Source organism: Sphingobacterium sp. JUb20 (assembly GCF_004342035.1).
GTDB classification, from domain to species: Bacteria; Bacteroidota; Bacteroidia; order Sphingobacteriales; family Sphingobacteriaceae; genus Sphingobacterium; species Sphingobacterium anhuiense.
This window is the reverse complement of sequence record NZ_SLYV01000003.1, coordinates 288,358-403,700: the sequence shown is the minus strand read 5'-3', so window position 1 is coordinate 403,700 and position 115,343 is coordinate 288,358. Positions and strand designations below refer to the sequence as shown.

Annotated in this window: 99 protein-coding genes and 1 tRNA gene (2 of these 100 only partly in view); 50 read left to right on the top strand and 50 right to left on the bottom strand. The window is 35.3% G+C overall.

The features are described from left to right. Together EDF66_RS07680 and EDF66_RS07675 are read right to left on the bottom strand one after the other, a co-directional pair. Positions 1-66 carry the 5' end (the start) of a helix-turn-helix domain-containing protein gene (locus EDF66_RS07680; RefSeq protein ID WP_132841730.1) on the bottom strand. It extends 807 nt beyond the left edge of the window, so the window shows 66 of its 873 coding nt (coding positions 1-66); it begins with the start codon at positions 64-66; its stop codon lies off the left edge, out of view. Between the two features lie 305 nt (positions 67-371). Then, positions 372-1,319 (bottom strand): hypothetical protein, encoded by a 948-nt coding sequence (locus tag EDF66_RS07675; RefSeq protein ID WP_132841728.1) that lies wholly within the window; start codon positions 1,317-1,319, stop codon positions 372-374. A gap of 441 nt (positions 1,320-1,760) precedes the next feature. Here EDF66_RS07675 and EDF66_RS07670 point away from each other — a divergent pair, with 441 nt between their 5' ends. Both EDF66_RS07670 and EDF66_RS07665 read left to right on the top strand, forming a co-directional pair. Next, on the top strand, positions 1,761-2,474 hold the full coding sequence (locus tag EDF66_RS07670; protein ID WP_132841726.1) for a hypothetical protein: 714 nt from the start codon (positions 1,761-1,763) through the stop codon (positions 2,472-2,474). A 239-nt stretch (positions 2,475-2,713) separates the two neighbouring features. Next, a complete protein-coding gene (locus tag EDF66_RS07665; RefSeq protein ID WP_132841724.1) occupies positions 2,714-3,610 on the top strand; it encodes an alpha/beta hydrolase family protein in 897 nt (298 codons plus the stop codon). Between the two features lie 335 nt (positions 3,611-3,945). Here the strand turns inward: EDF66_RS07665 and EDF66_RS07660 are convergent, their stop codons facing one another. The 12 genes from EDF66_RS07660 to EDF66_RS07605 form a co-directional block, all read right to left on the bottom strand. After that, positions 3,946-4,611 carry an ATP-binding cassette domain-containing protein gene (locus EDF66_RS07660; protein WP_132841722.1) on the bottom strand — a complete coding sequence of 222 codons (666 nt, stop codon included), beginning with the start codon at positions 4,609-4,611 and terminating at the stop codon, positions 3,946-3,948. Between the two features lie 673 nt (positions 4,612-5,284). After that, positions 5,285-5,989: an NUDIX hydrolase gene (locus EDF66_RS07655; RefSeq protein ID WP_132841720.1), complete on the bottom strand. Its 705-nt coding sequence runs from the start codon at positions 5,987-5,989 to the stop codon at positions 5,285-5,287. A 2-nt stretch (positions 5,990-5,991) separates the two neighbouring features. Beyond that, on the bottom strand, positions 5,992-6,906 hold the full coding sequence (locus tag EDF66_RS07650) for a hypothetical protein (protein WP_132841718.1): 915 nt from the start codon (positions 6,904-6,906) through the stop codon (positions 5,992-5,994). A 12-nt stretch (positions 6,907-6,918) separates the two neighbouring features. Then, positions 6,919-7,701: an NAD(+) synthase gene (gene nadE / locus EDF66_RS07645; RefSeq protein WP_132841716.1), complete on the bottom strand. Its 783-nt coding sequence runs from the start codon at positions 7,699-7,701 to the stop codon at positions 6,919-6,921. Continuing rightward, positions 7,691-9,199, bottom strand: a complete 1,509-nt coding sequence (locus EDF66_RS07640; RefSeq protein ID WP_132841715.1) for a nicotinate phosphoribosyltransferase — start codon at positions 9,197-9,199, stop codon at positions 7,691-7,693. The genes nadE and EDF66_RS07640 overlap by 11 nt, the downstream gene beginning before the upstream one ends. After that, positions 9,192-10,001 carry a ribose-phosphate pyrophosphokinase gene (locus EDF66_RS07635; protein ID WP_132841713.1) on the bottom strand — a complete coding sequence of 270 codons (810 nt, stop codon included), beginning with the start codon at positions 9,999-10,001 and terminating at the stop codon, positions 9,192-9,194. Before EDF66_RS07635 ends, EDF66_RS07640 begins: the two co-directional genes overlap by 8 nt. Positions 10,002-10,571: 570 nt before the next feature. Next, positions 10,572-12,221: a serine hydrolase domain-containing protein gene (locus tag EDF66_RS07630; protein ID WP_132841711.1), complete on the bottom strand. Its 1,650-nt coding sequence runs from the start codon at positions 12,219-12,221 to the stop codon at positions 10,572-10,574. 99 nt (positions 12,222-12,320) lie between these two features. After that, entirely contained in the window at positions 12,321-13,361 is a 1,041-nt protein-coding gene (locus EDF66_RS07625; protein WP_132841709.1) for a helix-turn-helix domain-containing protein, read from the bottom strand. 294 nt (positions 13,362-13,655) lie between these two features. Continuing rightward, complete coding sequence (locus EDF66_RS07620) at positions 13,656-15,221, bottom strand: ABC transporter permease/substrate-binding protein (RefSeq protein WP_132841708.1); 1,566 nt, start codon at positions 15,219-15,221, stop codon at positions 13,656-13,658. Further along, positions 15,218-16,138: an ABC transporter ATP-binding protein gene (locus EDF66_RS07615; RefSeq protein ID WP_132841706.1), complete on the bottom strand. Its 921-nt coding sequence runs from the start codon at positions 16,136-16,138 to the stop codon at positions 15,218-15,220. Before EDF66_RS07615 ends, EDF66_RS07620 begins: the two co-directional genes overlap by 4 nt. A 949-nt stretch (positions 16,139-17,087) precedes the next feature. Further along, complete coding sequence (locus EDF66_RS07610) at positions 17,088-17,267, bottom strand: hypothetical protein (RefSeq protein ID WP_132841704.1); 180 nt, start codon at positions 17,265-17,267, stop codon at positions 17,088-17,090. A 7-nt stretch (positions 17,268-17,274) separates the two neighbouring features. Then, positions 17,275-18,483, bottom strand: a complete 1,209-nt coding sequence (locus EDF66_RS07605; protein ID WP_165902397.1) for a TlpA family protein disulfide reductase — start codon at positions 18,481-18,483, stop codon at positions 17,275-17,277. Positions 18,484-18,949: 466 nt separating this feature from the next. Between EDF66_RS07605 and EDF66_RS07600 the strand changes: the two genes are divergently transcribed. The 9 genes from EDF66_RS07600 to EDF66_RS07560 all read left to right on the top strand — a co-directional run bounded on the left by EDF66_RS07600 (position 18,950) and on the right by EDF66_RS07560 (position 30,454). Continuing rightward, a complete protein-coding gene (locus tag EDF66_RS07600) occupies positions 18,950-19,522 on the top strand; it encodes an RNA polymerase sigma-70 factor (protein ID WP_243655449.1) in 573 nt (190 codons plus the stop codon). A 21-nt stretch (positions 19,523-19,543) separates the two neighbouring features. After that, on the top strand, positions 19,544-20,146 hold the full coding sequence (locus EDF66_RS07595) for a hypothetical protein (RefSeq protein ID WP_132841701.1): 603 nt from the start codon (positions 19,544-19,546) through the stop codon (positions 20,144-20,146). A 9-nt stretch (positions 20,147-20,155) separates the two neighbouring features. Further along, complete coding sequence (locus EDF66_RS07590) at positions 20,156-21,355, top strand: hypothetical protein (protein WP_132841699.1); 1,200 nt, start codon at positions 20,156-20,158, stop codon at positions 21,353-21,355. Positions 21,356-21,488: 133 nt separating this feature from the next. Next, the gene (locus tag EDF66_RS07585; protein WP_132841698.1) at positions 21,489-23,912 is read left to right on the top strand and encodes a TonB-dependent receptor; all 2,424 of its coding nucleotides are present in this window, start codon (positions 21,489-21,491) and stop codon (positions 23,910-23,912) included. Between the two features lie 22 nt (positions 23,913-23,934). Next, positions 23,935-25,158 (top strand): hypothetical protein, encoded by a 1,224-nt coding sequence (locus EDF66_RS07580; RefSeq protein ID WP_132841696.1) that lies wholly within the window; start codon positions 23,935-23,937, stop codon positions 25,156-25,158. Between the two features lie 85 nt (positions 25,159-25,243). Further along, positions 25,244-25,942, top strand: coding sequence for a DUF4198 domain-containing protein (locus EDF66_RS07575; protein ID WP_132841694.1), 699 nt, complete (start codon positions 25,244-25,246; stop codon positions 25,940-25,942). Between the two features lie 7 nt (positions 25,943-25,949). After that, positions 25,950-27,290 carry a PepSY-associated TM helix domain-containing protein gene (locus EDF66_RS07570; protein ID WP_132841692.1) on the top strand — a complete coding sequence of 447 codons (1,341 nt, stop codon included), beginning with the start codon at positions 25,950-25,952 and terminating at the stop codon, positions 27,288-27,290. A gap of 72 nt (positions 27,291-27,362) precedes the next feature. Next, positions 27,363-29,720: a TonB-dependent receptor domain-containing protein gene (locus EDF66_RS07565; protein WP_132841690.1), complete on the top strand. Its 2,358-nt coding sequence runs from the start codon at positions 27,363-27,365 to the stop codon at positions 29,718-29,720. Between the two features lie 344 nt (positions 29,721-30,064). Then, on the top strand, positions 30,065-30,454 hold the full coding sequence (locus EDF66_RS07560) for a hypothetical protein (protein ID WP_132841688.1): 390 nt from the start codon (positions 30,065-30,067) through the stop codon (positions 30,452-30,454). A 378-nt stretch (positions 30,455-30,832) separates the two neighbouring features. Here the strand turns inward: EDF66_RS07560 and EDF66_RS07555 are convergent, their stop codons facing one another. Further along, positions 30,833-31,042, bottom strand: coding sequence for a PepSY-like domain-containing protein (locus EDF66_RS07555; protein ID WP_132771418.1), 210 nt, complete (start codon positions 31,040-31,042; stop codon positions 30,833-30,835). A gap of 688 nt (positions 31,043-31,730) precedes the next feature. On the opposite strand from EDF66_RS07555, the gene EDF66_RS07550 reads away from it, so the two are divergent. The 5 genes from EDF66_RS07550 (at position 31,731) to EDF66_RS07530 (ending at position 36,057) form a co-directional block, all read left to right on the top strand. After that, a complete protein-coding gene (locus tag EDF66_RS07550) occupies positions 31,731-32,870 on the top strand; it encodes a serine hydrolase domain-containing protein (protein ID WP_207898521.1) in 1,140 nt (379 codons plus the stop codon). Positions 32,871-32,963: 93 nt separating this feature from the next. Further along, entirely contained in the window at positions 32,964-33,485 is a 522-nt protein-coding gene (locus EDF66_RS07545) for a DUF4269 domain-containing protein (RefSeq protein ID WP_132841687.1), read from the top strand. Positions 33,486-33,836: 351 nt separating this feature from the next. Beyond that, a complete protein-coding gene (locus EDF66_RS07540; protein ID WP_132841685.1) occupies positions 33,837-34,508 on the top strand; it encodes a hypothetical protein in 672 nt (223 codons plus the stop codon). A 133-nt stretch (positions 34,509-34,641) separates the two neighbouring features. Beyond that, complete coding sequence (locus EDF66_RS07535) at positions 34,642-35,331, top strand: toxin-antitoxin system YwqK family antitoxin (protein ID WP_132841683.1); 690 nt, start codon at positions 34,642-34,644, stop codon at positions 35,329-35,331. Positions 35,332-35,835: 504 nt separating this feature from the next. Then, positions 35,836-36,057, top strand: a complete 222-nt coding sequence (locus EDF66_RS07530; RefSeq protein WP_021191941.1) for a hypothetical protein — start codon at positions 35,836-35,838, stop codon at positions 36,055-36,057. 195 nt (positions 36,058-36,252) lie between these two features. Here the strand turns inward: EDF66_RS07530 and EDF66_RS07525 are convergent, their stop codons facing one another. Beyond that, a complete protein-coding gene (locus EDF66_RS07525; protein ID WP_132841681.1) occupies positions 36,253-36,525 on the bottom strand; it encodes a hypothetical protein in 273 nt (90 codons plus the stop codon). Between the two features lie 700 nt (positions 36,526-37,225). On the opposite strand from EDF66_RS07525, the gene EDF66_RS07520 reads away from it, so the two are divergent. Together EDF66_RS07520 and EDF66_RS26575 are read left to right on the top strand one after the other, a co-directional pair. Next, a complete protein-coding gene (locus tag EDF66_RS07520) occupies positions 37,226-38,761 on the top strand; it encodes a glycosyltransferase family 39 protein (RefSeq protein WP_132841680.1) in 1,536 nt (511 codons plus the stop codon). 834 nt (positions 38,762-39,595) lie between these two features. Further along, the gene (locus EDF66_RS26575; RefSeq protein WP_132841805.1) at positions 39,596-39,688 is read left to right on the top strand and encodes an IS3 family transposase; all 93 of its coding nucleotides are present in this window, start codon (positions 39,596-39,598) and stop codon (positions 39,686-39,688) included. Positions 39,689-39,731: 43 nt separating this feature from the next. On the opposite strand, the gene EDF66_RS07510 is transcribed toward EDF66_RS26575, so the two are convergent. The 3 genes from EDF66_RS07510 to EDF66_RS07500 all read right to left on the bottom strand — a co-directional run bounded on the left by EDF66_RS07510 (position 39,732) and on the right by EDF66_RS07500 (position 45,594). Then, the gene (locus EDF66_RS07510; RefSeq protein WP_132841678.1) at positions 39,732-40,823 is read right to left on the bottom strand and encodes an efflux RND transporter periplasmic adaptor subunit; all 1,092 of its coding nucleotides are present in this window, start codon (positions 40,821-40,823) and stop codon (positions 39,732-39,734) included. 81 nt (positions 40,824-40,904) lie between these two features. Beyond that, on the bottom strand, positions 40,905-44,195 hold the full coding sequence (locus EDF66_RS07505; protein WP_132841677.1) for an efflux RND transporter permease subunit: 3,291 nt from the start codon (positions 44,193-44,195) through the stop codon (positions 40,905-40,907). A gap of 10 nt (positions 44,196-44,205) precedes the next feature. Further along, positions 44,206-45,594 carry a TolC family protein gene (locus EDF66_RS07500; RefSeq protein WP_132841675.1) on the bottom strand — a complete coding sequence of 463 codons (1,389 nt, stop codon included), beginning with the start codon at positions 45,592-45,594 and terminating at the stop codon, positions 44,206-44,208. A 172-nt stretch (positions 45,595-45,766) separates the two neighbouring features. Between EDF66_RS07500 and EDF66_RS07495 the strand changes: the two genes are divergently transcribed. After that, on the top strand, positions 45,767-46,777 hold the full coding sequence (locus EDF66_RS07495; protein WP_132841674.1) for a sensor histidine kinase: 1,011 nt from the start codon (positions 45,767-45,769) through the stop codon (positions 46,775-46,777). Positions 46,778-46,779: 2 nt separating this feature from the next. Further along, positions 46,780-47,475 (top strand): LytR/AlgR family response regulator transcription factor, encoded by a 696-nt coding sequence (locus EDF66_RS07490; RefSeq protein WP_132841673.1) that lies wholly within the window; start codon positions 46,780-46,782, stop codon positions 47,473-47,475. A gap of 347 nt (positions 47,476-47,822) precedes the next feature. Here the strand turns inward: EDF66_RS07490 and EDF66_RS07485 are convergent, their stop codons facing one another. Continuing rightward, positions 47,823-48,281, bottom strand: coding sequence for a DoxX family membrane protein (locus EDF66_RS07485; RefSeq protein ID WP_132841672.1), 459 nt, complete (start codon positions 48,279-48,281; stop codon positions 47,823-47,825). Positions 48,282-48,847: 566 nt separating this feature from the next. Here EDF66_RS07485 and EDF66_RS07480 point away from each other — a divergent pair. After that, positions 48,848-50,104: a hypothetical protein gene (locus EDF66_RS07480; RefSeq protein WP_132841670.1), complete on the top strand. Its 1,257-nt coding sequence runs from the start codon at positions 48,848-48,850 to the stop codon at positions 50,102-50,104. A gap of 345 nt (positions 50,105-50,449) precedes the next feature. Here EDF66_RS07480 and EDF66_RS07475 read toward each other — a convergent pair whose 3' ends face one another. Then, positions 50,450-51,256, bottom strand: a complete 807-nt coding sequence (locus EDF66_RS07475) for a helix-turn-helix domain-containing protein (RefSeq protein ID WP_132771406.1) — start codon at positions 51,254-51,256, stop codon at positions 50,450-50,452. A gap of 326 nt (positions 51,257-51,582) precedes the next feature. After that, positions 51,583-51,705: a hypothetical protein gene (locus EDF66_RS26450; protein ID WP_259194585.1), complete on the bottom strand. Its 123-nt coding sequence runs from the start codon at positions 51,703-51,705 to the stop codon at positions 51,583-51,585. On the opposite strand from EDF66_RS26450, the gene EDF66_RS07470 reads away from it, so the two are divergent. Next, positions 51,704-52,141 carry a hypothetical protein gene (locus tag EDF66_RS07470; protein ID WP_132841668.1) on the top strand — a complete coding sequence of 146 codons (438 nt, stop codon included), beginning with the start codon at positions 51,704-51,706 and terminating at the stop codon, positions 52,139-52,141. The genes EDF66_RS26450 and EDF66_RS07470 overlap by 2 nt on opposite strands. A 213-nt stretch (positions 52,142-52,354) precedes the next feature. Here EDF66_RS07470 and EDF66_RS07465 read toward each other — a convergent pair whose 3' ends face one another. The 9 genes from EDF66_RS07465 to EDF66_RS07425 all read right to left on the bottom strand — a co-directional run bounded on the left by EDF66_RS07465 (position 52,355) and on the right by EDF66_RS07425 (position 59,920). Beyond that, a complete protein-coding gene (locus tag EDF66_RS07465; RefSeq protein WP_132841667.1) occupies positions 52,355-52,858 on the bottom strand; it encodes a hypothetical protein in 504 nt (167 codons plus the stop codon). Next, complete coding sequence (locus EDF66_RS07460; protein WP_132841665.1) at positions 52,812-53,192, bottom strand: hypothetical protein; 381 nt, start codon at positions 53,190-53,192, stop codon at positions 52,812-52,814. The genes EDF66_RS07465 and EDF66_RS07460 overlap by 47 nt, the downstream gene beginning before the upstream one ends. Before the next feature lie 5 nt (positions 53,193-53,197). Beyond that, positions 53,198-53,647 carry a lysozyme gene (locus tag EDF66_RS07455; RefSeq protein WP_132841663.1) on the bottom strand — a complete coding sequence of 150 codons (450 nt, stop codon included), beginning with the start codon at positions 53,645-53,647 and terminating at the stop codon, positions 53,198-53,200. Between the two features lie 140 nt (positions 53,648-53,787). Then, entirely contained in the window at positions 53,788-53,976 is a 189-nt protein-coding gene (locus tag EDF66_RS07450; protein WP_132841662.1) for a hypothetical protein, read from the bottom strand. Positions 53,977-54,315: 339 nt separating this feature from the next. After that, positions 54,316-55,239: a Dyp-type peroxidase gene (locus tag EDF66_RS07445; protein ID WP_132841660.1), complete on the bottom strand. Its 924-nt coding sequence runs from the start codon at positions 55,237-55,239 to the stop codon at positions 54,316-54,318. Positions 55,240-55,578: 339 nt separating this feature from the next. Continuing rightward, positions 55,579-56,736 carry a TlpA disulfide reductase family protein gene (locus tag EDF66_RS07440; protein ID WP_132841658.1) on the bottom strand — a complete coding sequence of 386 codons (1,158 nt, stop codon included), beginning with the start codon at positions 56,734-56,736 and terminating at the stop codon, positions 55,579-55,581. 565 nt (positions 56,737-57,301) lie between these two features. Then, positions 57,302-57,523: a hypothetical protein gene (locus tag EDF66_RS07435; protein WP_132771399.1), complete on the bottom strand. Its 222-nt coding sequence runs from the start codon at positions 57,521-57,523 to the stop codon at positions 57,302-57,304. 3 nt (positions 57,524-57,526) lie between these two features. After that, a complete protein-coding gene (locus EDF66_RS07430; RefSeq protein WP_132841656.1) occupies positions 57,527-58,531 on the bottom strand; it encodes an SPFH domain-containing protein in 1,005 nt (334 codons plus the stop codon). A gap of 3 nt (positions 58,532-58,534) precedes the next feature. Then, positions 58,535-59,920: a TFIIB-type zinc ribbon-containing protein gene (locus EDF66_RS07425; protein WP_132841655.1), complete on the bottom strand. Its 1,386-nt coding sequence runs from the start codon at positions 59,918-59,920 to the stop codon at positions 58,535-58,537. Between the two features lie 913 nt (positions 59,921-60,833). Here EDF66_RS07425 and EDF66_RS07420 point away from each other — a divergent pair. Further along, positions 60,834-61,898 carry a S41 family peptidase gene (locus EDF66_RS07420; RefSeq protein WP_132841653.1) on the top strand — a complete coding sequence of 355 codons (1,065 nt, stop codon included), beginning with the start codon at positions 60,834-60,836 and terminating at the stop codon, positions 61,896-61,898. A gap of 306 nt (positions 61,899-62,204) precedes the next feature. Here EDF66_RS07420 and EDF66_RS07415 read toward each other — a convergent pair whose 3' ends face one another. Then, positions 62,205-63,944 carry an alpha-L-rhamnosidase C-terminal domain-containing protein gene (locus EDF66_RS07415; RefSeq protein ID WP_243655448.1) on the bottom strand — a complete coding sequence of 580 codons (1,740 nt, stop codon included), beginning with the start codon at positions 63,942-63,944 and terminating at the stop codon, positions 62,205-62,207. A gap of 530 nt (positions 63,945-64,474) precedes the next feature. On the opposite strand from EDF66_RS07415, the gene EDF66_RS07410 reads away from it, so the two are divergent. The 4 genes from EDF66_RS07410 (at position 64,475) to EDF66_RS07395 (ending at position 67,252) form a co-directional block, all read left to right on the top strand. Then, entirely contained in the window at positions 64,475-65,251 is a 777-nt protein-coding gene (locus tag EDF66_RS07410) for an NIPSNAP family protein (RefSeq protein ID WP_132841651.1), read from the top strand. Between the two features lie 191 nt (positions 65,252-65,442). Then, positions 65,443-66,069, top strand: coding sequence for a YIP1 family protein (locus EDF66_RS07405; RefSeq protein ID WP_021188918.1), 627 nt, complete (start codon positions 65,443-65,445; stop codon positions 66,067-66,069). A 332-nt stretch (positions 66,070-66,401) separates the two neighbouring features. Further along, entirely contained in the window at positions 66,402-66,887 is a 486-nt protein-coding gene (locus tag EDF66_RS07400) for a hypothetical protein (protein WP_132841649.1), read from the top strand. A gap of 291 nt (positions 66,888-67,178) precedes the next feature. Then, positions 67,179-67,252: transfer RNA gene (locus tag EDF66_RS07395), tRNA-Ile, on the top strand. Between the two features lie 211 nt (positions 67,253-67,463). Here EDF66_RS07395 and EDF66_RS07390 read toward each other — a convergent pair. Continuing rightward, entirely contained in the window at positions 67,464-68,876 is a 1,413-nt protein-coding gene (locus tag EDF66_RS07390) for an MFS transporter (RefSeq protein WP_132771393.1), read from the bottom strand. 143 nt (positions 68,877-69,019) lie between these two features. On the opposite strand from EDF66_RS07390, the gene EDF66_RS07385 reads away from it, so the two are divergent. Next, a complete protein-coding gene (locus EDF66_RS07385; RefSeq protein ID WP_132841647.1) occupies positions 69,020-69,493 on the top strand; it encodes an Lrp/AsnC family transcriptional regulator in 474 nt (157 codons plus the stop codon). A gap of 92 nt (positions 69,494-69,585) precedes the next feature. On the opposite strand, the gene EDF66_RS07380 is transcribed toward EDF66_RS07385, so the two are convergent. After that, on the bottom strand, positions 69,586-70,335 hold the full coding sequence (locus EDF66_RS07380) for a DeoR/GlpR family DNA-binding transcription regulator (RefSeq protein ID WP_132771392.1): 750 nt from the start codon (positions 70,333-70,335) through the stop codon (positions 69,586-69,588). A 97-nt stretch (positions 70,336-70,432) separates the two neighbouring features. Between EDF66_RS07380 and EDF66_RS07375 the strand changes: the two genes are divergently transcribed. Next, entirely contained in the window at positions 70,433-70,984 is a 552-nt protein-coding gene (locus EDF66_RS07375) for a 5' nucleotidase, NT5C type (protein ID WP_132841645.1), read from the top strand. Between the two features lie 23 nt (positions 70,985-71,007). Here EDF66_RS07375 and EDF66_RS07370 read toward each other — a convergent pair whose 3' ends face one another. From EDF66_RS07370 to EDF66_RS07360, 3 genes are all read right to left on the bottom strand, one after another. Continuing rightward, the gene (locus EDF66_RS07370; protein ID WP_132841643.1) at positions 71,008-71,730 is read right to left on the bottom strand and encodes a phytanoyl-CoA dioxygenase family protein; all 723 of its coding nucleotides are present in this window, start codon (positions 71,728-71,730) and stop codon (positions 71,008-71,010) included. Positions 71,731-72,225: 495 nt separating this feature from the next. Then, positions 72,226-72,714, bottom strand: a complete 489-nt coding sequence (locus EDF66_RS07365) for a GNAT family N-acetyltransferase (RefSeq protein WP_132771390.1) — start codon at positions 72,712-72,714, stop codon at positions 72,226-72,228. 486 nt (positions 72,715-73,200) lie between these two features. Beyond that, complete coding sequence (locus EDF66_RS07360) at positions 73,201-73,620, bottom strand: MarR family winged helix-turn-helix transcriptional regulator (protein ID WP_132771389.1); 420 nt, start codon at positions 73,618-73,620, stop codon at positions 73,201-73,203. A gap of 50 nt (positions 73,621-73,670) precedes the next feature. Here EDF66_RS07360 and EDF66_RS07355 point away from each other — a divergent pair, with 50 nt between their 5' ends. Continuing rightward, the gene (locus EDF66_RS07355; protein ID WP_132841641.1) at positions 73,671-75,926 is read left to right on the top strand and encodes an ATP-binding cassette domain-containing protein; all 2,256 of its coding nucleotides are present in this window, start codon (positions 73,671-73,673) and stop codon (positions 75,924-75,926) included. A gap of 117 nt (positions 75,927-76,043) precedes the next feature. Here the strand turns inward: EDF66_RS07355 and pepF are convergent, their stop codons facing one another. Further along, positions 76,044-77,918, bottom strand: a complete 1,875-nt coding sequence (gene pepF / locus EDF66_RS07350; protein WP_207898519.1) for an oligoendopeptidase F — start codon at positions 77,916-77,918, stop codon at positions 76,044-76,046. A gap of 278 nt (positions 77,919-78,196) precedes the next feature. Next, positions 78,197-78,595 carry a response regulator gene (locus tag EDF66_RS07345; protein ID WP_132841637.1) on the bottom strand — a complete coding sequence of 133 codons (399 nt, stop codon included), beginning with the start codon at positions 78,593-78,595 and terminating at the stop codon, positions 78,197-78,199. 408 nt (positions 78,596-79,003) lie between these two features. Between EDF66_RS07345 and EDF66_RS07340 the strand changes: the two genes are divergently transcribed. Continuing rightward, complete coding sequence (locus EDF66_RS07340) at positions 79,004-79,666, top strand: ankyrin repeat domain-containing protein (RefSeq protein WP_132841636.1); 663 nt, start codon at positions 79,004-79,006, stop codon at positions 79,664-79,666. Positions 79,667-79,774: 108 nt separating this feature from the next. Here EDF66_RS07340 and acnA read toward each other — a convergent pair whose 3' ends face one another. Continuing rightward, positions 79,775-82,549: an aconitate hydratase AcnA gene (gene acnA / locus EDF66_RS07335; protein ID WP_132841634.1), complete on the bottom strand. Its 2,775-nt coding sequence runs from the start codon at positions 82,547-82,549 to the stop codon at positions 79,775-79,777. Positions 82,550-83,011: 462 nt separating this feature from the next. Between acnA and gltS the strand changes: the two genes are divergently transcribed. The 4 genes from gltS (at position 83,012) to mazG (ending at position 87,304) form a co-directional block, all read left to right on the top strand. Continuing rightward, complete coding sequence (gltS, locus tag EDF66_RS07330) at positions 83,012-84,211, top strand: sodium/glutamate symporter (RefSeq protein ID WP_132841632.1); 1,200 nt, start codon at positions 83,012-83,014, stop codon at positions 84,209-84,211. A 68-nt stretch (positions 84,212-84,279) separates the two neighbouring features. Beyond that, positions 84,280-84,903 (top strand): hypothetical protein, encoded by a 624-nt coding sequence (locus EDF66_RS07325; protein ID WP_132841630.1) that lies wholly within the window; start codon positions 84,280-84,282, stop codon positions 84,901-84,903. A 53-nt stretch (positions 84,904-84,956) separates the two neighbouring features. Next, a complete protein-coding gene (locus EDF66_RS07320; protein ID WP_132841628.1) occupies positions 84,957-86,444 on the top strand; it encodes a PLP-dependent aminotransferase family protein in 1,488 nt (495 codons plus the stop codon). A gap of 53 nt (positions 86,445-86,497) precedes the next feature. Then, positions 86,498-87,304 carry a nucleoside triphosphate pyrophosphohydrolase gene (mazG, locus tag EDF66_RS07315; protein WP_132841626.1) on the top strand — a complete coding sequence of 269 codons (807 nt, stop codon included), beginning with the start codon at positions 86,498-86,500 and terminating at the stop codon, positions 87,302-87,304. A 130-nt stretch (positions 87,305-87,434) separates the two neighbouring features. Here mazG and metA read toward each other — a convergent pair whose 3' ends face one another. Then, on the bottom strand, positions 87,435-88,379 hold the full coding sequence (metA, locus tag EDF66_RS07310) for a homoserine O-succinyltransferase (protein ID WP_132841624.1): 945 nt from the start codon (positions 88,377-88,379) through the stop codon (positions 87,435-87,437). Positions 88,380-88,768: 389 nt separating this feature from the next. On the opposite strand from metA, the gene EDF66_RS07305 reads away from it, so the two are divergent. Next, positions 88,769-90,313, top strand: coding sequence for a SulP family inorganic anion transporter (locus EDF66_RS07305; RefSeq protein ID WP_132841622.1), 1,545 nt, complete (start codon positions 88,769-88,771; stop codon positions 90,311-90,313). Between the two features lie 70 nt (positions 90,314-90,383). Here EDF66_RS07305 and EDF66_RS07300 read toward each other — a convergent pair whose 3' ends face one another. Next, a complete protein-coding gene (locus EDF66_RS07300; RefSeq protein WP_132841621.1) occupies positions 90,384-91,292 on the bottom strand; it encodes a LysR family transcriptional regulator in 909 nt (302 codons plus the stop codon). A gap of 283 nt (positions 91,293-91,575) precedes the next feature. Here EDF66_RS07300 and hutH point away from each other — a divergent pair, with 283 nt between their 5' ends. From hutH to kdsB, 7 genes are all read left to right on the top strand, one after another. Beyond that, positions 91,576-93,156, top strand: coding sequence for a histidine ammonia-lyase (hutH, locus tag EDF66_RS07295; protein ID WP_132841619.1), 1,581 nt, complete (start codon positions 91,576-91,578; stop codon positions 93,154-93,156). 3 nt (positions 93,157-93,159) lie between these two features. Further along, complete coding sequence (gene hutI, locus EDF66_RS07290; RefSeq protein ID WP_132841617.1) at positions 93,160-94,413, top strand: imidazolonepropionase; 1,254 nt, start codon at positions 93,160-93,162, stop codon at positions 94,411-94,413. Continuing rightward, positions 94,410-96,425: a urocanate hydratase gene (locus EDF66_RS07285; RefSeq protein WP_132841615.1), complete on the top strand. Its 2,016-nt coding sequence runs from the start codon at positions 94,410-94,412 to the stop codon at positions 96,423-96,425. Before hutI ends, EDF66_RS07285 begins: the two co-directional genes overlap by 4 nt. Continuing rightward, the gene (gene hutG / locus EDF66_RS07280) at positions 96,415-97,374 is read left to right on the top strand and encodes a formimidoylglutamase (RefSeq protein WP_021188748.1); all 960 of its coding nucleotides are present in this window, start codon (positions 96,415-96,417) and stop codon (positions 97,372-97,374) included. The genes EDF66_RS07285 and hutG overlap by 11 nt, the downstream gene beginning before the upstream one ends. Positions 97,375-97,487: 113 nt before the next feature. Then, positions 97,488-98,486, top strand: a complete 999-nt coding sequence (gene trpS / locus EDF66_RS07275) for a tryptophan--tRNA ligase (RefSeq protein WP_132771374.1) — start codon at positions 97,488-97,490, stop codon at positions 98,484-98,486. An 18-nt stretch (positions 98,487-98,504) separates the two neighbouring features. Next, positions 98,505-99,119 (top strand): deoxynucleoside kinase, encoded by a 615-nt coding sequence (locus EDF66_RS07270; RefSeq protein WP_021188747.1) that lies wholly within the window; start codon positions 98,505-98,507, stop codon positions 99,117-99,119. 68 nt (positions 99,120-99,187) lie between these two features. Further along, positions 99,188-99,931: a 3-deoxy-manno-octulosonate cytidylyltransferase gene (gene kdsB, locus EDF66_RS07265; RefSeq protein ID WP_132841614.1), complete on the top strand. Its 744-nt coding sequence runs from the start codon at positions 99,188-99,190 to the stop codon at positions 99,929-99,931. A gap of 1 nt (position 99,932) precedes the next feature. Here the strand turns inward: kdsB and EDF66_RS07260 are convergent, their stop codons facing one another. The 3 genes from EDF66_RS07260 to EDF66_RS07250 are packed head-to-tail and all read right to left on the bottom strand — an operon-like array spanning position 99,933 to position 102,528. Further along, positions 99,933-100,838 carry an aldo/keto reductase gene (locus tag EDF66_RS07260; RefSeq protein ID WP_021188745.1) on the bottom strand — a complete coding sequence of 302 codons (906 nt, stop codon included), beginning with the start codon at positions 100,836-100,838 and terminating at the stop codon, positions 99,933-99,935. After that, positions 100,828-101,535 (bottom strand): FKBP-type peptidyl-prolyl cis-trans isomerase, encoded by a 708-nt coding sequence (locus EDF66_RS07255; RefSeq protein WP_132771371.1) that lies wholly within the window; start codon positions 101,533-101,535, stop codon positions 100,828-100,830. Before EDF66_RS07255 ends, EDF66_RS07260 begins: the two co-directional genes overlap by 11 nt. Before the next feature lie 6 nt (positions 101,536-101,541). Next, positions 101,542-102,528, bottom strand: coding sequence for a glycosyltransferase family protein (locus tag EDF66_RS07250; RefSeq protein ID WP_021188742.1), 987 nt, complete (start codon positions 102,526-102,528; stop codon positions 101,542-101,544). A 148-nt stretch (positions 102,529-102,676) separates the two neighbouring features. Here EDF66_RS07250 and EDF66_RS07245 point away from each other — a divergent pair, with 148 nt between their 5' ends. Both EDF66_RS07245 and EDF66_RS07240 read left to right on the top strand, forming a co-directional pair. After that, positions 102,677-103,615 carry a zinc dependent phospholipase C family protein gene (locus EDF66_RS07245; protein WP_132841612.1) on the top strand — a complete coding sequence of 313 codons (939 nt, stop codon included), beginning with the start codon at positions 102,677-102,679 and terminating at the stop codon, positions 103,613-103,615. 92 nt (positions 103,616-103,707) lie between these two features. Then, positions 103,708-105,606 carry a TonB-dependent receptor plug domain-containing protein gene (locus EDF66_RS07240; protein ID WP_132841610.1) on the top strand — a complete coding sequence of 633 codons (1,899 nt, stop codon included), beginning with the start codon at positions 103,708-103,710 and terminating at the stop codon, positions 105,604-105,606. Between the two features lie 35 nt (positions 105,607-105,641). Here the strand turns inward: EDF66_RS07240 and EDF66_RS07235 are convergent, their stop codons facing one another. From EDF66_RS07235 to EDF66_RS07225, 3 genes are read right to left on the bottom strand one after another with little or no spacing between them, the layout of a single operon-like run. Beyond that, complete coding sequence (locus EDF66_RS07235) at positions 105,642-106,364, bottom strand: ThuA domain-containing protein (RefSeq protein ID WP_132841609.1); 723 nt, start codon at positions 106,362-106,364, stop codon at positions 105,642-105,644. A gap of 10 nt (positions 106,365-106,374) precedes the next feature. Further along, positions 106,375-107,439 carry a 3-dehydroquinate synthase gene (gene aroB / locus EDF66_RS07230; RefSeq protein WP_132841607.1) on the bottom strand — a complete coding sequence of 355 codons (1,065 nt, stop codon included), beginning with the start codon at positions 107,437-107,439 and terminating at the stop codon, positions 106,375-106,377. 48 nt (positions 107,440-107,487) lie between these two features. Beyond that, positions 107,488-107,694: an RNA-binding S4 domain-containing protein gene (locus EDF66_RS07225; RefSeq protein ID WP_132771366.1), complete on the bottom strand. Its 207-nt coding sequence runs from the start codon at positions 107,692-107,694 to the stop codon at positions 107,488-107,490. Between the two features lie 93 nt (positions 107,695-107,787). On the opposite strand from EDF66_RS07225, the gene EDF66_RS07220 reads away from it, so the two are divergent. Then, positions 107,788-108,981: a proline dehydrogenase family protein gene (locus EDF66_RS07220; RefSeq protein WP_132771365.1), complete on the top strand. Its 1,194-nt coding sequence runs from the start codon at positions 107,788-107,790 to the stop codon at positions 108,979-108,981. A gap of 41 nt (positions 108,982-109,022) precedes the next feature. Further along, entirely contained in the window at positions 109,023-109,634 is a 612-nt protein-coding gene (locus EDF66_RS07215; RefSeq protein WP_132841606.1) for an HAD family hydrolase, read from the top strand. Here the strand turns inward: EDF66_RS07215 and EDF66_RS07210 are convergent. Next, on the bottom strand, positions 109,631-110,977 hold the full coding sequence (locus EDF66_RS07210; RefSeq protein ID WP_132841604.1) for a hypothetical protein: 1,347 nt from the start codon (positions 110,975-110,977) through the stop codon (positions 109,631-109,633). The genes EDF66_RS07215 and EDF66_RS07210 overlap by 4 nt on opposite strands. 18 nt (positions 110,978-110,995) lie before the next feature. Next, positions 110,996-111,601, bottom strand: a complete 606-nt coding sequence (locus tag EDF66_RS07205) for an RNA polymerase sigma factor (protein ID WP_021191668.1) — start codon at positions 111,599-111,601, stop codon at positions 110,996-110,998. A 233-nt stretch (positions 111,602-111,834) separates the two neighbouring features. Between EDF66_RS07205 and lysS the strand changes: the two genes are divergently transcribed. From lysS to EDF66_RS07190, 3 genes are all read left to right on the top strand, one after another. Beyond that, positions 111,835-113,553, top strand: coding sequence for a lysine--tRNA ligase (gene lysS / locus EDF66_RS07200; protein ID WP_132841602.1), 1,719 nt, complete (start codon positions 111,835-111,837; stop codon positions 113,551-113,553). A 187-nt stretch (positions 113,554-113,740) separates the two neighbouring features. After that, positions 113,741-114,796: a patatin-like phospholipase family protein gene (locus EDF66_RS07195; protein WP_132771361.1), complete on the top strand. Its 1,056-nt coding sequence runs from the start codon at positions 113,741-113,743 to the stop codon at positions 114,794-114,796. Between the two features lie 31 nt (positions 114,797-114,827). After that, positions 114,828-115,343 carry the 5' end (the start) of a nucleoside recognition domain-containing protein gene (locus EDF66_RS07190; RefSeq protein WP_132771360.1) on the top strand. The gene runs 717 nt beyond the window's last position, so 516 of the gene's 1,233 nt are visible here — the first part of the coding sequence; the start codon lies at positions 114,828-114,830; its stop codon lies beyond the right edge, outside the window.

Below are 115,343 nucleotides of genomic sequence, written 5' to 3'. Positions count from 1 at the left end.
CGTCTTTTCAGCAGGATCAAGATTATATAATTTATAGACATTATCCAAAGTTATAAATAGAGCCATGTTCAAATGTCGGAAAAAAAACACACCTATAGCAAGTGGCGTCCAGGTAGTACCTTACAAATTGTATGTAAACACAATAAAATTGCAAAATTATAGATGAAATGATTTCAATAATTGATAAATTTGAGAATTACAATATTGACTTTCCACTTGATACTGCGATCAGAGGTTTTTATAGATCTCTTGATCAATATTATTCGATAATTCGAAAAATGCTTTTACATCGTCTTTTTTCACGAACCCGCTTCCTACTTTCCAACTTGATAAAACCTCAAAATTGAAGAAAGTTAACGCCGTAGGCGTGTTTATTTCTTTCCGTATTTAGTTATTGCATAACCGTCAAACCGTATTAGTTCTAATTCATCCTTTCCTTTTGGTATATTGTAATAAAAATTATAAAATTGAACAACTCTACCTTTGGGATAATTTTCTTTAGTAAAGTTAGAGGTTATGGCAGATTGCTTGATTATTTCTAGATTCTTTTGAACTAGCGTTGCCCTAGTTCCGTTTCCATAAATTTTGACTTCACAACTATCTTTTGGCAACAATGTAAAAGTATTTGATAATAATGCTTTTCTTTCGGTTAACATCCATTCTTTTTTCATTCCTCGTAATTGTGCTACTTCAAATTCAGCGCTTTGGATAATTTCCAAAACATTATTGCTATCTCTATCATTTATGCCTTTTGTTAGTTTAGCAACAGCATTATAGAGTTTATCAAGTAATTCCTTCGAATTTGTCAACTGAACTGATTTATTTAAGGTAGATAGTTCGATAGGAACTTTAGCTTTAAACTTTATGGTTTTCAAAAAGTAACCATTCTTAATGTTTTCTTGGGTTATATCATCATCAGATAATTGATAATTTACTAAAATATTTTCTTCAGGAAAATCGGATTTATTTGAAATGATCGATACCCCTTTAGCTGACTTGACCAATAGAATTTCTAAAATCGGTTTTCCTTGCTTTTTGTACTTTGTCAAATCAATCAACACTTTTAATTCTTGCTCTCCATTTTTGTCAATCGCTATGTCAATAAAATTCGGAATGGTATTTCCAAAGAATTCAAACCCTCGAAATACAGGATAATCATTTATTGAAATTTCAGTAGGATAATAAAAAGTCGATTGAATTCCATAGTTATTGTGTTCCAAACTGGATTTTAAGTTATCTAAAAGTTCTGGCTTTCTACCTTGCCCGTTGGAATATGTTACCGCAAGTAATGCGATGATAAATAAACAATATTTTTTCACAATTCTATATTTTTATATGTGTCAGTCTAACCTTTTAAGCTAAAGAATTTGGTATTTATGAAGGAGGAAAAATAGATATATTCCGATAATACTGCCCCCATTCCTATGATACTTCACTTCCCTGATTTTGGTTATCTAATGATTTTTATCAGTAACTTGACAATATTACCTTTTTTTTATTAGACATTACCTTTAAATTCAATAGGATGTGAAGTATGCACTATCATATGCAGCACGGCATCTGCAATTGTGACTTCTCCGATCACATAGGAGATCTAACTAACAATTTTAAATTATCCTTAACTTATGTCAATTTGAAAAACTTGGTCAATGAAGGAAAGGGAGAGATGAATCTATGGGCTTTGATTGTTTTTTATTACATTAGAAAAAGATATCGACCTCGCATAAATAATGAAGACGAATTGGTAAAAATTAGATTATATGAAACCAAACTATTTAAGTGCTAGTTATTCATTCATTATTATTTTAATCAGTTGTGGATTACTTTATAAATTCTATATAAATAATGTAAATAATACTTTTATATGGGGAATTGTATTTATAGTGATAGCTGTTTTTATTTTTGTATTTATTTCATCTTTTAAAGGTATTGGAATATTTAAAACTGAAAAAGAGGCTAATAAGTATAAAGGAAAATTATCATATAATAACGATGCATATACGGTCATTACCTATTCTAAGGACATTGTAGTATCCTGGAATTCTGTAGAGGCTATATTTTATATTAATTCCCCCCCGCTTGATGGCGAATATCATAATAAGGAATATAGAATTTTTTTAAATAATGACCCTGTAATCATAAATAAAAGACCTTTAAAATGGTATGATACCATACTGCCATCGCCTAAAAAAGAAGAATATCCAATGATTAAAATTGATGATTATTATAACATTGATTTTAATACATTTTTACCTTCCATAGAAAGGTTTCTTATGATTAAAAATGTACCACCAGGCCTTTTAAATGGCAAATTTGGAAACCAAGTAGACTATGTGAAAAAAGAAAACACAGTCATTGGAGTTCCCCGTAATAAATTGTTAATGACGACAGGATTTTACGTATTATATGATAAAGGAAGTCATAGTGACTTTGAATTAAAAGAATATAGAAAAAATGCAACAGTCCTTCGTTAGCGTCGTACAATTTGCTCTAAGGACTCAACTACGCTCTTACAGTTTGTTTTCATGATTACCAAGAGCACTTGAAAGCAATTATGTAAGGTTTGTCATACGAAGTCTTACATAATTATTTCAAAATTTTACGTTAACCTAAGAAATTCCACCTTTCACCGAATAATCTCAAACTACTAACCGAAAATACGTTGATAGATAACGTTTATTAAGTGATCATTGCATAAATTTAAAATCTAAATATGACAATCATCAACACGGCCAATTCTGTTGCTTTTAGCAAAGCATGTCTGATCTTTTCATTTCTACTAGTATCACTGACATTATATGCTCAATCCACAACTATAAATCCGATAAATTTTAGGAGCAAAAAGATAAAATTGTCAGGCGCAATTTATGCGGCTAAAGACCCGAAAGCTGGTGTAGTTATCGTTCATGGATCTGGCCAAGAATTGAGGTCTATCGAATTAGCCTCATTTTTAGCTAATAATGGCATTTCTGTCCTTACATATGACAAACGAGGAGTTGGCGAATCAGGAGGCGAATATGCTGGCCCCGAAGTCGGCACCAATAACATTGACCCCAATAATCTCGATCTGCTCGCGACAGATGTACAGGAAGCACTAAAAACGCTAAAAGAATTTATCCAAGATAAGAACGTCCCAGTGGGTCTTTTTGGAGGCAGTCAAGCAGGCTGGATAATACCCATAGCTGCAGATAAATGTAAAAAAACTGATTTTATCGTATTGTTAAGCGGTCCTGTAATACCCACACTGGAACAACTTCGTTTTCAATTTTTCACAAACGGTAATCGCAACTTTTGGGATACACATTCTGAATTGGAGGTACGACAACATATCAGCAATGCACCAGACAAATTTCAATTTGTAAATACTGACCCTGTGAAATCTCTTAAAAGATTAAAAATACCCGGACTCTGGCTATTTGGAGACAAAGATATCCAAGTGCCAATAAGATTATCAATTGAAAAGTTAGAAAATCTTAAATCTGAGGGAAAAGATTTTGACTACAAAATATTCCCCAACTTCGGACATAACCTTTCCATCTCAGCAAGTATGGAACCCACTAAATTTGCTATAGGTTGGATCAAAAGTTTAGCAGAACGAATCAACAACTAAGTTTCCAATATATTCTTTATCAAAGCTGAAAGAAGTTTACTAAACTTAAAAAAGGCAAAAAAAGGCCATTTAAATAAAAACCATCAGAAGAACAATTAAACTGGAGTTGTTAACCTAGTCGGTATTTTATGAAATAGTTTTATGGATGGCAAAATTCCATTGGAAATAATAAAAGGAACGTCAAAACTAACATATAAATTCTATTCACGTTTGGGTGCAACCTCTAATTAAAAATGAAGGGAAATCGGAAGAATGGTGCTAAACAAAGCACGCTATTCTTGACAGAATGGCTTGCTTTGTTTTTTTATATGATCTATGGAAATCAATATATTTTTTCATGGACTTATATACTGATTTCTTACTAAATCAGGAATATCTTGTACAACTAGAAGCTGTTGATTCTTTATCAGATAATTCCGATCTGTAAGATTTAGAACATCATGATAATAATGATCTGAAATTATAATGCCTTTTGTTTTTTTTACCTCTAATAAGAATTCATGGATAACATCCCGGTAGAGAGGCTCTATCATGGAAAAGGGCTCATCTAAAATCAAGAAAGAGTGATCTAAATTTCCGATCAATAAAAGTTCGAGGTATTTCAATTCTCCTTCAGAAAGTGTTCCAATTTTTTTATTCTCTAATAACGATATTCTTTTTGAAGAAAAAATTTTATTCTGGCCATCATCTGAAGGAAAGAATAAAGTAATGATATTTTTAACTAAGTGGCCCTTGGGCAAAAAATGTTGCTGTGGCAAGAGACCTATATGCTTTTTAGGAATAATATGGTCTCTTGAAATAAAGGTATTGTTGATTTTAATATCTAAACTTCCTTTTTTCTCAATGCCAAAGATCATTCTAAATAAAGTAGACTTTCCTGTTCCATTTCTGCCAAAAATTCCTATGATTTCATGCATATCACAATAAAAATGTGCGTTTAATAGTAGCTCAGATTGTTTAGGGAATTGAATAGAAATATTGTCAACAATTAATTTTTTCATTTAATAACAAAATAATAAAGCAGCAGTAATAAAAGAGAGATAAAAGTATTCAACACAAGTATCTTGGCTATGAGCTGTCGTTTTGAATAACCTAAATTATAATATATATAATACTGATTAGAATAAATGTAGTTATAAGCTTTTAATCCAACCCAAACCCCTATAGTAGAGAAGATGATTAATGAAAAGAAAATCCCTGTTGCTAAACCAATTATAATACTAAAACCCAAATTAAACATGGTGACATCTCGATAGTATGTTAACACAGGACTCATGATGAATTGATTTAAAAAATGATTTTTCTTTACTGAAGATAGTCTATAATATTATCCCAAACATATTAAAAATTTAACTTTCCAGATGTTAAAAAAATATAAATAACAATAGCCATATCACACAATATTGCCTTGACTAACCATATGATTAAACAATAAATTACTTATACGAGTTTATCGATTGAGATACTTTCCACCTACCGCTATTATAGACTAATGTAACAAGGTCGGGTTTGATAAAGCCCAAACTGCATCGATAAATATAGAAAGCCACTCTCGACAGAATGGCCTTCTATATTTTATAGGATCTATTTGATTTTCCTAAGCTTTTAGCTCCCTATTACTTCATCTGTATTAGTTCAAATAATCAACATTTGTCATAAAAAAATTGGGATGTTTTAAAGCTCAAAATAGAATCCCGATTCTTTCAGAGATTCGTATTTGTCTCTATCGAAGCTGTAAATCTTGGCCGCACGAGAATGGCGATCTGGCTGCTTTTCGCTGTGATCAACTAGCAATCCCATACTCAAAATCTTTTTACGGAAATTGCCTCGATCAATCGCTCTCTGCAGAATGGTTTCATATAGCTTGTGTAGTTCTGGCAATTTGAATTGCTCGGGCAATAATTCAAACCCTACTGGCTGGTAGCGTATCTTTCCTTTCAGACGCTCAATGGCAACGGATAAAATCTGATCGTGATCAAAAGCTAATGCCATGGCTTCGCCCAAACTGAACCACTTTACTTCTTCAATGTCAAGACCTGCCTCAATAAGATAATCGGTGGACTTGACCAAGGCATAGTAAGCAATGCTGATAACTCGAAAACGGGGATCTCGATCGACATTTGAAAAAGTATACAGCTGCTCCAAATAGATATCTTCTAGTCCAGCTTCTTCCGCCAGCTTCCGACGAGCACATTCATCAGCAGTCTCTTGTTCTAAAATAAATCCCCCAGGGAATGCCCATTGGCCTAAAAAAGGTTCGATACCACGCTTCGTAAGCAACACTTTGAGTTCTCCGTTACCAAATCCGAAGATGACACAGTCTACTGTGACTGCTGGTCTTGGGTATTCATATGTGAAAGTTTTTTTTGTGCTGGTCATAACTATAAATTAATATCAGTTGATTTACAAATATGAATACCGTATTGCTTCCGAAGTGCTTCGAACTGTTGTTTTGTACTGTCTTCAAATCCGGTAATTGGCGACATACAGTCTTCTAATATTGTGATACGCGACGTGATCTCCCTATTGTCTGCAAAATATTCCAAAATCTGATTGACAGAGGCTAATACACAGTGACTGGAGGCCTGACCGGCAATGTAAATGGAGTCATACTGGCTTACAGCATTTAGCACTTCAAAATTGATATAATGCTCAGGGTCGTACTCGGCTTTTATGATGCCATACATTTCAGAATAGGGATTTTGCCCTTTGTAAATTAACCGCGGGGCTGTGCTGCGAGCCGCCGCATGAAAGTAGAGCATTTTGGTGAACTGGCTTTCGAGCTTTTCTCCTACCGTCCCTTCTAAACAATGATATGGCCATATACACAAGTTTTTTTTGTTTTCAATTTCCAAATTATGGAGATAATCCATAGAGTGATCATGTTCACCATTGGCCGCTGTCCAGATGCCTTGAACAACATCCTCGTAAGTAATAATGGTAAATGGTGACGGATGGTTGCCTTCGCGATCTATCCACCAAACTGGGTGAAAAACCTGCATCAGGGAATGACAATCTAAGCTACATATAATCTGAGTCAGTGAAGCTATATTATGATACATCCATTTTGTGAGTCGCTGCACATCTTCTTTAGACCCCGGCACAGCGAGACTACCGATACTTTCCATAAAGTCGTTTTGCACATCGATAGCTAATAATAGATTCCGTTTCTGATCCTGCGAAGCAGGATTAATATTTTCAGATCGTCCAAGGGCCAGTATATCGGGTATATGTTCTACACTTTTGTAAGAAGCGATATGGTTGACGTCGATAATTTGCTGATACGTGGTATTCATGATACTTAAAAGTTAATCATTAAAAATTGGAACTGCGGCAAACTTATGCGCTGATAAGGCTATACGCTGATCAATTAGCTTATCGATATTTTCATCCCCTGAAGTTCCTGCTAATATAAATGCATCTATTTGACCATATGTCATACCCAGTTCATCCTCATCGGTCTGCCCTTCCCAAAGCCCTGCTGATGGTTTCTTGTCAATAATGGAATCGGGTACTCCGAGGTATCTAGCTAATGTATATACTTCTTGCTTAGTAAGCATACCCAATGGATTAAGGTCTGCTGCGCCATCGCCCCATTTGGTAAAGTAACCCACTGTACGCTCGGCCATATTACCTGTACCGATCACAAATCGGCTTCCAAGCTGCGCTAACTGATAAAGGTAAGTCATGCGAATGCGCGGACGTATATTGGCTTGACTTAAGGCTCGATTGACAGTTGCTGCCTGTCCTAAGAAAGTCACATTGGTGATAGTCAAGGCATCTACGGCTGGTTGGATATCAAAAGTATGGTGTGCGAAATTGAACTTCTGAATCAGTTCCAATGCATGCTGTGAACTGCGGGTATTGGTCATATCATTGCCATAGGGCATCATAACCAAATGCGTATCGATTTTGCCCAGATGGCACAGGCAAGCGACAACACTACAATCTATCCCTCCGCTCATACCTAGAACTACTCCTTTACGGTTGGCAGCAGTAACCTGTTGTGCGATCCATGTTGCTATTTTAGTTGCATAGTGTGCGACATTGTCATCATTGATAACAAATGGCTTTTGTAATTTAGTTTCCATATACGCGATTTGATTCTAGTTTTAATAAATTTCTGATCTCGACAAATGTATTGGTGAAAAGGAATTCACCATCGATATAAAAATCTTTCAAAAGATCTCGATCCTTTAATGCTGTTACTGTCTCTGGATTAAGATCATCGATCAAACGATAATCATGGTCTTCAAATATCACTGCCACCATACCTTTTTGCGATTTTTTGAAGTTTCCGGTATCGGTCGCAGGTCGTTTTTGAATGGCTTTAAATTGTCCATCTACTTCTTCTGCTGTTCCTTTCAATGCGAAACCGAAAGTATCACGAGTTACATACTGATAAGTGTACGAACCTATTCCTAAAGCCGTATTAGTCGAAGCAAAACCTTTTTTCATCAATCCGTTGCAGATCTTTTCAGCACGGTCGACCGTAATAGAATCTCCATAAACAACACCGATATGGGGGTCTAATTCTTTGTATCCTTTTGAATTGACAGTACCACCAAAGATTTCAAACAGGCGTTCAACAATTCCTTTACGAATGGTTTCACGATCGGAATCCTCATCGCCACAGATAATATGGATCGGATCTCCGCTATCGGGACGAATCACAACTTTTCCATCTCTGGCAAGGATCAGTTCTTTTAACTGCGGTATAACTTGGTCTACTACGTTCCAAAGGTCGTAGGTATCAGAAACTATTGAAATATTACCACTTGGATAAACTTCAGTGATGAGATGGCGAAATGCTTCAACTTCCCTTTCCCCATATGAACACATAACACTATGTTCTGTTGAGGGTGTATACATCAGAACATCATTGTTTGCGGCGTAGTAAGATTTAAGATAGTTTCTTACAGATAATGTAGCTGATACTGTAAAACTCAAGAGATGCCCTCCTGCTGTCCGGTATGCAGTCTCCGGAGAGCCCATGCCACGCATAGAGAAATCTCCTGCCTGGCTGTGTACTTTTTGAACATCTCCGGTTTTCTCGGCATAAGTGGTCAATAGTCTTTTATACCGGTCTGCTATGGTAGCTGCTGTCATGGGGGACCAAATATAAGCTGAAAGTTGAGTTTCTAAGTACCCCGGTAACCAGAAAAAATCAGGATGGGTATTTTCGATCGTGAACATAGGTACACCTATAGGAACTAAACTTCCCTCCCTCATTGCTTTGACTTTAATAGGCAGATAACCTAGTTGATGTAAAGCACTGATGTGGGCTGAGCTGTGAGTAGCTGCAAAATTAGCATTGGTATTTGCAAAAACATGCTGGATAGCTTCTTCATATTCGGCCACTACTGTTTCTAACGGTTGCTTGAAAAAATACTGATCAAAGGCATGAGTCATTTCTGCCAGTGCTCCCTGCAATCCGAAAAATACGACATGGCTAATACCGTCTATCCGTGACATACGGGGTGTCCAGGTTTCATATACCCAATTGGTTTTGGCCGGATATTGATCTTTGTGGCATAACTTGTAACCGTCTGTCCAAAGGATGGGATTTTTGCTAATCGGATTAAACATAGTTTTCGAGATTAATGGTGATGTATTCTATTTTGGGATGCGTCTCATGCATCATTGATGTGCTGGTAAAGACTTTGTCAATAGGCGAATCTTGATCGAGCAATTTACCGGATAATGCACGGGGTTCACAATGTGTGACAAGAAGATAAACTTCACTGGCTCCCATTTGTTTCAAAATCTGCCCTGCCCAAAGGAAAGTTCCACCTGCGGAACAAAGATCATCCACGATGATGCACTTTGCCCCTTGTGGTATATCGCCCTGTTTAAGAATCATATTTTCAATACGTCCGGTCTGCGGATTACGGGTCTTGTCAAAGACGCAACTATTAGCATACCCTGCATTTTCATACCGTGAAGCTGCCCCTTTGTCTGGAAAAACGATACGGTCGCTATCTGTAAACTGAAGCTTATTTATGATGGACGGCAACCAATCTAATGCTGGATAAATGGCTTCACAATGATGCAACATTTCAGTAGTCTTGGTAGAGTGCGGTTCGACTACATAAACCTTTTCAAAGTTAAGGTCATTGATAAACTCGCAGATATATTGAAGGGTGAAAAGATCACCGTCAATCTTACGGTCCATACGGCTGTAAGGCATGTAATTGATCACTAACTTACAGTTTACCTGTTCCTGTTCAAGCCTTTTCTTAACAAATAAAAGTTTGATGAGGTCGCCATCCTCTTGATATGTGAACTGAAGGAAGTTATCTTTTAAGATATACGAATCAAAATCTTTCACTTTGGTTTCTTTATTAGGAAACTGTTCTGTGATTATTGTGTGGGTGTTTAATACGATCATAACTCTCTTTTTAATGTTGAGTATATTTTACTCAACAAATATGAGTATTAATTTTTATTTACACAATTTTTCTGAGTATTTTTTACTCAGAAAAAAATATCCTAAATATAAAGAGCTGATAAACAAGGCAAATAATTTTTGATTATAATAGCTTTGTAAACAAAAAAGCCACATCTCTTGATGTAGCTTTAAAATAAACATATGCATTCAAACCTGATTTACTTGTACGCGTTTATCGATTGAGATACTTTCCATCTACCTCCGTCATTAACAATGTTACGATGTCTCCCCGGCTAAAGCCATCTCTCTTCATAGTTACTTTAGCGACCATATTGTCACTTACTTACTGTACAATAGTGGTGCTTGGTTTACAGCTTAGCTAGTCTCCTTTTTGTTTTTCCAGGAATAAAAGAACTCCAGAATGCTGTTGATTTTAACTCTATCATCAATCTCACAATAACTGATTCTAAATTTTAAAATACGACATCAGTTTTTCAGAAAATGATGTAACCCTAGAGCAGGTCATTTCAAAGTTGATTTGTTAAAAGTTACAATCTGCGTCTTAGGTAGTTATTTCAACTTAATAAAGTTGACATTGATTGCCCCAAAATTAGTAATACTCAATCCCGTTATTTCATTTTTTTTGTTTCTGTGAAAATTGATTTCCACGGCAAAAGTAATGACTCCTGTAAATTTATCTTTTTCGACTTCTGTTAGCACAGCATCACTCAATCTGTTATGTGACATTGTTAACTTTCCATTGATGACTTTCAATGTGAAAAGTGATGCCAAATCAGAGTTCTGAAATTGACCTTCAAAAACCTTTAAATTCGTTGCGGCAATATATACCGGGCCTTCTTCAACTCTAATTTGAGACTCAATTATCGGCGATCTCTCTTTAAATTTGTCCGATAAATAAAATTCTGCGATGTCCATTCCTGCCTTATATGAAACAAAACTTTCATCATTACTCAAAAGAATGATGGATAATTTATTCTCCTGAAAACGACCTAAATAAGATTTAAAACCAGCATCGCTTCCTGTATGATTATAGACATTAAGACCTTTGTAGTTTCGGATAAACTGACCTTTGGCATGGTAAATATTTTCTCCATCTCTTACTGCTAAAATAGCAGGTTTGCCATTATCTAACAGTGATTTTTCATTGAAAAGATTAATAAAATCAACATCCCCGACTTTAGGATTTTCAAAGTTAGCAGTCCACTTAACTAGATCTTCAACAGTTGTATAAACATTTGTCGGTCCTACGGAAGAACTGTTAAGGTTTCTTTTACTGTATAATCCGTTTGCATTTCCATAAGAATAAGCTCTATTTTTAACTATTTTTTCGTTATCATCATATATTAAGGTATTTTCCATACCTAGTGGATTGAAAATATTTTCTTTCGCAAACCGACTGAAACTTTTTCCCGAAACCCTTTTTACAATTTCAGTAAGCAATGTAAATCCTGTATTACTATACTTAAATTGACTTCCGGGTAAAAAATTCAGTTCTTTTTGTTTCGTTATTATTTTCATTACTTGTTCGGTAGTAATGACATCATCCATTCTCCAACCTGCCAATGTTAACAATGCCCATTGATCTTTTAATCCACTTGTGTGAGAGCATAAATGCTTAATTGTTATTATTTTTTCATAAATCGGCAATTCGGGAATGTATTTCCTTATATCATCATCCAACGAGATTTTACCTTGTTTCTCTAATAAATAAATTGAAAAAGTAGTAAATTGTTTAGAAACAGAACCTATATTAAAAATCGTTTTTGAAGTAATCGGAATATCATATTCAAGGTTAGCGGTCCCATAGCCTTTTTCGAAAATAAGTTTTCCGTCTTGTACAATACCTACTGCAACACCGGCAGTTTTTGAATTGTATTGAGAAAATAAGGAATCAATTTTCTTTTCTGTAGCTGAATTTGTTTGTGCTGAAAAATTGCTTGATATACAATATTTGCCATTATTCCCATTTTGAAACCAGTTGACATATTCTGAAATTGGAGCTATACACAAAGGTTTTTCTTTGTGGCTTAAAAAAAGATTGGCTTCTGCATAAAAAGCCTTGCCAATATTTTCAGGTTTATTATAAGATGTACCATTAATATAGTTCTGAATACAATTTTCAATGAGAGACTGTTCTGATTGTGCAAAAGATCCATTTGATAGGATTACAAATAAAATTGCGAAAAAGATTTTTCTCATAAGCTTTGGATTTTAATGATTTAAAAATGTTCCTCAAAAATATATTGCTTAAGTTTCAAATCAGTCCAAGTTTATCATAATGAAGTACGGATGTATATTTTAGGAGTAAAAATTATGTTTTTGATAATTTGAAGGCGTAGTTCCTGTGATTTTTCTAAATGAACTATAAAATGTACTGCTCGAATTAAAGCCAGATTCAAAACCCACAGCATCTATTTTCAACTGAGGGCTTTCAATTAATAATCGTTTTGCTTCATCAATTCGATATTCATTAATAAATTGACTAAAACTTTTATTCAAATTATCATTAATTAATTGTGATAGTAATTGAGGTCGAATATTTAATTCTTTTGCTAAAATTGATAAAGTGAGATCAGGGTTAGTATAGATTTTTCTTGTTTCAAAAAGTATATTAATTTTTTCTTGAATTTCCTTTACCAGCTTTTCATCTATTTTGTTGATGTATTTTTCTTTATTAATGACAGGATTTAACGTTTTGTTTTTTGCATAATAAATCAGCATAAACGAAATGTAAAAGCTAAAGGAAAAGGTCAAAGCACCAGAAATATACGACGTATATCTAGATAAAGAATAGGAAAGCCAAATTGCAAAAACACCACAAATAATTGATAATATCCAAGTTTCTTCATAACTAATCTGGTGGCGACTGGTCACTAACTTCATGAAAATTTGTTTAGCCTCATAAATGGATAATACAATAAAAATAAACCACTGAAAATTTATAGCATAATAAATTATTCCTCTCCATACCTCAGAATTATCCTTGTATGGGAAAAGGAATCCAAAAACAGCTACAGCTATTACTATAAAAATGAGACTATATTTTGCAAAAGAATAATTAAGCTTTTGCAATATTGATTTAACAAAAAAGTACAATAAAGGACCAATTAAAACACATGCCGACAAACCTATTTGTAAATACGTTTTTGATAACTGTGGATTAAAATTGTAAATTATAGATTTTCCGATTCGTGTACTTAGCGATAATAATAGAAGCCCTAAAAATAAATCGGATACAACTTTGTTTCTTTTTAAAAATAAGAAATAAAAGCCCAAAACAAGACTATTAAAAACACCTAAAGCACTTAGAAAAAATAATAGTTGATTGTGAATATTCATTAATTTAAAAATATGCTTTCTTTTGGAATTGTTTACAATTGGCCTCAATTTACGCGCTAAAAACGTTCGAGTAATTTTCTTACAATACTACATAAAAATATCAGTACAGTAATTAAATTTTTCTTAAGATAGAGTAAGGCAGTTTTTCCTTTTTTATTGCGGTAGAAAGCAAAAAAGGAACATTCAATAGAGCGCCGTCCTTTTGAGGGTTTTCCATCTGATGATCAGACAGATCATTATTGGGATCATAGAGGTGAAAATAAAAAATGGATCTTTTAAATTGATTTATTCATATTATTCTTTATCAAAATATTTTTTAAGATCGGATATGCTCTTTATCTGGAGTTCAACAGCATGTTTCCTGCGCATCATTAATGCATAAGAATTGTTAAATCCTAAGGGCCTCAGCCATTGAATTCCATACTGTTTCTGAAATTCAGAATTCACATATTGATAGGTTTCTTCTGGACTTTTTGTAACCTTTTTCAGATCTCCATCTGAGGGCTTTAACAATACCAACAACCCGGTTCCCGTGTATTCAGGATAAAAATCTATTGCATCGTTCATCAATGCATCAAAACAAATCTTAGTTCCTCCCAGTCCCGTTTTGGTCTGCACCTTATAATTCGTATAGCCTTCTATCAGCATTTTATACATTTCGGCAAGAACATACTGCTCGCCAAATATCTTCGAGCCAATGCGCACTGTTCCTGCATTTCCAAGGTTTGATTTTTTATATAACTTATTTTTAATTAAAAAATCTTTCGCAATTTTTTCAGGGGTTTGGTTCAGATAGTCGGATTTGTAATTCAGATCCGTCATAATAGAATCATTAAATTTTCCGGCCAAGAGATTAAGTGTTTCTTCAAGTTCCGGAAACTTTTCCAATGTTTTTGATTTAATAATTGGAGCTGCATAATAAGGCGGAAATATCTTTTTGTTATCTTCCAGAACATATAGATCGAAAGCCTTAATTCTTCCGTCAGTAGAATACCCACTAATCAGATCGAGTTCTTCTTCATAAGCTGCTTTATACATAATGGCATCACTTACAACGACAGGATTTACATTAAGTTCGTAAACAGAACGCAAACCAAGATCTCCATCCTGTCTTCCCATAAATTCCGGCGTAAAACCAGCTGTAATTTTTTGATGGGAAATAGAAGTAACTCCATAGACCACTCCCACCATGATAAGTGATGCAGGAATGATATATTTTAACTTATGAAAGATTCTATATCCGAATTTTTGTACAACAGCAATTGCCTGATCTAGTATAACCGCCATTAGGGCTGCAGGAATTGCACCAGATAAGATCATATTGGTATTATTAAGCGATATTCCGCCAAAGATAAATTCACCAAGACCTCCTGCGGCAACAAATGAAGCCAGAGTGGCAACTCCGACATTAATAACCGCAGCAGTTCTTATTCCTGCAATGATTACAGGCATTGCCAGCGGAAATTCGACCTTAAAAAGAAGCTGACTTTTATTCATCCCCAAAGCTTTTGCAGCTTCAACAACAATCGGACTTACCGTTGTGATTCCTGTATATGTATTACGGATAATGGGCAAAAGCGCGTAAATAAGTAAGGCAATAATAGCTGGTTTTGCACCGATTCCAAAAATAGGAATCATGAAGCCCAATAAGGCAATACTTGGAATTGTCTGTAAAACTCCCGCTAATCCGAGAACAGGAGTTGATAATTTCCTTTTGCGGGCGATTAATATTCCTAAAGGCACACCAATAACAATAGCCAGAAGCAATGAAAGAAAAGTAAGCCCAAGATGCTGTATAATCTGAGTTTGCAGTTTTTCATGCTGCTCCATAATAAACTGCCAGAGACTTTGCTGCATCATACGATCTGTAATTTTCTATAATCATTAAACCCCTTGATCAGATTTTCATAATGTCCGGTGTTTTTATAATCTGAACTTAATTTTTGTAGGGCATTCCAGACGGTTGTCGTTTCTTTGAAATCGAACTCTTCTAATCTATTTTCAGGTTCCATATAGCCTAAAACATCTTTTAAAGTGGCTATTTTGTATTCCAATAAAAGATGGTTTTCAGCAAAAAAATCATGAACAAAGTCATTTCTTGAATGATACAGCATTTCTTTTGGGGTTCCTGTCTGAATAATTTTCCCTTTATCCATCAGACATATTCGATGTCCTAATTCAAATGCTTCCTGTACATCATGCGTGACTAGAATAATAGTTTTATTCTTAAGTTCTTCTAGGGATTTAAATGCTGCATGAATATCGGCTTTTGTAATATTATCTAATGCTCCGAAAGGTTCATCCATAAGCAAAACAGGAGTATTTGCGATGAGTGCTCGGGCAATTCCTACTCTTTGCTGCTGTCCACCACTCAGTTCGCCGGGAAACCGTGAAAGCATGTCTTCGGAAAGATGAAGTTTATATAAAAGCTCCGCCATTCGATTTTGGATCTTTCTTTTATCCCATTTTAATAATTTGGGGACAATAGCAATATTCTGTTGAACGGTATAATGAGGAAAGAGCCCGGAATGCTGCATAACAAAACCTATTCTCATCCTTAGATCTTCAATTTTCCGATCACGGATATTCTGACCATTAATTAAGATATCTCCCGAATCGGCCTCTATAAGGCGGTTGATCATTTTTAGCGTTGTTGTTTTTCCGCAACCACTCGTTCCTAGAAGCACCAGAATCTCATGATCATAAGCCTGAAAAGAAATTTGATCAACGGCAGGCTTTCCGTTAAAGCTCTTTGAAACCGATTCTACTGTAATCATAGGTACATTACTGAATTAGTTGTATGTCTGTGAACTGTCATTTCAGAGTGGTTTGGAAAAACTTTCAATTTATTATTACTGCTGTTTCCTCGTGATGTGGTTTCAGAAGTTCATCTTATTAATGATTTATTTAGCGCAGATTCAAAATCTTTTCTAAATGCCGAAAAATCTCGACTATATACCGATGATAAAGCATTAATTAATAAAATAAGGATTACAAATTTTAACTTCATTATTAAAACAGTTAGGATCAAATAATCTATTATATAACAATTTACATATATTTTATCACTTTTACTATGATAATTTCATAATGTTTTTATATAACATAAAAGCCACATCTCAACATATTGTCTTACCTAAACATATGAATTCAAAATTTATTTACTTATAAGAATTAACAGTAAGATACTCTCCTGTTATCGCTATTATTGACTAAAGTCGCATGGTCGATCTTGGTAAAGTCATCAAAACAGCATGATTAGTGTGGCTGCCATATAATCAGCTGATTGCTGAACAATGATGATATTTATTTTACAGTTCAACTGCTCACCTTTTTATTTTTTCAAAAACAAGATGGCCTCTGAACTGTTATTAATTTTAATTTCCGATGTCTGTACTTTTTGGGGGAAGTGGGATGTAAACAACAACTATTCTACTGCTGTAACCGCACCATAATGATCAAGGGTTAGATACTACAATTCATCAACAAAGCAATAATAATGTTTCATAATGTCTTTATTTTATAATTTATTAATTTGGCGTAGGTGTGCACTACTGCTACACAACTTTTAAGGAAAATAGCTGATTGGGGTATGTCATTCCAGTTCAAGGGCATCTTTTTTGGGAGTCGATGTTGAAGACGATATTCAGTATTGCTAAATAGGTATAGACTATCTCATGACTTATTGGAAATCTTATAGGCATAGTTAATGGTAAATGCATTGTTCTACTCTTGTCCAAGGGTAGAGGCAAAACCTGTACACAACTTATCCAGTTGGTTCCACTCATCATTTCCATCGACGAAGCCATCGCCAGCAGAATTGATAGGTATAGTAGAGGCTAAACTATTGGCGTAATTCAAGTAGGGATGACTGAATGTATTGACATTGAATAAATTCCTGTACAATAAAATGTTAATTGAGTACTATTTCTTTTAAACGTGATAATCCTTCAGATGAGTCTCTAAAGACAATCCTTCCCTTTCTATCAATAATAATATAAGTTGGAAAAGTAGACACATGCATTTCAGAAATAATGGAACCTTCTTGTTGACTCATGTCAATATAAATTTGGGGCCAATGAATCTTATTATTATTTAAAATTTCTTTAGCCAGATCAAATTTATCAGCTTTATCAAAGCAAACTCCCACAAAGGAGGATACCTCCTTAACATCTTCAAAAATCACCTTCATTTTGGGCATAGATGCTACACAGGGAGCGCACCATGTTCCCCAAAAATCGATGATCAAATATTTAGAAGATTTACTAAAATACTTTGACAATTCTTTTTGTAGATCGACTGATATATATTGTACTGATGTAGTATCATTTATCTTAGTCAAATAAACCATTGAAAAATTAGTATCCACGCTATCAATTCGCATAAACTTGTTATCAATAAAAATAGTATCATGAACTGAATACTTTTCTTTATATCTTATGTTATTGGCAACTTTATCCTCGTGAGGATAATTTCCCTCCTTGTATATCCTAAATTCAGGTTTATTAAACGACATCCTTTTAGAAACATATACTATGTCCTCACCATAGTGTCCAACTTTATTAAATCCAATTCGAACTGATAAGGGCATTTCATTTAAACGGGCATCGTTGTAGGTCATACCTATAGAAAAAGGGATAAAATAGGCTTCCCATGGTAAGATATAATAATCATCATTAATTTCATTAAAAAAATTAAAATTGAACTTGACCTTTCTCATAATGTAATCAGGAACTGTTTTCAAATTCCATTTCTTTAAAGAATCAGCATGAAATCGATATACGATATCTTTATCAATAAAAATATTATTTTTTCTAGAAATCTCGAGACTGATACTATCGTTGTGCAGGTTGCGGGTAACAATATATAACTTTTGTTTAATGGAATTTTCATTTCTTATCTTTGCAGGAAGATCAAGGTCTACAGTCCATGAAATAGAATCTATTTTTCCTTCATTCATCCAAACATCCTTTGCACCTAGAATATCAACAGAATTACCTTTACTTTCCCTGTAGCTTTTCGCCTCTAATAATGGTATTTTAATGCTTTTCTCTTGACTGAAAATATTTCCGATTCTGATCAAACAGAATAACGTAACCAGATATAATTTGATAGTATTCATTTTAAAATAATATTTAGATTTCTCTGGAAATTTCAAAAAAACTATACAACAGTAGCTAGGAAAAACATTTTTCAACTCCCAATGACAAATCATTTTGATGAATACATTACTACCTTGATAGTTTCTTTTTGAATTTTTATTCGGTTAATTAGTTTCAGTACATTAAATATAAAAAAAACTTAATATAATTACAAATTAACAAACGTTGATTGTCCTTTATAAGCTTTGATTGTCGGCTAGAATCCAAAGGCTATCCAATATCACACTAACCCGATACTGATATTACGACAAAAATCAAAAAAAGCTGCTCTTGGAGCCCACATGAATTGGGTAATCGACACTTCCTACTTAAAGATTATTATTGAGTAAGTTAAAACTTATAGTACTTGCCAATATAAGAAAGGCCCAACGAGTATTTACATATATTCAAACTTCTATTTGTAATAAGTCTAAATAGAACGTATATTTGAACGCTTTGAATACCTCAGTACATAAAATAGAGATTAACAAAAGACGTTTTGAAGAGTTGTTCCAATTGTATTGGAAGAGGATGTATTCATTTGCCCTCAAAAGCCTTGGAGACGAGGATGATGCCAAGGAGATCGTTCAGGAGGTTTTTAAATCACTGTGGGAAAGAAGGCAGCATCTTCAATTGCAAGATGCCGAACGCTATCTATTGCGTTCAGTAAAATTAAAATCGCTGGAATTTCTAAGAAATAAAGGGAATAAGGAGCGGCATCATGACTTGATTTCAAACAGTAAAAGTGAATTGTACGAGGATAATAATCTGTATTACAAAGAACTTAAAAATCATTTAGATAATGCGGTGGACTCATTGCCAACGCAATGCAAAAATGTTTATAAACTGAGTCGCGACGAAGGATTGACCAATAAAGAAATAGCAAATAACTTATTAATTTCAGAACGGGCGGTCGAATATCATATCAGCAGGGCATTAGCTGTTATTAAGATCAGACTTAAAAAATATTGCAATATCAACATTGCTCGATTTCTATTAATTTCTTTTTTGTACTTTTGAATGTATTCGGATTATCAAAAAATGGAAATCAACCAAGAAATACTAAAAAAATATGCTTCTGGGCAATGTTCAGAGGCGGACAAGCATTTAGTCGAAAAATGGTTGAATAATGATTCCTGGGATAGCATCTCGGAAAGCAATCATGCAAATGAAGAAGTTGGATCTGCGATATGGGATAAAATCATTACAGATGCTACTTTAAACAGGAAAATAAAGTGGGGAAAAATTGCAGCAGCGGCGGCGGTCGTTTTTGCGTTGGGTTGTTCTATTTTTTATCTTACCCACCCTTCTTTGGATAATCATACTTTTACAAATACATCTGTTGAAAATAGTAAGTTCTTTATCGAAGACCATTACGATGTGCAGTTAAGTAAGAATAGTACCGCTAATATTAATCTCGTCAATAGAACACTGACTTTTTCGGGAGACTTTATCTTAAAACCTAAAAGAGATTTCGAACTACTGGACAGTAATCATAATATGTTAGTATTTAAAGCTGGAAGAGAATATTTTGTGTCTGATTCTCCAGATTTTGGTAAAATCGTGGCGTTTCAAAAAAGTGATCTGGCTTTTTTACCATCAAATATGCAAATTAAAATCAGAGAACAATTTCAAAGCATTTAATACACAAGCATGAAGCGATTACTAGTGTTGTTTTTCCTTGTAACTTTCATTTTTTCTTGTAAACAAACTCCTGAAAAAAATATAGATCCCAATTTTGTCTTTTGCCTGTTCAACAAAGATGAAAGTCCAACAAGCTTTTTGTTTTCTGAAAATTTAGATGATACAGATAGCCCAACTCTTCAAATCCAACTTTCTACCGCCCGTATACAAGAGCGAGAATATATTTATAAAAACGGCTTCTTTTATCGATTATCAAGTAGAACAAGTGTTTTTACTAAATATCAATTGCAGGGTTCATCCTTAGTTATTATAGACAGCCTACCATTAAAGAACAGTGATTTTGAAACCATAACATGGAAAGATAATAATAATCTAATTGCAGTTTGCAGAGAAGATCTTGCGGAAAAAAAATCTCAAGCCCACGTCTATCAGATCGATGTTGCCGCTATGAAAATCATAAAAGAAGATACACTTGTCTTACCTTTTGCGACAGAAGAATACAAGTCACTACATCTCGGTCTTGTCGATGTTGAAAATGAAGATCTTTGGTTAGCCTACTCCTTTTTTAAAGCTACTGGAAAATACGGACATACAACCTCCGATACAACCTATTACGCAACCATAAAATACGACAGCTTTAAACTTGTAAATATTCAGAAAGAAACCCGTTCAACTTATCCTGGAGGCTTCAATATCATACAATCCTATAGTTTTAAAGATGAACAGGGTGATTACTATTTTATGACTAACCCGGGTATAGCCCTAGGTAATAACCCCAATTTACCAACAGCTATCTTCAGAAAAAATAAAGGGCAGCAGCTAGTCGATCAAGACTATATGATCAATATTTCGAAGATAATCGGAAATCACGCTTACGGGATATGGTACGTTGGCAATGGAAGGGCTATTATCCGTAATGAGCAAAAGAAACTGTATACAGATTTCTCTAATTTTCATGCTGTCTATCAGTTTGAATATCGATTAGTGGATTTAAAATCCGGTTCCATTGAGAAAATCGACCTTCCATTGGATAAAGGTACGCAGAAAGAAAATGTCTGGACTGACAAAAAATTCGTATATATAGCCATAGATGATTCAAATGACGAACATCGCGTTTGGAAATATAACCTGGAGACAAAAGAAATTTCGAAAGGTATCAAACTTCCAAATACGACGAACTTTACCGTCCGTATGAATTATTTGAAGTAATAATACATTTCCGTATTAAAAAAATAAACCTCATAATCAACCACTTGTATATTTTTTAAAAAAATAACGAATATCAACATTCGGTAATTGATAAGTATAGGCAACCCTCTTATATATACTTAATCTAAATAAAATGTTGAAGTCAACATCTACTTTTGTACTGTTATTCATTTTTACTGTATTTACTCAGGCACAAACCTCCAAAAAGAATGCTATTTCAGGTTTTGTCAAAGATAACTTTGGAAAACCGATTGTAGGAGCCACCATACTTCTTAAAGATCAACCCATGGGTACCTCGTCAGATGTAGACGGATATTATAAATTACAGACAACAGTATCTAATGAAGCCATTATACGCGTGACCGCAGTTGGATATAGACCTCAAGAAAGAACCTTAGACAATAAATTAATACAGGATTTTCAGCTTAAAGAAGATCACAATTATATCGATGAAGTTACTATATCCGCACGTGGAAAAACTGAAAATGAGCATCAAGTAGCATCGATAAAGCGTTCAGGATTCAATGTGAGCGTCATTGATATGAACAAGCATGCCAATGAAGCGGCAAATTTAACCCAAGTTTTGAAAAGAGCCACTGGAGTAACGATACGTGAAGATGGTGGATTGGGATCCAATTTTATATTTCGGATCAATGGATTAGATGCAAAAATTTACATCGACGGTGTTCCCATGGAGAACTTTGGTACATCAATGTCTTTAAATAATATCCCCGTCAATCTTATAGACCGTGTTGAAGTTTATAAGGGTGTAGTACCTGCATTTTTAGGTTCTGATGCCTTAGGTGGTGCCGTCAATATCATTACCAAACGTCGCGCAAGACCTTATTTGGACCTTAGTTATTCGCTTGGCTCCTTCAATACGCATCAAGCCGCAGTAGTGGGTACATTTACCAATCCGAAAAGCAAACTATCACTCCGAATGAATGCATTTTACAATCATTCTGACAATGATTATACCATGTACACAGCCGAAAAGTACAATGTTATTTTAGAAAAGACTGTCGATAATAAATTTGTTCCCGTGCCCAAAGTCAAGCGATTTAACGATGCTTACACTTCTGCCATGGGACAGTTAGAAGCTGGTTTCAGGGATGTATCTTGGGCTGATCAATTTTATGCAGGTCTGACTTATTCCCAAAATCATAAAGAGAACCAACTAGGAGCTTCCATTAACAAGGTGTATGGCGGATCATGGTCTGAAAGTAACTATTTGATGCCAACCCTGAGTTACAAAAAAAACAATTTCGTTATAAACCGTCTTTACGCCGACGTTTTCACAAGTTATAGTTACGACACTCGATATGTAAGAGATACCGCATTGTATAATTACGACTGGTCTGGAGGTTGGATATCAAATCAAATCGGTACAACGCCCAACCCGCAGAAAGATGTAAAGTATAATTTGTCGAATTACTTAGCGCGGGTCAATTTAAACTACGATTTTGATGAAGCCCGCAATCAAAGTTTAAACTTCAACTACAACTTTAACAGCAACAACCAAAAAGAATATGATAGAATCGGGAACTACGACCGATCTGGATTACCATCCTATTTGGGAAGACATATTTTAGGTTTATCATGGCAAAACCAATGGTTTGATAAACGATTATCAAATGTTTTAGCGATAAAATATTATCGATTAGATGCATCCAAAGATATTGATGAACGAAAATTTGATGGAAATAACGATTTGCTAAGTGGAGACATCATTCATCAAAAAAAACAAGGCAGTTATTATAGCATGAGTATTGCCACAAGGTATAGAATCACAAAAGATGGTGGATGGAAGCTGTCGTATGAAAGAGCATATAACTTACCATCCATGACGGGCCTTTTTGGCGACGGCCAAAATATTACGTCAAATTGGGATTTAAAACCTGAACGCAGCGATAATATCAACACCGGATTTTACTACAATACTTTCATCAACCAGGATCATTTTATCAATGTAGATGTAACGGGTTTCTACAGATTAGCAGATCATTATATTAACACCCGCGCCGTTACACAGAATGGAAACGATTATTTTCAATATTACAACGTTGATGGTGTCAAGCTCTATGGCTTTGAAGCTGAAGTGAAATATGGATTTAAGGATCTTTTTGCTATTACGCTCAATGGCTCTTACGATAAAGCCATCGACAATGCAAAATACACAGATGATTCCGGTAATCAACAGGTCAGCTTAAATTATGGCCACCAACTTGCCAATCGACCATGGATCTATGGAAACGTAGATGTAAGCCTTATCCAGAATAACTGGTTTCAAAAAGGAAGCAGAATACAATTATCCTATTTACATCAATATTCCCACTGGTTTTACCTTACAGAAGCATACCTCGGTTCTCTTGAATCCAAAGATCATATTCCGTCTCAAAATATCCATTCCGCTGTACTTAGCTATGCTTGGGATCGTAATAAATACAACGTATCCTTTGAAGCCAGAAACCTGACAGATGAAAGAGCATACGACAACTTTCGCCTCCAAAAGCCTGGACGGGCATTTTATGTCAAGCTGAGATTATCAATCATGTAAAAACAATAAATACATATTTTTTATGAAAATCAACAAATTCGCCATCGCAATATTCGCTGCGACAGTATTATTTTCTTCTTGTAAGAAGTCTCCGGAAATCACCAGCCCTGAAAAGCCAACACAGAATTCAAATAGCTTATATAGTATATGGGTGACGACCGCATCGGGTTCTTCCTATCTGCTCACTGCAGACAATTTGATGAAAGATACTCTATTGACTCCCAACAACAATCAAGGAATCGATATTACGTCTCACCTTCCCGCATCTTTTTATGCTATTTACGCCTATGCCTATGAAGGGAAATACTATATATCCAATGATGGTACAAGGTTTAGTCAATTTGAAATCCTAAATAGCAAATCCTGGAAAGAGACCAATAACTATGCCTTCCCTGGAAATTTTTATTTAGGAAAAGTTTTAAAAGATATCAGTACAAAAGATGAAATGGTCGTCACTAAAACGGCCGGTGTTACGAATAAAGAGAAAAATGTACTGGAACAACCCATCTACTTTATGAATGTCAACAACATGACCATCAATAAGACAGTGGGTGTGGAAATACCAATGATCAAATTTAATCCTAAAACTCCAGAAGGAAAAGATCATAACCCCTATATCGTACCGACAAGCTTCACGCAAAGAGGTGACAAATTATTTGTTGGTCACAAATATAGAAGTAATGAGACACGTCAGGATATCATCGATACAGCATACATGTATGTTTGCGATTACCCAAGTTTGGCCAATGGTAAAATTATAAAAGATGGACGCGGTGGCTTTACCGCTGGACACTGGGAGGTACAAACACTGTCTTTCACAGACGATAATAACGACCTGTATATCGTAACTAAAAAAACCAATGTGGCTACCTATGCTCTTTTACGTATTAAATCGGGCGAAACGACCTTCGATCCAACTTATTTCTTTGATTTAAAAGATTATAATGTATTCAAAAATAGTACTGCACAGGTACAAAAATTAGGAAACGGTAAAGTTTATATCAGTCCATATGTCATAGATCCTTCAAACAAAAAAGTTATTGCGGATCTAAGAATTCTAGTTGGTGGCGGTGAATCAAAAACAACAATGAATTTTATGGAGAATGGTAAACTGTACGATGTATTCAAAACAGACGAATCGAAATGGTTTGTATATGAATACGATCCGGCTAATAATTCCGTAAAACGTGGCGCCGAGATCGACCCGGGAATTACGCAAGTTTATCATCTGAATAAACTCAAATAAAATTAAACACCTTTTAAGAAATACCGAGGAGGTATCACATTCCGGCTCGGTATTTCTCTATTCAAAAACCCGAAAGTTAAACTATATGAAAAAATTAATATTCACACTCCTCTCCTTTTTTATCGTTCTATCGGCTTCGGCACATGCGGTATTTATTGAAACCTCACTAAAGGGCATTCAAGGAAAATCCCACGCTATAAAAATAGTCTATGGCGAACCTGATGAACATGAAGTCATCTCCAAATGGTGGTGGTACAAAGCAGGTATGGAAATTACATTGACACTGATTAAACCGGATGGCAGCACCTCGTCTTTAATCACTACAGCACAGGATGATCACCTTTTGACGTCATTCATTCCTGACCAAGACGGCGTGTATCATGTTTCTCTAAAAAGAGATACCGAAAGGAAGAAAGGCGCTAAAACACAATATCAGATCAATGCAATAGCAACCATTCAAGTCGGAAATTCCACCATTGGCAATACAGCAACGCACCTTGATAATGAATTATTTGTCTTCGCTGAACAAACTGCATTTAAAAATAAAAAAGAAGTCACTCTGACTTTATTCCAAAAAGGCAAGCCTGCATCCAATACCGCGGTTCAAATCATTGCACCGAGTGGCTGGATTAAATGGCTGGAAACAGATGAGCAAGGTCGAGTCAAATTTACTCCCGAATGGAAAGGCAAATATTATGCTGAAGTCTCTAAAAGAGAAAAAGTAACAGGACAGGATTTTGAAGAGTACAGCCGAACGAGTTCGATGAGCTTTGCTGTAAAATAAATTGAGGATGGCTGTAAGAAAGAGGAAAAACACGTCGATATTTCGATTGGTTAATAATTGGCTACACCTTTGGCTGGGATTAATTTCCGGGATTATTGTCTTTGTCATCTGCTTGATGGCTTGCCTCTGGGTTTTCAATCATGAAATCACAGATCTTGCCATTCCGAAAAAAGAAAGACAATATATCCTTGCTTCCAGCCAATCGTTGATTGCTCCATCGCGCATTTTTAGTCTTGCGGACTCACTCTATCCAAATACTGTTGTACGAGGTATTACTTATACAAGAGATCACCCCGTTTCCTTTACCATTCATGTAAAAGACAAAGACGATACTAAAAAAACACAACCGCAGGTGCACTTATTACACCCTTACACTGGTAAATACTTAGGCCTGCAAATGGAGGATAATTCGGAAGAAGCACAGTTAAGAAAAAAATTAAATAGCTTTTTTGCTTGGACACTCAGTGGACACCGATTTCTCTGGCTACCGAGAGATATTGGACGTCCAATTGTCAATTATGCGACGCTGATATTCAGTCTGACGTTAATCACAGGGTTGGTGTGGTGGTATCCAAAAAAATGGACAAAATCCACACGTGAGAAAAGCTTCCGGATCAAGTGGAGGGCCGGCTGGAAAAGAGTCAACTTGGATCTCCATAATGTAGTTGGTTTTTATTCTTTCCTTTTGGTTCTATTACTGGCTGTAACCGGTATGTATTATGGTCTAGAATGGTTCAATAGAGCACTATATTGGTCTACAAACTGGGGAAAGCCTTTAGCCGAACGGACATCTGTTCATTCAGATTCAACGAAGATTGATCAATTGGCGCACTTTCCAAAAGCTTTTGATCGAGAAATCCGAACTATACTTACGCAATATAAAGATCCACATTATTTGACAATCACCTATCCGGATACCTTAAAAAAAGATGCCACGATTTCAGTATACATTAGAAATGATATGGATAGGCAGTACAACAATCGCTATTATTCATTCGACCAGTATACGGGCACATTTTTACCGAACAATATTTCGCTATTTAATAAGGATTTTTATGAACTCCATGCAGGTGAAAAATTTAGAAGACTCAATTATGATATCCATGTTGGTTCCATCTGGGGGTTTCCCACGAAAGTGTTAGCATTTATTCTGACCTTCATCGCTGGCTCCTTACCTATTACAGGTTTTATAATCTGGTACAACCGGAAATGGGGAAAGAAAAAAGGGCGTAATAAACCTTTAAAAGGAACAGTTGCCCATGACGCTATGCAAGTTCAAAATACGGAAGCAGATGCAACGATTAGAAAAAAGTCGATACGTTTTCGGCCAAAAACCACCAAAACATAGGCTTCCTAATCATCACTATTTAATTTATGCTTAAGAGGGTTCTTTCTTTAGAAAGAACAAGAGATACTATTTATGAAGAGATCTACATTATTAACGATTCTGCTTTCAAGTTCTTCTATGGGACTCGTAGCACAGACGAAGGTGTCTGGAAAAATATTTGACAAAGATGGACATTCAATTAAAGGAGCTACAGCAAGTCTTTTACGTTTACCCGATTCGGCATTAATCATGCAGGCAGATGCGGCAAAGGATGGATCATTTCAATTGCATGCGACCAAGAATGGCGATTATGTGATTCGTTACAGTTCCGTTGGCTACACGACGATGAACAGTAAAATGTACAAACTGTCGGGAACAGATCAGACAATAGTACCCGCTTTTTTACAACCGTCCGAACATAGGATGGAAACCGTCCAGGTGATCGGAAAGCAAGCCAGTGTACGGCAGTATGCCGACAAGATGGTTGTTGATATCGAAGGAAGTGTATTGGCTGAAGGAAACAATGTCCTCGAGCTCCTCGAAAAGACCCCTGGTCTTGTCTCTGACGGAAAAGGGAATTTTTCAATTCAAGGCCGTGCCGGTGCTAATGTGCGTATCAATGGCCGCGACATGTATGTATCTGGAGAACAGCTCGCGAGTATCTTGCGTGGACTTCTGGCATCTGAAGTTTCAAAATTGGAGTTGATCAGCAATCCTTCGGCTCGTGAAGATGCTTCGGGAACAGCAGGGATTATTAATATCGTGACCAAGCGAAATACAAAGGTAGGCTTTGGTGGGGATGCTTTTGTCCGAGCTGGACAAGGGCGAGCGTTTTATGGTGGTTTTGGAGGAGGTCTGCATTATAAGGTCAATGGTCTCGATATGTACGTTCAGGGCAATAAGAGTTATGACCGCAGCAATAGTCACAATCTGACCGAAAGAAGCTTTTTTGATCAAGGAAACTTAACTTCCTTTCAACGGCAACTAGAAAACAAAAAACTCGATGACGCCGCTTTTCATAGCGTTCGGGCAGGCGCAAAATATGAATTTTCCGATGGCGGAATCCTTGATGGAAGTGTGCACTGGATGAGGGGTAATTATAAGCCATACGCATCCATCGAGATGGATAGCTGGAATTATCCGGAAAACATACAAACTGAACGCGCAGTTAGCAATAATCATTTTGATGAGTCTTTCAAGAATTGGACATTTAATATTAATTATGTCAACAAATACGAGGGTGAAGATCACTTTTTAAAATTTAATTTTGACTTCGCTCCTCACGGTAATGACTATAATAATCGCTTTGAAACAGAGAAATTCAATTTACGAACGGATCAAAAAACCGCTATCGGACGGACCAATGTACAGGATTTGAGTAATACGACATATTCCGGAAGATTAGATTATAGTAAACCACTAACTGATTCGAGTAAAATTGAACTTGGCTGGAAGGGGACGTACTTTTTTATCAATAACGATGTGGTCAATACCATACTGGATAAGGGTTCATGGATACGCGATCATGCCACTTCAAACCGTTTTCAATATACACAACACATTGAAGCCCTATATGCCATCTACTCTGGTAAATTCAAGAAGATCGAATATCAAGCTGGCCTCCGTGGTGAATATACATTTATTAATGCCAATCAAGTCACCTTGAATAAGAAAAATGATCAGCGTTATTTTGACCTATTCCCGAGCGGATCGTTGTTGTACCAATTGAATGACAAAAACACATTAAGAACATCATTCAGCAGTCGTATTGAACGACCGGGCGATCACGACATCAATATCTTTCGGATCTATGAAGATGCTTATAGTTACAATGAAGGGAATCCAGATTTAAAACCGGAGAAGAGTTACATCACTGAGATAGGTCATGGGTATAAAAATAAATTATTCACCACATTAGGCGTTTCCTATGGACGTGACATCATCAACTGGATTGTTCGTCAAGGTGATCAAGTTGGAGAAAATTTATCGAGACCCGAGAATATTGGACGTTATCTGAATTATAGCGCAAGTATCATGTACAATCAGACATTACGTACATGGTGGACAGCAAGTCATTACATCAATACATTTTACAATAACTATTCTGGTGAAATTGGAACGATTAACCTAGATTCAAAAGGATCCAGCTGGACAGCCAATAGCCGTCACACACTTCAATTCAAATATGGTCTCCGCGCTGAAATAGCAGCTTACTATCGGTCAGGAGTTACAACAGGACCTTCAAGAACTGACAAAAGGTATGGTTTAGATTTGGCGGCAGAAAAGAAAATGTTCGGAGAGCGGGGTATGATTAAGCTGACCGCAAATGGCTTACTTAGAAATGCTAACCCTCAGCTGGTAAGTGAATATGGGAACCTAAAAGTATTTTATTCAGATTTTCCAGATAACAGAAAAGTGTTACTGTCATTGAGCTACCGGTTTGGTAATTAAAAAACAATAACCGAAATGTTATACTATTACGTCAAGGTAGCACGGATCTTGTCAAATTCGCCATTCTTAAGGCGCTATTTGACCAGGTCCGTTATTGATCGACTCCTGACCATGGCTGGACAATAATTCATTTCAAAAATTTTAGGAAAAGAAAAAATCTGCTCATTAAAAATAGAAACAAATCAATTTGGGAACAAGATATTTGTTTGGTATCTTAGGTATACGCTTTACTACATGGACAAGTCACAGAATCATTGCAGTGCAGTGCAATTCAAAAACAACTACATAGTAAATTACGTTTCAGTAAATTGTTAAAATATTTTAAGCACTTGATAAAAAATAATATGGAAAAATTTTTAGGAGTAGACGGACAATATCACTCAGAAGGATCTTTTCTTGGAACAGATGGTAAATATCATCCAGAAGGATCTTTCCTTGGAACTGATGGACAATACCACCCAGAAGGATCTTTCCTTGGAACTGATGAAAAATATCACCCAAAAGGATCTTTTCTCGGAACGGATGGACAATATCACCCAGAGGGATTCTTTCTTGGAAAGGATGGACAATATCACCCAGAAGGTTTTTTTCTTGGAACGGATGGACAATATCACCCAGAAGGTTCTTTCCTAGGAACTGATGGTAAATATTACCCAGAAGGAAGTTTCATTGGAGCTGATGGTAAATATCATCCAAAAGGATCTTCCCTTGGAGCAGATGGAGAATACCATTAATTTGACTTTTAATTCTTGGATGAAATTAGGTAATATGCCCCATTTCATGCACTTGATAAGTCCTTTTAAATAATTTTAGGATAATCCATTCTAATTCACTGATCAAAAGTTTAAGAAATAATACGCATCGAAGATTTACTCTTTAGACATGATTCGTGTAGAATTTTAAGACATACACTATTTAAAGTAGGTAAATGGTATAAGAATAACAATTGAAAAAAATTCTTAGTTCAATAGAGAGAATTTTGGTCAGATACGTAGCAATACTATAGGGAAAAATAATGGCAGTTATAGTCCTGAAGAAAACAATAATACCTGAAATTACAGTGTCGAATATCATGATTCGACACTGTCGCTATCCTTAGTCGAGGCAACTCCCTAATTAATTGCTTTTACAAATTGCCCTTTGAAATCAAAAATAAGATTCGCTCCTCCTCTAATATCTATTTTGTAAGTCTTATCTTCTTTTTCAATAAATTCAACCTGGCTTGCAGGATAATTTAGTATAATGTAAGACAAAATATTTTTTCTGACATCCTGTGCAGAAAATTTTCCTTCTAGTCCGTTTATTAAATTCCAATTAACCATATCATTTAAGTTTTAAAATGCTAAATATTATGATGACTTTCTAATTATATCATCTGATTTCCAAGCTTCTTCTTTTATATTAACCTAAAGCTAAATAGCAATTTGGGAAAGAATTAGGAAAAATCATAATTATGGCCAATCATGGTATTATTTCAGAAGTCATTAAATAAAATGATCGGTTGGATTAAAATTAGGAGAAGCTGTAAGAATGGTATAAAATATACAAGGTTATTTTTATTAAATGGCTTTGTGTGTTTTTAGTATGAATTGGAATTTATATTTCATTTTGAAGTAGTCAATAATTAAACTAGATAAAATACAATCTACAGGTGAGATTCAAACAATCCGACAAGCTTCAGCAATATTCGCCAACTCACCCTCTTGATGTACTGAAGCAATTTTTGATTCATCTGTAGGCTATAAATCGTCCCTCATTTATAACACTTAGACTTACATGTTAATAACCTGATGAATAAAGGTAATGGGAAGATAAAATTATGCGGACTTTTTGATCGCGAAAAACTAAGACTATGTCTAATTCATAAAGATTGTATGTGTCGCGATTTTACGACAAATCTTAATGAATATTGTGATATTTTACTAACTGGAAAAAGTGATTTAGATTATTAACTTTGACAAATATTGGATATTCAAATCAATTTTAGAAAACTATAATCAATTATAAACAATGAAAAATATAGCTCTTTTTACTTTCTTGCTATCATCTATTTTTTGCTTGGCTCAGCCCTCAGAAGTAAAAAAAATCAATATTAATATTTTAATTGATAGTGCGGCAAACCAAATGCTGAAAAAACCTTTAATTCATTCTACATCAATCGCTATCGTTTATCAAGGTAAAGAATATATCGGTCATTATGGAGAATTAGAGAAAGGAAAAAATAATTACCCTACTAATGAAACAATTTATGAAATTGGTTCTCTAAGTAAAACTTTTGCAGGAACACTTGCGGCTAAGGCCGTTTGTGAAAATAAATTAAATATTGATGATGAGATCCAAAAATATTTACTTGAAGACTATCCAAACTTAAAATATGGAAGTCAACCTATTCTTGTAAAACATCTGCTGTCACACACAAGTGGGTTTCCAAACATGCTTCCTTTCCAAGCAAATTCAATACTTCAGGATTTCACAAATCACGACACACCAGCTAAAATCAATGAACTTTATAGAAACTATGGCCAGAAAGATTTTCTAAGAGATCTCCATAAAGTTAAGATTGATACTGTTCCAGGTTACAAATATTCATACTCTAGCGCAGGTAGCGAACTTGTGGCTTTTATTTTAGAAAAAGTATATAAAACAAAATATGAAGAACTATTGACGGATTACCTGTCCAAAAAAATTGCAATGCATAACACAAGAATCAGTCTTTCGGATCAGGAAGCAAAAAAACTTGCAGTTGGGTACCACAGTGATAACAGCATTATCCCCGCTCCAATGCCAAAATTACCGTGGGGAGCATCTGGTAATATGAAATCCACAATACCTGATATGGTAAAGTATATGAAATTTGAATTGAAAAATAATAACATCGTTGCTAAGTCACATAAATCAATTGTCAAGTTTGATCGTGAGTTCAGTATTGGGTATTTCTGGAATATTGTCACTGATGATAAAAAATTAGGTACATATTACGTACATCATGGTGGCGTGCCTCGTTCCCAATGTTACATCTATATTATTCCAAAATACGATTTAAGCGCATTTATTATTACCAATCAGAGTGGCATCGACACTGCAAAGGTCATGGAAGAGGCATTAAATATCATATTTGATAAAATAGCGGCGGAAGGAAGCGAGGGATAAAACGATCAAAGACGCAAGAGCTTTCTATGGAAAAATACTGCTAAACTAAATACAGTCCTTTCAAGCTTTTTACTTTAATAACTTTATTATCAAATGAAAATTGATTTTAGAAATATAAATTACCTTAAACTAGGGAATACTAAACAAAGGAAAATACATAACATAATAACCAAGTATCAGCTGTTCGAAATTCTCAACGATTACAAACCTATCCTAGTGGGAACAATTCCCATAAATATCGATATAGAAGAGAGTGATGTAGATATAATATTACAAGCTCATAATTTGAAGGAGTTAACGCAATTATTACTCAAGAGTTTTGCTCAATTTGCTCAATTTCGATTAAGTACCTTCAGCAATGGAGCCCTAACCTCGAATTTTATGCTAGAAGATACGCTAATAGAAATATATGCGACAGATATAGACACAGAAAAACAAAATGGATATTTACATATGATTAAAGAGTACGAAATCCTGCAGGCTAGAAATGACAGTTTTAAAATGGAAATAATAAAATTAAAAAAACAGGGAATAAAAACAGAATCGGCATTTTGCAAACTACTGAATATAAGTGGAGATCCCTATGTTGAATTACTCAACTACATCGTGCAATAGTTCTGATAAACATAGCATACCGTTCTAAAAACTCACAAACAAAGATAAGTTTGGTAGAAAATTACAAGAGGCCTTTAGTCTGGTTTATAAACTTTTACAAAGCCATTCCTGACCGAATGGCTTTGCAAGTTATATCCTATACAGTTAGCCTTCTTGATGAATTGTAAATATACCACAGCGAATTGTAAATAGTTTATTCGGTTTTGAACTTTTGATGTAGATTTATAATTAAAAATAGCACAATTATATGTGTATAAATGGAACTATAAAAATTTAAACAAACACTAAAGAAGCGGCAACTGTCATTTTATCAATTGACTGTAATTATATAAACGGCGAACTAACAATAATATGAAAAAACTTTTATTACTTTTTACAATTGCTCATTTTTTGACTTCTTGTAATGGGCACGAAACAAAAAAAATGGATAATAAAATTGAAAAAATTGCGACTGCAAAAAAAGATACTATTAAAATCAACGAGATTCACTTAAATTCAGGTTTGGATAAAACACTGATTCCATTTGGCTTAAATAAGGATGATAATAATAATTCAGCCTATAACTTAAATTTAGATTATGAAGAATTTTCATTTTCTCCTCAACAAAATTTTAAATTCAATGATCTGAATATCGGTAAAATAAAAAGTTTAATCATATACTATTTGAAAGAAGACAACAGTGCTTTCACTTATGAATTAGAATTAGAAGACAACAGCAATTGTGAATTATTAATAGGTGAATTCAATAAAAATTTCGGCAAGCACCTGTTTTACCAAAAAAATGAAAATACAAAAGAACATCCTATATTTTTGGATGAAAACGGAGAGCAAGAAACGCGACATATTATTGAAGAACTAATAAAATGGGATGATAGTCAGCATGATGTAAGCTATTTTGTGAGCTATAAAAAAAATCTCACTACAAATGAAAATAAATTAACAACAATAGCGATAAGTAATGCTCATAAAAAATATGCGGAATGGATAGATTTTAGAAGCCTCAGTATGGTTTTTCCAAAATAATCAAACAATGATTGCAAAGAGGGATTTTGAATCAGGCAGTATGAAAAGTAAAATTTAACATTAGCTTCTTAGCTGAATTTTAGTCATAATAGCTGCATATGTGTTTTGATTTAATGCCAATTAACATTCGGAAATGAAACAATTAGTAACATTTTTAGCACTCCTACTTGTGCACGTTTTGGTTTTTTCACAAACGGAGCATAAAATCTTTTATGACAATGGAAATCTTAAACAAGTTGGACAATTCGATGCGAATGGAAATTGCACTGGAGAATGGAAATATTATGGATATAGTGGTAAGCTGGAAAAAGTTGGTAATTTTCTAAACCAACAACAAATTGGAGAATGGTTTTTCTATATAGACGGCTATCTGTATAATATTGCAAACTATAAAGATGGTGTAATACAAACAGACAATTGGTATCACAAAAACGGTAAAACATTGGCTTTGGGACAATATAAAGATGGAAAAAAAACTGGAAAATGGAAATTTTACCAAGAAAGTGGCGCATTAAAACAGATTGAAAGGTATAAAGATGGAAAAGAAGACGGAAATTGGGTATGGTTTTATAGCAATAACAAAATCGCATGCAGAGGGAAATATAAAAAAGGATTGAAAACGAAAGTATGGAGATGGTATTATGAGAACGGAAACTTAAAAAATGTAAGCAATTATGTAAACGGAAAAAGAAATGGTCAATGGAAATGGTACAACGAAAACGGAGTGTTATTAGAAATGGGACAATTTAAAAGCGGTGATAAAAGAGGGCAATGGAAACTCTACAACGAAAACGGTTATTTGACAGAAACAAGAAACTACTAGAAATGTCTAAATTTTAGGCAATATCTACCACATTGGCAGTAATACTTGACTTGACGAACCACGGTTAAATCCAAATAAAAGGAAAAGAAGAGATTAAAACAATAAAATTTTCTTTTACTTTTTACGTTAGTAAACACATAATATAAACCCTTTCCATAAGTTTCATGGCTGAAAACTACTGTTCAAACTTCTATGTTTACTCCTGCTATGGAATAATCAGACGACATAACTACCAGATCGTGACCAATAGCTAGCTTTTCTATAAAACTCAAACTTTAATGCTGGTTGGAGCAATTGTTGAATCAAACGTAGGTTAAAAGAATAATTGTCGAAACTATATCTCCTCCCCTTAATCACTCTATTGGTATGCCCAATTAAAATAGAGACTTATTCAAACATAAATTGATTAAATCGCCACAGAAATAAGCAATCTTCCTACAAATATCAATTAGGTCTTATGTATTGATCGACTTATGAGTAGTTTAAGAGAAAATTTTAAAAATTATGAAATCAATTGAAAATTTAACAAAATTCGAGCTCGGACAAGGTGAAGAGCAAACTATACAAGGAGGATTCAATCCAATGGGTGGAATCTCGTTATCATTTTCACCTGCTCAAGGAGGAGAAAGTGGCGGTACAATCGGTGTGTACTTAAATGGAAGCCATATTTCAAACACATACTTTTTTACCGAACACAATTGGGTATATACTAGTAGTTATATGTAGGCAATGATGCAATCTATTTTCCGAAATAAAACTCGTTTTAATTTCGGAAAATAGATTGCATTGTTTTTAACCACTCCAAAAAAATTCATTCAATGGAGTTTAGAACTATATCCATAAATACCTTATGATGAACAGTTGATATGAGCAACAAACATTTAAATCCAATTTATTGTATTTTTAAGGTTTTCGCAAGTACTAATCTGTGAACAAGATATTACTGACTATCTTATTTTTCACTTTTTTATATTCGAACGTTCCTCCAGCACCACTTTGTGATGTGTACGATAGGCTATCGGCACTCCAAACAAAATCTTCTGATTTAAAAAGCAAAGCAAACAATTTTTTTATTTCTGAAACTTCTGTAAACGGAATCGTTAACTGATAAGAGCTTACGCCAACTGGACATTCTTTTTGACTATAACTTATTCGATTTTTAAATTGCTGTGAAAAAACACATTTTTCTCCCAAAATTTTTTGAGGTCCAATAGTATCGTAATGACAAACAAGGTAGGCATATAATGAGGAATAAGATTTGTGAGATTATAACCAGTCAATTTTATTCATATCGGGTTTGACAAGTACAAATCTTTGATCTTTTGATTGTGCAAATGAAAATTTACATACCAAAAGTAAAGCAATCAAAATTGTTGTCTTCATTTAGTTAGGAATTGTATGACCAATCTTAAACCCATAATAAATTGTTTCTGTAGAAACTTGAATAGATAAATAGGAAATCTTCATCATCGATATTTTTAATTTAAAGAGCGGTAACTCCAGGCTTTTAATCTTATTGAAAAGCCGTTGACACTTATAAAATTAATAAATTATTTACGCAAGACCAATTTACGAAAAGATTACTCAAGTTTATTCACCCAATCTCCTCTTTATTAATTTGGGACTATACTAAAGATAGGTTGACAATTATATTTTCTTAGCATGGAATGCGAAAAAATGGTGTCTATTAGTGGATAGACACTAATGCATTAAAAATTATATTTACAAATGCCTATTACTAAATAAAATCAATACCTTAAGGTATTTAGGGTAGTCCCTATTCTTTTAAAGTAGTATATTAGGGTGAAAAAATTACAATATCCGGCTTTATGATGAGTACGCTTACAAATTTAGTTTCTGAATAGAAAAACAATTTTATACCTTCGATTGACAGATGGAAAAGAAACAATATGAAAAAAATATTATCCTAATATGCTTTATTTTGGTCAAATTTCTTATTCAATATTCACTTATTAGCCCAGAATATGAATTGCAAAGAGATGAATTTTTGCATATAGATCAGGCAAACCATTTGGCTCTTGGATATTTTTCTGTTCCACCAGTTACGTCCTGGATTTCGTATATAATTAAATTACTTGGAAATATTGTTTTTTGGATTAAATTCTTCCCTACACTTTTCGGGGCGTTGACAATTCTCTTGGTCTGGAAAACAATTGAAGAATTAAAAGGGAATCTTTTTGCGCTTATCTTAGGGGCAAGCTGTGTGACATTTTCAGTATTATTCAGATTAAATACCTTATTTCAACCAAACTCACTAGATGTCCTGTGTTGGACTTCACTGTTTTATTTCATTATAAAATATTTAAACAGTAATCAGACTAAATGGATATATCTCATTGCATTTACATTTGCGATTGGATTTTTAAATAAATACAATATCATTTTCCTTGTTTTAGGAATTATTCCCTCTTTACTATTAACAGCTGAAAGAAAAATCTTTCGCAATAAAAACCTTTATTTTGGAATTGGATTAGCTTTCATTATAATTTCTCCAAATATAATTTGGCAATTCAATAATCATTTCCCTGTTGTCCATCATCTTCATGAACTTTCAGAGACACAGCTTGTAAATGTGGATCGTTGGAGTTTCATCCGCTCTCAGTTTCTATTTTTCCCAGGAACTTTGATCGTTGTTTTTTTTGGACTTTTTGCGTTGCTAAAGCAACAGAAATTCAAAAAATATCGGCTATTCTTTTGGGCATTCTTCATAATAATCTCAATTTTTTTGTTTTTAAAAGCTAAAGATTATTATGCGATTGGAGTTTACCCAATTTATTTTGCTTTCGGTTCAGTATATATTTCAACTTTATTAGAAAATGAAATTGGTAAAATCTTAAAACCAATATTTATCCTTTTGGTGGCTGTATGTTTCATTCCGATTTACCGTGTTGCATTTCCTAATAAAAGTCCGGAGTACATTGTCAATCATCCCGATAAATACAGAAAATTTGGAATGTTAACTTGGGAAGATGGAAAAGAGCATCAATTACCACAAGATTTCGCAGACATGTTAGGTTGGAAAGAACTTGCCAAAAAAGTGGATAGTGTTTACATGACTATTCCAAACCCAAAAAATACGTTGATATTATGTGATAATTACGGGCAAGCCGGAGCTATCAATTATTATTCAAAGAAAGGAATCCGTGCTGTAACATTCAATGCAGATTACATCAACTGGTTTGATTTTGAAACAAAATACTATCATTTAATCCGTATCAAAAATGCTTGGGAGAAAGAAAATGAATGGACAGAAACTTCTCCATATTTTGAAAATGCTTGTATTGCAGATTCGATCACGAACAAATATGCTAGAGAATATGGAACAACAATTTTTTCTTTCATGAATGCCAAAATTGATATTAATGAAAGAATAAAAAAAGAGGTAGAGGAAGTTAAAAACTTCCATTAAAAATCACCGTATTGCAAGAACTAAAATCACACCAATGCGTGCCATACTTTTACGCATACCGCTGGCCAACTGCATATCGTTATATACAACACCATGATGCCTTACCCCTCTTGACATAGTGCTGTCACAGACCTTAACTAGTTTTGCGACATAGTAAGCCACTTAAAGTTTGAAAACACATTACTAAAGCTGATAAATTGTGGTTGCGTATAGATCTGTTTTTAACTTGACCTTCATTGTGAATTCCTTGGTTTTATGTGATATGGTGCTTTTTACGAATAATAATTTTGATCTGCAGTATTCTAATTGCCATGATTATGTCATGAAACTAATTGTCACAATTTAGTATTATATTTTAATTTATCTTCATTTCATGAAGCAACTACTAATCGTATTAACCTTATTAATTACACAATCTTGTCAAATAAGCAACCTCGGTAAAAAAGACAACCATGCATTATATATAAATACAATTATTCCAGCGTATTCGTCACTAAAAATTTCAACTGAGGACGCGAAGTCTTTTTCGTTTGAGGTGATAATTAAATCTGATAGTACGATCCATTTAAGAACTCATGATACGGAAATTAGCATGGAAAAAGATAATAAATACGCTTTAAATGTTGACGACAGTGAAAGTGTGATATTCAAAAATTTATCAAATCGGAATAGTGTCATTAAGCTCAAGATTTTCAATCATTCTGCCAAAGTAATGCAAACCATAGATAAATTATAATATGGTTCGAAATTAAAATCAAATATCCTACAACAGACTTAAAATTTATGGAATTAAGGTGAAATTATTGGTTTACTTGAAATAAAAAGAAAGGCCATATTAAGTATTATAATAACCAACGGATACGGATTAATTTAAATGGAATGAGCCCGGTGGAATACCGAGCTCATTATATCAAAAACACTGCGTAAATTAGTCCAGCTTTTTGGGGTCAGTCCATTATGGCCTTTCTTTTTATTTGACGGGAGTGCCATCTGCGATCTCTTCATCTGCTTTACTGACGAGTAACATTGTTGGATTAAGATTCCCAAATATTTCTACCTGCTCCTCAATACTGCGTCCTTTTTGTACGGGAACACGGCTTGTTTTATTGGCTATAACTGCTATTACAAAACTACCTTCACCTGAAGTGTAAATGGCGGCTTTGGGTACTACAAAAGTACTATCCTGAGAGGTTAACGGTAAGTCGACCTCGGCAACCATACCGGGAAGAAGTTTGTTGTCGGTATTGTTAATGTCAATTTCAATCCTTTCTGATCTCAATTTGCTATCCAGTGCTCCTGACTTGCGTGCAATCTTGCCTATAAAATATTGTCCTGGCAAGGATTTTACGGTGAACTGCAACGGCTGTTCTGCAACAAGGAAGCCCGCATACTGTTCAGGTACAGAAACAGCTAAACGCAGCTTGCTTTGTTGCTGGATTGTCATGATCGGCATTTCCGAACCTCTACCTGCCGGTCCTACATACGCACCTTGATTAACATTCCTTGTGGCAATAACACCATCAAATGGAGCGCGTATTTCAAGATAGTTCAGCAGATTCTGCACCTCCGCATAGGCGGATTTTGCTGCCTGAAATTGGGCATAATCGGCATTCTTTTTCGCCTCTGCCACTTCCAGATCCAATCGAGCTACGGTACCTTCAACTTTACTGGTTTCAAACAATCTATCATAAGTGCTTTTGGTAGCCGTATAAATGGCCTCTTGCGACTTTAACCTCGATTTTGCAGTTGACAACTGTGAGCTTAATTCTGGAGCTTCAAGGACAGCTAACAACTGTCCCGCTTGTACCTTACTACCGATATCGACTTTTAAAGCCTGCACATAGCTACTCACTTTGGCATAAATTTCAACCTGCTGAAATCCGCTGATCTCTCCCGGTATCTGCATTTTACTTGTTAGTTTTTCCTTAGAAAGTACAAATGTTTCTATTGCTGGACTTTCTTTAGTTACTTTTTTGTCAGTTTCCTCAGCAGCAGACTGACATCCGGTTAAGTAGGCGAATAAGCCAATCGTGTATAATATTCTTAAGAAATTACTTTTCATCTGTTTAAATTATTGATATGTTTTTAGGCTCTTCAGTATTAATGAACTCATTTACCTCGATTTGAATGAATCATGATGATTTCATTTTAAAGGTTTTAATGCTGTTATATAATGTTTACTTTCTTCATCTTGCGGATCCAAGGAGATCGACTGCGTGCTACTTTTCTCTTGTATCCAAGCGAATATTAAAGGTAAAATAACAAGTACGGCGAAAGTTGAAAACAATAATCCCCCGATTACGGCACGTCCCAGCGGGGAAACTTGCTCCCCACCTTCACCATGTCCAATTGCCATTGGTAACATTCCGACAATCATAGCCAAACTGGTCATAATAATCGGACGTAGACGAAGTGAAGCCGCCTCTCGTGCCGCAGACAATGCATTTTGATTATGCTTACGTATATGTTCTGCGTTCGTGATCAAAAGTACTGCATTGGCGATGGATACCCCTACAGACATGATAATCCCCATATATGACTGCAGGTTAAGTGTTGAACCCGTCAGTAAAAGCATCAACAGAGATCCAAGTACCACGGCTGGAACTGTTGTTAGTACGACCATTGAAACTTTAAAGGATTGAAAATTTGCCGAAAGCATCAGAAATATGACTATAATCGCAATTGCTAGGCCTGCCTGTAAACTATCCATTGTTTCGCCCAATACTTTTCCTAATCCAATCTGCTCGACAGAAAGCCCACGTGGCAATTCACCTAAAGCGACAATACTGCGCTGTACATCTTTAGAGGCTGTTTTTAGATCTGTATGATCAATATTGGCTGTCACAGAAATGTACGGCATAGCGCCTAAGTTATCGTTCTCGCCATAGGTAAATGATGGCGTAATAGTTGCAATATCGCTCAGAATAGGTCGTGAAGAATTTTTTAGCAATGGAATTTCGCCAATCTCTTTTTCATCTTTCATTTTGTCTATTGGGACCTGAACTTGCACGTTATAAGATAATCCAGCCTTTTCATCAATCCAGGTATTCTTTTCCGTATAACGAGAGGATGAAGTCGCGGCAATTAGTGAGCGCGATACCTCTGCAAGGTCAATACCAAGTTGAGCAGCACGTACTCGATCTATAGTAATATCATAGGACGGATATTTAATGGACTGTGCCAGTTGAATATCTCTGAAGTATGGTATGGTTTTTAGTTCTTCTATTAGTTTTCCTGCGTATTTTTCATTATTCTTTTTGTTTTTACCTGCAATCCGTACTTCAACAGGTGTTGGCGAACCTTGGCTTAACACTTTGTCCGTGAGTTCGATCGGCTCAAAAGAAACCTGTACATCTGGAAGAGCTGTTTTGAGTCGATTCCGATACTCATCGCGGAAGCTATCCATATCGCGGTGGTAATCTTGAAGAGCTATTTGGAAAACAGCTTCATGAGGTCCTGCCATAAACAAATAGATCGGTGATACAGAGAATTGTCCCGGATGTTGACCGATATAAACAGATGATATGCTAATATGTTCTTTCCCTACCAGTTTTTCAAGTTCTGCTAATGCAAGTTTCGCTTTTTCCTCCGTACGTTCAATGCGGGTACCTTCGACGGCCCGTAGGCGCATTTGAAACTGGCTCGAATTCACCTTTGGAAACACATCCTGTCCAATGACGGAGAGTAAAATCACCACCAAGCTAATGGATCCAACTAGATATACGATGGTGATGATTTTCTTTTGTTTAAACAGTTGATCGATCATGTTCATAAACCGATTTCTGAATCTTTCGAACAGACTGATTTTACCATCGTTATTAAAATCTTCGCGTTCGACTAGAATTCGCTTTTGATTTAGCGTATCTTGCTCAGATTCCACTGAAAGGCCTGTTTCAGCAAATTGCACTTCATCTGCACTCAATCCTTTAGGATTAATCTTATTTGCTCCTACTTTATGATGATCTTTCATAAGCCAGTTAGCCATAATGGGTACAAAAGTCTGTGACAATAAGAAGGAGGTGATCATTGAAAAGCCAATGGACAAAGCCAGTGGTAAGAATAAAGATCCTGGGATACCTGTCATTGTAAATGCCGGAGCGAATACAGCGAGGATACACAATAAAATCAAAAGCTTCGGAAGGGCTATTTCCTTACAGGCATCCCAGATCGCCAATGCTTTGGGTTTTCCCATATCCAAATGTTGATGGATATTCTCTATCGTTACGGTACTTTCGTCAACCAGAATACCAATTGCTAGCGCCAATCCACTCAGTGACATGAGGTTGATGGTCTGTCCAAATAGTTTTAGGAAGAGTACTCCCGCTATAACAGAAATTGGAATTGTTAAGATAACGATCAAGGCAGCCCTTCGGTCACCTAAAAATAGTAAAACCATTAATCCGGTAAGAATAGCGCCGATTGCTCCTTCAGTGATTAGACTTTTAACAGAGTTGATAACATATACCGATTGGTCAAACTCATAGGATAATTTAACATCTTCGGGCAAGGTATTCTGTATTTTTGGAAGTGCAGCCTTCAAATTTTGTACAACTTCCCAAGTCGAAGCATCACCAGCCTTGGCAATACTGACATAGACCGATCGTTTTCCATTGACAAGCGCATAGCCTGCAGTAACATCGGCTCCATCCTTCACGCTAGCGATATCACCCAGATAAAGATTTTGAACACCACCTTTAAAAAGGGGAATTTTCTCAAAATCTTTGACATTACGAATGGTGTTATTAGTTGACGTAATGTAATTTTTATCCTTTATACGGACATTTCCCGCTGGTGCAGTCTGGTTATTAAGCTTTAACGCTTCTACGACCTGATCAGGGGTCATGTTGTGGCTACGCATCAATTCGGGATCAACATTGACCTCTATTGTCCGCGGACTACCCCCAAATGGTGGTGGGGAAATTAATCCCGGTATGGAGGTGAATGAAGCCCGTACATAAACATTGGCTAGATCTTGTAATTCGTTATTCGACCGCTTATCACTACTAAGTACCAATTGGCCTACAGGAAGTGAAGATGCATCAAACCGAATAATAAAAGGCGGTTGTGAACCAGGAGGAAATGAAGCCTGTATCCGGTTGGCGAGTGCGCTCAATTCCGCCGCTGCTTGTGCCATGTTGGTATCTTCGTAATAAGAGATCTTCATTAAAGTCAAACCTTGAATATTTTTGGTCTCAATCGACTTTACCCCATTGGCAAAAAGTAAAATATTAACGTAGTTTTTAGCAAAATAAGACTCCATCTGATCTGGAGAATAGCCTCCAAAAGGGTGCGCAATATAAATAACAGGAAGGTTCATTTTGGGTAAAATATCAACCTTAATCGTGCGTACTGCACCTATTCCAAACACAATAAGACCCATAACCAGCACAAGGATGGATATTGGCTTACGTAAGGCAAAACGTATTAAATTCATGCTTTGTTATTTATAGTTCTTTGTAAAAAATATCATAATCTCCAGCGGAGGCGGCTTTCAGTAATAATGATTGCCAGAGGTTAATATGGACGATTTCGCGGTCTGTCTCGGCTCGGTTCAGTGTATATAACGTTTGGGTGATATCAACAAGCGTAGCCAGACCATTTTTGTACATGGTCATCTTTTGATTATAAGCTTGTAAAGCTGCTGATACCTGTTTAGGTGCTTCAGCGTCGCTTTGCTGTGCTAATCGCATCTTAACCTCAGCAGCATCCAGTTGTGCAAAAAATTGCGCTTCCGTGGTTTGATATTCCTCACGTAAAGCATCGTTGGTGTAGCGCTGCGCACTGATTTTTTTATTCACTCGTGCAATAGATGTAATATTCCAATTGATCCCTAACCCCAAAAGATAATTTTGCCTATTGGGACGAATACCATTCCAATAGTTGCTTGTGAATGCTTGGAGATCTGTCGCATATTCACTTTTGAATCCAGAACCGCGTGCCTGGAATACACCAAAGGCAGACAGAGTTGGTAAGTATTCTTTGCTTGATAACTTTAGCTGTTGCTCACCAACTTCAATTCGACTTCTGTAATATTGAAGTATAGGATTATTGCCTACCAGAGATACATCTACTGCAAGCGGCTGAGCTGGTGTTCTTGTCACTAACCCCGTGTCAATTTGAAGGTCTGTTGCATTGATTCCCATCAATACCGTTAATTTATTATTTTGTTCTTTCACATTTTCTCCAGCTTGATTCAAGCTGATTTTTGCACGAGAAACCTCAGCCGAAGCCAAGGTTGAATCGACACCGGGCAAAATCCCATTCTTGGCTTTAGTGGCCGCAATATTAAAAAATACTAATGCGCGATCTAGATTTTTCTGTTGATTTATTTGGAGACGCTGACTCGCCAGAAGATTTAAGTAAGCGGCTACAATCCTGATCTTATGTTGAAATTGTTCTTGTTGGAGATCAATTTCTAGTCGTTTACTATCGGCCTTACTCAATTCTATTCGTTCCTTTTTTCGGCCAAAAGTGTAGATATCCCAATTGATGTTTGCTAGATACAGGGCCCCAAAGGCAGCATTCCAATTCTGTTCTGGAAGGGCTGCTCCTGAGGAGGCTACTCCCAGCCCCCCAAATCCGTATAATGGACCATTTTGCCCATTAATGGTTCCATAATCTTGTTGTGCTACGACTGTCAAATTAGGCCAGAAGTCGCGTTTTACTTGTTCGTTGGTCTGTAGTGAGGATTGGACATAATACCTCTTTGCCTTGATCATTCCATAATTTGCAAGACCTTGGTCTACAGCATCTCGGATGGTAAGCTTCTGTGCAAATGAGGTTGAGGTCGCAAGTGATACAGCCAATGACAACACTAAATTCAATTTCAGCATAGGTTATATATCATTTTATGGATACGAAGATAAGCCCCAAGTACGATGCACTATTAGTTTAAAATGATCTATAGCGTTTAAAAGTGACCAATTTAATTCGTCATTTATTTTTCGGTGGTTATAAACTTAATACTTTTACTTTGTAACAGATTTTTAACAAAAACAAGGGATTATGAGAAAGATTCTGGAGAATAAGATCATACAGGAAATCGCATTATTGATTTTCTCGTTTATCCTCTTTACTTTGAATGATTGGATTTTGATCTTAAGCTGGAAAGGCTTTTTAATGGGGTTGGTCTATTTTCTGATTTTATACATACACGCACAGGTGAACCGTTTTTTTCTGCTGCCAATTCTGATTAAAAAAAATAAAGCCATACTTTATGCGTTGTCTTCGACCGCAATACTCCTTGTTTTTGCTTTTATTCTAAAGGAAATCACCGAAAATGTAATTTATAAGAATTGCTTTCTGTACAAAAACCTCGCTCAGAAAACTTTCCATTATCAAGTTGGGGTACTGCTGGGATCGCTAGTATGTATTTTAGGAAGTATCCAATTTATCGAATTTTATCGTTTCCAGCGATTAAAAACAAGAAGAGAACTACTTTCCAATCAAACGCAATTGTCTAATTTAAAAAAGCAGCTGAATCCTCACTTTTTGTTTAATACTTTAAATACAATCTATGGGATCAGCCTTAAATTTCCGGAACGTACCTCCGAACTGATTATCAAAGTATCACAATTACTACGTTATCAAATGGAAAGCAGCGACAGGGAATTTGTCTCAATGGACGATGAGATTGATTTTATATCAAGTTATATCGAATTGGAACGCGAACGTTTAGGTTATCGTACAAAAATTGATTTTGATTATCAACCAGAAGTGGGAATCAACAACCAAATTGCACCGATGCTGCTGATCACATTTATTGAGAATGCTTTTAAACATGGTACCTGTAGTATAGAAGATTGTTACGTAGCGATCTCAATAAAAATTGAAAAAGGGACCTTATATTTGCATGTACAAAATTCAGTCCCCATAAAAAAAAGGAATGTATTTTCAGCAAAAATAGGTTTAGAAAATACGGTAGCGCGCTTGAAGTTATTATACCCTAATCGCTATCAATTGAATACGAATGCAAATAAGGAAGAGTTTGAGGTCTACTTGGTCATAAATCTTTAGCAATGGATAAAAATCGCTGCATTGTGGTTGACGACGAACCAGCTGCACATTATGTATTGGTCAATTATATTGAAAGAAGCGCTGATCTGGAGTTGGTAGCCCAATGCTACAATGCATTTGAAGCGCTGGAATATCTGAGAAATAATAGGGTTGATCTTATCTTTCTGGATATTGATATGCCAGAAATTACTGGAATGGAGTTTTTGAAAATGCTGGATAATCCTCCAAAAATAATACTGACAACAGCATATTCGGAATATGCTTTAGAAAGTTATGATTATGGGGTGGTCGACTATCTATTGAAACCTATATCTTTTCCTCGCTTTTTTAAAGCTTTACAACGTTTTCTATCCTACAACAATAGTGCTATTCCATCAGAAGATGAACCTAAAACAATCAGTATCCGTATGGATGGTCGGCTTATTGAGATTAAGCTTTCACAAATTGATTTTATACAAAGTTTTGGTAACTATGTAAAAATTGTCACTCCGGCACAGACGTACCTCACCGCCATCACCACGCAACAGATTTTAAAACAATTGCCTGCCTCTAAATTTGTCCGCATCCATAAATCGTATATTGCTTCCATCAATAAGGTCAGCAAATATGAGCATGGTCTGGTGCAGATCAATAATATGAACCTTCCCGTTGGAATCACTTTTAGAAGGGAACTACAAGAAAAATTAGAAAACACCTAATTCCTTCCCCTTATTGCTAATACTTAATCGATTATTGCAATCTGTCTTTTTTAATATGAAATTGGCGGAAGTTCAAAAATGATTATTTTTACAATAATAGATGCTCAAAACACCATAAATGACCAGAACCAATTCCTTATAAAAGTATGTAATAAAGTTAATTACTTTAATACATCCCGAAAAAATAGCACGTGACGGCGCTCTATACAAACCCTCTAAAATCCATTCATTTCACGACGACGGGACGTTCTGTGATTTTCACTCCAGTATTTATATTCGTAGTTCTTGCTATGATATGCTGAAGAAATGAATTAGCAATGCTAAATGCTGTTAAAATTAGGAGTTAATCAATCCAAACATTTCGTTTTAAAAGATTTATTAATCAAGTATGCATCTAAACTATATGAATATCCATTTAAAGTTCCCAAAAGGAAACATGCGGAGGCACTTATCCATACTGAATAATCAAAAGTAGGTTTAATTCCCACAGATATTGTCATGGATACAGCAAAAATTGTTAATAAAAGACCAGATGCAAAACTGATCATTTTTGTTTTGTATCCAATAAGCAGTAGCAAGGAAAAAACAATTTCTAAACCCGTGGCTATAATCGCTAAAACCTCTCCGATTGCAGGAGATACAAAGAAATTAAGTGTATTGGAGTAATCTACAAAATGTCCCCAATCTCCCCAGGAGACATTCTTACTTCCTGGATTTCCCCAAATGCCAAACCGGTCTGCTACAGCCGATAAAAATGCAATCGCCACAGTGATGCGAACAAATAATTGAAAATACTTCTGATTCATTTTTTTAAGAATTTTATTGGTCAAAATTATATCTTACAGAAATTAAAGTAATTAAACCAGTTTAAGAAATGAGATTACTTTTTCTTTTTTTATATCATCAATAGTAGGATAAGAACATTTTTAATGTACTAACCATGAACAGAAAGACAACTTAAAATACATGAAATTGAATAAAATAAACGCATTCTCTTTTTCTAAAAAACATCCAACTTATGATTAAAAAAGAGATAAGATCCACATATCATTGGCCTAAATAAAAATATAAAAAAAACCACATCTTACGACTTGGCTCTCACTAAAAATTGCGACTTATATTTCTGTATTACAAAACGTGTGACGCCCAAATGGATACAATGTATTTTTATTTGGATTGGCAGCTTAAAATGAGAATGGTGATTTTTTAAATTTGGCCAATTGAGATCTGAAATTTCCGATTGGATATTTTCATATAGAATTGATCTGGCAGTCAAAAACCCCCATTTTCAGCTAATGCTTCAAAAGAGAAAACTACTTATCTTTGATATAGAGAATCTTTTCAATTACAGTCAAATATAAAACAGACACGTATGCTCAATCTATTCAAAAAGAACAATTCTTATCCGAAAGAAACACAACCGGGAAATATCCATATCCAAGATGATCATCTTTTTTATGAAGATCATACCAATGAAGAGCGTGTTAATTTATCTATATTAAAATATGCTTACGTCGAAATTTTGGGTGAGGATCCATACCTATTTTTGTTCGACTACAGACAACACTACATTCCCATTCTGCAAAATGGTTTTTCTAAAATCTATCCACAACTATCTGAACGTTTTGGCTTTGACAATGCATTATTCTTTAAAATCATAAATAGCAAAAAGGAACAAAAACACCGTATTTGGATTGATAAAAAGGAAACAAATTATCAAATACTTACAGACCGACACAGCGACTATATTGATGGACTTGAAGTACAAACAACTCCCCCTCTATTTGTTTCTTGGGATACATCATACGAAGAATTCTTAAAACTGAATATTGGTCATTTGTACGAATCAGAGTTTGAAACGAGCTACTTTAAAATCGATTATCCTGTTCGAATAGGTTCTTTAGTTATAAATAATCTGGAGTTTTATTACGATGAAAACGATCGTCAAAATATTGCTGTTCAATCTTATTTTACAACATTATATGCTGACTCGAATAGCGATAAAAGTTATTACGAATTGCGTAAACTTTGGATGGAAGAAATTCCTACTGACATCGAAAATGCGGGATACGAACGGGACGATCAAAAATACCTAACATTTGATTTAGATGGCATAGGTTTGTCGATCTGTTATACTTATGATGTAGATAGTCAATATGATGACGGCGGAACATCATTATCGATTAATAATTATAGGGATTATTCGGAAGTAATTGCACGTGACACAATTGAATTAAACCCAGAAACGACAAAAATTCTATCGTTTGAAACCTGGTTAGATTTTCAGCCCGATTATAAAAATAATGCTAATGTTATCGCCGTACCACAATTATTGAATGAAAATACCCAATATCACAATGCCGTGTGGCTAGCAAATGATCACACATTTGGTTTTACGGGAGATCAATATGCTATTCAGTTTAATCGTACTGATATAAGTCAAATTATTGTACAAAATGTGTTACCTGCAAAAGGTGGTGGTTATGTCGAATTTTTTGTTCGATTAAAATCTGATGATTTAGTGGCAATTTATTACGGCGAACAAAATGCATTGGATGCCTATGTGCAACCTTTACAAGAGCTTTTGGGCATTGAAGTGCTAACACCTGAGCCTTATTACAATTGCTAATCGAGATTGAAATTTTACAGTTGAAGAAATTCCTTGAAATATGATTGCAAAATCACACAACAAATTGCTTTTCAAAAAAGTTCAGACAGCAAACAGTTTTACCCAACATGAAGGTACTTGAAAAGGACATAATAGCAATTTTCGCTAGACCTCGCTCCTCTTTATATAACTGTCCTTCAGATCATTTTGACTAAGTATGTGTTAGAACCAAATATTTCAATTTCTAAAATTTAATCAAAACGCAGACTTTATTAATAATAAGCTGGCTTTAATCGACAGGTTATAATAAGAGATTTCTCACATCATAAAATAAACTGTGCGAGCATCAGCTTTTATTTGAGCAGATTATAGCGACCGACTGATATCCACGACATTGAATATCTGATCGACATCATCGAGAATAATCGTAAAATCTGGATATCTATCCTTATCGGTATTTAGAGAATGTAAGGTAAGTATTCCTTTCTCAACATCATGATCGATAATTTCTTTGATAATGACACCTTCGTAGCGGTGGACAATAACCCAATAGCGATATTTATGGGTATGAAATTTAGATTGCCACAATTCTCTTTTTATCAAACGTCCAGTAACGATATCGCCATCCAAAACACTTGCATCCGTTCCATCTGTCATACTGTCGCCACTGACTTCAAAAGAACGATATATACCACGGTGGAACTCATTGACCGTAATAAAATGTGCAGGTAAATCATCCATATATTCAGAATCGGAAAAACCTGATAAATAACCCGCTTTTGCCTTCTCCGTCACTAATTTGGTTTGCATCAAATAGCGACCAGGGGAAACTTCAAAAAAGATATTATTTTTATTTTCATCCATGAATTTCACTTCATCCGAAAAATAACCGATGGATTTACCGTTGCCCACATGCATCATAGAAACAGAACCTGACTGAACAGCAAATTCACGCTTCTCACGTTCTCCACTATTATGCACCAACCAATCATAATTGACCTTCGGAAAGGCATTTTCTATGCGCGTCTTCATCGTAAGACCAATTGGATATTCGCCTTTTTTAATACGTGAATAGACTTGCTCTCTTACACCTAAAATAGCTGCAAATTCACGATTGGTCACCTTCATTTCCAATCGTAATACCTCAAAATTATTACTTAGGTATAATTCCATGATTTTCATAGTATTTAACAATTGTTACACAATAACATAACAACCTGAGACTAAGTTACACAATCTAGTTAACCTTAACAAATAATTTGCAATAAAAAACACATAAAACACTATATTTCAACAATTTAATTGTAAACAAAAAAGTTTATAATTTTCAATATTAGTGTTATAACAGCCTAATATTAATTGCAAAAAATCTTGCAAGTTTAACTTTAATGTTTAACTTTGTTTAACATTTGAAATTCCATTTAAATATTATAGCAATATATAAGTCAAAAATAAGATTATGAAAATAAAATCAGCATCACTAGCATTAGCCACACGACCTAATAATCTGCCCATCCGGCATCATGGATCACAATTCCAGTCCAGATCATCATCAAGTGTCCGATTATGACAGCTTTGTATTCCGCTAACTGAATTATAAAACGATTAACAATTAAAAACATGAACACATTATATCATTCTTTTATTATGAACTTTTTAACAGAAAATCATCCGGAAGTACTAAAAACGATCAATAAGATGTATGAACCTGATTTGTCCAAAATTCATGCGGTACTTGACTGCTACTGTGCTTTTGTGGGTATCAATCCTGTGCAGATCAGAGGTGAATATATCAACTATAAAGATATCCAACATCGCTATAAAGCCATATCGGTTGTATTAAGAATCTTTCAACCTGAAAAATTAGTATTATTAAAAACCAAGGTTAAAAGCTCCATTTATAAGGAAACTTTACCTTATTTAAATATCAGCAACGATACTTTACAAAAATCTATTATCTGCGCATGTAATCAATACGATCTCTACAGTGATTTTAAAAAACAAATCAAACAGATCGCAAATTATTATCTCATTCATAGCCGATTTAATAGTAACTAAATAAGTAATATCGTTATGTGGAATTACCTAATCAGAAATTGATTATAACAGCACGCCTCATACATAAAGTCTAATATGCATTTATTTCTAAAAATAAACCAGGAATTTAATCAGAAAAACCATTTACACTGCCCATACAGAAACCGCCTTCAAGAAATAATAAAAGACCATCTTATCAAACTGTAAGTGGTCTTTTTATTTTATGAAGCATAATTATTTAATCTTTTTCTTTAGCCAGCGGAACCAAAGAAATATCAGAATAATTAAGGCTGCGAAAAACCAGATAAAGAAGTGGTATTCCGGCTTACTTACCTGCTTTGACGAAACTTTTTTAAAAGCAACTCTTTGTTTTGCCGCATGGGATGCTTGTTTTTTTTCAGAGTAATTTATATCTTCTGTCCGATTTACTAATTGCATTGTATTGGATCGCTCGATTTCATGAATAATGACTTTTCCTTTACCCATTCGAACGTTTCCATTTTTTTCCAGCGTAATATCTTCTCCTTCAAATTCTGTTTTAGACTCACCATCTAACTTAGCAAATGATTGTACATTCGCTTTCCTTTTTATTTGAGTTTGGTGATTATACCGAAAATCTCCCTGCATTGTTGTGCCGGCTTCATACTTTTGTGATTCTACTACCTTCGATTTTTTCTTTAAGAGACCGCAGCTACTCACCAGTAACATGATGGCGGTCAATTTTAATATTTTTTTCATTTTTCATCCTCCTTAATTCAATCTGTAACTCGTTATAAAGCTTTTTGAGGTCATCGTATTCGATCTGTAACTTCGTTAATGTCTTTGCACAAAAAGCTTTTTCATCATTAACTAGCTCCAGTGCTTCATTCAATTCTTCAATTGCAGCACGCAACTGTTCAATGTTTTTCTCCAGATGATCTGCATAACTGGCCCATTTATCTATAACTTTACCTGCATTTTCAACATTGGTGGCTTCCACCTCTGCTTTTTGTTTTGGACGCCCAACGAGATAACCGCAGATTCCAGTAATCAACGGAGCTCCAAACCGCTCTAATAATTCTATCAATTCCATATACACTAACTAAAATATAAATCTGATTCTGCCTGTCTTCTGCGAATAAGACCAGGTAATATCTTCCCTCCAGCCTTATTCCATTTTAGAAATTCTTCAACAATACGAGTGTCTTCAGGATTGGTATTAATCTTCTTTAGCAATGTTGACTTTCCTAAATTAGTTGCGCCAAGATTGTAAGTAAAAGACACTAATGCATCGAATTGATTTTGATTTAATTTTTTCATTAACAATCGTTTAACGTCATTCTCATAATTGGATAGAATTTCTAAAAGCATAGCTTCTCCTTCTATCCTGGTTAATGGTGGATCATCCATCTTCACTTTTCGACGGTTAGGTAAGTAATAGGTAAATCCGTAGCCAATAGTCGCAATACCTATGGGATCCCTATAGGGAGTGCTATACCAACCTTCAAAATCTTTTATTAGTTGTAATCCTTTTTGTCCTATTTTCATAATTCAAGTATTTATGTTAAAAAAAGCCCTCCAACAGGAGAGCTCATAGATTCTATTTTTCAAAACAGAAATAAATCAAAAGTTATTGGCAACAATAGCCAAGAATTCATGATGAACACTTTAACTTTCTCAACCATAAGCTAACCACCTATATCTCCATCAGTTTGAAAAGTATTTAACAACCCTTCTACATCTTGGAAAACCCCATCAATATCTTCTTCATAAAGTACTTTTTTTGCTAAATAGTGAGCTACTTTTACAATTGCATTTGCCCCAAATCCCAGATCTTTATATTGTGCTGTGAGGGCGATTAAAAACTTCTCTTTCATGTTTGCCTTATCTAATTTGATTTATCTTACTACAAAAGTAATGGGCATACAGTATAAAAAGACTAGAAATATGGAGTATGTAAGCGGTATAGACAAGATACCGAAAATAATAAAACACGGTCTTCATAGATCATGCTGATACACAATAACTACTTACCTAACAGCAATATAGAGAGCCCAAGCTGCAATAAGACTGGTTTTAATCAATACACTTAATACCGTAAGTTTATGTAAACGAATAAAGCCATTCCTTATAGAATGGCTTTATTCGTTTACCGCAGATTTTAAGTCTTTTAAAATTTACACTATGTCTTGCTATATTTAATCGATAGCGATATCCTAGTCCGAAAATGCATCCAGCATATCGAATGTTGGAACAAAAAATAAAGTACCCGTTTTTGCAGTGCTAAAATCTAATATTCGATCATAATTACCTACAGGCATGCCGATAAACATATTGTTTAGCATCTTTTTTATCGTAATAAACGAGCTTGCGTAAGCAATAAAATAAGTCCCCATTTCATTGGTCCCTACTTTACCAAAAGGCATATTGTCTCGAACAATTTTAAGATCATCACCCACATTTGCAAGTGCTGAATGTGAATTCGAGGGTTTTACACCATCAGGCATCTCGATATCATCAGATTTCGACCTACCAACAACTTTTTCCTGTTCACTCACGGGCAAAGATTTCCATGCGGACATATTATGTAAATATTGCTGTACAAACAAATAACTACATCCTTTATAAGCGGGATCTTCATCACCTATAATTCCAAAAGTGGCCCTTTCTTGGCCATGCGGATTTTCGGTACCGTCTACGAATCCAAGAATACTGCGACTGTCCCAATATCTAAAACCATGCACTTCTTCTACGCAAACTGCTATATTTTGCAGCAGTGTGGAAATAACTGCTGCCGTATCGATACAATAACTATTTTCACTAGCTCTGACGTGAAAATGAAGATCTCCTCTTGTGGATACCGCTGTATGTTTACTCCCCGTAATTTGTTCAAAAACTTCAAACTCCTTAGGTAACGGCAAAGGTAAATCTAATTTAATCCAAGCTTCCAAACTGATACCCATGACCACGCTAGCTCCGGAATTTGGAAAGCGAACATTTCCAGAATTATTAAGATTAATGATAAGAGCACAGAGCTGTTTGAAGGTTTCTTTTACCTCAATACCACTCTTAATATTCCATACCATAAAAATGGTGTTGTTATTTGTATAATCTAATACATTTTGTGGATTAGTATCCATAAATTAAAGTCTTTATCAATTTTTATCATTAAGCGTTCTTGACCTAAGCGCTCATAGAAGTAATCACATGGTTCATTTTTGACAGAGCTATTGCTTTATGCAAATATACGGTAACCTCCGCCCTCCTTATTCCCCTATATTCAATTTTGGAGTTATATCAAATTTAAAGATAACCATTTTCTAGAGAAGGAAGTAAAAAGCAAGACCTATTGATATGGATTTCATTAAACTATGAATTAAATAGATCTACTTGTATGAATAAATATGCAAAACAAAAACAGTGAGACACTCGATCCTGTAAACCAATTTCAAACAGCAAAATTATATTTATAAACATAATTAGTGCATATTCGCTTGTATATTCACCACTTCTTTTATTTTATCTCTCAAATCTTGACCTTTTAAATCCTTAGCAATCACTTTTCCCTGGGGATCAAGTAAAAAGTTGCACGGTATAGTACTTATACCGTAGTTCAAGTAAACCTCGCCGTTACTAGCTTTAAGATCAGAAATCTGACTCCATATTAAACCATCTTCAATAATAGCATTTAGCCACTTATCTTTTTTACTATCTATAGAAACGCTCAAAATATCAAAATTAGCTCCCTTAAAATCATCATACAGCGCTAGTAAGTTAGGATGTTCTTGCCTACAGGGTAAACACCACGATGCCCAAAAATCTAACAATAAATACTTACCTCTGTAATTTGACAATTTAATATTTCTTCCAAACCTATCGTTCATTTCAAATTCAGGGGCAATAGATCCAATGCGAACCTTGTTTTTATTTAAAAAAGACTCTTTTGTTATTGCAGCCTTTGGCAATTGCAGTAGACTATCAGATAATAAATTAAATACCTCTTCCGCTAAATGATTGTATTTATTATTCCTGGCTATGTTGTTCACAAGATCTAGGCTGACATAGGAGTTAGAAAATTCTTTGGCAAATGCTAGTTGAACATCAAATTGTCTATAATAATTAGCTTCCAGTAAACTCCTATTCTTATTTACTAAAGCAGTATCTTTCCTTTCTTCTTCGCTAAAGTAATCTGGATCTTTTATTGAAAGTCGTTCTTTTTCCAAAAGAGCTAATCTTTCCTGTAATAGTTGAAACGTATTATTGACAGCAGTTCCACTTATACGCGCATTATTTAACGAATCCATACTTTGAACAGAAATTATTCCCTCTTCGAGGTATAAGCTTAACCGATCGTAAATAAAATCATAATTGTGCGTAGGGTTCTGATTCCGATATAAAGAAGCCCGAATAGGTATATTTCCTATAATTCCTTCAAACTTAAAACTATTATTCTTAACAAATGTGGAATCCAACATATATCGCCCTTCATTTCTATAGCTTAAATATATTATTTCTCCATCCAGTATTTGTTTTCCAGTACCCTGTATATCAAATTTTCGTTGTGAAAATAATGGTGTGACGATAGTGATGAAAACAAATATAATAGCAAGAATTTTCACTGCTCTTTTAAAAATCATAATCTAATGCTTAATATCTAAGGCAACATAAAATACCCTTCACCAAGATAATTATTACTGCTTTAATTAACAAATAATTACACATGAAGTAAAGGATATGATCCGCTACAAGTATTTGTATAGTGCGTTGATTTATAGAGGGTATTTTATGATAACATCTAACACAGGTGTTATCTATATGGAATATATTGCCAATAATCGGAATTAGTTTACACAAGATCACTAAACACCACACGTAGGAAAAACCTAGAGAAACATCGAATATTTACTATTGACTTCTGAAAAATTCATTTTCTTAAGCAGTTGACTGGTGGTATTATTTCCAATTTGGCATTGCGCAGTAATTTCTTTTACGTCCTCGCGTTCTTTAATCCCACTTTGATTTTTATTTTACAATAATAAACGACTGTTATACGTTTTTTGTATCACACGGAAATCTTATTTTATATCACACGGAAATCTTACTCTTATTGAGCATTCTTACTTTGATTAAAATAATTTTGAAGATGAAGCTCATCTAAGCATCTTTATGATCAACACTTAAGTTCATTTCTATGAAATAAGATTAATCTTTTTTTCCTACATCCCGCTGATTATCTTTTCTTGCATATCCAGCACTAAAGACCATTGCAAGCCCTGTCCCAATGAAAATAACCACCAATATAGATATAAACACTTTTACGAGTCCAGTATAATCTATCGGGAACCACTTCCAGATATAATTCAGGGCGACAAATCCCAATACGAGTAATGACGCTACAAATAGAAATGTAATGAGGTGTTTCATCGGCTAAAATTTATTTAAATACTCTTTTTTCTTCTGATCAAATTCTTCCTGCGTAATGATATTTTCGTCGAGCAGCAGTTTTAACTTCCTTAATTGCTCCATAGGATCTACACCCGCTACAGGCTGTGTAACTTCATCAATTGAATTACTAAATACTTTTCCTAAGCTCATACCTGCTCCCAATCCCACTCCTGCACCCGCTAAACCGCCTTCGTTTTTAGCAGCGTCACGCAACGCACGGAGTTTTTCCAACTCAACATAGGTAAGACCACCTTCAGTCGCCGCTTGGCTGTCAGCAGTAATATCAGCAATCTTTCCAATACGATCTTGAGTATCCTGATCAAAAGAATTACCCTCAATCCTGAAATCATGTAGCTGAACGCCGAATGTTTCTAGATCCTGTAGGAGCTGTTCTTTCATACCTCTAGACAAGCGATCAATCTCCGCATCTATCTCCGTAAAAGCTAATTTTTCTTTCGCAAAACTAGAAGTTAAGACTTGAAGAATTCGAGACTGCACGACTTCACGAAAAGACTCGGTAGTATAGTTATCCTGTGAACCGACATAGTTGGAAAAAAACTTCGCCGGATCTTTGAGTCGATACGAAAAATTACCATAAGCTGAGAGCTGAATAGGAATCTTATAATAGTCGTCAAAATACTTGATCGTTGAAGCTGTACCCCAGCCCTGATTCAGAACTTCAGCTTTACGATAATAGTAAAGTCCCATTTTATGCTCACTTTCAAACAACTGTGCGACTTTGAGCAGAGAAGTGATAAATGGATGATTATCTGTGCGGATGTTGTATACCCCGTCCTCGTCGATCACATCTGTAATCCTGCCTTCATAAACAAGAACACATCCCTGTCCCGGAGAAATAATCAATTTACTTGCATTTTTTATTTCGTCTGTAGCCGCCCGATACCGCCATATCAATACGTTTTGATCCTGTGGTTGCCATTCTATAACCGTGGCTATTTGCCTCTTAAAAAAATTAAATAGTCCCATGTTCTATCTTTTAAATATTTCGTCTCTGTCTATATCTTTCAGTACTGTACCATCATTAGCTATAATAATGATCCGATTGGAACTGGAAGCCCCCGATCTATCGTAATAGCTAAAAACAACTCCTCCAGTATAACCGTACATATCACTTTCAACAGCGTAATTATCACTTTTGGGTGCATAGGTCCAAATGATTTTCCCACTTTCGGTATCGATTTTCTGAATATAGGTATGACCTTCAGGATTGGCATCTGGCAATCCTGTAATATACAAACTCGTACTATCTTGGTATCCGATATCAGCTTTAAAATAAAGACGATCTGGTGTGAGATCAACAAATTTTGTAATCCGAGGTTCTTTCACCAATTTCTTTGTATATGGAAATGAACCGTAATAAATACCAGACTTCTTTGGATATTGATACACCTTCTGCCAACTCACTTGATAACTATAAGGAAGCATGATCGGATAACCGGAATTGTTTTTATACCAATATTTTATCAATTGGATTTTCTCTTCTGGATAATCACTGCTTTTTTCGGAAAATGTATAATAAACAGACGTTCTAGCACCTGGCAACAGGCTGGAAAGCCCTGTACCGGCCTCACGTCTCTGCATATGATCTTTATAGATTTTTCGAACTAAAGGGTAATAGTAGTATTCCTTCCCATCGTTGGTCATGATATTAAAACCATCTCCTTCCCGATCTTGTGTAAATTTTAAAGTAGCTATACCAGAAGAAAATTCAGGAACATCACCAAAAAAGGTATTCGTTACATCTATGACTTCATTTTTTGCCGGATCAATTTTATATACCTTATTGCTCTTATCAGCACAGATATAAAATCCACCATCGCTAAAAACCCGAGTTTGTATATAAAAATCATCTTTCCATCCTGGAAGTGGGATATCATTAACTATTTTCTCTTTTAATGGATCATAAAAACGTGCAAAATATTCAGCACCTTCCCGAGAAAAAGCATCTTTGCTACGATTAATAATAAAAAGAAACATCGGATTTTTACTATTATATGCTGTAAATGCTAAATATTCCTTGATTCGATCTACATATTCCTTTTTCTTAGGTGAATCGTCGGAAGAGACTAAAGTCGAAATACCTCCACTTTTGTTTCCACAGGTTCTGATGATACTGCTAAAAATTACAAAAAACAAAATGCCAGCTACAACAAAAAATAGATACTTTTTGGTTTTCGGATCTAGTCCATTAAATCTTCCGTCGCCGTATTGATGCTTTACATTAACGTTAATATCGTCATTATCCAAAAAGTACTCAGTGCCACAATTGTTGCAGATATAATGGTCTTCTTTAATATTCTGCTTCTTAACACTACCACAATGTGGACATTTTAACGCCTTAATTTGTTTTGCCATGTTCTCTATACAGATTATAATACTAAAAATATAAATAATATCTCATGTCTGTGAAATAATTATTCAAATTAAAGATTAGCTATTAAAATAACCAGAACAGTAGAGCGATTAAATCCTTTCTGATTTTTGATAGTTTCTTCCTTATCATTACAGTTTAAAGTTTAAACCAGTTTACATATGCGGTTTTTATGCGTTCTTACTTGGCTTTTGTTTCCATTCGCTGGTGCCAGAATGTTAATTCCTTAAAATAGGTTGTTTTAATTTGCTGGAAATACAGAAGCAACGTGTCATGATAACGTTAAATATAGCCTGATATCGGTTTATATAGGTGCAACATTTGAAGTTAAGCACCATCAGACAATAAAACAACTTAGATTTACCGCAAGATATAAATACCTCTTTTGTACCATAAGGCTACATGCTAGTATCCCGCTTTTAACAAAAGTCGTAACTGCGCCGTACTTGCACCACCCTTGCACCGTCCATACACAAGGAAAAGGACGGTGCACCTGCGGTGCAGGTACTGTGCAACTATGGGAGAAATTAAAAGCGTGTTAAAAGAAGGTACGAACAACGTTAAAAGAAGATCCGAATAATGGTATGCGCGATTTGGAGCATTTAAGGCGCTTCAGGACTATCATATACAGAATATAGTTGACGGGACCTCCGATTTAAAAATCTGTTGTGACAAATACTGCAATCAAGGGATTTAAGAATCTTTAATAACGACACTGGATCTGCAAATCCGTAAATCAAAAGATACAAATCAATCCGATTAAGTAGCTGCTATGATTTTCATAATTTTGTACATTTGATTATATAAATTAAAATTTTTAGAAAGACGGACGTTAGCAGTATCGATTATAACCTCAATAAAAAAAATGACATCAACAAACTAAATAATTAATATCGCATGAAGAAAAGAATACCATTAATTTCCTATTTTATAATTTGTATTATAAATATATCTTTTGCTCAAAATGAATGCAATTGTCAAATGGCATTAGAACGTTTAATAACCAAAATAGAAGTTGATTATCCAGGTTTTAAGCAAAAAACTGATGGAAAATTCGATTTATACAATAATCATAAAGCTTTAGTTATTGCAAAATCCGACACTACCACTAATATCAACTGTATCAAGGTGTTAAATGACTACGTGTCTTTTTTTAAAGACGAGCATATTTACATCGAAACAAGTATAAAAAATAAAAATGAAAACGAAAATTTGGGAGAATCAAAACCGAAAGAAAAAGAGGTAGATGGAAAGTTGTTAGCATCAAATGTTTTTTATATTAAAATCCAAAGTTTTAAATATGACAATATTACCCCTGTACAGGAGCTCATAAAACTAAATCAAAAGAAAATTGAAAAATCTAAGGCACTGATTATTGATATAAGAGATAATTTTGGTGGTACTGATGATGTTTATCAACCACTACTACCGTATATTTTAACAAATCCTTTGCGAATAATGAATGTCGAATTTTTGTCTACGAATACACTTATTAATGGCTTGCGAGATTATGCGATGCAAACCGTCCATAAAGACTCTTTAAAAGCAATTAGCCAAATTGAAGATGGACTAAAAGAATATAAAGATAATTTGGGCAAATTTATATTATATGATGGTAAAAAAGTGACGATTGATACGATAGCATTAAAATCAGAAGCACCTAAACAAATAATTATTTTAGCAAATAAAAATGTAGCAAGTGCCGGAGAGAATTTTTTATTTTCAGCACGTCAAAGTAAAAAGGTGAAAATTTTGGGAACACCTTCAATGGGAGTGTTGGATTATGGTTCGATAAGAGAGTTTAAGTTTGGTTGCGAGAATTATACACTATACCTACCAACTTATCGTTCAGCAAGACTTCCTCAATATCCAATTGACAACATAGGAATTCAGCCTGATGTGTATTTAGATGATACAGTTGGAGATTGGTTGAATTTTGCGCTGAATTATATAAATGAATAAGATGAATATTGGGAACAAAGGTTCTTTTTATCAGTTGGGTTGAAAAACAAAATTCATAGATCGCTTTTTTATACCTTAATTGATAATCTATAGCACACAACTTTTATTGCGGTTTTGGATAAAAGTTGTGTTACTATAAAACATCCACAATTTTGATTGCCTAAATCTTAACGTGGATTCTCCACTCCAGGTATCCCCAAAGTAATTGAGCAGGGTGATGATCATATTCTGATTGCTGTACGCATTTCTACACTGCAAGAAACAAGTACATCGTATTATTTAATAAAATACAATTCTTTTTTTGCTTCATGTTTGTATTATTTTAACTTCTTTAGGTGCTTTGATCACTGTTTTGATACGTCCATGTTCTTTCACATGCTTAACATATATCTGCCCATAAGGTGTTGGAAATGTTCCTTCTGCCCAATTAAGATCGCCTAAATTAGGTTTAACAGTATATGCCCTTCCACCTGGTTGCGCTACTTTAATTCCTAATACATGCTCAGATAACCACGCTGTTGGTCCTGAAGCCCAGCCATGTGCTAAGCTATGACGAAAACCTTTATAACAGTAAGCTCCAAAATCTGCATGTATATCCGATTTTCCTTCTGGTACAAGCTCATCAATACGACTGGCATTGGGCAACCAATCCATATTAAAATCTTCCCAGAATGTTGTCGCTCCTAGATCCAGCATAGCACCCCAATAGGTCGAGATAATTTCCATAGCCTCTTGATACTTTCCTGCTTTCGCCATTGCTTCGAGCATGTAATAACCGTAAAAGGTTGAAAAATTTTTCGCCCCTCCTATAGATAATACCTCCGTATACGCTTTTTTTGCATCGATTAATCCGACTAATGACATCAATGCAGCGGCTTGTTTTGAATGATGGAGTGGCGGAATATATTTTCGCATCTGCGCAACTGTTTCGTCACATCTATTTTTTGAACTATCATCACCTAATATCTGAAAGAGAGCCGATGCATTCTCCAATGATCTTATAGTTAGTGCTTGAAGACCTGCATGTACAGCTGCACTATCCTCACTTGATGGCCAATCTAAAAATCGAGCGCCATCCATCCGTTCTTTTCCATTAACAACCTTCCCAGTAATTTGCTCAACCAATCCTTGTAAATAAGGTTGCTGCTCCTTTAAATATCCTAAATTCCCATAATTCATATACCAATCATATTGCAAGATAATCCACCACATCGAATAACTACTATGTCCAGACATCCAATTGGGTAGCGGTGTCGATTCTCTCGCAAGATCTAAACTTCTGGGGACAACTTCGTTATACCCAAATACGGTATTGACAGTAGATACTTCAGGGTGAAGATCTCCTACCCAAACTAAACGATCCCTTTTTATACCATCCCATAAATAGTCTTGCATGTTAACGTGTACAGTGTATGCACCTACTTCCCATATTTTATTAAGTCTTTCATCACTGCTTTGAAAGCTCCCTAGATAGGGAACATCTCGAAAGGTAGCTACAGCCCTTACTTCTCGCAAATGTAATTCAGCATTAGGTTCTAAAAAATCAATACGTACAAATCTGAAACCAGATTCACCAGATCGATTGCGACCAAGCCACGGTACTTGCATCATAAAATCTCGTATTGCATGGTCATTAGTAGCACCTATAACGCCAATTTCGGACATTGCTTCACTAACCGATTCCCCGAAACGTATACGAACATTTTTCGGTAAATTATTGCCCCCCCACATGCCTGTGATGATTTCAACAGATGCATTCATCTGAATACCAAAGTCTAATAGTATGCTAGTCCCTATTTGATTATTTTCATTTTTAAATACAACAGTATTGGGGTTGTATAAATTTGCCTGACCATTACCTCTTTTTAATAAATTTGTAGCATGTATCACATTTCCCTCTTTCCATACGATACGAGTAGGATAAACATATGCAGATGTTAATGGGCTCACTTGATTAAACTTATCACTTAATTTATTTTGCGCATTGATCTCACAAAAGCAAAAAATAAGCATTAAGAAACTTAAAATAGCACGGTTTGAATTCATAATTGGATACTTATAAGTATTAAATGTATTAAATAAATAAGAGGCTACTATCCTGTACTTTCATGATGGACACATAAATTTCAACTACTTAAGACCAAAAAGTTTTTTTCTGTATTGGAGAATCTTTAGCACAAAACCAAAGCTTTATAAACTCTAATTAAAGCATAAAGGCATCCTTCACTTGTAGGTCTCACCACTATGGAATATTGCCAAGACATTATTAGCTTCAAGCATAAGCAAAAATAAGTGTCTATAGGAATGCTTGCCAAAGACCTGTAACTTACCCAACATATTTATTCTCATTCTCTCGTAAAAGCAGTTATTAAAAATATATTAACCATAATTGGCTTATATCTCTATGATGAGCTTATTTTCATAAATAAGATTTCTGTTTGAGGTAAAAACTATCTTCAAAAAAAGTTTCCACACACTAAACTTCTGATTATTTATTAGAACGGCCTTATAGAAAATAGGATTAAATTTATATATTTATTCTATCTAAATCATTTATTATAAAACCATTAACCAGTATGAAACGCAGAAAATTTCTTCAATCTTCACTAACTGCAGGTTTAGCAACAACTATAATTCCAGTAATAGGAGCCGATAATAATGCAACTGAGCAGGAAATATATGAATGGCGTGAATACGAAATACGATTCGGTTCTGACCAGCAACAACTAGACAATTATTTTAAATCTGCCCTTATTCCCGCACTGAATAAATATGGTGTAAAAGCAGTTGGTGTATTCAAAGAATTGGTTCCATCTGAGCCTGCCAAATTTTACTTATTAACCCCTTACTCTTCTCTTGACAATTACCTATCCGTCAATACAAAAGTAAAAATGGATGCAGATTACATTGAAAATAGCGCTACATATAACAGTATTCCCGAAGACAAAGCGCTATATGATCGTTTTAAATCTTCCTTAATGATTGCCTTCGAAGGTTGGCCTAAAATCACTATTCCATCCGATAAATCGCGGATATTTGAGCTAAGAACATATGAAGGCTACAGTGAAGATGCTGTAAAAAGAAAAATTAAAATGTTTCATGATGGCGAATTTCCTATCTTCAAAAGAGCAAAATTAAATCCGGTATTCTGTGGTGAAGTGATTGCAGGCGACAGGTTACCTCGTCTCACCTATTTGATCACCTGTAAGAATATGGAGGAACGTAATAAGGGATGGGTTGATTTCATTGCTGATCCTGAATGGAAAAAATTAGTGTCCGATCCTCAATATGCAAATACTATTTCTAAAATTAACAATACATTTTTAATACCCACAACTTACTCTCAGGTTTAAAAGCAAAATCTTATCTTTCTAAAATTCAATAATTTGATTCTACCACATTACTATCCCCATCCGCACATACATGAAAAATTTCCAGGAATAAGCATATGTAAATACGGAATCAACCAAATTTTTAAACAAACGAAAAATAAATTTGCATGGATTAATTAAATAATTAAATTTGATCAACCATATATGACAACATGAATATAGACCTTCCCGAAAATCAAGATTTTAAATTTATTATCACGAATTTATATACAAGACCTAAGTGGTTCTTTAGATTTACACAAGAGCACTGGTATAATAAGTATGCTTGGCTTCTACTTTACCTAGCGCTATTAGGAAGTCAATTTGGAAGAATATCCTCGGGTAAACTCAATATTGAAAGTTGGACAGAACTTTTCTTCAAAGTTATAATTTTTGGGTCGGGCATTAGCTTACTTTTTTACATAATGTTTGCTTACATCTTAGCTGGTACTGCAAGATGGCTAAAAGGTATAGCAAGTGCAGCAGATATTCTCCGCGTTATTGCCTATTCATCCATACCAGGGATAATCGTATTACTATTGTATATCATCGGATCTCTGATATATGGTATTTCCTTTTTCAGTATATCATTCTGGGTAAATAATGAAAGTTGGTCCCAAACAATCTTTAAAATATTTTTGATGACAATAAATGGATTTGTTGGCATAAATATCGCCATATTTATGGTCTTAGGAATAGCTACAGTTAATAACTTCAGTATATGGAAAGCTATTCTCAGCATGATTTTACCCGTGATCATATTGGTAGTTATTTTTGCTGTAATAGCATCCTTGCTTTAACAAAATCAATCACTTAATTCTTCGCAAACACTAAGAAAGAGATAATATCCAAAAATGATCCTGGAAAATGCATGATCCAAATTTGAAATCCAACTAAACCCAGAAACATATGCAAAACGATTAAAATAACGATTTAAAATATATTTATTATGAAATATCTCGCTGTGTATTTTTACATGATCTTTTTCTGTTCCTGTCTAACGAATAATCAAGAATATCAAAAAAATATAATTGATCTAAAAAAACTTGATTTTAACACCTTCAATACGGAAGATTTTTATAGAAATGCAAATAAAGACGAAAATTTAAAAATTTCAAATAATAATCAATATGTGGAAATTAGTGATTTTGACAATGGCTGGGTTGAATTTCAAATAAAAAAATCATCAGATAATAATATAGTAGCTAAATTTGACAGTATTAATTTTTCAACCCTTAATGCAATTGCTTCAAAAGACGGGAAATTGAAAATAATTAATGCAGAGACATATCTAAAACCTGAAAGATTAAATAAACTATATCTGAATATCAAAGGGGTATATGGCAAAGAAACAAAAACTGATTCTAGTGATTATAATAAATATGTGCATATATACACCTACACCTGGGACGTTAAAGACAGAATAATTAAATTGATTTCTATTTTTGATCCGAGAAGTTCTGAAAATCTTGAAAAAATAAACGCTAAAATCCCGGATCAGGATTCAAAAATCGTTAATGAAAGACCTAAAACCATACTATTTGTCTGTAACAAGGAAAGCTTAAAAGATGTGCTTAAATTAAATAATACCGACAATAATTGGGCAAAATTTAAGTAATAACGAATTCTGAAATTTCTTTATCAAGCTACTCTTAAGCGAAGTATGCTTTATAAAAATAAAATTGGTACTCAAAAATATCCTTACTCCATTAAACTTTTATCACGAACTTGTCTTTCTTCTGATACTTTGAATAAGTATTGATGATAAAATGGTAAGCTAAACTTTGATGCAAAAACAGAAATGCTATACCAAATTTTATAGTTCTTTCAATTATTGTTTTATAATAAAAATGGAATTTGTTATCTTTGTGGAAAGCTGATAAAAATAAGCTATAAATATTAATAACCCGCTCCTATAGCTCAGTCGGTTAGAGCGTCAGACTCATAATCTGCAGGTCACTGGTTCGAGCCCAGTTGGGAGCACTACTAAAAAAAATCCTCATCAAAAAATGAGGATTTTTCTTTTTTATAAAGCGTAATAAGTAAATAATCCTAAAAATTATCTCCATTAAACTCTGCGATATTTAGAATAATACAGGTCTTCTCATGGTTAATTATTTAAATACTTTCACCTTTAAGCAGTGACCAATTTCCAAAAATAAACTGTCGCAGAGAGACGGTAATCAAGTTTTCATCATTCAGAAGCGATTTCACATGAAGTAATAGCGACAACCTCAGTTTTTTCGTCTTTTAATTCTTTAACCATTAAATACCTCAATATACCCATAGCAACAATAGCATAACCCGCCAAGATGGCTAAACTTAAATGATCCACTGCCAGTGTTGAGGGGAAAAGCTGACTCATTAAAGTCATAAATGACAATCCGATTCCCGCTCCCAAAAAATAGCTTGTACTGGTTAAACTTGAAGCAACACCATAATGAACGGCCTCTACATCACGAATACCTAAAATTGATAAACTTGTAAAACAAATCGTCATTCCAATCCCTGAAATACATGCTGCCCCAAATAAAACAGTTTGTAGGGGATGATCTAAATAAATGGATACTAGTAAAGATAAAGCACCTAATAGCATAAAAGACCAGCCCAGGATACCCATTTGCGCAGGATAAAATTTTCGGCAAATATAAGGCAATATAAATTTAGCTACCAATGCAGACATAATACTGAAAGGAACCAGCATTAAACCTGCAGAAGCGGCGCTGTGATGCATATCTTTCTGAAGCATCAAAGAAATCAAAAATAAAAATCCTATAAAGAATGCGCCTAGTGTAAAAAACGCAAGATTTGAAGCCATTAATGATTTATACCTGAATAATTTGAGATCAATTAATGGCTGTGATACTGTTCTTAAACGATGGATCACAACACTCAGTAAAAGAATAGCTAACAGCAATGAACCAACTATTAATATTGGACTCTCTTTGATGTGTATGAGTTCATGTGTCCCATAGGTTAAACTTAAGAGTCCTAAGACAAGCAGTAATCCGGAAATACCGTCTGTCTTCTGAACATTTTGAGCCTTTTCATCTGTAGGTAAATAATAATATGCTAGAATTAATGTGATCAAAAGAATCGGTACATTAATCAGAAAAACCCAGTGCCAGCTTAAGTAGGTACTGATGAGCCCTCCCACTGATAATCCACTTCCCGATCCTATTGCTGCAAAAGAACTAAAAACTCCCAACGCACGGTTCCTTTCTTGGTTTTCGGTAAAAGTATTGGTGACAATTGATAAGGATGACGGCATAATAAAAGCAGCGCCAAGCCCTTGCAAAGCTCGGAATAAAGCCAGTACCTCAAAATTAGGTGAAAGCCCTGCTCCTAGTGAGGCTAACATAAAAATCATTCCCCCTAAAAGAAATAATTTTTTACGTCCTATCTCATCAGAAAGTTTACCTCCAATAATCAGAAAGCCTCCAAAAAACAACACATACAGGGTCTGTAACCACTGAACCTTTTCTGCTCCGATATTAAATTGCTCTTGAATAGAGGGAATAGTGAGATTAATAATTGCGATATCCAACGCTTCAACAAAAGTTCCTATCGATGCCAGTATTAATATTAAATTTCTCCTTGTTCCCATACCATTCAAATTTCCTGCAAAATTAAAATTATTGGAACATACTATAAAATTACTTCTTAAATTTGGAACAATTAATTAATTTAGATAAATTACAAAGAACAAATAAACTTTAAAAACTATTTAACCACCAAATATTAGAACAAATGCCCTCAGAAAATTATACTCTAGATGAAAAAGATCTTGCTATTCTGCGCTTATTACAAAAAGATGCCAAGCTTAGTGTGCGTGATCTTTCAGCACAGATCAATCTTAGCTCTACTCCAACACATGAACGAATTAAGCGCATGGAAAAATTGGGGATTATAAAAGAATACACCGCAGTATTAGATCGCAAAAAAGTTAATAAAGGAATGATGGTCATCTGTATGATTGCACTAAATGCCCACAATAAAAAAACAGCAACGAAATTTATAGAAGAAGTATGTAAATTGAATGAAGTTGTCGAATTTTACAACATCAGTGGTGATTTTGATTTTATGCTAAAAATATTGGCTCCAAATATGGATGAATTTCATGATTTTTTCGTTAATAAGCTATCTGAAATAGATGGTATCGGACAAACAAAAAGTATTTTTGTTATGAATAGTATTAAAGAGCGTACTCAGATTATCTATTAAAAGTCATTTGCATACGCACTAATTTTAGATAAAAATCTTTAAAATATCGTGTGCCATATGCGATAAGGTCATACCAAAAATATTTAGCAGTTCTATAAAATCTCAATTCCAAGTTCTCGGTATACCTGAAGCGCAGTATGATGAGGATCTGCCTCAGTAAGAATAGTATCCAGATCAGTCACAGGCCCTATACAAAAAGCTTCCGCTGTGCTGGTTTTTTCTATGGTAGACAATGCAACTGTTTTAAGAGCCTGTGCAATCATTATTTTTTTAATTTGTGCATCTTCATAATCTTTAGCTGTTATCCCAATGACATGGTGGATACTACATACGCCAAGGAAACAAATATCAGCTCGAACTGATTTCAATGTATTAATTGCATCTTCACCGATTGCGGTAAAAGAAACTTTACAGAGGCGGCCTCCGGCAAATATCACTTCAACGTTGGGATGATCTTCCAGTACACTAACTACCGGAAAACTATTGGTAACGACCGTTATTTTTAAATTTTTAGGCAGACAGGCTGCTAATGCCACAACAGAGGTCCCACCATCAAAAAATACCACATGCCCATCCCTTAAAAAGCTTAAGGCCTTTAAAGCAACAGCCTGCTTTTGTCCCAAATCGTATTTTTCACGATCCCTATAATGATGTGGACTAGGAGAATTAGCCAATGCCCCTCCTCTTACCTCTTTTAGAAGACCCTGAGATCCCAACACCTTAATATCGCGACGTACAGTATCTTCGGATACGTTTAATAGTATACTAAGCTGTTCGAGGCGAACTTTATTCTCCTTAGAAAGCTGCTTTAATATGAGCTGTAAACGTTCTTCTCTTACCATATCTCTTTATATTATATGCAAATATATAAAATAATACTTTGCAATATATTGCAAAGTATTGCAATATTTAGTATCTTTATTGCAAAACTTATTAAATATGAGAAAATCAATAGCTATTGATATGGACGGCGTCATCGCCGACACGGAACCCCATCTTATTGAATGGTACAAAAATGAAACGGGCATTTCTTTGACCCCTCAACTCATAAATGAATTAGGAGAAGATGCTGCTTTTGCTGATAAAACAGCACTGCACAAAGTACTTCATACCCAATCATTCTTTAGAACAGTACCTGTAATGGACAAAGCAGTAGAAAATGTCACATTATTAATGGAAGATTATGAGATTTTTATTGTTTCTGCAGCTATGGAATTTCCCTTGTCTTTGTATGAAAAGAGAGAATGGCTACAAGAACATTTCCCTTTTATTAGCTGGAAGAATATTATCTTCTGTGGTGATAAAAGTATCATCGATACAGATTATATGATCGATGATTATTGCAAAAATCTTGATTTCTGCAAGGGAAAAGCGCTAATGTTTAACGCCTACCACAATGCACATATCAATCATCATATCAGGATCAATCATTGGGATGAAGTGCCTAAACTGCTTAAAACACTCACTTATAGTACTGAAAATATACTGTAAAGTATATTTTCAGTTTTTGAATATCAATTAAAATTTAAGCGCTCAGCCCATTTTAATGAGGTTGGCAATACTACATTTGAAAATTCAATGTGTATTACACGCCTTTTCTTATTATTGACTGTTCTCTTCGAGCTATGTAGCAACAATGGCTTCATTAACATTACTCCACCTTGCTTAACAGAACAAGTCGTTTCAGTCTCAATATCCCAATTTATTTTTTCAGGTCGATAAATTCCCTTGACATGTGATTTAGGGATAACCTTTAAAGCGCCATTATTTTCATCGGTATCATCAAGATGAATTCTTATAGCTGTAATATTTTCTAATATGTCAATTGTCGGTTGCACTGCATATTGATTGTGTTTGGTTGTCCAAGGTCCAAAATTTTCAATTTCTATTTTCTTATCCACGGAAATAGTTAAATCTTGATGATAAGATACGTACCAGTTAGAAGTCTCAGGTTTATCAAAATAAATGCTCTTTACTACGAAAAAATTATTGCCGATCATTTTTTGCAAAAGTGACCTAAAATTATCAGTAAATATTAGTGAAATGGTTTCTGGAATTTCTTTCAGAAACTGTCTAATGGCAAATAAGTCCTTAGTTTTTCTGAATGTGTCTTTTGAAGTGTCAACTTTATTAATTGCATCAATAATATTATTTATTTCTTCTTTAGAATAGATATTGTTAATCACATTGAAACCATGATCTAAAAGATCTTGCCTATTTTTTTCAAGATCTTCCATATTACTAGCATTTTTCATTATTGAACTTTGAGATTACATAAACGCATAAAAAATTTTGCCAAATACAATTTACTAAAGATAATAAAAAACAATATCAAAGCTTTCTATTCTGGGTCTTTCGAATTTTGACCTTATACAATGAAAGCTAATAAGAAACTTTTCGATATCATATCTTAATTATTAAATAATGCACTACATCAAATTACTATTTTTTTAGTCACAATCACAGGGAGTAATAAGTTCAATTGTAGTAAAGCTTTTATTTAAATCTTGCTAGCAAAACTTGTAAAATCCAACATTCTTTTTGCTATAAGCTCAAACTCTTAAGCATTAATTTCATTTCTATAGGGATGATTAAAAAATGATCATTTTAATGAAACGTCGTTATTTATTTAAAAATCTACGGAAACTACTACGCATAAGTTAAGCTAAAAAATGCTATAATCCATTAGATTGTCACTGTTGGCATAAAGAGAAAGAGGTGATTGCTTAATTTCAGTGCAGTCTTTTTAACATGAGTTTTTCTGTCGGCAATCCTTCCTCGAAACCTTTAAAATAGGTCTTAAATCCTAACTTTTCTAATATTTTTTTTGAAGCCAGATTATGAGGATCAATAATTCCAATAATATCTAATTGGGGAAATAATCTATTTGCTGTATCTATTACCGCTTGACCAACAGCACATCCATAACCCTTCCCCCAAAACTCCTTATTTATGACATACCCGATTTCAAGGACGTTACAATCATTACTGCTATATGCTAACTTACAATATCCGATATACAGATTTCCGTTGTCAAATACTTTAAAATAACCCAGATCATCTTCATTACGATTGACTTCAAGTATCGCCTCAAACTTTTCCTTAACCTGAACTTCTGTCCAGCCTTTTCCAGTTATATATTTCATAATCTCATCATCAAGGAGTAGCGGTTTAAATAGATCAAAATCATCCGATGTATACTTAACAAGTGTTATATTCATTGCAGTTTTTTCGTAAAAAAAACATGATCTTAACTAAATTTGACACTAAAAACTTTAAAAATCCATTCAATAAAAATTAAAGCACTTATTTTTAAAGAATTAATAGGCGTTTCCTGAGTCTTTAGTGGTGAGAAATTAGTAATCAATATCGCTTTGAATACCAATATTAAAATTTGAAATGGACTAAAAAATTTTAGAAGCGAACTTCTTAAATAATGTGAAAAAACTCGCAGATAAATTTGAGAAATCACCAGACTTTCTGCGGGATCGACCATTTGTCGATGAATAGTAAAGAATGTATTTTACGAAATACTGAAGACATTATGGACTATAATAAGTACCACTTGATCCAATTTTTTTTATCCGAAAAATAATCCTTGATTTTGTATAGCGTTTATACTGTATGGTAATGAAAAGCATAAGCTAAATCAATTATTAAAAAAAGGATAACGAGCTAAAAAAGTAGGAGCAACATTTTTTAATTTCCTATTTATGGTCTTCCAAAGCTTTCTTCAACAATGAGGTAAATGTTATAAGTTCATTGGCTGAAAGATTTGACGAAAATTGCTTAGTTAAATTTTTTCTAAAGGTTTCAGAATTGTCAACAATGAATTTCCCGTTATCAGTTGCAGTTAAAATATAATTTCGCCTGTCTACCTCACTCTGTATTTGTTTTAGCAACTCATTTTGAATTAAAAACTTCAACTGCTTAGAAATAGCGGCTTGACTAACATTCAATGCTACTGCAATCTGTTTAGCAGTAGCATCTTTTTTTCGATACACAAACTCTATGATGTTATAATGGGTTGCTGTAATACCAATATAATCGCCCTTATTCATGTTCGCCAAAATGAAACATTGGAAGTCTGTAAATACAGTAAAAAATTCTTTTTCAATCTTTTTCATAAAAAAACACTTAACTTAGTTAAGTAGTTGCAAAGTTAAGTAAATTAGTTATGAATAATATTATTATAACAAATGCTAGGCAGAATAATCTCAAAAATGTTTCTCTTCAAATTCCGAAGCATAAAATAACGGTATTTACGGGTATCTCGGGTTCAGGAAAATCATCACTCGTATTTGAAACAATTGGCGCAGAGGCACAACGTCAGATAAATGAAACACAGAATAGTTTTATACGTACACGAATGCAACATTATGGTATACCGGATGTCGATAAGATTGAAAATCTGAATGTCCCCATTATTATCAATCAAAAGAGAATAGGCGGAAATGCGCGTTCAACAGTTGGTACCATAACTGATATCTACGCGTCTTTACGATTGCTATTTTCTAGATTAGGTTCGCCATTTGTAGGTTATTCTAATGTTTTTTCATTTAACAATCCACTCGGCATGTGCCTAAACTGCGAAGGTTTGGGTTATGAGCAAACTATTAATATTAATACTTTAATCAATAAAGAAAAATCCCTAAATGAAGGCGGAATTCAGTTTCCCACTTTTCAACCTGGAGGATGGAGGTTAACTAGATATACCTTGTCAGGATATTTTGATAACGACAAGAAAATAAAAGATTATTCAGATAAAGAATGGGAAATATTACTTTATTCAAAAGAACATAAACCTAAAAACCCAAATAAAGATTGGGGAAAAACAGTGAAATATGAAGGGCTCATACCACGTATTGAAAAAGCATTTTTAAAAAAAGATTCAAAAGAAAATACAACCCGAAAAAATGACCTTCAACACATTACCACAAGCAGAATATGCGCAGTATGCAAAGGTAAAAGATTAAATAAAAAGGTACTCTCCTGTAAAATAAATGGTAAAAACATAGCCGATTGTACTGCTCTTTCAGTTGACGATTTAATGGAATTTATTCAATCGATAAACTCAAACACCTATGATATTATTGTAAAAGAGCTTATTAAGAAATTAAATAATATGATTAACATAGGCCTGCAGTACTTAACCCTCGATAGAAAAACAGATACGCTTTCGGGAGGAGAATCCCAACGGATTAAAATGGTAAAAAGTCTAGGCAATAGTTTAGTGGATCTACTGTATATTTTTGATGAACCGAGCATTGGGCTTCACCCAAAAGATTTACAAAATATTACTTCCATTATTGAACAAATTAGAGATAAAGGTAATACCATTCTGATTGTTGAGCATGATCCAGATTTAGTCAAGATCGCAGATTTGATCATTGATATGGGACCCGGATCAGGAAAAAATGGCGGTGAAGTTATCTATAAAGGAACTTTTAAAGAACTTAAAAATTCATTAGGAAAAACGGGCTTATATTTTGCAAAGAAAACCAAAATTAAAACTGATCCAAAAATTGGAAAAGAATATCTAGAAATTAAGCAAGCGACCTTACATAACTTGAAAGGTATTGATTTAAAAATCCCTAAAAAAATTATGACAGTAGTCACTGGCGTTGCAGGCTCAGGAAAAAGTACATTAATCAGCAAAGTTTTGCCGGATTACTATAAAGATGCAACAATTATCGACCAGTCCTTATTTACAGCTAGTCCCCGGTCAAATTTACTCACTTACTTGAGTCTATCTGATAAGGTCAGAAAATCATTTGCTCGAGCCAATCAGGTTTCTGATAAAAAATTCAGTAGGAACAGTGAGGGCGCCTGTGAAAACTGTAAAGGACTGGGCATGGAGCGGATAGACTTAGCATTTATGGATGACATTGAGCAAGTCTGTGAAGTTTGCTGTGGTTCCGGATTTAATCCCCAAGTATTGGAATATAAATACAAGGGTAAAAATATATTTGATGTACTGAACTTTACTATACCGGAAGCTATACAATTTTTTGATGATCAGATATACCTTGAAAAGTTTGAAATACTTTTAAAATTAGGCTTAGATTATCTCACACTCGGACAACGTATGGATAGCTTTTCTGGGGGAGAAAGACAACGTTTAAAACTCACGAAAGAATTAAACAACACAAATAAAATCATCATTATGGATGAACCCAGTACAGGACTACATCCAAGTGATACGGAAAAGTTACTATCTCTTTTTGAGGAATTAATTGAAAGAAATAACACATTAATTATAGTAGAACATAATTTGGAAATTATTGCTCAGGCAGATTGGATTATCGATATCGGTCCGGGTGCTGGTAAATATGGGGGTAATGTTATTTTTGAAGGTACCGTAGAACAACTTTTAAAAAATAAAAAATCGTACACTGCCGAATATCTCAAAAAACATTTAAAATGGAAATAAAAATAATCGACTATAATTCCCTTTTATTTAACTCTTTGTATTCGTTAAAAACCCGGTGAAATAGAAAAAATAAAAGCCGCAATAATACGGCTTTTATTTTTTGTTAAAATTTAATCCTTATTTCCCCTGTCTGCTTAGAATAGATTCCATCTCAGCCATGACTTTATTAATTTTTGCAATCGTCAAATCAAAAGGTTCAGAAGTATTCATATCCACACCTGCATCGACAAGAAGATCAACAGGATATTTGGTACTTCCCGAAGCTAAGAAATTCAGGTATTTCTGACGATCTGCATCCGTCCCACGCAGGACTTTTTCGGAAAGAGCTGTTGATGCAGTAAAAGATGTCGCATACTGATAAACGTAAAAGTTATAATAAAAATGTGGAATGTAAGACCATTCTGATTTCACATTGTCATCAATGACACAAATATTTTGATCATGACCATAATACTTTTTCGTTAGAGCCAGATACATCGTATCAAAGTCTTCTCCAGTGAGTGCCTCCCCCTTTGCTACTTTATCATGGATCATATATTCGAACTCAGCAAACTGAGTCTGACGGAACAATGTTCCTTTTGCGCCTTCAAGATAATTTCCAAGAATAGCAAGTCTAGTTTCATCGTCCTTTATCTGCTTCAGCATATAATCATTCAATAACTCTTCATTTAAAGTCGAAGCCACTTCTGCAACAAAAATTGAATAATCTGAGTTAGCATAATGTTGCTTCTTATTGGTCAAATAACTATGCATGGTATGTCCCAATTCATGAGTCAGCGTAGACATATCATTGTACTTGCCGTTATAATTCATGAGGATATACGGATGTACATCGTACCCAGAACCATTAGAATATGCACCTGACCTTTTTCCTTCGTTAGGATACATGTCAATCCATCTTTCTTCGAATGCTTTTTTGGAAACTTCTATATAATCAGTCCCTAAAGGCTTCAAAGATTTTAAAATATTCTCTTCAGCTTCTTCTACCGTATAAGATAAATCGACTTTCGCAACCAAAGGAGCATAAAGATCATAATAATGCAGTGTATCCACTCCCATCATGCGTTTACGGAGGTTTAAATAACGATGAAAGGTCTTCAAATTTCCATTTACATTTTTTATAAGATTATGAAAAACATCTGTCGGAATATTACCGCCATCTAATGCCATTTTTAAGGTACTGTCGTAGTTTCGGGCTTTTGTTGCAAACAATGCCGCATTGATATTTCCATATAACTGCGCTCCAAATGTTCTTTGAAACTCATTCAGTTTACCAAAATAAGTGGCAAATGCTTTACTGCGAACTCCCCGGTCTTCACTCGCTCTATATAATGCAAAATTAGCAGCGTTAAGCTTTACGCGTTCACCGTTCAAATCGACCTCCGGATATGGAAACTCAGCATTTATAAAGGTGCTATAGATATTGGCAGCATTACCGGACATTAAAGAAGAATATGCCAATACTTTTTCAACTTCCTCAGAACCTCTATGGGCGCGTTTGCGAAGTAAATCTGTCAGGTAAAACTTATAAGTTACCAACGCTTTTTCTTTTGCCAAAAATGCGCTAAGCTGATTTTCTTTTAAAGTCAGCAATTCCGGTTCCAGGTATGAAGTCAAAGCGCCATATTCTGAAAAAAGCTGTTGCAATTCTTGATTCATCCCTGCATACTTAGTTACTCGGGTATCTTGATCAGCTTTCATCGAAGCATAAGATGAGAGACGAGCCATATCCTTGATAAGCGAACTATTCAGCTCTAATGCTTGCAATAAAACGTTCGCAGATTGTGTAAGCTTACCTTTGTATGAAGCCGCTTCTTTCATCTTTTGTTGTAAACGTTCCTTTTCTGTTTTCCAAACGTCATCTGTAGCATAAAGATGAGACAAATCCCATTTATATTTTTCAGGTAATTCTTCGCGAACTTTCATCTGACTTACTGCAATTGTTGTTGAGAACAGCATCACCGTTGTGATCAATTGTGTTTTTTTACGCATAATGTATGTAAATAGTGTTCCCAATTTACAAAACATCTTTTAGATTTTTATAGCACCAACAAGATCAGTCCATAAATTTATAGTGTAAACCATATCAGATTATAAATAAAGACACATAACATTAGAAGACGAATAATAATTGGAAACCGTTTACTCCAGCACAGTTTTTTCAAAAACGACTTCATTACCTAGATTTCAATAAAATAAACAGATAAATTTTATTAAACCTGATTATCATCAATATGGTAGTAGATTATTTAATCAAAAGCAGTATAATTTCAGACTTGACACAAATCATCATTGTAAGTCCACGAATTTATTTTTTCTAACATAGAAGTGGGATTAGTTTTAGGAAATACGTGCACACCACCATTTCGTTTAAATTCTTTAATCTCGCAAAAATCTGTAGTAGCTGTATATCCAAAAAGCTTAATTGATGGAAATCTTGCCGATATTTCACTAGCAGCAGCTACGCCTCCCATATTTGGCATATGAAAGTCAATGATACAAACTTCAGGTAACTCATCCTCGAATTCCAATCTTTTAATCAAATCTAGTCCATCACCGCAGATAAAGAAAAGATCAAAAACAGTATCTCTTTCGATGAGTAATTGTATCATATTTTGTTGAAATATACTATCATCTGTAAAAGCGAGTTTAATTGGATGATTCCTCATGTTTGTTTTTATTTCTATTAACTTATTCACGACAAAATTACCAACGTTCCTCCAGCTACAATACCATTATATCTTCTTAAATTATCACATGAAGACCAATTTTAAATGGATTGATATTAAAAAGCTTGTGTTTTCATATCATCTTTTCAGTATAAAATATTGAGATTTAAAAAAGTGATCCTACTTTATCTGTATCTTAAACAAAGAGGGGCAGCATAGTTTTTAACTAAAAAATATTCTTTTGACCTTTTTTTAAAGACCAACTTTCCTTACCTCTGTCAACTGGGATATCAATTATAAAATGTACAAGTTTTCGCATAAATGGTACATTTTATTCAGAACTTATTTGACTAAATTTGCTCATGAAACAATTGATTTTCAACACTTATCATCACTTATTTAATACCTATGCAACATCTTATCTTACTTTTTTCATTCATTTTCCTGAACTCCTGTAATAACGATATGAATACTCATCCACAAACGAACTTACTGGAGGCAGTCCAGAAAAATCAATTGCTATTCGTTGAAGAGGAATTGAAAAAGGGTGCAAACGTTAATTTAACTGATAAAAATGGAAAATCCTTATTACTGATCGCAACACATAATAATAACTTTGAGATGGCAAAGTTATTGGTATCTTACAAAGCAGATGTGAATCAACAAGATAAAATTCAAGATAGTCCTTTTTTATATGCAGGAGCGGCAGGACACCTAAAACTTGTACAGCTCTATCTATCTCATGGAGCTCGATTTGATGTATTCAACAGGTATAATGGAACAGCCCTAATACCTGCCAGCGAACGCGGACATCTGGAGGTTGTGAAATTACTGGCCAACACAAAAGGATTTCCTATTAATCACGTCAATAGGTTAGGTTGGACCGCATTAATGGAAGCAGTAATCCTAGGTGATGGCACTCAAAAATTTGTCAACGTAATCCAAACACTGATTGATGCAGGTTGCAATATAAATATTGCTGATCATGATAAAAAAACCCCATTAGCACATGCTAAAGCCAAGGGGTATTCGGACATTGTTCAGCTACTAGAGAAAACGTCCAAAAAATAAAAATCAGCTTATATCAAGTTTACTGAATATTAAAACAAAGAAGGGTTTGACTTTATAAATAGCCAAACCCTTCTTATATTTTACATATATAAATTGAAAAAATACGCATTAACTGTTTTTTAAATAATCCCTTAAGACGTATTGTAAAATACCATTATTTTTGTAATATTCAATTTCAATAGCTGAATCCATCCGGGCCTGAACCTTAAATTCGGTTATTTTCCCATTCCGATGTATTGCTTTCACATCCAAAAGCTTATGAGGTTTTAGATTATCCGCAATTCCTGTAATATCAAAAACTTCAGTACCATCCAAACCTAAAGTGGCGGTATTTTGTCCATCAATGAAAACTAATGGGGCAACCCCCATACCAACAAGATTGCTGCGGTGTATCCTTTCAAAACTCTCTGCAATAACAGCTTTTACACCTAATAAATAAGCACCTTTTGCCGCCCAGTCACGAGATGAGCCAGACCCGTACTCCTTTCCAGCCAATACAATCAGTGGTGTATGCGTTTTCTGATATTCCATAGCCGTTTCATAAACTGTCTTTACCTCACCACTTGGAAAGTATATACTGAAACCGCCTTCTTGATCTACAATTTTATTTTTAATACGCACATTGGCAAAGGTTCCGCGCATCATGACTTCATGATTACCACGACGGGAACCGTAAGAATTGAAATCAGCTTTATTCACACCATGTTCTGCTAAATATTTTCCTGCGGCACTATCTTCACGGAAAGAGCCTGCTGGCGAAATATGGTCAGTTGTAACCGAATCACCTAAATACAGTAATACACGAGCACCTGTAATATTAGCCACTGGATCAGGATTTACCTGAAGGTTTTCAAAAAAAGGAGCTTCTTTAATATAAGTCGAACTTTTATTCCATTCAAAACGCTCGGCTAGATTTACTTCTAAATTTTTCCAGTCTTCAGAGCCATCAAAGATCACATCATAGACTTCCTGAAAATCGCTTTGTTTGACACAGTCATTGACTGTCTGGACGATTTCCTCACGGCTTGGCCATATATCTTTCAGATACACGGGATTTCCATTTGGATCGTACGACAGTGGATCATTTATCAGATCAACATCGACCCTCCCTACTAAAGCGTATGCAACCACTAGCATTGGCGACATGAGAAAATTCATTTTTACCTGAGGGTGTACCCTAGCTTCAAAATTTCGGTTACCCGAAAGTACAGAGGCCACCACCAATTCTCCTTTATCTACGGCTTCCGCAATATGCGGAGGTAATGGACCAGAATTTCCAATACAAGAAGTACATCCATATCCCACAGTATGAAAGCGAAGAGCTTCCAGATCAGTACTCAAACCTGAACGCTCTAAGTACTGTGTCACGACTTTTGATCCTGGTGCTAGTGAAGTTTTTACCCATGATTTCGTACGCAATCCTTTTTCTATGGCATTTCTTGCCAACAATCCAGCGCCGATCATAACAGCTGGATTAGAAGTATTGGTACAGCTCGTAATAGCGGCAATAACAATACTACCATCGCTCAAAATAAATTCCTGGTTTTTATATTTAATTCGAACAGCCTGCATTGTATCCTGAACAACCTCCATTGTAGAATCTGTATTTTTTGGAACTTTACCAAAAGTAAATTCTGTTCCAGAACCGCCGTCAGCTAGCCATGCCGATTCTTTTCTCTGATTCGGAAGACTATAATTACGCTGGTATTCCTGTTGCAACAGATTAGCAAACTGGCTACCAAGATCCTTAGCCAAGATTTTATCCTGCGGCCGCTTTGGACCCGAAACCGTTGGTTCTAATGTCGATAAATCAAATTCAACAATTGAAGAAAAATTAATTTCTTCGTGACCAGTTCTCCACAATAGGTTTTCTTTGCTGTATTCTTCTACGATCCTGATGTGTTCTGCTGTACGATTGGTTGTTTGCATGTACTCCAACGTCCGTTCGTCGATAGGAAAATAAGTAATCGTACACCCGAATTCTGGAGACATATTAGCAATAGTCGCTCTATCCGTAACTGTTAAATGGTCCAGACCATCTCCAAAAAGTTCAACAAACTTTCCTACTACACCTTTATCACGAAGTACTTTAGTAATCGATAATACCATATCGGTAGCCGTACAGATATCCGGTATTTTCCCGGTCAATTTTAATCCAATCACTTCCGGGCAAGTAAAAAATATAGGCTGTCCCAGCATAGCAGCCTCCGCTTCTATACCGCCGGCTCCCCATCCTACTACACCCAGACCATTCACCATAGGCGTGTGCGAATCCGTACCAACCAAGGTGTCCGGAAACAACCATCCCTCGCGTTCAATAATCCCCTTAGCAAGATATTCAAGATTGACCTGATGACAAATTCCCATCCCCGGAGGAACTACGGTAAAGTTTTTCAATCCATGCTGTGCCCATTTGAGCAATTCATAACGTTCCTGATTACGTTGGTATTCCAGTTCAACATTTTTTCCGTAAGAATAATCTGTTCCATAATAATCCACCTGCACAGAGTGGTCAATCACCAAGTCAACTGGAATTGCAGGGTTGATCTTTTGACCATCTTTTCCATGACGTACATATTCAGCCCGGAGCGAGGCCATATCGACTACAGCGGGAACACCAGTAAAATCTTGCATCAGAATACGAGCTGGCTTAAAAGGAATGTCCTTATCGACAGGAGCTGGTGTCCAGTTGATGAGTGTATGAATATGTTCGTCGGTAATGCTAAAACCATCGTAATTCCGCAGCACATTTTCAAGCAAAATGCGGATACTAAAAGGAAGATGACTTACAGAGCCTTCAGGAAGATTTTTAAGCGAACAATAATGATAGCTTTTCCCGTTTATACTTATTGACTTTAAAGATTTGGCGTTCGTTGTACTCATATTGACACGTTTTGTTGGTACATAAATCTACCTAATTAACTATTGAGAAGCAAAACAAATAACAACGAATAGAATATTAAGTTTTAATAGATTACTAAAGAGTAGAAATGTTACACTCATTATTTAAACTCACAGTCGCATTTTCAAAATGAATGAGAAAAATATAAGATCTAGCCGAGTAGTGAAAAACTAACGATAATATATGTTACATACTAAAACTGTACATAGTTGGGGATAATAAGAACCAATAATCTATCCTATTCGAAATCAAGACATCAATGCTTTAAACATGATTACAACTATGAAAGGAAAATGCACGCGAATAAACCGTTAGATGTAGGACTAAAAACAGTGAAAATATTTTAATTAACCTTACACCTACAGAGAAGTCAAATACAAGTTATTATTTTATTATTAACTTTCCGTTTTATTTGAATGACAAACCCACTTATAGATAGCTATATGACATTTGGACTATTTGAAACCCTAGCTTTTGCCTGTCTTGTTTTGATTTTAGGATTTTTTATTGTTAAAAAAATAAATTTCCTGAGAAACTACAATATACCAGAACCTGTTGTAGGAGGGTTTGTCGTTGCAATTGTCCTTTACATCTTGCATGCGACAATGGGTATCAATTTTACCTTTGAAGGTTCGCTTCAGACCACCATGATGCTTTTCTTTTTTACTTCAATTGGTTTAAGTGCAGAATTCGATAAATTAAAAAAAGGAGGAAAACCACTTTTGATATTCGTTTTTCTAACAGGATCTTTCATGATCGTTCAAAATGTTTTTGGGATATCCGTGGCATCTCTGCTAGGCATTGATCCTAGTTATGGACTTATTGCCGGATCTATTACCTTAACAGGGGGACATGGTACTGGTGCGGCATGGGCCCAAAATCTCACCGATATATTCCAAATAAATGGAGCGATGGAGCTCGCAATGGCATGTGCTACCTATGGTCTGGTCATGGGTGGTCTCATCGGTGGCCCCGTAGCAAAAGTGCTTTTAAAAAAGAAGAATATCCAACCTACAAAAATTATTCAAGAAAGAGGAGTGCCAATTGAAATGTTCGAAAACCCTGATTCAAACCGAAGAATCAATGTTCGCAATATGATTGAAACCCTGACTATGTTTGCAATTTGTCTAGCATTGGGACATTTATTGTATGAATATTGCAAAGGTTCATGGTTGGAACTTCCAAATTTTGTATGGTGCCTTTTTGTAGGTGTTATTATTCGCAATACCATTAGCAGATCGTCCAGTTATATTGTAAATGATCATGCTGTAGATGTACTTGGCAATACCGGTTTATATCTATTTTTGACCATTGCACTAATGTCCTTACAGCTTTGGCAATTACAGGGCCTTGCTTCACAAGTTTTAGTTATATTGATCTTACAAACAGTACTTATGGTACTATTTGCAATGTTCATTACTTTCAGAGTAATGGGAAGCGATTATGACGCTATAGTGCTCAGTGCTGGACATTGTGGTTTTGGACTAGGCGCAACGCCGACGGCTGTTGCGAATATGCAATCGATCACCGACAAATATGGGCCGTCCCACAAAGCGTTTCTAATCGTACCCATGGTAGGTGCATTCTTTGTTGATATATTAAATAACTTGTTTATTAAATTATTTGTAAGTTACCTATCCTAAAAATTTTATTAATAATCTAACAATTCCATTCGAAGCAACATTTAATTATAATAAAAACGTAATTGCACATGATCCATGTTTTCAATTATTTATCTTCCAGTTTAGGGAAAACAGATGAGTCAGCCAATATTTCATTGGCAAAACAAATCGTCAGCGCAGAGGACAATGAAGCTATTAAAGAATTAATTCAATTATTACAAAGCAAAAACAAAAGGATCCAACACGATTGCATCAAAGTTCTTTACGAAATTGGGTACTTATCCCCTATTATGATAGCGGCATACTATTTGGATTTTATCACGCTGTTAACAAGTAAGGATAACCGCTTACAGTGGAGAGCTATGACAGCACTGGATGCTATTCTTCTATTACAACATGAAGCTATTTTCCCGCTCCTACCACAACTAATTGCTATTGCTGAACAAGGTTCTGTTATTACAAGGGATAAATGTATTGCTATATTAATCAAATACTTATCATTGGAGCATGAAGATGTATTTCCGTTATTACATGAACAGTTACTAAAATGCCCGCCCAATCAGCTTCCAATGTACGCGGAACAGGCTTTAAAAGTTGTTCCAAGACAATATAAAACTGACCTAAGCAAAATGCTCACAAAGCGCTTAGACGGTGTCGAAAAGGAATCCAAAAAAACAAGAATTAGAAAAATAATCAAAAAACTCCAAGAGTAATCTAATAATACTTAACTTTCCGGACTATTTAATAATTTCAATTTATCCAACATATGAATAGTCCGGGTCAAATTCCTTTCAACAGCTTTATCAGCCTGAATAGACTGGATGATACCTCCATTTATGTACAACTGGCACAACAAGTCATTCAGGCCATTCAGCGCGGTTTTATACCTATCGGAACAAAACTGCCCGGAAGTAGGCAGCTGGCGCAAACACTATCTATACATCGCAATACAGTAGTTGCTGCATTACAGGAGCTCGAATCACAGGGTTGGATTGAAACCAAACCAAATGTAGGATCATATGTACTTCGAAATACGTCCAAAGCAAGGAAAAATAGTGAATTTTCGCAAACAATAATCCAGAATCAGTATGCAGACCAAACTGGTTATGATTTTGAAAAAAGTACCATATTAGAAAATCCTTTTGAAACCTCTACATGTATCTTAAAATTTGATGACGGCATTCCTGATAGTAGACTATCTCCTTTGCAACAGCTTTCTAAGTTTTATACCGCAAATCTAAAACGAAAAAAGAACACTAAATACCTAGGATATTCAGATCAAAAAAGACCAGCCACATTTCGAGAACAGTTGTGCAATTTTTTAAATCAAAGTAGAGGTCTGCATATCCAACCTAAAAATCTATTGATCACACGGTCTGTTGAGATGAGCACCTATATCATTGCTCAAACCTTACTACAGGCAAACGATTTAGTCATTGTAGGACAACCAAGTTATTTTGCAATAAACATGATCTTCCAACAGGCCGGGGCTAGAATTAAATCCATTCCAGTAGATCATGAAGGAATTGTTGTCGAATCTCTTGAACAGATCTGTCTTACACAAAAGATCAGATTGCTTTATCTGACACCGCATCATCACTATCCCACGACAGTGACACTTAGTCAGCAAAGAAGAACGATCGTATTAGCACTCGCTTCAAAATATGGTTTTGCCGTCATTGAGGACGATTACGATTATGACTTCCATTATGATGATGCCCCCCTTCTCCCTATGGCAACTGTGGATTATGATGGGATGGTTATTTATACAGGAAGCTTTGGTAAATCATTAGCGCCTGGTTTCCGTACAGGTTTTATCGTCGCACCTGAAAACCTAATCAAAGAATTACAAAAGTTATTAAATATCATGGATCATCAAGGTGACTTTGTCATGGAGCAAGTATTAAGTGATCTAATTGAAGAAGGTGAAATACATCGCTATTTAAAAAAATCAGTCAAACTGTATAAAGAAAGACGCAATTATATGAGTTATTTACTCGCCCGTGAATTACATGAATATGTCGACTTCGATATTCCTGCCGGCGGTCTTGCTTTATGGACCAACTGGAAAAAAGATATCAACTTAATTCATTTACAGAAGCAATGCGCAAAAGCAAATCTATTTCTTCCAAAAACACTCTTATATCAAGCTAAAGATATGACCGCAATCCGAATTGGTTTCGGCAATCTTACTGAATCGGAAATGGAAAATAGTGTGACCATTCTTCGAGACTCATTAATGACAATAAAATAGAAGCATGCTATTTTTCATCTTTAAATCCCTAATTTTGATCTAAATTTTTCAATATGAGTCACCCCATTCCTGCAATTGAGTCTACTCCTGCTACGGCTTTTCAACGTTTATTAGATGTTTTATATACACTTCGGGTAGCTTGCCCGTGGGATAAGAAACAGACCATGCAGTCCTTACGTCATCTAACCATCGAAGAGTTGTATGAACTTACAGACGCTATCTTAGATGAAGATTACCCCGAAATCAAAAAAGAACTAGGAGATGTTATGATGCACCTGGTCTTTTATGCACGTATAGCAGAAGAGGAAAACCGTTTTACGATAGTAGATGTACTCAATAGCATTTGCGATAAATTAATCAGCCGTCACCCCCATGTCTATGGCGATATTGATGTAGAAAATGAAGAACAGGTTAAACAGAATTGGGAGACCCTCAAATTAAAAGAAGGAAACAAATCTGTTTTATCCGGCGTACCTAAAGGTCTGCCTGCTTTAGTTAAAGCCTATCGTATACAGGATAAGGTACGTGGTGTAGGGTTTGATTGGGAAGATAAAAAAGAAGTATGGGCAAAAGTAGAAGAAGAACTAGCGGAGTTCAAAGCTGAATATGACATTAATAAACCCGAAGAGTCAGATTTAAATAAGGCTGAGGCCGAATTTGGTGATTTGCTTTTTTCATTAATCAATTATGCACGTCACATTGGCATCAATCCTGAAAATGCACTGGAACGAACCAATAAAAAATTCATTAGCCGCTTCACCTACCTTGAGCAAAGAGCTAATCAAAATGGACAAAATCTCCAAGACATGACACTGGAAGAAATGGATATTTATTGGAATGAAGCTAAAAAATTAAGCTAATTATAAATAGAAGTTTATTTTTCATAACAGATCCGAAACATCCTGCTATAAAGAAATTAAAGCTCGATCTTGTACCGCACTATTATACAGTACAAGATCGAGCTTGCTCATGATAGCTTAAAAGCTAATATTAATTTTGTCTCTTAATTTCTTCCAAAGATTCAAGTTCATTTAAATCAAAAGGAGTCTCTTGATAAACATAGTAATTCAACCAGTTATTAAATAGCAAATTCGCATGACCAGACCACCTTACTAATGGTGACTGTGCTGGATCATTATTTAAATAATAATTATCTGGCACCTCAATTTCTAATCCTTTCTCCACATCACGCATATATTCAGTATGTAAAGTAAGTGGAGCATATTCTGAATGACCAGTTAAATAAAATTCACGTCCACCTCGTGATGATAGTATCGCAAGACCTGCTTCAGGAGATTCAGACAAAAGCTCAATTTCTGGTTTATCTTCAATTTCAGATTTTAAAATTGTCGTATGTCTACTGTGCGGGATAAAATACTCATCATCAAAACCTCTAAATAGAGGATTAGCTTTATCTAAAGTAGTATGTTTGTATACTCCAAACAGTTTCTCCGCTAATGGTGTTTTTTCAACGCCGTAAAAATGATAAAGTGCCGCTTGCGATGCCCAACAAATATAAAGTGTAGACGTCACGTGCTTTTTTGCCCAATCAAAAATACGAGTCACTTCATCCCAGTAGTTAACCTCTTCAAATGGCATCATCTCTACTGGAGCACCTGTAATGATCATCCCATCATAGTACTGATCTTCCACTGCAGAAAACGATTTATAGAACATTTCCAAGTGTTCTTGAGGTGTGTTTTTAGACATGTGAGTATCTAATCTCAAAAACTCCACTTCTACTTGCAAAGGATTATTAGACAGCAACCGGATAAAATCAGTTTCTGTTGTAATTTTCAAAGGCATTAAATTCAAAATTAGAACCTTCATCGGACGGATATCCTGTTCGTTGGCTCTAAGATCACTCATCACAAAAATATTTTCTTTTTTTAATAGCTCAATAGCTGGCAAATTATCTGGTATTTTGACTGGCATATGCTTCCTCCCTCACCTTGGTTTAGTTTGGGCATAAAGATAAAAAAATTTAAATGAGTTATCTCACCCATCGTTGATAATAGCTATAATAAATAGAATTAGAACTGATTTTAAAACAGACCGATACATCCTTAAAATTATGATTTCCATTGCTCAAAAACACTTAAAACCACTAATATTACGATAAAACACAACTCTTTAGGCGATTTAAGAGCTACCATCGAATATTAAAAACACATCTACCAGAAAAAAAAACTTGACACAGGAATGAAAATCTGCCCCCCATTCTTTATAAATCATAATACCTCCCAACATAAATTTTATTACTTTTTAAAACCTTTCTCAGGAACGATAGTTGTATGATAAGAATACATTAAACACTCTTAATTATGAACCTATTACAAAATTGGAAAAAAGATATCCCGGCGAGTATTGTTGTGTTTTTTGTTGCTCTACCACTCTGTTTAGGAGTCGCTCTAGCGAGTGGGGCGCCTGTTTTCTCCGGAATTATCGCGGGAATTATAGGCGGTATCCTTGTAGGACTGCTATCAAAATCTACCATAGGAGTATCAGGACCAGCGGCAGGCCTAGTGGTCATCGTCTATACCGCTATCACAGACCTAGGGGCATACAATATCTTTTTAGTCGCAGTGGTTATAGCCGGTTTAATACAGATTGTTCTTGGATTATTAAAAGCAGGCGTAATTGGATATTACTTCCCTTCATCCGTTATTAAGGGTATGTTATGTGCTATCGGTATATCTATTTTCCTAAAACAGATTCCGTTGGCATTCGGATACACAGAGAAATTTTCGTTCAAAAATTTTGATGCATCTTATATTACTACCGGAGCTATAATCATGACAATTATTTCCTTAGCCATACTTATTATATGGGATAATTTTCTTGGTAAAAAATCCAACTTCTTCAAATTGTTACCAGGCTCCCTTATTGCTGTAATTGTTGGTATTATTTACCAGATCACGATTGGAGATACAAACCATGAAGTATTTTCTATTGATCAGGACCTCCTGGTCAAAGTACCTGTACCTGAAACAGTAACCGACTTCCTGGGACAATTTACACTACCCGATTTCGCAAATGGAATAGCAAATCCAATGGTATGGCAAATTGCATTTACCATCGCCATTGTAGCCTCTTTAGAATCCTTATTATCCGTAGAAGCTACCGATAAATTAGATCCACTAAAACGTCAGACACCAACCAACAGAGAGCTAATAGCACAAGGAATAGGTAATTCATTTTCAGGTTTAATAGGTGGGCTTCCTATTACACAAGTTATCGTTCGGTCATCAGCTAATGCGATGAGTGGCGGAGTGTCAAAACTATCAACTATAGTTCATGGTCTCTTGCTTGTACTCAGTGTGATCTCCATTCCTGCATTCCTTAATTTAATCCCTAATGCAGTTTTAGCAGCAATACTATTGGTTATCGGTTACAAATTAGGCAACCCAAAACAATTCTTGGACATGAAAAAATTAGGAAAAGATCAATTAATTCCATTTGTAGTCACAGTAGTTGGTATACTCACTACAGATCTCCTTAAAGGTATTATTGTCGGTTTAGTTGTAGCAGTAGTTGTGTCACTTATCAAATCCTATAATAATTCCCATGTTATGCTGGTCAAGGAAGGAAACGTTTTTCATATGAATTTTGCAGAAGAGGTAACTTTTGTCAATAGAGGAGCGATCGTAAAAGAATTAGATGGATTACAGCCTGGTTCTTACTTAGAATTAGACGTGCGCAAAACCAAAATATTAGATTACGATATCATTGAGTATTTAGATGAATTTAAAGTAAAAGCAAAAAACAACAATATCAACATAAAACTTATTTCCGAACGAGGAACAGTGGACAACCCCGACTCGTTTAGAGAATTCTTCGGATATGTATTAGTTGGTAGTGCTCATTAAAACACCGCTGAATAGCCATACACGATTAAACTATAAAAGTCCATACTGATTTAGTATGGACTTTTATAGTTTAATCTTCATCCGATAAATTCAATTCCTTCTGAATAACATTTAAAAACAGGTCAATTCCTGCATGATTTACATTCGCATTATAGATTAATGATAAAGTGGTTCGCTGTTCAATATGGTTTAAATCAATAAAATTTACTTTAGAAGTATATCCTTTTTTTAAAGATGCCGGTACAATTGCAATACCCAAACCCTGTTCTACAAGATTGAAAATTGTCAAAGCATTTACCGTCCGCAAAGCAACATGCGGTTCAAATGAAGCATCTCTAAAAATACTCATCACCAGATCATAATAAGAATGACTATAATCTTTGGAAAACAGAATAAACGGTTCATTTTTAAAATCATTTAATGTTTTAAAATTTGCCGTCTGAATGGGATAATCGTGAGGAATGACCAATGAAAAGTGTTCTTTGATGATTGCGATATGACGAATCCCATTTGGAAAATTATCCAAACGCACGAGTCCAAAATCAAGTTCTTCCTTCAACACCTTGGTAATCTGCATCTCGTTAGAAAGCTCCTGCAAGTCGACCTCAACTGCAGGAAAATCTTGTTTTAATCGAACCAGTACTTTAGCAAGAATAGATTGTACTGCTGAACCGATAAACCCAAGACGAAGTTCAGTGATATCGTCTGATCCCATAATACGAAGCTCACGAGCTATTTTATCCATTTGATTAAATAAAATATCAACCTCCTTTTTTAGATAAAAGCCTGCAGCTGTAAGTCGAACATACCGTTTCCCTCTATCAAATAAAGTTGCTCTATAAATATCTTCCATCTGTTTAATCTGACGAGATAAGCCAGGTTGAGAAATATAAAGCCTTTCTGCCGCTTTTCTAAAATGTAACTCCTCTGCCAAAACTTTAAAATAATACAGATGCCTTAATTCTATTTGATAACTCATAGTAATCAATACTTGCCAAAATTGGTATTTATAATTATTAAATATAGGAGTTAAATTTGAAATAACGGAATGAGATTAACAGCTATACGCACGATAGAACGTTTAGGAAACAAAACCAATACACAGGCAACTTTTTCTAAATAATTAAGTACGATTCATGTATAAACAGTTCAAAATGCAAAAGTGTAATAATGGTCACTCCTTCTTAAAAAGCAATGTATAAATCAAATGGAAAGGATAGACAGATTTTGACGATCCTTAATCAACATAATAATTTATTCTAATGGTAAATAAAACTAAAAAATTTCAGTACGGCGAAGATACCATGACCAGCTCGCTAGCAATCCAGATAGCGAATGGAAATATTAAAGGTCAATTAACTGAACAAACAGTAAAAAAAGTTGTTCAAAGTGCACAATATGTTCAAGAAATTGTTGATTCCGGTAAAATAGTATATGGTATAAACACAGGTTTTGGTCCACTTTGTACTACGCTGATAAATCCTGCAGATACTAAAAAACTACAAGAAAATATCCTAAAAAGCCATGCAGTAGGTATAGGAGAGCCCATCGATCAGCAATTGTCTAAATTAATGCTGATTTTAAAAGCGCATGCCTTAGCAAAAGGATATTCAGGTATTCAACTAAGCACGTTAGAGCGCATTCTATGGTTTATTGATCAGGATATCGTTCCAGTGGTTCCTAAACAAGGATCAGTGGGTGCCTCTGGAGACCTAGCCCCTCTTTCGCACTTATTTTTACCTTTAATTGGATTAGGAAAAGTCTGGTACAAAGGTGAAATTCTTCCAACAGCTCAAATATTAACACGATTTGACACCAGCCCGATTACGTTAGGAGCCAAAGAAGGATTAGCACTCATTAACGGAACCCAGTTTATGGCAGCTCATGCCGTAAAAGCGGTCGTGGAAATGCAAAATCTCTTAGATAATGCAGATTTGGTTGCCACATTGATGATTGAAGGGCTAAATGGATCCATTAAACCTTTCTTTCCACAATTGCATGAACTGAGACCCTACAAAGGAAATAAATATGTAGCAAGTACGATCTTCAACTTATTAGAGACCTCAGAAATTGTTACCTCACATAAAAACTGTTCTCGTGTTCAAGATCCATATTCTTTACGCTGCATTCCACAAATACATGGAGCTTCTCGCAATGCATGGCTTCATTTAAAAGAAACCATAGAAGTTGAAATTAATGCCGTAACCGATAATCCGATCATCATCGACAGCGAACTAACCATTAGTGGCGGTAGTTTCCATGGACAGCCAATTGCACTTCCTATTGATTATGCAACATTGGCGATATCAGAAATTGGAAATGTTTCCGATAGACGTGTATATCTGTCACTAGAAGGCGATACGCCCAATGTACCAAAACTACTCCTCAAAGAAACAGGCCTGAACTCTGGATTTATGATCTTACAATATAGTACAGCAGCATTAGCAAGTGAAAATAAAGGACTTTGTTTTCCATCCAGTGCAGATAGCATACCTACTTCTTTAGGTCAGGAAGATCATGTGAGTATGGGATCCATCGGTGCCCGAAAATTATTGCAGGTCATCAATAATGTTGGTAAAATATTAAGTATAGAACTTATTTGTGCGGCCCAGGCTTTTGATTTTCATAAACCGCTACAGTCAACGCCTATCATTGAGGCTGTACACCAAAAGATCAGAAAATCGATTCCACATATCAAAGAAGATCAAATAATGGAAGAGATACTTCAAGCTGCTCAACAGCTCATTTCCTCAGGAACTTTGATTACAGAAGCAAAACAAATTGCACATCAGCAAGGTATACCTTATCACGGTGTTCATCAGGAATATTTCAACAACTATTAAACTATGGGTAAAAAATTAATAGGTCCTTTCTCACAATTGTTATCATTGACAAATGTTCCGGTTAAAGGAGCGCTTTCAGATCAGCAACTCGTAATTAAAGAACAGGCTGGTATACTAACGGAAAATGGAAAAATAGCAGCTATTGGTAATTACGATGGTTTAAGGGAGAATCATGCTCATGATGCAACTTTAGTAATCATAGAAGAGGAGACTGTTTGCGTTCCCGGCTATATCGATTGTCACACACATATTGCTTTTGCAGGAAATCGAGCTAATGATTTTGCCCTGCGTAATGCCGGTGCCAGTTACCTCGAAATTGCAAAAGCTGGTGGAGGTATCTGGAGCACAGTACAACATACCCGAAATGCAAGTGAAGCTGAACTAATCACAAATATTATCAACTGTTCAAAGGCACTTATAAAACAAGGTATTACCACCATTGAAGTGAAAAGTGGCTATGGTTTATCTGTTAAAGAAGAGTTAAAAATACTGCGAGCTATAAAAAGAGCACAAGAATCCATAGCCGTTGATCTCATTCCAACTTGCTTAGCAGCACATATGAAGCCCAAAGACTATGAAGGCACTGCAGTAGACTATCTTGAAGAAATAGCATCTGAACTATTCCCTATTTTAAAAGAAGAGCAGCTTTCCAATAGAATTGATGTTTTTATCGAACAAAGCGCCTTTTCTGCCGAGGATATTCAAAATTACTTTACTAAGGCGCAGAAAATGGGTTTTGATATCACGGTACATGCAGATCAATTTTCAACATCAGGATCGAAAGTTGCGGTCCAGTATAATGCAATTAGTGCAGATCACCTAGAGGCATCACATGAAACAGAAATTAAACTTCTGGCCGATAGCAATACCGTTGCCGTCGCCTTACCAGGTGCATCAATCGGAATTGGATGTGCATTTACCCCTGCCAGAAAACTTCTTGATCAAGGCGCTAGCTTAGCCATTGCCACTGACTGGAATCCCGGATCTGCTCCAATGGGACAATTAATGACCCAAGCGACGATTTTAGCTACTACAGAAAAATTATCCAATGCTGAAGTATTCGCTGCAATAACATTTAGGGCTGCATTAGCTTTAAATCTGACGGACCGTGGTCGTCTACAGCCAGGTGAACTTGCAGATTTTGCTATTTACAAAACGAATAATTATCAAAATATTACATACATGCAAGGAACACTAAAACCTGATCAGGTATGGAAAAAGGGAATTAATATCTATACGAAAGGAAAAGAATCATGATATTTAAAGAAGAAATTCTACAAGGAATACCAACTAGTCTACCACCTAAAGTTTCTTATGATAAAAACATAAGTCATGCTCCTAAGCGAAAGGATATTCTATCGGAAGATGAAAAAAAATTAGCCATTAAAAATGCATTACGCTATTTTCCAGTGCAGTGGCATGTAGAACTTGGAAAAGAATTTTTAGAGGAATTGATGCTATTTGGCAGAATCTACATGTACCGCTTCCGCCCTACCTACGAAATGTATGCTAGACCAATTGAAGCGTATCCTGGAAATAGCCTACAGGCGCGTAGCATCATGTTAATGATACAAAATAACCTAGATCCACAAATAGCGCAACATCCTCACGAACTCATTACCTATGGTGGAAACGGAGCTGTTTTTCAGAACTGGGCACAGTATTTAATTACAATGCAATACTTGGCCCAAATGAATGACGAACAAACCCTACATATGTACAGTGGCCATCCAATGGGGTTATTCCCATCTTCAAAAGATGCTCCAAGGGTTGTCATTACAAACGGCATGATGATTCCCAATTATTCCAAACCCGATGACTGGGAACGTTTCAATGCAATGGGGGTTACACAATATGGCCAAATGACGGCGGGCTCATATATGTACATCGGACCACAGGGAATCGTACATGGTACCACGATCACAGTTATGAATGCCTTCCGAAAACATTTGTCAAAAGAAGATACAATCCACGGAAAAGTCTTTTTAACATCAGGTCTTGGAGGCATGAGTGGTGCACAACCTAAAGCGGGAAATATTGCAGGGTGCATCACGGTATGTGCAGAGGTTAATCCTGCCGCTGCTCGCAAACGGCATAAACAAGGATGGGTGGACATCTTAATGGAGAACATGGACGATCTCATAGAACGCGTTCAACAAGCTATTAAAAATAAAGAAATTATCGCCATAGCCTACATAGGCAATATAATAGAAATATGGGAAGCATTCCTAGATGCTAATATTTATATTTCAGTTGGATCTGACCAAACCTCATTACACAACCCTTGGGCCGGAGGTTACTACCCGATCGGACTAAGTTTTGAACAATCAAATAAGCTAATGGCAGAACAGCCCGATGTATTTAAGGCACAAGTTCAGGCATCCTTAGTCCGTCACGTCGACGCTATTAATGCCCATGTCGCGCGTGGTACTTATTTCTTCGATTATGGAAATGCATTCTTACTTGAAAGTAGTCGCGCAGGAGCCGCTGTATTGGCGAGTAATGGTATTGACTTCCGATATCCATCTTACGTACAGGATATTTTAGGTCCCATGTGTTTTGACTATGGATTTGGTCCATTTCGCTGGGTATGTTCGACAGCAGATCCAGAAGATTTAAAGACAACAGACCATATCGCACTTGAGGTACTTCAGGAATTAAAAAAGACAGCATACCCTGAGATTAAACAGCAATTAGCTGACAATATCAAGTGGATTGAACAAGCAGATCAAAATAAACTGGTTGTCGGTTCACAGGCCCGGATTCTATATGCTGATGCAATTGGTAGAATTCGAATTGCTAAAGCATTTAATCTTGCGGTAAGAAATGGTCAATTAAAGGGGCCGATTATTTTGGGCAGAGATCATCATGATGTAAGTGGAACAGACTCACCATACCGGGAAACAAGTAACATTTATGACGGCAGTAAATTCACAGCCGATATGGCCATTCATAATGTAATCGGTGACAGCTTTAGAGGCGCTACTTGGGTTTCTATCCATAATGGTGGTGGAGTTGGTTGGGGCGAGGTGATTAACGGTGGTTTCGGCTTATTACTTGACGGTTCCGAAGATGCAGACAGAAAACTTGAAAATATGCTCTTTTATGATGTTAATAATGGTATTGCCCGCAGAGCATGGGCTCAAAATGACACCGCAAGACAGGCTATAGAAATAGAATTAAAACGTACTACTACGTTGAAAGTAACCCTAGCAAATCTTGTTGATACAGACACGATGAACCAAATTTTCAAGGATTATGAAAACTAAAAACCAGAAACATTATACTCCGGCAGATCGAAAAATGTGGACAGGACGTATAGATGGGACAAGCGAAGAACATCTGCGTTGGCATCAGGTAATCACATGTATCGATCTTAATGATGAACAGGATCTTACGGATTGCTATGTCATACTGGGTTTTGCTTGCGATGAAGGTGTTAGAAGAAACCTAGGAAGAACAGGTGCGGCAAAAGGACCAGAAGTTTTAATAAAAGCATTGTCAAACCTGCCAGTATTTCGAGATAAAAAAACGAAACTCGTTGATGCCGGGACCGTTTATTGTTCCGACCATCAACTGGAAAATGCGCAAGAATCTCTTGGCTATTTTATCCAACTTATACTGCAATGCGGAGGCTTTCCAATGGTATTAGGGGGTGGTCATGAAATTACTTTTGGTCATTATCTAGGACTCAAGTCGTATTCCCGCAATAAACTCGGGATCATTAATTTTGACGCCCATTTTGATATCCGAAAACCAGAACAGGAAATTGCAACTTCCGGTACAGGTTTTTACCAAATTGCACAGCAAGAAGAAAAAATCAATTACCTACCTATCGGAATACAAAAAATCAGCAATACACAAGCTTTATTTGATGCGGTAAAAGATTATCAGATAAACTGGATAGAAGCTCAACATTTTCACAAGGCAAATAGCGAGGCAATTATCCAACAAGTTGAGTCATTTATAGCAGGAATAGATTACCTCTACCTAACCGTCGATTTAGATGTTTTTGCTGCAAGCTGTGCACCAGGAGTTAGTGCATTGGCCCATAACGGAATCCAGCCTGATGCTTTTTTCTTAGAAATTTTTCAACTAATCATTTCTTCAGGAAAATTAATAAGTATGGATATCGCAGAATTTAATCCGGCGTACGATATTGACAATCGTACTGCTAAATTAGCAGCGGACCTACTCTTTCATATTGTTAACCGTTAAATCTTTTGCTATAATTTAATTGCTAGCAATCCATTTTTTAATCGCAAAAAAAAGCAAAAGAAAAAATTCCTAGAACTATATTTAGGGAATTTATCCGTAAATTCGCAAGCAATATGGAAACTGTTGTCAGTGGTATTAGAAGTACCGGAAAATTACATTTAGGAAACTATTACGGCGCATTGAGCAATTTTGTGAAAATGCAAAATGAATATAATTGTTATTTCTTCATAGCCGATTTACACTCTTTAACTACGCACCCAACTCCTCACGGTCTGCAAAGCACCGTACGTCAAGTGATTGTTGAATATCTTGCTGCAGGTATAGACCCTGAAAAATCAACGATATATGTCCAGTCTGACGTACCTGAAGTAGCAGAACTTTATTTGTATATGAATATGAACGCATATCTGGGAGAGCTGGAGCGCGCTACTGCTTTTAAAGATAAAGTGCGCAGCAATCCTGATAATGTGAATGCAGGACTGTTAACATACCCTGTTTTGATGGCTTGCGACATCTTAATTCACCATGGCACAAAAGTTCCTGTTGGTAAAGATCAAGAGCAACATTTAGAAATGACCAGAACATTTGGTAACCGTTTTAATCGTTTATACGATGTCGATTATTTCAAAGAGGCATTTGCTTTTACCTATTCAGATAAATTAGTTAAAATCCCTGGTTTAGCGGGACAAGGAAAAATGGGCAAATCCAATGGTGAGGCAGATTGTATTTACTTGTCCGATAGTGCAGATGTAATTCGTAAAAAAGTAATGCGTGCTGTATCTGACTCTGGTCCAACGGAAATGAACCAACCTAAACCAGAAGCTGTTCAAAATCTTTTTGATTTGATGAAAGTTGTGTCAGCACCCGATACATTAGAACATTTTAACGATCTATATAACAATTGCGCTATTCGTTACGGTGATTTTAAAAAACAGTTAGCAGAAGATATGGTCATTGCAACAGAGCCTGTACGGTCACGCATTGAAGATATTTCAAATGATGATGCGTATATTGCTAAAGTAGCGAAATTAGGCGCTGAAAAAGCGAGTGAATCAGCACGTAAAACATTGAAAGAAGTACGTGAAATCATTGGCATTAAAAGATTTTATTAAGATTTAAAACCCAAAAATATGCATATTGCTATTGTCGGAAATATTGGTGCCGGAAAAACAACCTTAACAAAACTATTAGCGGATCATTTCAAATATGAACCTCAATTTGAAGCGGTAGATAACAATCCTTATTTAGAGGATTTTTATGCTGATATGAAACGTTGGTCATTCAATTTGCAGATCTTTTTCTTAAATAGTCGTTTTCGACAAATTGTTGAATTGCAAAAAACAAATATTGATATGATCCAAGATCGTACAATTTATGAAGATGCATACATCTTTGCCGAAAACTTGTACGATATGGGCTTAATGAGTGCGCGAGATTTTGAAAATTATAGCAATATTTTCCAGAGTATCATCCATTATATCAAACCTCCAGATCTATTAATTTACTTGAAGGCTTCCGTTCCAACACTTGTTAACAATATTCAAGTGCGTGGTCGTGATTATGAATCCGGAATTCGATTGGATTATTTATCTAAATTGAATGAAAAATACGATAAATGGATTGATAATTATAAGGATGGTAAATTAATGGTTCTTGATAAAGATAATTTAGATTTCACGAAAAACCCGGAAGATTTAGGTACTATCGTTGAAAAAATTGAATCGCAATTATTTGGTTTGTTTTAATCAAAAAATTTAGATCATTGAAAGGCCAGTTTTAATGCAAGACTGGCTTTACTTTTAAAACTGAAAAAATGAAAGTAATCGGTATTATTCCAGCACGCTATGCCTCTTCCAGATTCCCTGGTAAACCATTAGTTGATATTGGTGGTAAATCCATGATTCAGCGTGTCTATGAACAAGTTAAAAATACGAGCTGTTTACATGAAGTAATCGTTGCGACAGATGATGACAGAATAGCTGAACATGTAAAGAGCTTCGCAGGAAATGTCATCATGACCGCCTCTTCGCATCAGTCAGGAACAGACCGCTGTGCAGAAGTTATAGCCAAGGTAAGTGGATTTGATATCGTCATCAACATACAGGGTGATGAACCCTTCATCAATCCGTTACAGATCGAGTTGCTAGCATCCTGCTTCGATAAGGAAGAAACACAGATTGCCACACTCGTCAAAAAAATCCATACAGAAGACGAACTGTTTAATGTAAATATACCAAAAGTGGTTCGCAATATTGCCGGACAAGCAATCTATTTTTCAAGACAGACCATCCCCTATCTAAGAGGAATCGAACAGAAGAATTGGTTATCAAAACATAGCTATTTTAAACATATCGGAATATATGGCTATAGAACTGATGTTTTAAAAGAGTTAACGCAATTGCCTATCAGTATTTTAGAAGAGACAGAAGCTCTTGAACAACTGCGCTGGATAGAGCACGGATACACTATTCAAACAGCAGAAACAGAGCATGAAACAATCGCTGTAGACACACAAGAAGATTTAGAACGTATTATACAAACGTACTTCACATCCTAGATTAACGGTGTTCTGTAAAATACAATGCACGAACACCGCTTAGTAACTCTATTTTCTCTGCTCCTGTTAAAGAACGGACTTGCTCTTTAATCTGTATCAATTCCGTTAATTGCAAGGGTGTATTTATACCCAGTAAAGCAGCAGTAACCGCCTCATTCGAAAGAACAAAAGAAAGTGCCACAGTCAGATTATTAACATGGTGTTTTTTTGCAAATGCATGTAGATTGCGAATGATATGCTGTACTTCACTTGAGCTATATTGCAGAAAATTCTCAGCTTGTTTATTGATCAACATCCCTTTAGCTACTGCACCTCTTGCTAGAACAGAAATACGATGATGCAATAAATAAGCTCCCATTTCTTCCTCTAAACGTCTATCCAATAAACTGTACTGCATCATAACGGCACTGATATTAGATTTTGCTACGTACTCGCGAATAACATTAGAACGAATAGAAGACAAACCGTAAGTTCGAATTTTGCCCGCACTAACCAGTAAATCGAAAGCTTCGATAATTTCATCAATAGGATCTTCAATGGTACCACCATGCAGCTGGTAAAGATCAATATAATCTGTTTTTAATCGAGACAAAGATGACTCAACAGTTTTCACGATATAACTTTTTGACGCTTTCCAATCCCATCCATTTCCATCGGCTCGCCAGCTATTTCCAACTTTTGTAGATAAAACAATGCGTTTTCTAAAGTCCTGTACCGCTTCCCCTACCAGCATCTCGTTAAATCCTTTTTCATATAAGTCAGCAGTATCAAAAAAATTGATACCGCTGTCAAAAGCTTTACGAATAATTTCAACCCCCTGCTTGTGTTTACTACCTTTCAAAGACATGCACCCCAAGCCGATACTGGAAACCTCGATTGCTGATTTACCTAACTTATTATACTGCATCCTTCACGAAATCCAATAACTCAATATCAAATATCAAAATGCTATTTGGAGGAATAACACCCATGTTTTGACTTCCATATCCTAATTTACTTGGTACATAAAAACGATATTTTGCTCCTTTAGACATTAAAGGAACACCTATTTTCCAGCCTTCAATCACGCGATCTAATTTCATTTTTAGAGGTTCATTACGATCTAATGAGCTATCAAATTTCTTTCCATCCAATAAAGTTCCTGTATAATGTACTGTTACTTCGTTTTCTCGGGTCGGTTTTTCCCCAGTGCCTTCTACCAATACTTCATACTGCAAACCCTCTTCCGTAGTTTTTACAGTTGTTTTTTTAGCATTTTCTGTAAAAAAAGCCTGCTCTTTAGCAAGATTTTCTTTCTCCTTTATTTCTCTCGCTTCGGTAACTGCGCTTTGGATAACCATGCGCAATTGATCTTCTTCAATCAAAGAATTTTGACCATCAAGAGCACTAACTATTGCTTTACCGATTAACTCTTTATTCCAATTTGTAATCTCCAAATTTTTCAATGTACCACCAATGTCACGTCCAAAAGCATATGACACGGAGTCTGTTTTAGTCGCTAATAATGGTTTTACAGCTGTTGTTTTCTTTACAGTTTTCTTTTTTTGTTGTGCCGTTACAGATAGTGTAGCCAAAGACAATAATGCCAAAGCAATATATTTCATATAATTTTAAGTATGTTTTGATACAATATTAGTAATAATTTCTTGAGTATTGTTCTTATAATCGACAACAACTCGCGATTTACTATTTAGCCAAGCCTCTATAGATAGCATATTTTTTTGTTTTAAGCTCGAAATAACGGGTACACCCATCTCCTCCAGTGCCGCAGCATTCAAATGTTGCTCATACTGATTTTTCATTGGAACCACCAACAATTTCTTTTGAAGGAACAATGCCTCCGCTGGGGTTTCAAATCCAGCCCCACATAGCACTCCCGAAGAACTTGCCATACTAGCAATAAATGCATCATTGTTAATAGGACGTATCGCCACATTCTTCATATCAAAAGCTCGCGAATTATGCTTACTGAAGACCTGCCAACTGATATCTGGAAATTTCATTAAATGTTTCAACAGATGTGCATCATCATATGCCGGTAAATAAACAGTATAGTGCCCCTTATCCTGAACATCCAGCTCGCGCACGGAATTACGAATGACAGGAGTGTAAATGTTCTTATTATAGCTTTTAAAATGAAAACCGTAAGCATGCGCCGTGGGGGCATAATTCTTCATAATAAATTTACCCAGCATATCCGTCTCATCTGGTTTAGGACTGGAAGCATCTAACGCAGCGATCTGATGACTCAAACCAATACAGGGAAAATCCTTCATATGAGCAGACCAGGCAGATATGGGTTCAAAATCATTAATTACAAGATCATACTGATCTATGGGAAGTGATTTGATTTCTTGTGTAAATTTACGAACAGTAGAACTCATAAATGTCTTCCAGAGATCTACCCCTCCTGATTTCCCAAAAATAAAACTCAAACCATGCAGGCGATATTTCACTTCAAACGGTAAAACTAAATCCGCTTGGATTCCACTCACCAAAACATCAACCTCTCCAAAATTACGTAAACAAGGCACAACATCCATCGCTCGACTGAGGTGGCCATTACCTGTACCTTGTACCGCATAAAGTATTTTCATAAACTTCGCGATTATTTATCGGCAAAATAAAAATTTTTCATGACAATAAAGTTAAATTTAGGTTACGTTTTTTGTTCTTAACAAAGAATACATTTAAAAATGCGAAGGATATTTTGTAACTTACTATTTATTAACCAATTGTTTCAACATGAAAGGATTATCAATTATAATCTCTTTATTTATTATATTTATAATATGTAGCTCATGGGGATTTTTTGCACATAAAAAAATTAATGAATATGCCGTTTATACCCTTCCTCCAACATTAGCTTCCTTTTATAAGAAAAATATTCTCTTAATTAGTTCAAAAGCCGTAGACGCAGATAAAAGATGCTATATAGATAGCCTTGAATCGCCCCGCCATTATATCGATATTGATGATTATAACGAGCCCTCGATTGACTCGATCCCCATTCACTGGACAAAAGCCAAAGAAAAATATCAGGAAAAACAGCTCTTGTTAAATGGAATTGTCCCTTGGCAAATATCATTTTCCTACCATAAACTCGTCAAAGCATTTAAATTCAAAGATATTAGACAAATCATCCGTCATTCTGCAGACCTAGGGCACTATATTGGTGATGCTCATGTTCCTTTACATACAACCAAAAATTATAACGGACAATTAACCAACCAAATTGGAATACATGCATTTTGGGAAAGTCGTTTACCCGAAATGTTTGTCAAAGAGTATTCATTTATAAAAGGTCCAGCAAAATTTATTGAAGATCCATTGCATACCTCCTGGAATATCGTCAAACAAAGTAACTTGCTTGTTGACTCAGTACTTGCACTTGAAAAACAACTGGATAAATCTTTTTCAAAACATCAAAAATATTCCTTTATAGAGCGAAATAATCTACTGATCAGAACCTATTCCGATGAATATGCCAGGGCCTATCATACTGCCCTCAATGGCATGGTTGAAAAAAGAATGGCTAGTGCTATACAACAAGTGGGGTCATTCTGGTATTCTGCTTGGGTTGAGGCCGGACAACCAGACCTCAAAAATCTACAAAAAGTAACCATAGATGACCAGCCCCTTGATATCAATAATAAAAAAAATATGGGCAGAGAAGAACTATAAAACAACCGGACTATATACTTATTAAAAACTGGCACCCTGCAATTAAACAATACATACCTACTTTTGTCCGGTAAATTTTAAGAAGAGCCATAATGAGTAAGAATTTAACGCTATTAGCATTATCCTTAGTTGGATATTCTTATGCTTTTAGTCAAGAAGTAACTAATAATAAGACGTTAACTTTAAAAGATACTACAAATTTAAATGAAGTTATCATTAATCAGAACCGTCTACAGATTCCATTCTCTAAGCAGACCAGAAACATTCAAATTATAACGCAAGAAGATATTAAACGTCTTCCCGCAAAGTCTGTTAATGAACTTTTAGCTTATATTAATGGTGTGGATATCCGTCAAAGAGGTCCTTTCGGTTCACAGGCAGACGTCACAATCGATGGCGGATCATTTGAACAGACCTTGATCCTACTAAATGGAGCAAAAATATCAGATCCACAAACTGCCCATCACTCCCTTAATCTTCCCATTCCTACCGACGCTATTGAACGGATCGAGATCATTAAAGGACCAGCATCCCGTATTTATGGAATCAACAGCCTAACCGGGGCTATTAATATTGTCACAAAAACAGTCTCAGAAAATCTGATCAGTGCACAGGCGTATACCGGCACTTCTTTTAAAAACAGTGAGGATACACAAAACGGAAAATATTACGGCAAGGGTTTTCAATTGGGATTTACCCATAAAATTGCACAATTCAGTCAGCAGCTGTATTTAGGCCATGAAGATTCCAATGGTCAACGCTATAATACAGCTTCAAAAAACAATAAAATCTATTACCAAGGAGCGTATGCACCTGACTCTTTAAATAATATATCGACCTCATTCGGGTATATTGACAATCAATTTGGAGCCAACGGATATTATGCTGCCCCCGGAGACAAAGAATCCTACGAATTGGTGAAAACAGCTTTTGCAACTATACAGTCCAAACATAAACTATCCAATGCACTAACGATATCTCCTAGAATTTCGAACAGATACAACGAGGATGATTACCGTTATTTCAGACATGACCTGAGCAAAGCAAGAAGCCAGCACTACAACAATGCCTTTATGGCCGAATTAAATGCCACATACGAACAAAATTATGGCTCATTCGGCCTTGGAGTTGAAAGCAGATTCGAAAATATCAACAGTTCAAACATCGGTAAGCACAGCCGCGAGAATTATGGTGCTTATGTCGAATTTAAAACTGAAATGATCAAAAATTTATTTATTAATGTAGGTACCTACCTCAATTATAACAGTGACTACAACTGGCAGGTTTTCCCTGGAATAGATCTTGGATATGATATCAATAATCATTGGAAATTGATTTTTAATGCAGGATCGAGCCAAAGGATACCCTCATTTACAGATCTTTACTTAAATCAGAGACCTGCAAACATTGGAAATTCTTCACTTCAAGCCGAAAGAGCAAAACAAGTTGAAGGAGCTATAAAATATACCAGCGGAAATGTTATTGCACAGGCAGGATATTTTTATAGAACAATTAATGATTTTATTGATTGGACACGTAATCTGAACACTGAGCCTTGGCAGCCTCAAAACATGGACAATAATGAAGTCCAGGGATTTAACGTCAATTTCCGTATTAATATTAATCCTCAGAATTCCATTACAAAGTATTATGCTGTTATCGGATACAGCTATTTGAATCCCAGAATAAAAAATAATACTACAGAAAATAATTTATCAAAGTACACTATTGAAAGCCTAAGAAATCAGGCAAACCTAAACTTTACTATAAGTCACAGGGATTGGAGTTTTACCACTGCCAATCGTTTTAACGAACGTTTATCTTACAAATCGTACTTTATTTCAGACGTACGTTTAGCACGTCAAATCGACAAGTTAAATCTTTATGTTGACGCGCAAAATCTATTTAATGTCAAATATATAGAGGCCGGAGCTGTACCCATGCCAGGTACCTGGTATTCCTTAGGTGCCAAATATACAATTGCTTATTAAACAAAATAGGTCAGCCTAACTAGACTGACCTATTTTTATTTCTTTTTCAGGACATATCGGAGACCTCCCAAAACATGGGTCTGAAATTTTTCCTCATCAAAAGTCTCTAAGGTGTGACCTAATCCCGTATAGAATGATCGGCCTCCATCAAATTCCTGATACCACGCTATCGGATGAAATTTCCCCATCTTTCCCCCTTTGTAACTTGTTTCATCCAAATCCATCAAAATATGAAGCCCCTCCCTTACTGACTTAAAATCATACCATTCATCGCGGTGAAACCATATCTTTGGTAAATGCTTTGTCGCAAGATGCTTCTGGTTTACAACCCGGATTTGAGCATCCTGAACGGCCGGATGTGAAGAAAAATACCCCCCCACAAGTTGTCCGTACCAAGGCCAGTTAAATTCCGTATCACTTGCAGCATGTATACCTAAAAAACCTTTACCTGATTGAATAAAACGGACAAACGCAGCTTTTTGACTTTCATTAAAAATATCACCCGTTGTACTCAGAAAAACTAAAGCATCATATCGCGAAAGAATAGAATCCGTAAACAATTGACTGTCCTCAGAATGATCTACTAGCATATTTTTTGAAGATATCAATTGCTTTAAAACAGCAACCCCATGCTCTATACTTTCATGTCTAAATCCAGTAGTTTTTGAAAAAATCAAAATTCTTTCCTGCGCACTCAATTGGGTAACAAAGAAAATAGTGAAGAGAAATGATACTCTTTTAATTATGCTGCACATCATGTTGTTAGGTTTATGCGATTAAATTACGATAAAAATCTAAACTTTCTATAATTAAGTCTTCCGTAACAAAAATATCATAATCACAAGAACCAATTTTATTCAATAAAGCGAAACCAATCTGATTAGAATGATTTTTCTTATCATTATTCATTAAACTCAACAATTCATGATCAATAGAATCATCAAATTGATAGTCAGCAAAATTCTTTCTAAACGTTGTTATTAAATCCTCTAATTCTTCTAATGAAAGACCATTCAATTTATGTGACAGATAGCCTTCGCAAATCATACCGACAGCAATAGCCTCGCCATGTAGCAACGAATGTTCATCATGAAGTAAAGAATAACCTTCTATTGCATGACCAATAGTATGCCCAAAATTTAAGATTTTCCGTAAACCCTTTTCTGTTGGATCCTGGGTTATGACCGTGTTTTTAACCCCAACGGAATGTCTCACATGCTCGGTCGTTATAGCCGAAACATCCAAATTTTTAACCTTATTATAGTACGCCCCATCAAAAATTAATCCGTGCTTGATAACCTCCGCAAAACCAGAAACCAACTGTCTTCTTTCCAATGTTTTCAAAAACACACTAGCGATAAAGACAGCCTGTGGCTGCGTAAAAGTCCCGATTATATTTTTATAATTATCTAAATCTATTCCCGTCTTACCACCTACAGATGCATCCACTTGAGACAATAATGTTGTCGGAATCTGAATAAAGTCAATACCACGTTTAAAAGTAGAAGCCGCAAATCCCCCCATATCCGTGACCACACCACCACCTAAGTTAATCAACAGACTATGTCTGTCAGCCCCAAAGTCAAGCATTGTTTTCCATACACCGATACAGAAATCAATATTCTTATTTTCTTCACCAGGATCAACCTCAATCACATCGTAGTTTCCCAATTCAGCTAAAATTGGCTGTACAACAGGCATACAGTTATCATTGGTATTGCGATCAACTAAGACAAAAATCTTTGAGTAATTTCGTTCCTGTATAAAGGTTTTTAGAGACTGTAATGAGTCATCAAAGACTACTTGATAGCCTAAACTTTCTATAAATTGCATTTCTAATGGATTCAGTTTACGTTTTTTATAAACAAATTTTGTTATATCTTATACCAATTTTACTTGTTGACCCTCAAACTCGACGATATCATCGGGTCTAACTTTCATTCTTTTCCTATACTCTACCTGACCATTAACGGTCACCATCCCCTCAGTAACAACTAACTGAGCCATAGCACCATGCTCTACCCAATTTAAAGCTTTAAGTAACTGAATTAACGGAATATATTCTCCTTCGATTTTGAATGTTTGCATAAAGCAAAAATAAGTTAATATTTCAGGAATCTCCTAATCAATAAGTGGTAATATTTTTGAATTTAGTACATTTGTGTGGATTAGATTAAAATAATGACACAGATTGCTGAACCCAGAAAACTATCTTTTGATAATACAGAAATTGCATTCAAAAGTAAAACCGATAAAGATTTAGATCGTGCTTATTTACTGTATAAAGTAATAGCAAGTAATTTCTTAGTAAAAGTCGGACCTCCAATTACTAATTTTGCTCTAAATATCGGACTACCTATCCAAGGAATCATTAAGTCAACCATTTTCAAACAGTTTTGCGGTGGCGAAACAATTGAAGGTTGTACATCTGCAATCAATCACCTAGGAGAAAACAATGTGGGTACAATCCTGGATTATTCTGTAGAAGGAGAAGATACTGAGGCCGCATTTGATGCTACTTTTAAAGAAACATTACGCACAGTAGTTGCTGCAAAAACAAATAAATACATCCCTTTTTCAGTATTCAAACCTACAGGGCTTGGCCGTTTCGAATTATTTGAGAAAGTAAACGCAAACGAAACGTTAACAGAAGCAGAGCAAGCAGAGTACAACAGAATGTACGATCGATGTGATGAAATCTGTAAAGCCTGTTACGAAGCTAATGTTAAAGTATTAATTGATGCTGAACACTCTTGGATTCAAGATGCCATTGATGACATAGCCCGCGATATGATGGAAAAATACAATAAAGAACAACCTATTGTATACAACACCTATCAATTGTACAGACATGATAAATTAGCCTCTTTAAAAGCTGATTTTGATTATGCAAAAACACAAAACTTCTTTTTAGGTGCAAAAATCGTACGTGGTGCCTATATGGAAATTGAAAGACAGAGAGCAGCTGAAAAAGGTTACCCATCTCCTATTCAACCTACAAAAGAAGCAACAGACAAAGATTACGATGCCGCTATTCATTTCATACTGGATCATATCGATCGCTTTGGTGTTATGGCAGGCACACACAATGAAGCAAGTAGTCTTTTGTTAGCAAATGAGCTTGACAGACGTGGAATAGATCATAGAAGCGACCGTATATTTTTCGCACAATTGTTGGGTATGTCAGATAATTTAACATTTAATTTATCTGAATCAAACTACAACGTTGCAAAATATATGCCTTACGGACCGATAAAAGCTGTTATGCCTTATTTATTCCGTAGAGCACAAGAAAACACATCAGTAGCTGGTCAAACAGGCCGAGAGCTGGGGTTAATCATTAAAGAGAAACAAAGAAGAAAAGCTAGTCGTTAAGACTAGCTTTTTTTATAAATTTGTACCTTCAATAATCAGATATGTCACCCGAATCAATAGAGAAATTCAATAAACTCAATAAAATAGCAGAACCATACGACGCCTTACTTTTTGATGTCGATGGAACCTTAGCTGACAATATAAGTGCGCATAAAGCAGCCTACGTAGCTACAGCAGCAGAATACAATGTCCTGTTGGATGATAGTCTAATCGACGAAACCGCAGGATGGCCAACCATAGCTGTTGCAAAAGAAATCTGTATCCGCTATAACACCACTTTTGATGTTCATGAATTTTCAAAAAGAAAATCAGCCATCTTTATAAAACAGTTCATCCAGCAGACACAACCTATTGATTATGTTGTCGAACATCTAAAATACCAGATTGGAAAGAAACGTATTGCGGCTGTTTCTGGAGGAACCAGATCAACATTAAACATCACACTAACCGTCCTTGGAGTACTTGATAAATTGGAAACCTTGGTGTGTGCTGGTGATACTCCTAATGGAAAACCATCGCCTGAGCCATTTTTATTAGCGGCCGAGAAGCTTCAGGTTGACCCTGCTAAGTGTTTAGTTTACGAGGACGGAATCCCAGGAGTACAAGGAGCTTTGGCTGCTGGAATGGGTGCTGTTCGTATTGATCAGCTTTAAAAACTCGTTACAACCTTTAAACCTCCATTGGTATAATTAAAGTCAGTAGATTTAAGACCCCCAACAGGAAGTTTGACAAATGGCTCTACGGCTATGGACAACTTCTTACCTACTGTCATCTTTTTTCCAATGGAGAGATTAACAAATCCATTAAAATCATTCGTATTTACAGCACTTCCTTTAAATGTTTGTTTAACGTTTTCAGGAGAAGATACCGCCTGACCATTATTAGCCGAAGTATTCTCATTGATGCCATTTACAAAATAATTTTCTTGTGTCTGATCCAAAACCCCAACGTAGGACACCCCAACGGAAGTGTAGAATGATTTACTTACATGATAACGCACATCTACCGGAATATCAATCGTTAAAAGTTTATTATTAACAGCACTTAATTCTTTATCGACAGTTTGTCTAGCCAAAAGTAAAGATTCATTATTTTTCATGACAGGACTATTAGAAACAGCATCATTAAACGCCATACCAGCTGACTGCACTGCTCCTAAGTTATTTTGTCGATCTACTCCGGCCCCATACTGCTGCATAGAAACGCCTGAACGTATACTGATCTTATCGGTAATTTGGTACGCTAAACTTAATCCCCCCCCCATACTCATCTTATCGACTGTTGAAGACGGAGCCACAAATGCGCCTACCTCCCACTTCTTTATGGCAGATGCAAAATCATGTTTATCGGAATTCAAATTGAATATAGAACCCAGTTTTTCCAATTTCTGAGCAATAGAACTGTTTCCTTCTCCCTCTTTTCTAACGGTATTAGTATTTTGCGCTAGATTATTATTTTTAACTTCTTGCTTTTTAACCTCAACAAGTTCGTTACCACTTTTAGAAGTCATATCAACTGGTTCTTGTTTTACATCATTATCTGTGAAAATTTGCGTAGTCGCTTCCAAAAGATGATCGATAGAAGCAATAGCATGTTCAATTTTGTCTTTAACTATGCTACGTTGATCAGAAGAAGCATCAATAAGCTGTTTCGGTGAATGATCTAATTTCAAAATAGGGGTATCATCCTTATTTGTTTCAACAGTATTTGTTTCAACAGTTAATTTATCTGTATCCAATTTTGTCTCTACCGGTAAGTTTGCAACAATTGCCCCATGATTGACAGCGGACTGATTTAAATACAAAAATGAAGCACTAGCAAAGAGCAGCACAGCAGCAGCTGCACTCCAATACTTCCAGTTCGTTTGCTTGTTAGAAACAAGAGATACATCATGTGACGCAAATTTTTCCCATGCACCTTCCGAATAAGGAAGCTCATGAGCTTTCATTTTGTCGACGATATGGTCTATTAATTCCTTATTTTTTTCTTTTGCCATTTTACACGCTACTTCTTGTTATTTAAATTCCTGTCTTATCTTATGTTGTTCCAAATAAAGCATCCTTAACTTTTGCTTTGCTCGAGTAAGATAAGTACGGGAAGTACTATCCGGGATATGCAACTGCTTTGCAATTTCATCATGCGAAAAACCCTCGATCTCATAAAGATTAAAGATGACACGCTGCAATTCTGGTAAAGAATCGAGCAACTTCATAATATCATCAACCTCTAGATTACTGGAGTTATATACCCTTGGCACATCAAGACTGCCCTCAGCTACATCTTCTAAAGAAGTCATCTCCTTTTTTGAGCGCAGAAAATCAATTGAAATATTAGCTGCAATTCTCCCTATCCATGACCGAAATGATTTCTCCAAAACATCATCCTCAACCAAATGGTTAAAAGAATCCAATCGTCTAAAAATCCGAATAAAAGACTCATTCGTTAATTCTTCAGCATCCACATCAGATTTAACATAGCGAATAATAATAGCCATCAAATATCCATAGTACTTTTTATAGACAAAAGCCTTCCCCTGCTCACGATTTCGTAAACAATCCTCCAGTGCACTTTTAAGTGTTACTTGTTTTTGCTTTTTTAAGTATGTTTGAATAATATTCACTCAATAAGACTATATTAATCCTTAATCTTCATCTAAAATAATACTTTCTGAATTAAGATTATGAAAGTCTTTCTTTTAATTTCTGCCATGCTGTTTTTTAAGTACATCTTCATAACGATACCGTATTACAAAACGCTACACCGTATTTTATAAATATTATATTGTTTTCACCTCTCATAAATGCAAAAAAAAAGCTATTTTTGTTCGATTTTTATATTATTTAATCCTTACCAATGAGTACTGTATTATCCGAACAGGAACAATTAAGAAGACAGGCATTGCAATCTCTAATAGATTTGGGTATCGACCCATATCCAGCTGAAGAGTTTGAGATCAATGCAAATGCTACTGATATATTAGAAAATTACGATAGAGATAAGCTTAACTATAAGAATATAAGCATTGCAGGACGTATCATGAGCCGTCGTGTTATGGGAAATGCGTCGTTCTTCGAAATTCAAGATAGTTCAGGCCGTATTCAAGCTTACATCAAACGTGATGACATTTGTCCTGATGAGGATAAAACGATGTATAATATCGTTTTTAAGAAATTATTAGATATTGGTGATATCGTTGGTATTAAAGGCTATGTTTTCACAACCCAGACAGATGCCATCTGTGTACATGTTGAAAAACTGACTGTATTATCTAAATCATTACGCCCTCTTCCAATCGTTAAAACTGCAGAAGGAAAAACATATGATGCATTCACAGATCCCGAATTGCGTTATAGAATGCGTTATGTCGATCTAGTAGTTAACCCGCAGAACAAAGAGATCTTTGTAAAAAGAACAAAATTGTTTAGTGCAATGCGTAATTTCTTTAATGACGCAGGTTATATGGAGGTTGAGACTCCAATATTGCAATCCATCCCTGGCGGTGCTGCGGCCCGTCCATTTATCACACATCACAATGCTTTAGATATGCCTTTATATTTGCGGATTGCAAATGAGTTATATCTAAAACGCCTAATTGTGGGCGGTTTTGATGGTGTTTACGAGTTTTCAAAAAACTTCAGAAATGAAGGTATGGACCGTACTCACAATCCAGAATTCACAGCAATGGAGATCTATGTAGCTTATAAAGACTACAACTGGATGATGAAATTCACAGAACAATTGCTAGAACATTGTGCAATTGCTGTAAACGGCACCACCAAAGCGACATTTGGAGAACATGAAATCGACTTCCGTGCACCTTATAAGAGAATCACAATGGCCGATTCGATTAAAGAGTTCACAGGTTTTGATATTACAGGAAAATCTGAACAAGAAATTTTCGAAGCAGCCAAAGGAATGGGAATTCCGGTCAATAATACCATGGGTAAAGGCAAGTTAATTGATGAGATTTTTGGCGAAAAATGTGAAGGTAAATACATTCAGCCTACATTTATCACAGATTATCCTAAAGAAATGTCGCCATTAACAAAAAAACATCGCGACAATCCCGAAATCACAGAACGCTTTGAGTTAATGGTATGTGGTAAAGAAATTGCAAATGCATATTCGGAGTTAAATGATCCGATCGACCAACGTGAGCGTTTTGAAGCACAAATGGCCTTATCAGCACGTGGCGATGACGAAGCCATGTTTATCGATCAAGATTTCTTACGTGCATTAGAATATGGAATGCCTCCAACATCAGGATTAGGCATTGGTATGGATCGTTTAATTATGTTCCTGACCAACAATGCCTCTATTCAGGAAGTATTATTTTTCCCGCAAATGCGACCAGAAAAAATAGTAACAGTAGCTTCGACAGAAGATTATGTTGCATTGGGTATTCCAGCAGAATGGGTTCCTGTTTTACAAAAAATGGGTTTCAATACTATACCGGAATTAAAAGAAGCTAATCCTAATAAAGTATTCAATGACCTTGGGGGTATGCGTAAAAAAATGAAATTAGAAATCACCATGCCAACAAAAGACGAGGTCTTGGCATGGTTTGCATAAATAATTAGTTCGTACAGAAGCTGGCTATCCAAAAGGTAGCCGGCTTCTGTTTTTTGTAAAAAACGTGTAAAGAATTGTTTACACAGCTCGCTGTGCCTATCAACGCGCATTATCCTAACCACAAAAACAAAGAGCCATCAATTTTTTAATTTATTTAATACTACTTTTAAGTTATAAACATTAAAAAATGAAAAATATACTTTCCATAGATGGTGGTGGAATAAGAGGTATAATACCTGCTCTAGTATTGGTCGTTTTAGAAGAAATTCTTCAAAAGAAGAGCAATGACCCGGATGCACGAATTGCAGAATATTTCGATTTTATTGCAGGAACTAGTACTGGAGGTATCTTAGCCTGCATTTTATTATACCCAAGTGAGGAAAATCCTTCAAAACCTAAGTTTTCTGCTAAAGAGGCATTAGATCTGTACGTCTCCCACGGCACTGATATTTTCAAAACAACAAGATGGAGACGCTTTCTAAGTGAATTCGGATTGGTGAGTGAATTATATTCAGCTACCGCATTAGAGAATGTATTACATGAATATTTTGGCGACACCAAACTAAGCCAACTAATAAAACCCTGTATTATAACGGCCTATAATATTGAACTCCGGAAAAATCATTTTTTTAGACAGCAAAAAGCTATTACACATGGAATAGCACGAGACTTCTATCTAAGAGATGTCTGCAGAGCGACCTCCGCCGCACCTACCTATTTTTCTGTTGCGGAGATTTATTCCATTGCAGGTACAAGATTTCCATTGGTAGACGGTGGCATGGTGGCTCAAAACCCATCCATTTGCGCTTTGATTGAAGTGATGAAAGCTTTTGAAGATACAGAGATAAACGATCTGTTTATGGTCTCATTAGGCACCGGGGTTGCAAAAAAAGCTTATAACTATGAGCATTTTAAGAAAAAACTGGCCATTACCATTGGTCCAGCTTTAGTCGATATTATGACAAGTGCCTCTGCAGAGAGTACCGAATTTTTTATTGAACAACTGTTTCAATTCAATAGAAAATCCAAAAACTACATCCGACTAGAGCCAACAAATATGTCAAGTGTTGAGTCCTCCATGGATGCGGCATCCAAAAACAACATCCAAAAACTTATCTCGCTAGCAGATAGACTGATGAGCGAAAATGAATTTCAACTCACCAAGATAGTGGATCATCTAATAAAAGAAAAAGAGGCAAAAAACAAGAAAAATCCGTGGTCTAAGTTGATGGATAGGTTGTAAAAGTTTACATTTACGCATATTTTAAATCTATATGGCACTGAATATCGTTTGGATCTCATTTTTTGTAATTGCGTTCATCGTTGCTTTGATCAAGCTTATTTTCTTTGGAGACACCGAAATTTTCATGAAAATTATCAATGGCATGTTTGACAGTGCTAAAAACGGTGCAGAAATCTCCTTAGGTCTCGTCGGCATGATGACATTCTGGTTAGGCATCATGAAAGTGGGTGAAAAAGCAGGAATGATTACCTTATTTGCAAAAGCTGTAAATCCATTTTTCAGCAAGCTCTTCCCTGGAATCCCAAAAAACCATCCTGCAAACGGCTCTATTATTATGAATTTTTCAGCCAATATGCTAGGTTTAGATAATGCGGCAACACCGGTCGGACTAAAAGCAATGCAGGAACTGCAAGAACTTAATCCAGAAAAGGATACCGCGACGAATGCACAAATTATGTTCTTAGTGCTCAATACCGCTGGAATAGCACTTATTCCAACATCGGTAATTGCTCTAAGAATGGCCAATGGAGCAGCAAACCCCGCAGAT

What these genes read in the sequence shown, in the direction of transcription:
- EDF66_RS07305 (WP_132841622.1), top strand. Translation starts at nt 88,769, where the DNA reads ATGAACCTATTACAAAATTGGAAAAAAGATATCCCGGCGAGTATTGTT.
- hutI (WP_132841617.1), top strand. Translation starts at nt 93,160, where the DNA reads ATGGGTAAAAAATTAATAGGTCCTTTCTCACAATTGTTATCATTGACA.
- EDF66_RS07235 (WP_132841609.1), bottom strand. Translation starts at nt 106,364, where the DNA reads ATGATGTGCAGCATAATTAAAAGAGTATCATTTCTCTTCACTATTTTC.
- mazG (WP_132841626.1), top strand. Translation starts at nt 86,498, where the DNA reads ATGAGTCACCCCATTCCTGCAATTGAGTCTACTCCTGCTACGGCTTTT.
- EDF66_RS07530 (WP_021191941.1), top strand. Translation starts at nt 35,836, where the DNA reads ATGAAATCAATTGAAAATTTAACAAAATTCGAGCTCGGACAAGGTGAA.
- EDF66_RS07660 (WP_132841722.1), bottom strand. Translation starts at nt 4,611, where the DNA reads ATGAAAAAATTAATTGTTGACAATATTTCTATTCAATTCCCTAAACAA.
- EDF66_RS07420 (WP_132841653.1), top strand. Translation starts at nt 60,834, where the DNA reads ATGAAGAAAAGAATACCATTAATTTCCTATTTTATAATTTGTATTATA.
- EDF66_RS07455 (WP_132841663.1), bottom strand. Translation starts at nt 53,647, where the DNA reads ATGAAAATAGGACAAAAAGGATTACAACTAATAAAAGATTTTGAAGGT.
- EDF66_RS07510 (WP_132841678.1), bottom strand. Translation starts at nt 40,823, where the DNA reads ATGAAAAGTAATTTCTTAAGAATATTATACACGATTGGCTTATTCGCC.
- metA (WP_132841624.1), bottom strand. Translation starts at nt 88,379, where the DNA reads ATGCCAGTCAAAATACCAGATAATTTGCCAGCTATTGAGCTATTAAAA.
- EDF66_RS07540 (WP_132841685.1), top strand. Translation starts at nt 33,837, where the DNA reads ATGAAAAAACTTTTATTACTTTTTACAATTGCTCATTTTTTGACTTCT.
- EDF66_RS07300 (WP_132841621.1), bottom strand. Translation starts at nt 91,292, where the DNA reads ATGAGTTATCAAATAGAATTAAGGCATCTGTATTATTTTAAAGTTTTG.
- EDF66_RS07595 (WP_132841701.1), top strand. Translation starts at nt 19,544, where the DNA reads ATGGAAATCAACCAAGAAATACTAAAAAAATATGCTTCTGGGCAATGT.
- EDF66_RS07340 (WP_132841636.1), top strand. Translation starts at nt 79,004, where the DNA reads ATGCAACATCTTATCTTACTTTTTTCATTCATTTTCCTGAACTCCTGT.
- EDF66_RS07570 (WP_132841692.1), top strand. Translation starts at nt 25,950, where the DNA reads ATGGCTGTAAGAAAGAGGAAAAACACGTCGATATTTCGATTGGTTAAT.
- EDF66_RS07560 (WP_132841688.1), top strand. Translation starts at nt 30,065, where the DNA reads ATGGAAAAATTTTTAGGAGTAGACGGACAATATCACTCAGAAGGATCT.
- kdsB (WP_132841614.1), top strand. Translation starts at nt 99,188, where the DNA reads ATGAAAGTAATCGGTATTATTCCAGCACGCTATGCCTCTTCCAGATTC.
- EDF66_RS07355 (WP_132841641.1), top strand. Translation starts at nt 73,671, where the DNA reads ATGAATAATATTATTATAACAAATGCTAGGCAGAATAATCTCAAAAAT.
- EDF66_RS07495 (WP_132841674.1), top strand. Translation starts at nt 45,767, where the DNA reads ATGAGAAAGATTCTGGAGAATAAGATCATACAGGAAATCGCATTATTG.
- trpS (WP_132771374.1), top strand. Translation starts at nt 97,488, where the DNA reads ATGGAAACTGTTGTCAGTGGTATTAGAAGTACCGGAAAATTACATTTA.
- EDF66_RS07345 (WP_132841637.1), bottom strand. Translation starts at nt 78,595, where the DNA reads ATGAGGAATCATCCAATTAAACTCGCTTTTACAGATGATAGTATATTT.
- EDF66_RS07655 (WP_132841720.1), bottom strand. Translation starts at nt 5,989, where the DNA reads ATGACCAGCACAAAAAAAACTTTCACATATGAATACCCAAGACCAGCA.
- EDF66_RS07425 (WP_132841655.1), bottom strand. Translation starts at nt 59,920, where the DNA reads ATGGCAAAACAAATTAAGGCGTTAAAATGTCCACATTGTGGTAGTGTT.
- pepF (WP_207898519.1), bottom strand. Translation starts at nt 77,918, where the DNA reads ATGCGTAAAAAAACACAATTGATCACAACGGTGATGCTGTTCTCAACA.
- EDF66_RS07465 (WP_132841667.1), bottom strand. Translation starts at nt 52,858, where the DNA reads ATGAAAAAAATATTAAAATTGACCGCCATCATGTTACTGGTGAGTAGC.
- EDF66_RS07210 (WP_132841604.1), bottom strand. Translation starts at nt 110,977, where the DNA reads ATGGCAAAAGAAAAAAATAAGGAATTAATAGACCATATCGTCGACAAA.
- EDF66_RS07580 (WP_132841696.1), top strand. Translation starts at nt 23,935, where the DNA reads ATGAAAATCAACAAATTCGCCATCGCAATATTCGCTGCGACAGTATTA.
- EDF66_RS07270 (WP_021188747.1), top strand. Translation starts at nt 98,505, where the DNA reads ATGCATATTGCTATTGTCGGAAATATTGGTGCCGGAAAAACAACCTTA.
- hutG (WP_021188748.1), top strand. Translation starts at nt 96,415, where the DNA reads ATGAAAACTAAAAACCAGAAACATTATACTCCGGCAGATCGAAAAATG.
- EDF66_RS07245 (WP_132841612.1), top strand. Translation starts at nt 102,677, where the DNA reads ATGAAAGGATTATCAATTATAATCTCTTTATTTATTATATTTATAATA.
- EDF66_RS07405 (WP_021188918.1), top strand. Translation starts at nt 65,443, where the DNA reads ATGAATATAGACCTTCCCGAAAATCAAGATTTTAAATTTATTATCACG.
- EDF66_RS07635 (WP_132841713.1), bottom strand. Translation starts at nt 10,001, where the DNA reads ATGATCGTATTAAACACCCACACAATAATCACAGAACAGTTTCCTAAT.
- EDF66_RS07215 (WP_132841606.1), top strand. Translation starts at nt 109,023, where the DNA reads ATGTCACCCGAATCAATAGAGAAATTCAATAAACTCAATAAAATAGCA.
- EDF66_RS07435 (WP_132771399.1), bottom strand. Translation starts at nt 57,523, where the DNA reads ATGAAACACCTCATTACATTTCTATTTGTAGCGTCATTACTCGTATTG.
- EDF66_RS07320 (WP_132841628.1), top strand. Translation starts at nt 84,957, where the DNA reads ATGAATAGTCCGGGTCAAATTCCTTTCAACAGCTTTATCAGCCTGAAT.
- EDF66_RS07490 (WP_132841673.1), top strand. Translation starts at nt 46,780, where the DNA reads ATGGATAAAAATCGCTGCATTGTGGTTGACGACGAACCAGCTGCACAT.
- EDF66_RS07285 (WP_132841615.1), top strand. Translation starts at nt 94,410, where the DNA reads ATGATATTTAAAGAAGAAATTCTACAAGGAATACCAACTAGTCTACCA.
- EDF66_RS07255 (WP_132771371.1), bottom strand. Translation starts at nt 101,535, where the DNA reads ATGAAATATATTGCTTTGGCATTATTGTCTTTGGCTACACTATCTGTA.
- nadE (WP_132841716.1), bottom strand. Translation starts at nt 7,701, where the DNA reads ATGGAAACTAAATTACAAAAGCCATTTGTTATCAATGATGACAATGTC.
- EDF66_RS07485 (WP_132841672.1), bottom strand. Translation starts at nt 48,281, where the DNA reads ATGAATCAGAAGTATTTTCAATTATTTGTTCGCATCACTGTGGCGATT.
- EDF66_RS07360 (WP_132771389.1), bottom strand. Translation starts at nt 73,620, where the DNA reads ATGAAAAAGATTGAAAAAGAATTTTTTACTGTATTTACAGACTTCCAA.
- lysS (WP_132841602.1), top strand. Translation starts at nt 111,835, where the DNA reads ATGAGTACTGTATTATCCGAACAGGAACAATTAAGAAGACAGGCATTG.
- EDF66_RS07590 (WP_132841699.1), top strand. Translation starts at nt 20,156, where the DNA reads ATGAAGCGATTACTAGTGTTGTTTTTCCTTGTAACTTTCATTTTTTCT.
- EDF66_RS07625 (WP_132841709.1), bottom strand. Translation starts at nt 13,361, where the DNA reads ATGAATATTCACAATCAACTATTATTTTTTCTAAGTGCTTTAGGTGTT.
- hutH (WP_132841619.1), top strand. Translation starts at nt 91,576, where the DNA reads ATGGTAAATAAAACTAAAAAATTTCAGTACGGCGAAGATACCATGACC.
- EDF66_RS07225 (WP_132771366.1), bottom strand. Translation starts at nt 107,694, where the DNA reads ATGCAAACATTCAAAATCGAAGGAGAATATATTCCGTTAATTCAGTTA.
- EDF66_RS07650 (WP_132841718.1), bottom strand. Translation starts at nt 6,906, where the DNA reads ATGAATACCACGTATCAGCAAATTATCGACGTCAACCATATCGCTTCT.
- EDF66_RS07250 (WP_021188742.1), bottom strand. Translation starts at nt 102,528, where the DNA reads ATGAAAATACTTTATGCGGTACAAGGTACAGGTAATGGCCACCTCAGT.
- EDF66_RS07365 (WP_132771390.1), bottom strand. Translation starts at nt 72,714, where the DNA reads ATGAATATAACACTTGTTAAGTATACATCGGATGATTTTGATCTATTT.
- EDF66_RS07620 (WP_132841708.1), bottom strand. Translation starts at nt 15,221, where the DNA reads ATGATGCAGCAAAGTCTCTGGCAGTTTATTATGGAGCAGCATGAAAAA.
- EDF66_RS07460 (WP_132841665.1), bottom strand. Translation starts at nt 53,192, where the DNA reads ATGGAATTGATAGAATTATTAGAGCGGTTTGGAGCTCCGTTGATTACT.
- EDF66_RS07505 (WP_132841677.1), bottom strand. Translation starts at nt 44,195, where the DNA reads ATGAATTTAATACGTTTTGCCTTACGTAAGCCAATATCCATCCTTGTG.
- EDF66_RS07370 (WP_132841643.1), bottom strand. Translation starts at nt 71,730, where the DNA reads ATGGAAGATCTTGAAAAAAATAGGCAAGATCTTTTAGATCATGGTTTC.
- EDF66_RS07375 (WP_132841645.1), top strand. Translation starts at nt 70,433, where the DNA reads ATGAGAAAATCAATAGCTATTGATATGGACGGCGTCATCGCCGACACG.
- EDF66_RS07605 (WP_165902397.1), bottom strand. Translation starts at nt 18,483, where the DNA reads ATGAATACTATCAAATTATATCTGGTTACGTTATTCTGTTTGATCAGA.
- EDF66_RS07195 (WP_132771361.1), top strand. Translation starts at nt 113,741, where the DNA reads ATGAAAAATATACTTTCCATAGATGGTGGTGGAATAAGAGGTATAATA.
- EDF66_RS07615 (WP_132841706.1), bottom strand. Translation starts at nt 16,138, where the DNA reads ATGATTACAGTAGAATCGGTTTCAAAGAGCTTTAACGGAAAGCCTGCC.
- EDF66_RS26450 (WP_259194585.1), bottom strand. Translation starts at nt 51,705, where the DNA reads ATGTTTTTAATTGTTAATCGTTTTATAATTCAGTTAGCGGAATACAAA.
- EDF66_RS07585 (WP_132841698.1), top strand. Translation starts at nt 21,489, where the DNA reads ATGTTGAAGTCAACATCTACTTTTGTACTGTTATTCATTTTTACTGTA.
- EDF66_RS07475 (WP_132771406.1), bottom strand. Translation starts at nt 51,256, where the DNA reads ATGGAATTATACCTAAGTAATAATTTTGAGGTATTACGATTGGAAATG.
- EDF66_RS07630 (WP_132841711.1), bottom strand. Translation starts at nt 12,221, where the DNA reads ATGAGAAAAATCTTTTTCGCAATTTTATTTGTAATCCTATCAAATGGA.
- EDF66_RS07220 (WP_132771365.1), top strand. Translation starts at nt 107,788, where the DNA reads ATGACACAGATTGCTGAACCCAGAAAACTATCTTTTGATAATACAGAA.
- EDF66_RS07325 (WP_132841630.1), top strand. Translation starts at nt 84,280, where the DNA reads ATGATCCATGTTTTCAATTATTTATCTTCCAGTTTAGGGAAAACAGAT.
- EDF66_RS07445 (WP_132841660.1), bottom strand. Translation starts at nt 55,239, where the DNA reads ATGGATACTAATCCACAAAATGTATTAGATTATACAAATAACAACACC.
- EDF66_RS07260 (WP_021188745.1), bottom strand. Translation starts at nt 100,838, where the DNA reads ATGCAGTATAATAAGTTAGGTAAATCAGCAATCGAGGTTTCCAGTATC.
- EDF66_RS07240 (WP_132841610.1), top strand. Translation starts at nt 103,708, where the DNA reads ATGAGTAAGAATTTAACGCTATTAGCATTATCCTTAGTTGGATATTCT.
- EDF66_RS07640 (WP_132841715.1), bottom strand. Translation starts at nt 9,199, where the DNA reads ATGTTTAATCCGATTAGCAAAAATCCCATCCTTTGGACAGACGGTTAC.
- EDF66_RS07415 (WP_243655448.1), bottom strand. Translation starts at nt 63,944, where the DNA reads ATGAATTCAAACCGTGCTATTTTAAGTTTCTTAATGCTTATTTTTTGC.
- EDF66_RS07385 (WP_132841647.1), top strand. Translation starts at nt 69,020, where the DNA reads ATGCCCTCAGAAAATTATACTCTAGATGAAAAAGATCTTGCTATTCTG.
- EDF66_RS07520 (WP_132841680.1), top strand. Translation starts at nt 37,226, where the DNA reads ATGGAAAAGAAACAATATGAAAAAAATATTATCCTAATATGCTTTATT.
- EDF66_RS07555 (WP_132771418.1), bottom strand. Translation starts at nt 31,042, where the DNA reads ATGGTTAATTGGAATTTAATAAACGGACTAGAAGGAAAATTTTCTGCA.
- EDF66_RS07575 (WP_132841694.1), top strand. Translation starts at nt 25,244, where the DNA reads ATGAAAAAATTAATATTCACACTCCTCTCCTTTTTTATCGTTCTATCG.
- EDF66_RS07390 (WP_132771393.1), bottom strand. Translation starts at nt 68,876, where the DNA reads ATGGGAACAAGGAGAAATTTAATATTAATACTGGCATCGATAGGAACT.
- EDF66_RS07430 (WP_132841656.1), bottom strand. Translation starts at nt 58,531, where the DNA reads ATGGGACTATTTAATTTTTTTAAGAGGCAAATAGCCACGGTTATAGAA.
- EDF66_RS07545 (WP_132841687.1), top strand. Translation starts at nt 32,964, where the DNA reads ATGAAAATTGATTTTAGAAATATAAATTACCTTAAACTAGGGAATACT.
- EDF66_RS07500 (WP_132841675.1), bottom strand. Translation starts at nt 45,594, where the DNA reads ATGCTGAAATTGAATTTAGTGTTGTCATTGGCTGTATCACTTGCGACC.
- EDF66_RS07450 (WP_132841662.1), bottom strand. Translation starts at nt 53,976, where the DNA reads ATGAAAGAGAAGTTTTTAATCGCCCTCACAGCACAATATAAAGATCTG.
- EDF66_RS07440 (WP_132841658.1), bottom strand. Translation starts at nt 56,736, where the DNA reads ATGATTTTTAAAAGAGCAGTGAAAATTCTTGCTATTATATTTGTTTTC.
- EDF66_RS07470 (WP_132841668.1), top strand. Translation starts at nt 51,704, where the DNA reads ATGAACACATTATATCATTCTTTTATTATGAACTTTTTAACAGAAAAT.
- EDF66_RS07410 (WP_132841651.1), top strand. Translation starts at nt 64,475, where the DNA reads ATGAAACGCAGAAAATTTCTTCAATCTTCACTAACTGCAGGTTTAGCA.
- EDF66_RS07670 (WP_132841726.1), top strand. Translation starts at nt 1,761, where the DNA reads ATGAAACCAAACTATTTAAGTGCTAGTTATTCATTCATTATTATTTTA.
- aroB (WP_132841607.1), bottom strand. Translation starts at nt 107,439, where the DNA reads ATGCAATTTATAGAAAGTTTAGGCTATCAAGTAGTCTTTGATGACTCA.
- EDF66_RS07550 (WP_207898521.1), top strand. Translation starts at nt 31,731, where the DNA reads ATGAAAAATATAGCTCTTTTTACTTTCTTGCTATCATCTATTTTTTGC.
- gltS (WP_132841632.1), top strand. Translation starts at nt 83,012, where the DNA reads ATGACATTTGGACTATTTGAAACCCTAGCTTTTGCCTGTCTTGTTTTG.
- EDF66_RS07565 (WP_132841690.1), top strand. Translation starts at nt 27,363, where the DNA reads ATGAAGAGATCTACATTATTAACGATTCTGCTTTCAAGTTCTTCTATG.
- EDF66_RS07480 (WP_132841670.1), top strand. Translation starts at nt 48,848, where the DNA reads ATGCTCAATCTATTCAAAAAGAACAATTCTTATCCGAAAGAAACACAA.
- acnA (WP_132841634.1), bottom strand. Translation starts at nt 82,549, where the DNA reads ATGAGTACAACGAACGCCAAATCTTTAAAGTCAATAAGTATAAACGGG.
- EDF66_RS07380 (WP_132771392.1), bottom strand. Translation starts at nt 70,335, where the DNA reads ATGGTAAGAGAAGAACGTTTACAGCTCATATTAAAGCAGCTTTCTAAG.
- EDF66_RS07665 (WP_132841724.1), top strand. Translation starts at nt 2,714, where the DNA reads ATGACAATCATCAACACGGCCAATTCTGTTGCTTTTAGCAAAGCATGT.
- EDF66_RS07535 (WP_132841683.1), top strand. Translation starts at nt 34,642, where the DNA reads ATGAAACAATTAGTAACATTTTTAGCACTCCTACTTGTGCACGTTTTG.